At 40.1% G+C, this 115343-nt stretch carries 104 protein-coding genes and 3 pseudogenes (1 of these 107 running past the window's edge); 54 read left to right on the forward strand and 53 right to left on the reverse strand.

Annotated features, from left to right (window positions below; all coding sequences use genetic code 11):
- Positions 1 to 127 precede the first annotated feature (127 nt).
- A pseudogene (locus FTT72_RS08080) lies at positions 128 to 1192 on the forward strand (OmpW family protein); the annotation flags it as partial.
- 55 nt (positions 1193 to 1247) lie between these two features.
- Here FTT72_RS08080 and FTT72_RS08085 read toward each other — a convergent pair.
- The gene (locus FTT72_RS08085; RefSeq protein ID WP_180178186.1) at positions 1248 to 2768 is read right to left on the reverse strand and encodes an acetyl-CoA C-acetyltransferase; all 1521 of its coding nucleotides are present in this window, start codon (positions 2766 to 2768) and stop codon (positions 1248 to 1250) included.
- A 241-nt stretch (positions 2769 to 3009) separates the two neighbouring features.
- On the opposite strand from FTT72_RS08085, the gene FTT72_RS08090 reads away from it, so the two are divergent.
- The 6 genes from FTT72_RS08090 to dnaX all read left to right on the forward strand — a co-directional run bounded on the left by FTT72_RS08090 (position 3010) and on the right by dnaX (position 10388).
- Positions 3010 to 4401 (forward strand): 3-oxoacyl-ACP reductase, encoded by a 1392-nt coding sequence (locus FTT72_RS08090; protein WP_180178187.1) that lies wholly within the window; start codon positions 3010 to 3012, stop codon positions 4399 to 4401.
- A 133-nt stretch (positions 4402 to 4534) separates the two neighbouring features.
- On the forward strand, positions 4535 to 5389 hold the full coding sequence (locus tag FTT72_RS08095) for a MaoC/PaaZ C-terminal domain-containing protein (RefSeq protein ID WP_180093552.1): 855 nt from the start codon (positions 4535 to 4537) through the stop codon (positions 5387 to 5389).
- Positions 5390 to 5464: 75 nt separating this feature from the next.
- Positions 5465 to 6751: a serine hydrolase gene (locus FTT72_RS08100; protein ID WP_180178188.1), complete on the forward strand. Its 1287-nt coding sequence runs from the start codon at positions 5465 to 5467 to the stop codon at positions 6749 to 6751.
- A gap of 84 nt (positions 6752 to 6835) precedes the next feature.
- Positions 6836 to 7285, forward strand: a complete 450-nt coding sequence (locus FTT72_RS08105) for a copper resistance protein NlpE N-terminal domain-containing protein (protein ID WP_180162607.1) — start codon at positions 6836 to 6838, stop codon at positions 7283 to 7285.
- Between the two features lie 90 nt (positions 7286 to 7375).
- Positions 7376 to 8104: a hypothetical protein gene (locus FTT72_RS08110; protein WP_180162608.1), complete on the forward strand. Its 729-nt coding sequence runs from the start codon at positions 7376 to 7378 to the stop codon at positions 8102 to 8104.
- 61 nt (positions 8105 to 8165) lie between these two features.
- Positions 8166 to 10388, forward strand: coding sequence for a DNA polymerase III subunit gamma/tau (gene dnaX, locus FTT72_RS08115; protein WP_180178189.1), 2223 nt, complete (start codon positions 8166 to 8168; stop codon positions 10386 to 10388).
- A 21-nt stretch (positions 10389 to 10409) separates the two neighbouring features.
- Here the strand turns inward: dnaX and FTT72_RS08120 are convergent.
- Together FTT72_RS08120 and FTT72_RS08125 are read right to left on the reverse strand one after the other, a co-directional pair.
- Positions 10410 to 10840: pseudogene (locus FTT72_RS08120) on the reverse strand (acyl-CoA thioesterase).
- A 36-nt stretch (positions 10841 to 10876) separates the two neighbouring features.
- The gene (locus FTT72_RS08125) at positions 10877 to 12037 is read right to left on the reverse strand and encodes an iron-containing alcohol dehydrogenase (protein WP_180178191.1); all 1161 of its coding nucleotides are present in this window, start codon (positions 12035 to 12037) and stop codon (positions 10877 to 10879) included.
- A gap of 118 nt (positions 12038 to 12155) precedes the next feature.
- Between FTT72_RS08125 and FTT72_RS08130 the strand changes: the two genes are divergently transcribed.
- From FTT72_RS08130 to FTT72_RS08145, 4 genes are read left to right on the forward strand one after another with little or no spacing between them, the layout of a single operon-like run.
- Entirely contained in the window at positions 12156 to 12671 is a 516-nt protein-coding gene (locus tag FTT72_RS08130; RefSeq protein WP_111884272.1) for a low molecular weight protein-tyrosine-phosphatase, read from the forward strand.
- Between the two features lie 9 nt (positions 12672 to 12680).
- Entirely contained in the window at positions 12681 to 13718 is a 1038-nt protein-coding gene (gene murB, locus FTT72_RS08135; protein ID WP_180088148.1) for a UDP-N-acetylmuramate dehydrogenase, read from the forward strand.
- 21 nt (positions 13719 to 13739) lie between these two features.
- Complete coding sequence (locus tag FTT72_RS08140) at positions 13740 to 14879, forward strand: YdcF family protein (protein WP_078188595.1); 1140 nt, start codon at positions 13740 to 13742, stop codon at positions 14877 to 14879.
- Positions 14879 to 15922: an alpha/beta hydrolase gene (locus tag FTT72_RS08145; protein WP_168377747.1), complete on the forward strand. Its 1044-nt coding sequence runs from the start codon at positions 14879 to 14881 to the stop codon at positions 15920 to 15922. The genes FTT72_RS08140 and FTT72_RS08145 overlap by 1 nt, the downstream gene beginning before the upstream one ends.
- A gap of 444 nt (positions 15923 to 16366) precedes the next feature.
- On the opposite strand, the gene FTT72_RS08150 is transcribed toward FTT72_RS08145, so the two are convergent.
- Positions 16367 to 18037: an FMN-binding glutamate synthase family protein gene (locus FTT72_RS08150; protein ID WP_180178192.1), complete on the reverse strand. Its 1671-nt coding sequence runs from the start codon at positions 18035 to 18037 to the stop codon at positions 16367 to 16369.
- Between the two features lie 839 nt (positions 18038 to 18876).
- Entirely contained in the window at positions 18877 to 19875 is a 999-nt protein-coding gene (locus tag FTT72_RS08155) for a YafY family protein (protein ID WP_168377745.1), read from the reverse strand.
- Positions 19876 to 20135: 260 nt separating this feature from the next.
- On the opposite strand from FTT72_RS08155, the gene FTT72_RS08160 reads away from it, so the two are divergent.
- From FTT72_RS08160 to FTT72_RS08175, 4 genes are read left to right on the forward strand one after another with little or no spacing between them, the layout of a single operon-like run.
- Positions 20136 to 21683, forward strand: a complete 1548-nt coding sequence (locus tag FTT72_RS08160; protein WP_168377744.1) for a circularly permuted type 2 ATP-grasp protein — start codon at positions 20136 to 20138, stop codon at positions 21681 to 21683.
- Between the two features lie 22 nt (positions 21684 to 21705).
- On the forward strand, positions 21706 to 22308 hold the full coding sequence (locus FTT72_RS08165; RefSeq protein WP_168377743.1) for an alpha-E domain-containing protein: 603 nt from the start codon (positions 21706 to 21708) through the stop codon (positions 22306 to 22308).
- Complete coding sequence (locus tag FTT72_RS08170; RefSeq protein WP_168377742.1) at positions 22305 to 23084, forward strand: transglutaminase family protein; 780 nt, start codon at positions 22305 to 22307, stop codon at positions 23082 to 23084. The genes FTT72_RS08165 and FTT72_RS08170 overlap by 4 nt, the downstream gene beginning before the upstream one ends.
- A gap of 17 nt (positions 23085 to 23101) precedes the next feature.
- Positions 23102 to 23836, forward strand: a complete 735-nt coding sequence (locus FTT72_RS08175) for a proteasome-type protease (RefSeq protein WP_180007906.1) — start codon at positions 23102 to 23104, stop codon at positions 23834 to 23836.
- A gap of 96 nt (positions 23837 to 23932) precedes the next feature.
- On the opposite strand, the gene alr is transcribed toward FTT72_RS08175, so the two are convergent.
- From alr to ppsA, 14 genes are all read right to left on the reverse strand, one after another.
- The gene (gene alr, locus FTT72_RS08180; RefSeq protein ID WP_180007907.1) at positions 23933 to 25006 is read right to left on the reverse strand and encodes an alanine racemase; all 1074 of its coding nucleotides are present in this window, start codon (positions 25004 to 25006) and stop codon (positions 23933 to 23935) included.
- A 48-nt stretch (positions 25007 to 25054) separates the two neighbouring features.
- Entirely contained in the window at positions 25055 to 26494 is a 1440-nt protein-coding gene (gene dnaB / locus FTT72_RS08185) for a replicative DNA helicase (protein WP_078188586.1), read from the reverse strand.
- A 237-nt stretch (positions 26495 to 26731) separates the two neighbouring features.
- Complete coding sequence (gene rplI, locus FTT72_RS08190) at positions 26732 to 27178, reverse strand: 50S ribosomal protein L9 (protein WP_078188585.1); 447 nt, start codon at positions 27176 to 27178, stop codon at positions 26732 to 26734.
- A 9-nt stretch (positions 27179 to 27187) separates the two neighbouring features.
- Positions 27188 to 27415 (reverse strand): 30S ribosomal protein S18, encoded by a 228-nt coding sequence (gene rpsR, locus FTT72_RS08195; protein WP_004278792.1) that lies wholly within the window; start codon positions 27413 to 27415, stop codon positions 27188 to 27190.
- 12 nt (positions 27416 to 27427) lie between these two features.
- Positions 27428 to 27814 carry a 30S ribosomal protein S6 gene (gene rpsF, locus FTT72_RS08200; RefSeq protein WP_004696436.1) on the reverse strand — a complete coding sequence of 129 codons (387 nt, stop codon included), beginning with the start codon at positions 27812 to 27814 and terminating at the stop codon, positions 27428 to 27430.
- Between the two features lie 157 nt (positions 27815 to 27971).
- On the reverse strand, positions 27972 to 28760 hold the full coding sequence (locus tag FTT72_RS08205; protein ID WP_180178220.1) for a DUF3142 domain-containing protein: 789 nt from the start codon (positions 28758 to 28760) through the stop codon (positions 27972 to 27974).
- A 6-nt stretch (positions 28761 to 28766) separates the two neighbouring features.
- Entirely contained in the window at positions 28767 to 30884 is a 2118-nt protein-coding gene (locus FTT72_RS08210) for a hypothetical protein (protein ID WP_180178193.1), read from the reverse strand.
- A gap of 102 nt (positions 30885 to 30986) precedes the next feature.
- Positions 30987 to 31865: a heme o synthase gene (gene cyoE / locus FTT72_RS08215; RefSeq protein ID WP_180073995.1), complete on the reverse strand. Its 879-nt coding sequence runs from the start codon at positions 31863 to 31865 to the stop codon at positions 30987 to 30989.
- A 10-nt stretch (positions 31866 to 31875) separates the two neighbouring features.
- On the reverse strand, positions 31876 to 32202 hold the full coding sequence (locus FTT72_RS08220) for a cytochrome o ubiquinol oxidase subunit IV (protein WP_078188582.1): 327 nt from the start codon (positions 32200 to 32202) through the stop codon (positions 31876 to 31878).
- Positions 32202 to 32822: a cytochrome o ubiquinol oxidase subunit III gene (gene cyoC / locus FTT72_RS08225; protein ID WP_078188581.1), complete on the reverse strand. Its 621-nt coding sequence runs from the start codon at positions 32820 to 32822 to the stop codon at positions 32202 to 32204. The genes FTT72_RS08220 and cyoC overlap by 1 nt, the downstream gene beginning before the upstream one ends.
- A gap of 4 nt (positions 32823 to 32826) precedes the next feature.
- Positions 32827 to 34815 carry a cytochrome o ubiquinol oxidase subunit I gene (cyoB, locus tag FTT72_RS08230; protein WP_078193968.1) on the reverse strand — a complete coding sequence of 663 codons (1989 nt, stop codon included), beginning with the start codon at positions 34813 to 34815 and terminating at the stop codon, positions 32827 to 32829.
- Positions 34816 to 34818: 3 nt separating this feature from the next.
- Positions 34819 to 35886 carry a ubiquinol oxidase subunit II gene (cyoA, locus tag FTT72_RS08235; RefSeq protein WP_180178194.1) on the reverse strand — a complete coding sequence of 356 codons (1068 nt, stop codon included), beginning with the start codon at positions 35884 to 35886 and terminating at the stop codon, positions 34819 to 34821.
- A gap of 301 nt (positions 35887 to 36187) precedes the next feature.
- Positions 36188 to 36970, reverse strand: coding sequence for an RDD family protein (locus FTT72_RS08240; RefSeq protein WP_180063545.1), 783 nt, complete (start codon positions 36968 to 36970; stop codon positions 36188 to 36190).
- A gap of 82 nt (positions 36971 to 37052) precedes the next feature.
- The gene (gene ppsA / locus FTT72_RS08245; protein ID WP_180178195.1) at positions 37053 to 39431 is read right to left on the reverse strand and encodes a phosphoenolpyruvate synthase; all 2379 of its coding nucleotides are present in this window, start codon (positions 39429 to 39431) and stop codon (positions 37053 to 37055) included.
- A 153-nt stretch (positions 39432 to 39584) separates the two neighbouring features.
- Here ppsA and FTT72_RS08250 point away from each other — a divergent pair, with 153 nt between their 5' ends.
- The gene (locus FTT72_RS08250; protein ID WP_168377735.1) at positions 39585 to 40421 is read left to right on the forward strand and encodes a pyruvate, water dikinase regulatory protein; all 837 of its coding nucleotides are present in this window, start codon (positions 39585 to 39587) and stop codon (positions 40419 to 40421) included.
- Between the two features lie 1000 nt (positions 40422 to 41421).
- On the opposite strand, the gene FTT72_RS08255 is transcribed toward FTT72_RS08250, so the two are convergent.
- The 5 genes from FTT72_RS08255 to FTT72_RS08275 form a co-directional block, all read right to left on the reverse strand.
- Positions 41422 to 41994: a flavoprotein gene (locus FTT72_RS08255; protein ID WP_180004943.1), complete on the reverse strand. Its 573-nt coding sequence runs from the start codon at positions 41992 to 41994 to the stop codon at positions 41422 to 41424.
- Between the two features lie 259 nt (positions 41995 to 42253).
- The gene (yiaA, locus tag FTT72_RS08260) at positions 42254 to 42730 is read right to left on the reverse strand and encodes an inner membrane protein YiaA (protein WP_180007913.1); all 477 of its coding nucleotides are present in this window, start codon (positions 42728 to 42730) and stop codon (positions 42254 to 42256) included.
- A 233-nt stretch (positions 42731 to 42963) separates the two neighbouring features.
- Complete coding sequence (locus FTT72_RS08265) at positions 42964 to 43971, reverse strand: LLM class flavin-dependent oxidoreductase (protein WP_180055894.1); 1008 nt, start codon at positions 43969 to 43971, stop codon at positions 42964 to 42966.
- Between the two features lie 179 nt (positions 43972 to 44150).
- Entirely contained in the window at positions 44151 to 44678 is a 528-nt protein-coding gene (locus tag FTT72_RS08270; RefSeq protein ID WP_168377731.1) for a hypothetical protein, read from the reverse strand.
- A gap of 286 nt (positions 44679 to 44964) precedes the next feature.
- Positions 44965 to 45393: a glycine zipper domain-containing protein gene (locus FTT72_RS08275; protein ID WP_180178196.1), complete on the reverse strand. Its 429-nt coding sequence runs from the start codon at positions 45391 to 45393 to the stop codon at positions 44965 to 44967.
- Positions 45394 to 45761: 368 nt separating this feature from the next.
- Between FTT72_RS08275 and prfA the strand changes: the two genes are divergently transcribed.
- Positions 45762 to 46850: a peptide chain release factor 1 gene (gene prfA, locus FTT72_RS08280; RefSeq protein ID WP_078188570.1), complete on the forward strand. Its 1089-nt coding sequence runs from the start codon at positions 45762 to 45764 to the stop codon at positions 46848 to 46850.
- Positions 46850 to 47668, forward strand: a complete 819-nt coding sequence (prmC, locus tag FTT72_RS08285; RefSeq protein WP_180160365.1) for a peptide chain release factor N(5)-glutamine methyltransferase — start codon at positions 46850 to 46852, stop codon at positions 47666 to 47668. The genes prfA and prmC overlap by 1 nt, the downstream gene beginning before the upstream one ends.
- A 76-nt stretch (positions 47669 to 47744) precedes the next feature.
- On the opposite strand, the gene FTT72_RS08290 is transcribed toward prmC, so the two are convergent.
- Both FTT72_RS08290 and FTT72_RS08295 read right to left on the reverse strand, forming a co-directional pair.
- A complete protein-coding gene (locus FTT72_RS08290) occupies positions 47745 to 48098 on the reverse strand; it encodes a hypothetical protein (protein WP_180178197.1) in 354 nt (117 codons plus the stop codon).
- A gap of 200 nt (positions 48099 to 48298) precedes the next feature.
- Positions 48299 to 49333, reverse strand: coding sequence for an AraC family transcriptional regulator (locus tag FTT72_RS08295; protein ID WP_180135059.1), 1035 nt, complete (start codon positions 49331 to 49333; stop codon positions 48299 to 48301).
- 141 nt (positions 49334 to 49474) lie between these two features.
- Between FTT72_RS08295 and FTT72_RS08300 the strand changes: the two genes are divergently transcribed.
- The 3 genes from FTT72_RS08300 (at position 49475) to FTT72_RS08310 (ending at position 53620) form a co-directional block, all read left to right on the forward strand.
- Positions 49475 to 50245, forward strand: coding sequence for a 3-hydroxyacyl-CoA dehydrogenase (locus FTT72_RS08300; RefSeq protein WP_180178198.1), 771 nt, complete (start codon positions 49475 to 49477; stop codon positions 50243 to 50245).
- A gap of 318 nt (positions 50246 to 50563) precedes the next feature.
- Positions 50564 to 51700, forward strand: a complete 1137-nt coding sequence (locus FTT72_RS08305) for an acyl-CoA dehydrogenase family protein (protein WP_180051140.1) — start codon at positions 50564 to 50566, stop codon at positions 51698 to 51700.
- A 297-nt stretch (positions 51701 to 51997) separates the two neighbouring features.
- Positions 51998 to 53620: an AMP-binding protein gene (locus tag FTT72_RS08310; RefSeq protein WP_180178199.1), complete on the forward strand. Its 1623-nt coding sequence runs from the start codon at positions 51998 to 52000 to the stop codon at positions 53618 to 53620.
- A gap of 183 nt (positions 53621 to 53803) precedes the next feature.
- On the opposite strand, the gene FTT72_RS08315 is transcribed toward FTT72_RS08310, so the two are convergent.
- Positions 53804 to 54319: a pyridoxamine 5'-phosphate oxidase family protein gene (locus tag FTT72_RS08315; RefSeq protein ID WP_180026408.1), complete on the reverse strand. Its 516-nt coding sequence runs from the start codon at positions 54317 to 54319 to the stop codon at positions 53804 to 53806.
- A 660-nt stretch (positions 54320 to 54979) separates the two neighbouring features.
- Between FTT72_RS08315 and FTT72_RS08320 the strand changes: the two genes are divergently transcribed.
- From FTT72_RS08320 to FTT72_RS08345, 6 genes are all read left to right on the forward strand, one after another.
- Positions 54980 to 55708 (forward strand): HesA/MoeB/ThiF family protein, encoded by a 729-nt coding sequence (locus FTT72_RS08320; RefSeq protein ID WP_180178221.1) that lies wholly within the window; start codon positions 54980 to 54982, stop codon positions 55706 to 55708.
- Between the two features lie 58 nt (positions 55709 to 55766).
- Positions 55767 to 57065, forward strand: coding sequence for an AarF/ABC1/UbiB kinase family protein (locus tag FTT72_RS08325; protein WP_180178200.1), 1299 nt, complete (start codon positions 55767 to 55769; stop codon positions 57063 to 57065).
- Between the two features lie 83 nt (positions 57066 to 57148).
- Positions 57149 to 57529 (forward strand): dihydroneopterin aldolase, encoded by a 381-nt coding sequence (gene folB / locus FTT72_RS08330; protein ID WP_168377722.1) that lies wholly within the window; start codon positions 57149 to 57151, stop codon positions 57527 to 57529.
- The gene (locus tag FTT72_RS08335) at positions 57486 to 57935 is read left to right on the forward strand and encodes a 2-amino-4-hydroxy-6-hydroxymethyldihydropteridine diphosphokinase (RefSeq protein ID WP_078193947.1); all 450 of its coding nucleotides are present in this window, start codon (positions 57486 to 57488) and stop codon (positions 57933 to 57935) included. The genes folB and FTT72_RS08335 overlap by 44 nt, the downstream gene beginning before the upstream one ends.
- Positions 57936 to 58097: 162 nt before the next feature.
- Complete coding sequence (locus FTT72_RS08340) at positions 58098 to 58676, forward strand: DedA family protein (protein ID WP_257220684.1); 579 nt, start codon at positions 58098 to 58100, stop codon at positions 58674 to 58676.
- 77 nt (positions 58677 to 58753) lie between these two features.
- Positions 58754 to 59434 carry a hypothetical protein gene (locus FTT72_RS08345; protein ID WP_180010355.1) on the forward strand — a complete coding sequence of 227 codons (681 nt, stop codon included), beginning with the start codon at positions 58754 to 58756 and terminating at the stop codon, positions 59432 to 59434.
- Positions 59435 to 59503: 69 nt separating this feature from the next.
- Here FTT72_RS08345 and coq7 read toward each other — a convergent pair whose 3' ends face one another.
- Both coq7 and FTT72_RS08355 read right to left on the reverse strand, forming a co-directional pair.
- Positions 59504 to 60139, reverse strand: coding sequence for a 2-polyprenyl-3-methyl-6-methoxy-1,4-benzoquinone monooxygenase (gene coq7, locus FTT72_RS08350; RefSeq protein WP_168377720.1), 636 nt, complete (start codon positions 60137 to 60139; stop codon positions 59504 to 59506).
- 3 nt (positions 60140 to 60142) lie between these two features.
- Positions 60143 to 61462: an MFS transporter gene (locus tag FTT72_RS08355; protein ID WP_180178201.1), complete on the reverse strand. Its 1320-nt coding sequence runs from the start codon at positions 61460 to 61462 to the stop codon at positions 60143 to 60145.
- Positions 61463 to 61639: 177 nt separating this feature from the next.
- On the opposite strand from FTT72_RS08355, the gene FTT72_RS08360 reads away from it, so the two are divergent.
- Positions 61640 to 64381 carry an autotransporter assembly complex family protein gene (locus tag FTT72_RS08360; protein ID WP_180178202.1) on the forward strand — a complete coding sequence of 914 codons (2742 nt, stop codon included), beginning with the start codon at positions 61640 to 61642 and terminating at the stop codon, positions 64379 to 64381.
- Positions 64382 to 64402: 21 nt separating this feature from the next.
- Entirely contained in the window at positions 64403 to 68923 is a 4521-nt protein-coding gene (locus FTT72_RS08365) for a translocation/assembly module TamB domain-containing protein (protein WP_180178203.1), read from the forward strand.
- Between the two features lie 71 nt (positions 68924 to 68994).
- Here FTT72_RS08365 and xseB read toward each other — a convergent pair whose 3' ends face one another.
- From xseB to FTT72_RS08385, 4 genes are all read right to left on the reverse strand, one after another.
- A complete protein-coding gene (gene xseB / locus FTT72_RS08370; protein ID WP_180004957.1) occupies positions 68995 to 69189 on the reverse strand; it encodes an exodeoxyribonuclease VII small subunit in 195 nt (64 codons plus the stop codon).
- Positions 69179 to 70459, reverse strand: a complete 1281-nt coding sequence (gene xseA, locus FTT72_RS08375) for an exodeoxyribonuclease VII large subunit (protein ID WP_180178204.1) — start codon at positions 70457 to 70459, stop codon at positions 69179 to 69181. Before xseA ends, xseB begins: the two co-directional genes overlap by 11 nt.
- A 136-nt stretch (positions 70460 to 70595) precedes the next feature.
- Positions 70596 to 71891 carry a Y-family DNA polymerase gene (locus FTT72_RS08380; protein ID WP_180011290.1) on the reverse strand — a complete coding sequence of 432 codons (1296 nt, stop codon included), beginning with the start codon at positions 71889 to 71891 and terminating at the stop codon, positions 70596 to 70598.
- Between the two features lie 15 nt (positions 71892 to 71906).
- Entirely contained in the window at positions 71907 to 72554 is a 648-nt protein-coding gene (locus FTT72_RS08385) for a LexA family transcriptional regulator (protein WP_111884977.1), read from the reverse strand.
- 299 nt (positions 72555 to 72853) lie between these two features.
- On the opposite strand from FTT72_RS08385, the gene FTT72_RS08390 reads away from it, so the two are divergent.
- From FTT72_RS08390 to FTT72_RS08435, 10 genes and pseudogenes are all read left to right on the forward strand, one after another.
- Complete coding sequence (locus FTT72_RS08390) at positions 72854 to 73288, forward strand: I78 family peptidase inhibitor (protein WP_111884976.1); 435 nt, start codon at positions 72854 to 72856, stop codon at positions 73286 to 73288.
- Positions 73289 to 73400: 112 nt separating this feature from the next.
- Positions 73401 to 73760 carry a hypothetical protein gene (locus tag FTT72_RS08395; RefSeq protein ID WP_078188547.1) on the forward strand — a complete coding sequence of 120 codons (360 nt, stop codon included), beginning with the start codon at positions 73401 to 73403 and terminating at the stop codon, positions 73758 to 73760.
- Between the two features lie 297 nt (positions 73761 to 74057).
- A complete protein-coding gene (locus tag FTT72_RS08400) occupies positions 74058 to 74327 on the forward strand; it encodes a hypothetical protein (RefSeq protein ID WP_180177000.1) in 270 nt (89 codons plus the stop codon).
- A 297-nt stretch (positions 74328 to 74624) separates the two neighbouring features.
- Complete coding sequence (locus tag FTT72_RS08405; RefSeq protein ID WP_180065295.1) at positions 74625 to 77264, forward strand: bifunctional aconitate hydratase 2/2-methylisocitrate dehydratase; 2640 nt, start codon at positions 74625 to 74627, stop codon at positions 77262 to 77264.
- Between the two features lie 99 nt (positions 77265 to 77363).
- Complete coding sequence (locus tag FTT72_RS08410; RefSeq protein ID WP_180040398.1) at positions 77364 to 78374, forward strand: hypothetical protein; 1011 nt, start codon at positions 77364 to 77366, stop codon at positions 78372 to 78374.
- 106 nt (positions 78375 to 78480) lie between these two features.
- Positions 78481 to 78696: a hypothetical protein gene (locus FTT72_RS08415; RefSeq protein WP_180059714.1), complete on the forward strand. Its 216-nt coding sequence runs from the start codon at positions 78481 to 78483 to the stop codon at positions 78694 to 78696.
- A 205-nt stretch (positions 78697 to 78901) separates the two neighbouring features.
- Positions 78902 to 80126, forward strand: a pseudogene (gene gltS / locus FTT72_RS08420) (sodium/glutamate symporter).
- 93 nt (positions 80127 to 80219) lie between these two features.
- The gene (locus FTT72_RS08425; RefSeq protein WP_180055912.1) at positions 80220 to 81077 is read left to right on the forward strand and encodes a tetratricopeptide repeat protein; all 858 of its coding nucleotides are present in this window, start codon (positions 80220 to 80222) and stop codon (positions 81075 to 81077) included.
- A 202-nt stretch (positions 81078 to 81279) separates the two neighbouring features.
- Positions 81280 to 81492 carry a DUF4177 domain-containing protein gene (locus FTT72_RS08430; RefSeq protein ID WP_078193931.1) on the forward strand — a complete coding sequence of 71 codons (213 nt, stop codon included), beginning with the start codon at positions 81280 to 81282 and terminating at the stop codon, positions 81490 to 81492.
- Positions 81489 to 81701: a hypothetical protein gene (locus FTT72_RS08435; protein WP_180011282.1), complete on the forward strand. Its 213-nt coding sequence runs from the start codon at positions 81489 to 81491 to the stop codon at positions 81699 to 81701. The genes FTT72_RS08430 and FTT72_RS08435 overlap by 4 nt, the downstream gene beginning before the upstream one ends.
- An 85-nt stretch (positions 81702 to 81786) precedes the next feature.
- On the opposite strand, the gene FTT72_RS08440 is transcribed toward FTT72_RS08435, so the two are convergent.
- Both FTT72_RS08440 and FTT72_RS08445 read right to left on the reverse strand, forming a co-directional pair.
- Positions 81787 to 82272 carry an Lrp/AsnC family transcriptional regulator gene (locus FTT72_RS08440; RefSeq protein WP_078188537.1) on the reverse strand — a complete coding sequence of 162 codons (486 nt, stop codon included), beginning with the start codon at positions 82270 to 82272 and terminating at the stop codon, positions 81787 to 81789.
- Positions 82273 to 82488: 216 nt separating this feature from the next.
- The gene (locus tag FTT72_RS08445) at positions 82489 to 83349 is read right to left on the reverse strand and encodes an alpha/beta fold hydrolase (RefSeq protein WP_180026271.1); all 861 of its coding nucleotides are present in this window, start codon (positions 83347 to 83349) and stop codon (positions 82489 to 82491) included.
- A gap of 174 nt (positions 83350 to 83523) precedes the next feature.
- On the opposite strand from FTT72_RS08445, the gene FTT72_RS08450 reads away from it, so the two are divergent.
- On the forward strand, positions 83524 to 83985 hold the full coding sequence (locus FTT72_RS08450; RefSeq protein WP_180178205.1) for a hypothetical protein: 462 nt from the start codon (positions 83524 to 83526) through the stop codon (positions 83983 to 83985).
- A gap of 273 nt (positions 83986 to 84258) precedes the next feature.
- Here FTT72_RS08450 and FTT72_RS08455 read toward each other — a convergent pair whose 3' ends face one another.
- Together FTT72_RS08455 and brnQ are read right to left on the reverse strand one after the other, a co-directional pair.
- Complete coding sequence (locus FTT72_RS08455) at positions 84259 to 84495, reverse strand: hypothetical protein (protein WP_078188534.1); 237 nt, start codon at positions 84493 to 84495, stop codon at positions 84259 to 84261.
- A gap of 558 nt (positions 84496 to 85053) precedes the next feature.
- A complete protein-coding gene (brnQ, locus tag FTT72_RS08460; RefSeq protein WP_180178206.1) occupies positions 85054 to 86346 on the reverse strand; it encodes a branched-chain amino acid transport system II carrier protein in 1293 nt (430 codons plus the stop codon).
- Between the two features lie 350 nt (positions 86347 to 86696).
- On the opposite strand from brnQ, the gene map reads away from it, so the two are divergent.
- Complete coding sequence (gene map, locus FTT72_RS08465) at positions 86697 to 87491, forward strand: type I methionyl aminopeptidase (protein ID WP_168378636.1); 795 nt, start codon at positions 86697 to 86699, stop codon at positions 87489 to 87491.
- 319 nt (positions 87492 to 87810) lie between these two features.
- On the opposite strand, the gene FTT72_RS08470 is transcribed toward map, so the two are convergent.
- Positions 87811 to 88725, reverse strand: a complete 915-nt coding sequence (locus tag FTT72_RS08470; RefSeq protein WP_180055915.1) for a LysR substrate-binding domain-containing protein — start codon at positions 88723 to 88725, stop codon at positions 87811 to 87813.
- 279 nt (positions 88726 to 89004) lie between these two features.
- Here FTT72_RS08470 and FTT72_RS08475 point away from each other — a divergent pair, with 279 nt between their 5' ends.
- On the forward strand, positions 89005 to 89916 hold the full coding sequence (locus tag FTT72_RS08475) for a LysR family transcriptional regulator (protein WP_078188530.1): 912 nt from the start codon (positions 89005 to 89007) through the stop codon (positions 89914 to 89916).
- Between the two features lie 134 nt (positions 89917 to 90050).
- On the opposite strand, the gene FTT72_RS08480 is transcribed toward FTT72_RS08475, so the two are convergent.
- Both FTT72_RS08480 and FTT72_RS08485 read right to left on the reverse strand, forming a co-directional pair.
- Positions 90051 to 90959: an alpha/beta fold hydrolase gene (locus FTT72_RS08480; RefSeq protein ID WP_180007844.1), complete on the reverse strand. Its 909-nt coding sequence runs from the start codon at positions 90957 to 90959 to the stop codon at positions 90051 to 90053.
- Between the two features lie 24 nt (positions 90960 to 90983).
- A complete protein-coding gene (locus FTT72_RS08485; RefSeq protein WP_180005106.1) occupies positions 90984 to 91523 on the reverse strand; it encodes a PadR family transcriptional regulator in 540 nt (179 codons plus the stop codon).
- 181 nt (positions 91524 to 91704) lie between these two features.
- On the opposite strand from FTT72_RS08485, the gene FTT72_RS08490 reads away from it, so the two are divergent.
- The 3 genes from FTT72_RS08490 to FTT72_RS08500 all read left to right on the forward strand — a co-directional run bounded on the left by FTT72_RS08490 (position 91705) and on the right by FTT72_RS08500 (position 95552).
- Complete coding sequence (locus FTT72_RS08490) at positions 91705 to 93729, forward strand: NADPH-dependent 2,4-dienoyl-CoA reductase (RefSeq protein ID WP_180178207.1); 2025 nt, start codon at positions 91705 to 91707, stop codon at positions 93727 to 93729.
- Between the two features lie 123 nt (positions 93730 to 93852).
- Complete coding sequence (locus tag FTT72_RS08495; RefSeq protein ID WP_078189187.1) at positions 93853 to 94257, forward strand: nuclear transport factor 2 family protein; 405 nt, start codon at positions 93853 to 93855, stop codon at positions 94255 to 94257.
- A 203-nt stretch (positions 94258 to 94460) separates the two neighbouring features.
- Positions 94461 to 95552, forward strand: coding sequence for a YheT family hydrolase (locus FTT72_RS08500; RefSeq protein ID WP_180178208.1), 1092 nt, complete (start codon positions 94461 to 94463; stop codon positions 95550 to 95552).
- A 37-nt stretch (positions 95553 to 95589) separates the two neighbouring features.
- Here FTT72_RS08500 and FTT72_RS08505 read toward each other — a convergent pair whose 3' ends face one another.
- Together FTT72_RS08505 and dkgB are read right to left on the reverse strand one after the other, a co-directional pair.
- Complete coding sequence (locus FTT72_RS08505) at positions 95590 to 96765, reverse strand: MFS transporter (protein ID WP_180178209.1); 1176 nt, start codon at positions 96763 to 96765, stop codon at positions 95590 to 95592.
- A 1-nt stretch (position 96766) separates the two neighbouring features.
- Complete coding sequence (gene dkgB, locus FTT72_RS08510; protein ID WP_180178210.1) at positions 96767 to 97573, reverse strand: 2,5-didehydrogluconate reductase DkgB; 807 nt, start codon at positions 97571 to 97573, stop codon at positions 96767 to 96769.
- A 108-nt stretch (positions 97574 to 97681) separates the two neighbouring features.
- Between dkgB and FTT72_RS08515 the strand changes: the two genes are divergently transcribed.
- Positions 97682 to 98566, forward strand: a complete 885-nt coding sequence (locus tag FTT72_RS08515; protein WP_180178211.1) for a LysR family transcriptional regulator — start codon at positions 97682 to 97684, stop codon at positions 98564 to 98566.
- A 112-nt stretch (positions 98567 to 98678) separates the two neighbouring features.
- Here FTT72_RS08515 and FTT72_RS08520 read toward each other — a convergent pair whose 3' ends face one another.
- A complete protein-coding gene (locus tag FTT72_RS08520; protein WP_180041001.1) occupies positions 98679 to 99092 on the reverse strand; it encodes an internalin in 414 nt (137 codons plus the stop codon).
- Positions 99093 to 99321: 229 nt separating this feature from the next.
- On the opposite strand from FTT72_RS08520, the gene FTT72_RS08525 reads away from it, so the two are divergent.
- From FTT72_RS08525 to FTT72_RS08555, 7 genes are all read left to right on the forward strand, one after another.
- Complete coding sequence (locus FTT72_RS08525; protein ID WP_180022127.1) at positions 99322 to 100962, forward strand: CTP synthase; 1641 nt, start codon at positions 99322 to 99324, stop codon at positions 100960 to 100962.
- A gap of 31 nt (positions 100963 to 100993) precedes the next feature.
- Positions 100994 to 101851 (forward strand): 3-deoxy-8-phosphooctulonate synthase, encoded by an 858-nt coding sequence (gene kdsA, locus FTT72_RS08530; RefSeq protein WP_078188522.1) that lies wholly within the window; start codon positions 100994 to 100996, stop codon positions 101849 to 101851.
- A gap of 64 nt (positions 101852 to 101915) precedes the next feature.
- The gene (gene eno / locus FTT72_RS08535; RefSeq protein ID WP_078188521.1) at positions 101916 to 103205 is read left to right on the forward strand and encodes a phosphopyruvate hydratase; all 1290 of its coding nucleotides are present in this window, start codon (positions 101916 to 101918) and stop codon (positions 103203 to 103205) included.
- A 16-nt stretch (positions 103206 to 103221) separates the two neighbouring features.
- Positions 103222 to 103614 carry a septum formation initiator family protein gene (locus tag FTT72_RS08540; RefSeq protein WP_078188520.1) on the forward strand — a complete coding sequence of 131 codons (393 nt, stop codon included), beginning with the start codon at positions 103222 to 103224 and terminating at the stop codon, positions 103612 to 103614.
- Positions 103577 to 104302, forward strand: a complete 726-nt coding sequence (gene ispD / locus FTT72_RS08545; protein ID WP_180178212.1) for a 2-C-methyl-D-erythritol 4-phosphate cytidylyltransferase — start codon at positions 103577 to 103579, stop codon at positions 104300 to 104302. The genes FTT72_RS08540 and ispD overlap by 38 nt, the downstream gene beginning before the upstream one ends.
- An 85-nt stretch (positions 104303 to 104387) precedes the next feature.
- On the forward strand, positions 104388 to 105524 hold the full coding sequence (gene rodA / locus FTT72_RS08550) for a rod shape-determining protein RodA (protein ID WP_180084919.1): 1137 nt from the start codon (positions 104388 to 104390) through the stop codon (positions 105522 to 105524).
- A 68-nt stretch (positions 105525 to 105592) separates the two neighbouring features.
- Positions 105593 to 106264 (forward strand): hypothetical protein, encoded by a 672-nt coding sequence (locus FTT72_RS08555; protein ID WP_257233416.1) that lies wholly within the window; start codon positions 105593 to 105595, stop codon positions 106262 to 106264.
- Positions 106265 to 106284: 20 nt separating this feature from the next.
- On the opposite strand, the gene FTT72_RS08560 is transcribed toward FTT72_RS08555, so the two are convergent.
- The 10 genes from FTT72_RS08560 to FTT72_RS08605 all read right to left on the reverse strand — a co-directional run bounded on the left by FTT72_RS08560 (position 106285) and on the right by FTT72_RS08605 (position 114343).
- Positions 106285 to 106587: a cyd operon YbgE family protein gene (locus tag FTT72_RS08560; RefSeq protein WP_078188516.1), complete on the reverse strand. Its 303-nt coding sequence runs from the start codon at positions 106585 to 106587 to the stop codon at positions 106285 to 106287.
- 3 nt (positions 106588 to 106590) lie between these two features.
- A complete protein-coding gene (gene cydX / locus FTT72_RS08565; protein ID WP_002120988.1) occupies positions 106591 to 106692 on the reverse strand; it encodes a cytochrome bd-I oxidase subunit CydX in 102 nt (33 codons plus the stop codon).
- A 24-nt stretch (positions 106693 to 106716) separates the two neighbouring features.
- A complete protein-coding gene (gene cydB / locus FTT72_RS08570) occupies positions 106717 to 107862 on the reverse strand; it encodes a cytochrome d ubiquinol oxidase subunit II (protein WP_078188515.1) in 1146 nt (381 codons plus the stop codon).
- Entirely contained in the window at positions 107859 to 109445 is a 1587-nt protein-coding gene (locus FTT72_RS08575) for a cytochrome ubiquinol oxidase subunit I (protein ID WP_078188514.1), read from the reverse strand. The genes cydB and FTT72_RS08575 overlap by 4 nt, the downstream gene beginning before the upstream one ends.
- Positions 109445 to 109636, reverse strand: a complete 192-nt coding sequence (cydP, locus tag FTT72_RS08580) for a cytochrome oxidase putative small subunit CydP (RefSeq protein WP_078188513.1) — start codon at positions 109634 to 109636, stop codon at positions 109445 to 109447. The genes FTT72_RS08575 and cydP overlap by 1 nt, the downstream gene beginning before the upstream one ends.
- A 528-nt stretch (positions 109637 to 110164) precedes the next feature.
- Complete coding sequence (locus tag FTT72_RS08585) at positions 110165 to 111244, reverse strand: porin (protein WP_180135161.1); 1080 nt, start codon at positions 111242 to 111244, stop codon at positions 110165 to 110167.
- 310 nt (positions 111245 to 111554) lie between these two features.
- The gene (locus FTT72_RS08590) at positions 111555 to 111968 is read right to left on the reverse strand and encodes an HIT family protein (RefSeq protein ID WP_078188511.1); all 414 of its coding nucleotides are present in this window, start codon (positions 111966 to 111968) and stop codon (positions 111555 to 111557) included.
- 31 nt (positions 111969 to 111999) lie between these two features.
- Positions 112000 to 112269, reverse strand: coding sequence for a YARHG domain-containing protein (locus FTT72_RS08595; RefSeq protein WP_078188510.1), 270 nt, complete (start codon positions 112267 to 112269; stop codon positions 112000 to 112002).
- Between the two features lie 88 nt (positions 112270 to 112357).
- Positions 112358 to 113230 carry an NAD(P)-dependent oxidoreductase gene (locus FTT72_RS08600; protein WP_180178213.1) on the reverse strand — a complete coding sequence of 291 codons (873 nt, stop codon included), beginning with the start codon at positions 113228 to 113230 and terminating at the stop codon, positions 112358 to 112360.
- A gap of 18 nt (positions 113231 to 113248) precedes the next feature.
- Entirely contained in the window at positions 113249 to 114343 is a 1095-nt protein-coding gene (locus FTT72_RS08605; protein WP_180178214.1) for an alpha/beta fold hydrolase, read from the reverse strand.
- A gap of 142 nt (positions 114344 to 114485) precedes the next feature.
- On the opposite strand from FTT72_RS08605, the gene FTT72_RS08610 reads away from it, so the two are divergent.
- Positions 114486 to 115343 carry the 5' portion of an O-succinylhomoserine sulfhydrylase gene (locus FTT72_RS08610; RefSeq protein WP_180040989.1) on the forward strand. It continues 330 nt past the right edge of the window, so 858 of the gene's 1188 nt are visible here — the first part of the coding sequence; it begins with the start codon at positions 114486 to 114488; the stop codon falls past the right edge of the window.

Raw genomic sequence — 115343 nt, forward strand, 5'->3', positions numbered from 1 at the left:
TGTACACAGCGCATTGGGTTATGTATCGCCTTTTGAGTTTGAAGCAATGTACTATGATAAGATTAACCCGTTAGGTCACGTGGCCTAACTTAAATAAAAATGTCTCCGACAAACCCGGTACGGTTCATTTTCTGTATCTGCGGGTTGGATGCATGTGATGCCGCAAGGTAAGGCGAATCCTTTTAATATTCGTACTGCTGTATCTCCAGTGACTACAATTCCTGTTGGTACTATTTCTCTAGGTTCATTACTCGGATCAATAGATGGGGATGCACAAGTTCCAGGTTTACCAGAGGGTATGATAGGCAAAGACATATTATTTCCAGTATTTGAGGAAATGCTAGACCAGCCTGATGATTGGTATGCACTGGGTTTTTTGGATGAGGATGGTAATCTAGTTGCTACAGAATCAGGAGATGCTGAAATTAGAGGGCTTGATCAATGGACTAATCAGGGTACAGGCTTAGAAGCAGATGATGTAGATACTTTAGGTTTAACATTTAATTATTATATTAATGATAATGTTTCATTACAGATGATAGGCGGGATTCCACCTAAAGTCGATATTAAAGGTGTGGGTATTATTAATGCACCATTATCTGGAACTGCAATATTGCCACCAACTTCTATATTACAGATAGCGGGTATATCTGAGTTTGAATTAGCACAAGCTATTGAAATTACCAATCTTGGGGCACGTAAAAAAGCTTCTACAGCGCGTGCTTGGACACCGGCGCTTGAAGTTTAGTATCAATTCGGAAAATCAGGTGTGAATAAGTTCCGTCCATATGTAGGGGCGGGCATTATGTATGCTTACTTTAACGAAATTAAATTAGATAAAGGCATTGAGGCAGATCTACAAGTGGCGGGTCATATGATCCAAAATATGTTAGATGGAAAAGGTGGCGCAGCTCTAGATCGTAAAGTGAGTACTGATGCGAATGGTGATGCCTATCGCATGAAAGTTGATGTAGATACCGATACGGCTATCGCACCAATTGTAACCGCTGGTTTTACCTATGACATTACTCCTAGCTGGTATGGTGTTGCATCAGTGTCATATGCAAAACTTAATAATCAGGCAACGATTAAAGTTTTGAATGAAACGACTGGGCAACAGATGATTCATTCATCTACAAAAGTGGATATTGATCCATTAATTACTTATTTGGGTGTGGGTTACCGCTTCTAATGTATAGGTATAAAAAAACCGCCCATATGAGCGGTTTTTTTATAGTGCAGATTAATTATTTTTCAATAATTGCTGTTACGCCTTGACCACCCGCAGCACAGATCGATACAAGTACACGGCCTGAACCTTTTTGGTTCAATAGTTTTGCAGCAGTTGCGATAATACGACCGCCAGTTGCAGCAAATGGGTGACCTGCAGCAAGAGATGAACCTTTCACGTTCAATTTAGAACGATCAATTGAACCCAATGGGGCATCTAGACCTAAACGTTCTTTACAGAACTTCGGATCTTCCCATGCTTTCAGTGTAGACAATACTTGAGATGCAAACGCTTCATGAATTTCATAGTAATCGAAATTTTGTAGCGTAATACCTGCACGTTCAAGCATACGAGGCACTGCATACGCAGGCGCCATCAATAAGCCTTCTTTTTTCTCTACAAAGTCAACCGCCGCTGTTTCTTGGAAAGTTAAATAAGCAAGAACTTCGTGACCGTTTGCTTTCGCCCATTCTTCTGATGCAAGAAGGACACATGACGCACCATCAGTCAGTGGAGTCGAGTTACCCGCAGTCATGGTACGCGCATCGCCTTTACCAAACGCTGGTTTTAACTTCGCAAGTTTTTCTACTGATGAGTCTGCACGTAAGTTGTTGTCACGCTCTAAACCAAGGAATGGCGTAATAAGGTCATCAAAGAAACCTTCTTCGTAAGCAGCTGCCATTTTTTGATGTGAAGATGCAGCAAGTTCATCTTGCGCTTCACGTGAAATACCCCATTCAAGCGTAGTAATGGCTTGATGATCACCCATAGAAAGACCTGTACGTGGCTCACCGTTTTTCGGCGCATCCATCAAGTCTTTTACATTAATTTTAGTTAATGCTTTAAGGCGATCTTTACCTGTTTTTGCGATGTTCAGTTCAAGTAGTGCTTTACGTAAACCATCACCAAAAGCGATCGGTGCATCAGAGGTTGTGTCTACACCACCAGCAACACCCACTTCGATTTGACCCAATGCGATTTTATTAGCAACCAAGAAAGCTGCTTGTAAACCTGTACCACATGCTTGTTGAATATCGTAAGCAGGTGTTTCAGGAGCAAGTTCGGTATTGAGTACACACTCACGGGTCATGTTAAAGTCACGACTATGTTTTAACACGGCACCAGCAACAACTTCACCAAGGCGTTGACCTTGAAGGTTGAAACGTTCAACAAGACCATTTAATGCAGCGGTGAACATATCGCTGTTTGATGCAGTGAAGTAAGCGCCGTTAGAACGAGCGAAAGGAATACGATTACCACCGATAATAGCAACGCGGCGAACTGTGTTTTGACTCATGGTATTATCCTGTTGAACAGACGTTTGAGTTGTTGATTTTGAAGCTGTTTTAGGGTTTGAAGCGGGTGTCTTAGTACGCGTAGATGCACGACGAGGACGGCTCGTTTTAGCGGCATCACTTGTAGACTTGGTTGCTGTGCCCGTACTTTTAGCGGTACGTGGCGTACTCTTTGATGTATTTGACACAGTTTCCGTAGTCGGACTTTGGACTGCTGGATTTTCTTGAGTTGTTTTGCTCATAAGGCTTTTCCAAGCATGTTGATGATCTTCTTGACGGCTACATTAGCATATTCACCAAAGGGGTAAATTGACTAAAATGACATTCGCTAAAGCATTCAGGTCAAGCCATCTGCGGTTTAACTCAAGTATGATTCCATGGAAACTGATGGAACTATTGAAATATAAGTATCTGACATCATCTTGAAGTTAAAGGGATATCTTCAAATCCATCAAAAATTAATCTGTATGAGAGATAATAAACATGACTGATCAATACCAAACATTTGCAAAATCTCCTATTGGTAAATTTGTCATCAAAAATTTAGGTTTACCATCACCGACTTTTTTAGAGCGTTTTGAGTCTGCAACACCTGTCGTTAAAGGTGCGGTTTTATTCGGTGCAGCGCCTGCTTCAACATTATCTGGTGCTATTGCACAAGTCTTGGCAAATATTCATGCCAATAGCTATGCAGGCAATAATGCTGAATTACAACAAGCTGCGGCAAAATCAGGTCTAAACTTAAGCGCATTTAACGAAGGCGATAAAGAGTCTAAGTTTAAAGTTGTGGTATTTGATGCTTCAGGTATTCAAAACTCAGAACAATTGCATGCCTTATATGCATTTTTTAACCCAATCGCACGTCAAATTCAGGCGTCTGGTCGTGTTGTCGTTGTTGGTACAACACCAGAGACTGCGAAAACTGTGAAACAAGCCATTGCACAACGTGCATTAGAAGGTTTTGTAAAATCAGTGGGTAAAGAGTTTAAGAAAGGGATTGCTGCACAGTTAGTCTATGTAGACGAAGGTGCTGAAGCAAACTTAGAATCTGCATTACGTTTTGTAATTTCACCACGTTCAGCTTATGTATCGGGTCAGGTGATTCGTGTATCTAAAGCAGATGTTATGGATGTTGACTGGAATAAGCCGCTTGCAGGCAAAACAGCTGTTGTAACAGGTGCAAGCCGTGGTATTGGTGAAGCAATTGCGCATGTATTGTCACGAGATGGCGCGCATGTGATTTGTTTGGACGTTCCACAGCAGCAAGCGGACCTTGACCGTGTTGCAGGTGAAATTGGTGGTTCAACACTGGCAATTGATATTACCGCAACTGATGCAGGTGAAAAAATCAAAGCGGCGGCAGCTGCTCAAGGTGGTTTGGATATCATCGTGCACAACGCAGGGATTACCCGTGACAAAACTTTGGCCAATATGAAGCCTGAGCTTTGGGATTTGGTGATTAACATTAACTTGTCTGCGATTGAGCGTGTAAATGATTACCTTCTTGAAAATGATGGCTTCAATACAAATGGTCGTATTGTTTGCGTATCTTCTATTTCAGGTATTGCAGGTAACTTAGGTCAAACCAACTATGCTGCTTCTAAAGCAGGTGTAATTGGTGTGGTTAAATTTACTGCTCCATTATTGAAAAATGGCGTAACCATTAATGCTGTTGCTCCAGGCTTTATTGAAACGCAAATGACTGCTGCGATTCCATTTGCAATCCGTGAAGCAGGTCGTCGCATGAACTCGATGAGTCAAGGCGGTTTACCTGTAGATGTTGCAGAAACGATTGCGATGTTTGCTTCAACTGCGTCGACTGGCTTGAACGGTAACGTGGTACGTGTGTGTGGTCAAAGCTTGTTAGGGGCTTAATTAATCCCTCCCGACCTCCCTTTGAAAAAGAGAGGAGAAGTCCCCCTTTATCAAAGGGGGATGAGGGGGATTTAAAATATCCTTCTTTAAAAGGAAGGGAACTTTATAAAGATAAAACTTCCAAAGGTTTAGTATGAATACTCGCCATTTTAGTCAACTTCCAAAACCTTATTTAGCCTATCCAAAAGTGATTCAAGGCTTGATTTTTAAAAAGCCTAAAGCTGAAAAAGTGCTGCCGCAAGTTGAATATGTGGTGGATTCATTTAAGGTCGATCAAAAACATTTAAAAGCCTATAACGAAGTGTGTGGCTTTAAAAACAATGGTTATATCCCAGCGATTTATTTGGCTGTGCTTTCTCAAAGTTTGCAAATGCATATGATGACCACGGAAGCTTTTCCATTTGCGATCTTAGGTTTGGTACATATTCGTAACCAAGTGAAGCAATATCGCAAAGTTGGTGTAAATGAAACACTGTCATTGTCATGCAAATTTGGTGAATTACAGCCACATGATAAAGGCGTGCAATTTGACTTTATTACCACTGCAAAAGTGGGCGATGAAGTGGTTGTAGAATCATTAACCACATATTTAGCACGTCAAAAAACTGAGAACAAAGCTGCGGCAAAATCTACCGAAACAAAGCCAGCAGAGTTGCAAGTTCAAGCTGAATGGAATGTTTCTGAAAATACCGGTCGCCGTTATGCGTTGACTTCTGGTGACTTTAACTTGATTCATATTCATGCTGTAACCGCTAAAGCGTTTGGTTTTAAACAAGCCATTGCACATGGTATGTGGAGTAAAGCCAAAGCTTTGTCGAGCTTAACTTTGCCAGATGCGTATGAAGCAGATGTCTGGTTTAAACTGCCGATGTATCTCCCATCACAAGTTGAGTTTTTAACGGCTCAAACTGGACAAGATACCGAGTTTGCAATTCGAAATAGCAAAAACAAAAAACCGCATGTCGCGGGAAGTGTGAAAGCACTGTAAAACTTAAGCCTAAATCGATATCGGTTTAGGCTTTTTTGTTTTAATCTCAAGCGATTCATATTCAAAGGAATGATGATGCAGGCGCTCAAAGAATATCTATTTGCACAAAAGAATAATTATCAAGGTACAGTCGACGAGGCGTTTCAGGATTTGGCGGTGCAATTTAGCCGTATGCAGGATGCTCGAACCCACTTAGGCGGAGCCGCCTTAGTGGTGTATTTTAAAGGTCAAAAAGTCGTGGATATTTGGACCGGTAAAAAGTCAGCCGAAGAAGCTTGGCAGTCCAATACGCCCTCAGTCTGTTATTCCACGGGTAAAGGCGTACTTGCAACGCTTGCACATATCTTAGTGAGCAAAGGCTTTCTGGATTACGATACACCTGTTGCAGCATATTGGCCTGAGTTTGCTCAAAATGGCAAGTCGGATATCACATTAAGGCATATGCTGAGTCACCAAAGTGGTTTATACGATATCCGTAATATCATTGAAACGGCATCTGAAATGGCAGATTGGCCGCATATGCTCAACGTCATCGCACAAGCCAAACCTCGTTTTGAGCCGACAACTGATGCGGCATATCAACCGTTAACCTTCGGTTGGCAAGTCGGTGGTGTACTTGAAAAGGCCACAGGTCGACCGCTTGCTGAACTGATGCAACAGTATTTGGTTGAGCCTTTAGCATTGGATCATGCTTTTTTTGGCGTACCACAGCATCAACTTAGTGAGGTTGCTCGCTTGATTCCGAAAAAGAAACAAGTAGAACGTACTGTAGATACATCTGCACAAGAAAATACCCAAGCGCAGACAACGAAAAAAAAGACCGAGACACGAAAAGCGTCAATCTTTGATCAGCTTCTGCAACTTTCGGGACAAAATTTGCAAGACTTTCAAGATGGTATGATTCCAAAAGGAATGCGCAAGTTTTCATTTTTTAGTGATGAGGGTTTACAAGCCATCATTCCTGCAGCTACTGGCGTATTTAGTGCCAATAGTCTAGCTAAAATCTATGCCATGCTAGCCAACCAAGGCCAGTGGCAAGGACAGACCTTAATCACACCACAAGTTTTTGAATCTTTAAGTAAAATTCAATATAAAAAGCGTGATCGTATTATGCCTTTACCGATGAATTGGCGTTTGGGATATCATCGAATTTTAACTTTAGGCAAATCTAGTCAAGGTTTTGGACATATAGGTTTTAATGGTTCTGGGGCCTGGTGTGATCCGCAGCGTGATTTAAGTTTTGCATATACACATAACTTTGCGACGGGTTCAATCACTGGCGATTATCGCTTATGGGGCTTAACTCAAGAAACGCTACGCTGTGCAGATAAAGCACTTAAAGGACGTAAGGGCTGGCTTTAAGATACTTCGGGATAGAACAGGAATTGGGGAAATGTGAAAAATATGCTATTTTCCCACGCAGTTTTAGACTGCTGTGATATCCCTATGAAAAAAGTTGTTTTGATTCCCTTAGTCGCAACATCGGCAATGTTGGGTTGTCAGGATTCAACTCAAACGAAAGCAAAAGAGATAGAAGCGATTACTGCCGAAAAACAGCAAGCTGCATGGGTCGGTGATTTTAAAGGTACCACGCCGTGTATGGGCTGTCTTTCTCGTTGTGAAGATTGTCCTGGCATGGCTGTGGCTCTAGAGCTACATGAAGACCAAACCTATACACTCACTCGTGAAAGTCTAAGTGGTCATAACGAAGTAGAAGTGCTAAAAGGTGTAATTCGTTTTAAAGATGAATCAAAGCAGCAGCTAGAACTCATGAATGTGCAAACGCGCAATCTTTTGTATGTAGATTTGGATCAGCAATTGCTTGAAATTCGGGAAGACCAGACGGCGAAACGCTATCAAATGCAAAGTGACTTTGTTTTATTAGCTCAAAGTTGATTTGTTAAATTTTAATCGTTAGTTGTTAATTTATTGAAATATTAAGAATGCTTGGGTATGTTGAAAAATAACAAATAAGTTCTTAAGAATATGAAATTAAAGGAATCCAGTTTAACCGATATTATTGCAGCTATTTCAGCGGTAGCACTTGTTGTTACAATGGCTTCACAAACTTATTTTTATTATAGGTTAGATGCACTTTGGCTATTATCTATATTACCGCCATCAGTATTTTTTCTTGAAGTTTTGAGAGTTTTAGCACTTGCCATAGTTCTAATTATAGGGGCTTTGGGAGCAGAGGAAATTTATAAGTTTGTCATAAAGATTTGTATTAAAAAGAGAAAAATAATCTACAAAGATAATGAAAAAGAAGTAAAAGTTATACTAGGGAAAAAAAGAGAGTCTTTTATTCGTGGCTATACAATTTTTTCTATAGTTCTGCTTTATTTTATATTTATGGCTCTTCGAAAGTTTGAATTTCTAATTACATCAGAAGTAATGTTTTGGACAGCTTTTACTTGGGGGGCACTTTTGAAAACTGTTGCGAGTAAAGAATTAGATGGTCTAACGAGAAGAGTTAGTCTTATTTTTATTCTTATCTGTGCAACGGCTTTAAATGCAGAAATCAAAATTGCTTATATTGCTGATGCTCCTATTGTTTTTATTAAAGAGGAAAATGAAGTTAGAAGAGAACTAAAACTCCTAGATATGTATCAGGATAAAGTGATAGTTTTCTATAAAGGCAATTCTAAATATGAATTTAATGTTATACAAAGCGATCAAATTGAAAAGATTGTTGGATCTAGCTCTGTAAATTAGCCCTTTGCATTCACTCTTAGACAAAAAAACAGTATGCTTACACCTGTAAAAAGGAGCATACATGTATCAAGTACTTGCACGAAAATACCGTCCACGAAATTTCATTGAACTCGTGGGGCAAAACCATGTGTCACGCGCACTTACTAGTGCCTTAGAACGTGGTCGGTTACATCATGCGTATTTATTTACAGGTACTCGAGGGGTGGGTAAAACCACCATTGCCCGTATTTTGGCAAAATGTCTGAATTGTGAAACGGGTGTAACTTCAACGCCGTGTGAAGTCTGCCCAACGTGTAAAGCAGTAAATGAAGGTCGTTTTATTGATTTAATTGAAATCGATGCGGCATCACGGACCAAAGTTGAAGATACTCGAGAACTTCTCGACAACGTTCCTTATGCTCCAACCCAAGGTCGCTTCAAGGTTTATCTAATCGATGAAGTGCATATGCTCTCTACGCATTCATTTAATGCGTTATTAAAGACTCTAGAAGAACCGCCAGAGCATGTGAAGTTCTTATTTGCTACTACAGATCCTCAAAAATTACCGATTACTGTCATTTCACGTTGCTTGCAATTTACTTTGCGTCCTTTAGCCGTGGATGAAATCACCACACATCTGACTGATATTTTACAAAAAGAACAAATTCAAGCCGAGCAAGATGCGATTTGGCAAATTGCTGAATCGGCTCAAGGCTCTCTGCGTGATGCATTGTCACTGACTGACCAAGCCATTGCCTATGGTCAGGGTTCAATTCAGCACCAAGATGTTAAAGACATGTTGGGCCTAATTGACCGTACGATTATTTATGATTTGATTTTAGCCATTCATCAAAATCAGCGTGAACGCGTGAGTGCTTTACTCATGCAATTCCGTCAACAAGCACTGGATGTTTCACTGGTATTGGATCAGTTAATTTCGACTTTGCATGAACTGGCATTATTACAATACTTGCCAGACTTAGCGTTGAAATATAGCGCTGAGATCAATCAAAAAATTATGCAATTGTCGCAGTTGATTTCAGCTCAAGATTTGCAGTTGTATTATCAAGTCGCATGCAAAGGTCGGGCAGACTTGCAGTTGGCAGTCACGCAAGAGCAAGGTTTTGAGATGTGTGTGCTGCGTCTATTAGCATTCCGACCATTACAGCCAAACGAAATGTTGGTTTCTGCTGTACAGCAAGAATCAGCAGCACAGCCACAGCTTGCTCAAAATCAGGCTGATACAGTTCAGCCGCCTCAAATACAGTCCTTGCAGCAACCCAATACCGTTGTTGAGTCTGTTGCGCAGGCTAATGTCGCTGTTGAGCAGCCTGAAGTTGTACCTACAGTAGATACATCGCCAGCGTTCGATGATTTTGATGATTCACATTATGATGACGATGATGGCTATGCTTCTGCACCTGCAGCCGACGAACCTTCATCTGATGATTTTTTAGATGATCCTGAAGAGGATGTGATTAGCCAAACTTCTACAGCATCTACAGCAAATGGCACTCTAGATACGCAAGAGGTTGCACCGGTTGAGTCTGTATCGACACAGCAAAATGACACGCTTGTTATGGATGCCGTGGCAGAAGATACATTATTTGATTTAGATCCGACGCCGAGTACTGAAACTGAAGAAGTTGATGTGAGCGCTATAAATTTTGAAGATATTGCACCTTTAGAACCAACAGCTTTAGAGTCAAAAAGTGTAGAGCCTGAAACAGCTCAGCCACATTTGATAAATGCCATTGAACCACAACATGTGGTGAATGAATCAGTTTCGGGTGCTCAAGGCGACAATGGTTTTGATCTAGCATCACCACAAGTTACGCAAAGTTCCGTTTCTTCGGATGCTGTTCAAACGGGTTCATCCTCTACCTTGATGCCACAAGATATTTTGACTTTACAGCCTCAAAACCTAGAAGGTGAGTGGACGGTCGAAAAGTGGGAGTATTGGTTCCGTAATAGTCAACTTTCACCTGCGGTACAAGAGTTGGCGCAGCATGGCATTATGCGCGGTACGATTGACGGTGAATCGACTTTCCATATTCCAAAGCGGTACGAAGCTTTAGTGACTCAATTACAGCATGTATTGGAACAAGCGATTCATACGCAATGGTCAAAATGTCGTTTCCATATCAGCTTTGAAGATGTCGAAGAAACCACACCATATGCTTTACAACATGTCCGCAAGGAAAAGGCCTTTGCACGTGCAAATGAGTTATTACATGCAGAGCCTGTTGTGAAAGACTTACTCAAAAGCTTTGATGGTGAGTTGCAAAATATCCAGCTCAAATAAGTTTTAAGCTGGATATAAAAATTAAAGTAAAAACTGAGTTAAAGCATCTCGCATATCTTCGGGTATCGAGGTGCTTTTCGTGTTTGGCGGTCGACAAACACATGTACGAAATGTCCTTGGGCTGCAGCCTCATTTTGTCCTTGTTTAAAAATAGCCAAGTCATAGCGCAGTGAAGAATTACCAATTTTTTCAATCGCAACCCCAACTTCAATGATTTCTGGATAGGACAGTTCTTGTAAAAAACTGCAGGCTGAATCGACCACTAAACCGATGATCGGGGTATTTTGCAAATCAAAACCGGCATGTTGAATCAAGAGTGCATTTGCAGCGGTATCAAAATAGCTGTAATAGGTGACATTATTAACGTGGCCATACATATCGTTGTCTGCCCAACGCGTTTGGATTGGAAATAAAAATCGATAGTTTTGGCGGCGTTTAGTTTCAGGTTTCATCGTTGGTATTTTCTTTATTTCAAAAATGAGTGAACTTTAGGCATATATTGATTGGTAAATCTGGCGAGCATCTTCAAACTGCAGTTCTCGCGGATTATTTTGTAATAGTCGTGTTTGTAATAATGCGTCTTCTGCTAAACGATCGAGCATATTTTCAGGCACATTCAGTTGGCTGAGTTTTAGCACCAAACCGCTCTGATCTAAATGATTTTGCATATGATCAATAAATAAATCACATAAACCATCGGTACAGCCCGTACTGTATGGGTCTAGCCAACTCATAAGTTCTGCATAATGCTGCTTGGCCTGAGGTGCATTAAACTTTAACACTTCAGCGAGAACCAGTGCATTGGTATGACCATGCGAGAGATGAAAGTGTCCACCGAGTGGATAGGCGAGTGCATGCACCGCTGCAACTGGTGCATTAGCAAAGGCCTGACCTGCAAGCATTGAACCGACTAGCATGTGCTGACGCGCTTCGAGGTTATGTCCGTCGTGTAAAACCAGCGCTAAATTTTTATTTAATAAACGCAAAGCTTGTTTAGCAAGCATATCCGCATACGGATTTTTTTTAATTTTTGACGTATAGGCTTCAATGGCATGCACCATGGCATCGATACCTGTCGCTGCGGTAATATGTGCGGGAAGATTTAAAGTAAAGTTCGCATCGAGGATACAGACATCGGCATACAGTACAGGGGAGACGATACCAGTTTTGGTGGTTTCACCTGTAGTGACGATAGAGATTGGTGTGACTTCAGAGCCGGTCCCTGCCGTTGTCGGGATCAAAATGAGCGGTAAGCGTGGTCGTTTTGCATTACCAACACCATATAAATCACTGATCTGCTGTGTTTGCTTAGGATGAGCCAAGATCGCAATAATTTTAGCCACATCCATTGAACTGCCACCGCCAAAACCAATAATCAAATCTACTTTTTCATTTTTGGCAAATTGAACTGCATCCAAAACTATATGTTCTGCAGGGTCAGCTTGAATACTGGAATAAATCACATAATCTTGATGGATACTTTCTAAAATATCCAAAATGGGTAAATGTAATTGTTGTTGCAACATACCGGGGTCGGTCACAAGCATAACAAGCTTGGCTTGAAAGTCGCCTAGGACCTCTCTCAGTTGGGAAATAGAGCCTAAGCCTGAAATAATATTGCTGACGGTTTGAAACTGAAATTGACTCATTGGCTTATCCCTAATTTTTTATATCCAAATAAACATTATTCTTGAGTGTTGATATAGGATTCATCCTATAAATAACTTAACATAAGACGCTTGAAATAAAAGTAGTCTTGAGGTTGTTATGTCATCCAGCACGCCATATAAGGTGTTGTGTGTTTGTTTAGGAAATATTTGCCGTTCACCTACGGCTGAAGTGGTTCTCAGACATTTTTGTGATGAAGCGCAACTCAATATTCACGTCGACTCTGCGGGTACGAGCAATTATCATCCGGGCAAAGCGCCTGATCTTCGTAGCCAACAGCATGCAAAATTACGAGGCTATAACTTATCTGCATTACGCGCACGTCAGTTAACGGTTCATGATTTTATTGAATTTGATTTGATTTTGGCCATGGACTACGAAAATTTAGACAATATTCAAAACCTCATGCAAAAGGCGCAGCAACAATTCGGTCAACTACGTGCACAAGTGTCTTTGATGAGTCAACATGATCACCAATATCCACAACAAGAAGTACCAGATCCGTACTATGGTGGTGATGCAGGGTTTGAACATGTATTAGATCAATGCGAATCTAGCAGTCAGGCTTGGGTCAATTATTTAAAAACTCAGTTACAAGCACAGCAAAAAAATTAAGGTTTAAGAATGCAAATTCAAACACAGGTTCAGCTTAAGCCATTTAATACATTAAGCCTCGATGCTGTTGCATCGCATTATGTACGCGTTCAATCGGTAGAAGATATTCAAGCAGCGCTCGACTTTGCCAAAGCTGAGCAATTAAATGTATTGGTACTTTCAGGAGGCAGTAATATGCTGTTGCCTGAGCAAATACATGCTTTAGTGATGCATATGGATATTCAAGGTATTGAATATGTACAAGACGATGCCGCAACCCAAACTTTAAAAGTGGGCGCAGGGCAAGTGTGGCATGACTTTGTGCTTTGGACGACGGCACACCAGTTTTATGGCTTACAAAATTTGGCACTGATACCTGGTTTAGTCGGTGCTTCACCTGTGCAAAATATTGGAGCTTATGGTGTTGAGGCGGGTGAATTTATTGAATCTGTGCAGGTCTATGACCGAGTAACAGAACAGCAAAGTAGTATTAGCGCTGCCGATTGCCATTTTTCATATCGTCATAGTATTTTTAAAGATGAGCCAGAGCGTTTTATTATTACGCATGTCACGTTTAAACTTTTAAAACATGCCGATTTAAAATTAAATTATGGTGATTTAAAGCAGGCAGTAGGTGAAGACTTAAGTGCAGAAAACCTACAACAACAAGTCATTCATATCCGTCAAACCAAACTTCCAGATCCAAAAGAATTTCCAAATGTCGGAAGTTTCTTTAAAAATCCTGTGATTAGCCAGCAAGCCTTTGACCAAATTGCGCTGCAATTTCCAAATTTACCCCATTACCCACAACCAAATAATGCGGTAAAACTGGCAGCGGGCTGGTTGATTGACCAAGCAGGTTGGAAAGGGAAATCTGTGGGTTCAGTGGGTATGTTCCATAAGCAAGCTTTGGTTTTGGTCAATTACCAGGACGCCACGCTGCAAGATGTGCGTACAACTTACAAAGCTGTACAACATGATGTTTTTGAAAAATTTAATATTGAACTACATCCTGAGCCTGTATTATTTGATACAAATGGCTTGATTCGATCTCACGCAGATCAATAAAAACACATAGGTTTTAGATTTATGCATAAAACACATTGGATGGTTCGCTTAGTACAAATTGCCGCAGTGCTATTTGTACTTTTGGGCTGTCTAATGATTTTTATCTATACGCCGTTTTATTCTAAATTGATCGTTAAAAGTTTAAATTATTTCGTTCCTGTAGAAGTCAATCAGCTCGCAGCGCAAAGTCAAAAACTCGGCGCCTTGAGTGATGATGATAACTATGAGCCGGGTTCTGACTTATGGATAGCGCGCCAAGCGTATTTAAAACTCATGGAGCAAGCCATACAGTCTGATGAGCCTCAAGATTTAACCCTTATACAAGCACGTTATAAGGCGTTACAGCAGCTCATTGAAGAAGAACATGAAAAAGAAAAGAATGATAGTCAAAAGGACATACCGAAAGTACCTCTGCTGAATCCTTCTGCGTCCGAGGCGGCTTCTTCTGAAGCATTGGCGGAAAATCCTGCTCAAAAAATGAAAGAGCTGCTTGAGCTCAATAGTGCGGAAAATAAAGGACTAATGACTCAATATACCGAGTTCTTAAAAACCCATGAAATTGAGCAAGCGGCTTCAGAAGCGGAACCGATCGATGATGAAACATATCTTGATCTTGCCAAAATGAAAGATAAAACCCTGAAGCAGCCAACCGCAGAGCCGTATGCGATCGTGGTGTTAGGTGGTGGTTTAACCTTAGATAAAAATGATAAAGATATCGTAGTGAATGACTACACACGACTTCGACTGGAAAAAACACTCGATGTTGAACGAGCCAATAAGTTACCGATTGTACTGAGTGGTGTTGAAGCACCGTATATGCAAGCATGGTTGAAGCAATATGATGTTGATGCGAAATTGCTTGAAGACCGCAGTATGAATACTTGCGAAAATTCGCGTTTTAGTTCGTTGCTTTTACAGAAAAAAGGTGGGGCACCGACGGTTATTTTAATCACTGACCAATATCATATGCCTCGAACACGTCGTTTATTTGCATTAAATGGTATCGAAACCATTCCTGTTGTTGCACCTATGCCAACGACATTAACCACATGGCGACCAAGTGAAAAAAATTATGACCATAGTCGTCGTGCCAATTATGAATTATTAGCTACCTTACGTGACGTTTGGTTTGGCTCAAGTGACTGTCGGGAGGTCCCATAATGTCAGATATCCCATTTCTTAATCCTTCGATCCTTAAACAATTAGATCTTCCTGTTCCAAGTCGAGAATTAACCCCACAATTATTAGAACCGCTAAATTTAAATCGGCCGTTTGAGCCTAGTGTCGAAATACAATCTTATCGACGACTCTACGGCTTAGATGCCTTGAACTGCGAACATTGGCAAGGCTATGTGGAAATGCCTTTGTTCAAACTACATGTACAAGTGTTTCAACCGAAACTAAAGGCTGAAACAGATGTCATTAAAGGCACTGTATTTTTATTACATGGTTATTTAGAGCATAGTGGAATATATCAGCCGATTATTCGTGAGCTCTTAGATCAAGGTTTTAGTGTTTTGACCTATGATTTACCGGGGCATGGTCTAAGCAATGGCTCGCCAGCCAGTATTCAAAACTTTGACCATTACCAACAAGTTTTGGAAGCGGTATATCGTTATGTGAAACATGCAGCTCAATTACCGACACCGTGGTTAGGGATTGGGCAGAGTACGGGTGGTGCGATTTGGCTGCATCATCTGTTAGATTTTGCTGAACATCGCAAAAACCCTTATGTCGAACGGGTTTTATTATTATCTCCGCTGATTCGTCCTGCAAAAACGGCATGGTGGCATAACTCGGTTGGATTAGGCATTATTCGTCGTATTAAACGTGAAGTGCCACGTCATTTTAGACGGAATAATCACAACCCTGAGTTTTTACGTTTTGTACGTTTAAAGGATCCTCTACAACCTCGAATGATGGGGATGGATTGGATTTTGGCCATGTCAAAATGGATGCAGGAAATGGAAGAACGACCTGCGTGTCGTATTCCAGTGTGGTTAGCTCAAGGCGCACAGGATCAAACGGTGGATTGGCGTTATAACATTGAGTTTATACGTCGTAAATTCCGTTTACAGACGCTTCTCATGCTTGAAGAAGGTTCACATCAGCTGATTAATGAACGTGCCGATATTCGTGCTGCATTAACAGGTTTGATCCCGGCATTCTTGCATGCTCAATCCAACAGTAAGTCTTATTACTAACTGATGTTACGCACGTAAAAGTAATTACGCATTTTTAAAATGATTTTTAATTTTATTCGACGGAGTCTTACATCTAGAGATTAAATAAAAGGATTAGCCTTCGGCTGGAGGTACTCTTACGAAACATTGTTTCTCATTAGGCAAAATGAGAAGCAAAGCTTCGCAAGGAAACCATCTTGCGGTGCAATGCACCTCACTGACAAAACTCGTTCACTAGCATCTACTTATTCAAACTATCGCAAAAACTTTTTTGATTAGATGTCGTCCTGTCTCAAACACTTGCGGATGACGTTGCCGCGTATCGTTCTTTTATTTGAATCAAATTGCGCTTCTGGTGTTACTGCGTAACATTAGTTACTAATCAGGACGTTTATAAATGAATCAGTGTTATTGATCTAGACGAAAAAAAAGAGGCGTAGTCGCCTCTTTTTTATGCGGTAAGGATTAGAACTTTTCTAGATGGGCCATATTCCACATACGGAAATAGAAGTTTTCCTCATCTTTATTTTCACAGCTGAGTAGCTCCCCATCTTTTAACCAAAAATGTAGCTGTGCATAGTTTTTAATTTCACGGTTATTAATCCGCTGCGCTAGATGGTGCGCACGGATATCGGATGGATGTTGTAAACCTGCTGAGGCAATAAGTTCAGATAAGCCATGCAAGGTATTTTTGTGGAAATTAAAAACACGTTCTGCTTTGGTCGGAACATGGATGGCTTTTTGACGGTCTTTGTCTTGTGTCGCAACGCCAACTGGACATTGGTTGGTATGACAGCTTTGAGCTTGAATACACCCAACTGCAAACATAAAGCCACGAGCTGAGTTGACCCAATCTGCGCCAATTGCCATGGTACTGGCAATATCAAAAGCACTAATAATTTTACCACTGGCACCGACTTTAATTTTTGAACGTAAGCCTGCACCAATCAGGGTGTTATTAACAAAGAGTAGGCCTTCACGCAGTGGCGTACCCATATTATCGATCAATTCAATTGGCGCTGCGCCAGTCCCACCTTCAGAACCATCCACTACGATAAAATCAGGTGTAATCCCTGTATGTAACATGGCTTTTACGATACTCATAAATTGCCATGGTTGCCCGATACACAGTTTAAAACCCACAGGTTTGCCTTCTGACAGTTCGCGCAATTGCTGAATAAATTGCATCATTTCAATAGGGGTGCTAAAGGCAGGATGGCTAGATGGAGAGATACAGTCATGTTCACGGCTGACACCACGGATTTGAGCAATCTCTTCGGAAATTTTGTCTTTAGGTAAAATGCCACCATGGCCTGGTTTTGCACCTTGAGATAATTTGATCTCAATCATTTTGACTTGAGGGTGCTTGGCTTGTTCAGCAAAACGTACAGGGTCGAATTGACCATCAATCGTACGACAACCGAAATAACCACTACCGAGTTCCCAAACAATATCGCCACCATTTTCCAAATGATACGGACTAATACTGCCTTCACCGGTGTCATGGTAGAACTTGCCCATTTTTGCGCCTAAGTTTAAGGCACGAATGGCATTGGCACTTAAGCTACCAAAGCTCATCGCAGAGATGTTTAATATCGATGCGCTATACGGTTGCTTACATTGCTCATTGCCGATGTTAATACGGAATGTTTCAGGAATGGCAGGAATGCAAGGTGACAAGGAGTGATTGATAAAGCGGTAATCATTTTGGTAAACATCAACAATTGAACCAAATGGTTTATCTGCATTTTGGTTTTTTGCACGTTGATAGACCAAGCTACGTTGCATACGAGAAAAGGGCAGTGCATCTTGATCAGATTCAATAAAATATTGGCGAATTTCAGGTCGAAATTCTTCAAATAGAAAACGAAAGTGCCCCATGATGGGGTAATTTTTTAAGATCGAATGTTTGTTTTGTATGACGTCATACAAACCCAATAAGCTTAAAAGCCCAGTAATGACCCAGATACTATTCAATAAGGTTTGTGGAATAAAATATTGAATATAACGAGGGGAATAACCTAAATGAAAACTCGAAATGAGTAGGAAGATAAAAATACAAGCAAACCAAATGGAATGTCGAGAGAAAAAAGTATTTAAAAGTTTATGTCTGATAGTTTGTGCTGGACTTGGCATGTTTTAAAAAATCTTATGAGCTCAGTTTCTATTAATTTGCCGAGTTTATGTACAATGCTCAAGCGTTAATTTGTTGATTCAGTGTAGCATTTATAAAAAGCAGCACTGAAGTTGGATGAATTTTTCATTTAAATCCAAATCAGATAAGAAAAGCAGAAATGTTCTTTAAGAAAATTTATGAAAAGTAGCGCGGTTCTTGTTATTTCACAGTGAACAAAATGGAGGTTATAGTGATTTTACTTTCTAAACACGAGGTGCTGAATATGACTATGAAATCTATTCGTTATAATAATGCCGACCTAGCCTGCCTATGTCAGTAATTGATTATAGCCATGAGAAATTAGCGCTACGGCATAAGGTATTCAGCAGGTACTTATGCTGTAGTTCCTTTGACCTAAACGACTAAAATTACAAAAATATTCTAAGAAATTATCCAGTCCCAGCGTTGGGACTTTTTTATGTGTTGATATTTTAAGGGAAAATCTAAGCATAAATAATGTACTAGATATTCATTATGCGTTAGAAGTTGTCACCTCAAATAAAAGAATGATACGCGGTAAGGTCATCCGCAAGTGTTTGAGACAGGACTACATTTATTTAAAAATGTTTTTGCGATACTTTGAATAAGTAGACGTTAGTGAACGAGTTTTGCGGATGACAATGGTTTTGGGTACTTTTGCCGAAACAAAAGTACCTCCAGCCGAAGGCTAATTCCTTTATTTAAACCCTAGATGTAAGACTCCGTCGAATAGACTTAAAAATCATTTTTAAAATGCGAAATTACTTTTATGTGCGTAACATTAGTTAGTATTTAAGGTAGCAGAAAACCTTAGATCGGTTTAATCATTGCGTTGTTGTACAACTATAGCGACTTCTTCAGGTTCAATTTTCTGAATCTTTTTCCCAAAACTACGCAGCCACCATGTTAACTGAGAGGTAAATGGTACTGTTGCACTAACTTCAACCCAGCCATCTTCGGTTTTTTGAATCACTTGATCTTTACTTAGCTGACTTTCTTCAAAATAAACTGCTTCTGATTCCGACATGGTTAATTTGAGCTGAATCATTTCAGTCGGCTTATTGAAGTCCACACGGAAGCCAAGCGCTCCAGAGTCAATATAGGCATCAATATCAAAATCGACAGGGTGTAATGCACGTGAATTTAAGACTGTAGCTGATTTAAAACGATGTAAAGCAAAGGTTTGGATGTCTGTTTTGTCATGACGTGTGCACACCAAATAAATAATTGCACCTTTTTGGACCAACGCCAGTGGATTTAAAATATAGGTCTTTTCTTCGCTTTGTTGTCCACGACCTTGATATAGACATTCCAGTTGTTTGTCTTGTAGTAAGCCTTCATAAATCGATTGCTGTGCGACTTTTTCAACCACAGGAGGAATCAATGGCTGAGTAGCTGGCACGATCCGCACGCGGTTAATCCACTGACGGACATTATTTTGCGACGACAGACTTCGACGTGCGAGGTCAAACCAAGGATTCATTTCTTCAATTAAGCTTGGCGGAAGCAAATGCTTTAGATGCTCCTCAACCATCATAAAGGTGACCGCTTGTGAGCTGGTCATATGAGGCAGGCTTTGAATCGGTGCATCAGAACGCCAACGCCAGCCTTGCGGCGTTGTTTTACTGCTCTCAATTGGGAAACGTAGAGAAATTTGATTTAAGTCACGCTGAATGGTGCGTAGGCTGATATCAATGCCTTCACGGTTCAGTATTTCTTGTAATTCACGGGTACCCATCCACTTACCTGTGGACAGTCGTGAAAGAATTTGCCACTGACGATAGAGGCTGTTCGACGTTTCTTTTTCTTGTGAAGACATAATCTAGTGCTTGAACTTGGACTTAAATGAATAAAATGATGCTGTGGGACACAATAAGAAATCTTCCTGCGTTAAGCAAGTCTTCATCTAAAAAAACTAAGATGATTTTAATAACGCAATTTGACACAACTTGAGCAGTTACATGCTGTTCCACTTTGCAAAAATGATGCATAAATAATCAAAGAGAAGCAGCATATGTATTGATGGCATATATATTGCTTTATCTGATTTACAAAACATGACAAAAACATGGAGTTGCTATGCTGAAAGAAAATCGTAATACAACTTCAAATGGAATTGAGGGTTATGAGGCAAAGTTGGTTAATACTTCTGTCTCTACATTAAAAACTTTACCACTTGCTCGAGGATATGCGCTGTTTAATCAATTCAATTCGGATTTTTTTAATGAAATGCGCGACAGCAAAACGGTAGCTAAAGAATCATGCCAACGGATAGAGCAGTGGTTATCACAGCATACGCTTGATGAATTGAAGCAACTAAATCAGGTTGCAAAACAACATTTTCTCTATGAAGGCATTACTTTTACAGTGTATGGCGAAGATGAGGGCATTGAACGCACCATACCTTATGATCTTATTCCGCGTGTGATTGCACGAAAGGAATGGAATAATTTATCTCTAGGCTGCGCACAGCGCGTGAAAGCACTCAATCTGTTTTTACATGATGTCTATCATCAACAAGATATTTTAAAAGCAGGAATTATTCCTGAACTGCAAGTCTTAACCCATGAAGCCTATTTGCCACAAATGTATATGCATGGGCTAAAAGGTAAAATTTATAGCCAAATCAGTGGCATTGATATCATCCGAGATCAATCAGGCGAATTTTACGTCCTTGAGGATAATCTTAGAACACCGTCTGGTGTGTCGTATATGCTAGAAAGCCGTAAGATCAGTCAAAAACTGATGCCTGAACTTTGCCAGCAAAGCAACATCATGGGGATTGAGCAGTATCCGCAGCTTTTACGTGAAATTCTTGCAGAAAATGCCTACGTCGATAACCCGTTTATCGTGGTTTTAACCCCAGGGCGTTTTAACAGTGCTTATTATGAACATGCTTTTTTGGCAAGGGAGATGGATGTACCCTTAGTGACATCGCGTGACCTTTATGTAGAAAACGATAAGGTTTATGTGAAAACCATTAAAGGCCGACAACAGGTTGATGTAATTTATCGTCGTGTGGATGATGCTTTTCTCGATCCATTATGTTTCAAACCTGACAGTACTTTGGGCGTAGCAGGGCTCATGTCAGCGTATATGCAACATAATGTGGTCATTGCAAATGCACCGGGAACAGGCGTAGCAGATGATAAATCGATTTATCCATATGTGGATAAAATGATTCATTTCTATTTAGGCGAACAAGCGATCCTGAAAAATGTGCCGACCTATCAATGTCGTGAGCAGAACGAATTGGATTATGTGCTCTCGAATATCGAAAAATTGGTGGTCAAAGAAGCGCAGGGTTCAGGTGGTTACGGCATGCTGATCGGTCCACAAGCTTCTTTACAAGAATTAAATAGCTTTAAAGATAAAGTGGCCGCAGCACCACATTTATATATTGCACAGCCGACTTTAAATTTATCTGTCAGCCCAACCCTAAGTGAGGCGGGTGTTTCGGAACGCCATATCGATTTACGCCCATTTGTACTGAGTTCACCATATCGAACTGAAATTGTACCGGGTGGCTTAACTCGTGTCGCGATGCAAGCAGGTTCATTGGTGGTGAATTCTTCGCAAGGCGGCGGGATTAAAGATACATGGGTAGTAGACGATTTACGCTCATAGCACTTCAGTGAAGGAGCAAAACATGATTTTATTAAACAGTAATGCAGAACATATTTTTTGGTTGGGGCGTTATTTAGCACGCACTCAATATTTATGCAGTATTTTTCCATTTCAAGATGTCGATACGGCATTGAACTATGCACATGCTTTTTGTTTGCCAGCATTTGATGCCGACTCAATGAATGAATTGGTTTTAAATGCGGAGCAGCCGGCGTCATTTTCCAGCCAATTTCAATATGCGCAAAGTAATATTCAGGACTTAAGGGGTGTACTTTCAGCAAAAAGTTATGCAGAACTCAGCCGTTTAATTCGTAATGCGAGTGATAACCCAGGTTATATCTGTGACGTGGTAACAGATTGCCAAGATGTTTTAGAGTCCGAATCTGAAGATGTATTTTTATTTTTTAGTTTAGGACAAGCCATAGAGCAGCTTGATCGCCAGTTACGCATGCAGCAGGACATTCAACACACCCTAGCGAAGATTGAACATATTGTCATGGCTTTGGTTCAGTTTGGATGGGAAAGCGTGCAAGAGGCATGGTTGGCACTTAAACAGCAGCCGAATAGCCAAAACTTCTACCATTTCAGTGATCATATCCAAAATATGTTTGAGGTGGCTGTATGAGGCTCATGATCAACCATCAGACCCATTATGTTTACACTGATGTGGTAAACAGAAGCATTCAATATATCAAAATGACCCCGTCCACCAATGCACACCAACAGGTGCAAAATTGGGATGTGAGTGTGCCGGGGCAGCGTGATATGCAATTGGATACTTTTGGTAATGTGTGGTTGACCACAACGCAGCGCGAACCTTATCTGCAAATGACCATTATGGCGCAGGGCATCGTAGAGATGAATTTGAGTTCAAATGATTCAAATGCGGATGATTTAAACCCGAAATTGTTTTTACAGCCAACGCCGAGTACGCAGTACGATATTCACATGAAAAGTTTTGCCGATTGCTATGTCCCTCGTATCAATCGTGCCAATCTGATTCGTTTGGCTGAAGCGATATTGGCGCATATTCCCTATGTATCGAATCAAACATCGGTACATACTTCAGCGATTGATGCTTTTCATCATAAGCAAGGGGTATGTCAGGATCATAGCCATGTCATGATCGCAATGTGTCGCTATTTGGGTATTCCTGCACGTTATATTTCTGGGTATTTATTTGTGCCGAATAGTAGCCACCTTGCCAGTCACGCTTGGGTAGAAGTCTATATCGAAAATAAATGGTATTGTTTTGATGTCAGTAATCAGCTATTTACACCACAATCACATATTTATGTTGCGATTGGGCGGGACTACTGGGATGTAGCTCCAGTTCGAGGCGTTCGTGATAAAGGTGGTATTGAGTCTATGAGCTCAATTGTACAAGTGCTGAGTTGTTAATCATTTGAGGGATAAAAATGACCTATTGTTGTGCATTACGGTTAAAAGATGGCATGGTATTTATCAGTGATACACGGACAAATGCAGGTGTTGACCATATTTCAGTTTTTCGTAAACTTTATACCTTTGGTATTGCGGGTGAGCGATTTATTACCATCCAAACCTCTGGGAATTTAGCTACTACACAAGCGGTCATCGGGCATTTACAAAATCAGCTAGAGGTCAAACAAGAGCCGAATTTATATAGTGTAAATACGATGTTCGAAGTGGCTGAATTGGTCGGGCATACCTTAAAAAAAGTCATCTCAGATGTCACATCAGATACTTTAGAACAAAGTAATTATTACTGTAGTTTATTGGTAGGCGGTCAAATTGGCAGTGCGGATATGCAGTTATATAACATCTATCCACAAGGCAACTTTATTTGTGCAACACCTGATACCCCATATTTTCAAATTGGCGAAAGCAAATATGGCAAGCCGATACTCGACCGAACTTTGCGTTACGATATGCCACTCGATGAAGCAATGCGTTGTAGCTTAATTTCTTTTGATTCAACGATACGCTCAAATGTATCTGTAGGTATGCCTTTAGATGCTTTGGTTTATAAAAAGGACAGTTTAGAAATACCAAATGGTAAGCGCATTTATGAAGAGGACCCATATTTCACCATGATCAGTAAAGGCTGGTCAGAAGCATTGCGTCAGGGTTTGATTGAATTGGCAAAACCAACAGCTGACTATTTTCAATAACCATTTGATCAACAAATCGATCAATTTAAAAAGTGAATAAAAAAAGCGAGATAAAAAAAAGCCCAGATTTGATCTGGGCTTTTTGATTTGGCGTAATTAAGCTAATTTACGTACAGGGCGCGCGCTCATACGGCATAATAATTCATAGCCAATGGTTCCGTTCGCTTCTGCAACGTCATCAACCAGACGATCTTTGCCCCAAAGCTCAACTTCAGTGCCTATCGGTGCATGCATACCGGTGATATCAATCGCAATCATATCCATGGCAACACGGCCAATCACACGCGTTTTCTGTCCATGGATGGATACATAGTTTTGTTTAGGGAAGGCACGTGGATAACCGTCACCATAACCAATCGACACAATCGCAAGATTCATTTCTTGTTCTGCAACGAAAGTCGATCCATAACCCACAGATTCACCAGCTTGAATGGTATTTAAAGCAATCACTTCAGCGGTAAAGGTCATCACCGGTTTAAGATCTAATGCTTCTACAGAACGGTCTGAGAAAGGTGTCGCGCCATATAGCATGATGCCTGGGCGAACAAAATCAAAATTCAGTTCTGGCCATTTGAAAATCGCAGCCGAGTTACAGCACGAACCCATGATTGGCGCACAAGCTTCTTTTACGTGTAAGAATTGTTCACGTTGTTGGTCATTTAAAGGATGATTTTCTGCGTCTGCATTGGCAAAGTGCATCGCCAGTACGCAAGTAAAACCTTCCGCCTTTAAAGCATTAATGACATCAATAATTTCAGGCACTTTAAAACCTAAACGGTTCATACCGCTGTTGAGTTTGACCCAAACTTTCAGACCTTGAGCGATATAGGCCTCTTTATGCGCACGTAACCAATCTAGTTGTTGCTGATGATGCACCACACATTCAATTTTTTTATCGATGATAATTTGCATTTCATCATCTGAGAAAATGCCTTCAATCAACGTAATGGGTTGTTCATAACCCAGTTCACGAATTTCTAAGGCTTCTTCTAGGCAGGCAACACCGAAGGCATCACTGTCTTTTAAGGCTGCTAAGCAGTCTTTAACTCCATGTCCATAAGCATTGGCTTTCACCATACTTACAATTTTAGCGGTTGGGGCAAGTTGTTTGACACGGTTTAAATTATATTGAAGTGCTTGTTGATCAATATAAACTGTAGCTTGGCGCACCCTAAATACTCCTACAGGGTCGATGAATTAATGGATGATAAAAAGTCTTTACTCTTCATCATCATACTGAGCATAAAACTCAGGGGAGAGGTTACTAAATTTGGTGTATTGACCTTCAAAGGCAAGACGCACAGTACCAATTGGACCGTTACGCTGTTTACCAATAATAATTTCTGCAGTACCCGCTTCTTTAGATTCTTTGTTATAAACCTCGTCGCGGTAAATAAACATGATCAAATCGGCATCCTGCTCGATTGCACCTGATTCACGTAAGTCGGACATCACTGGGCGTTTATTAGGACGGTTTTCCAGTGATCGGTTCAACTGTGACAGTGCAATTACTGGGCAGTGCATTTCTTTAGCCAGTGCTTTTAAGCTTCGGGAAATTTCTGAGATCTCGCCAACACGGTTATCGCCCATACCGGGTACTTTCATAAGCTGCAAGTAATCGACCATGATGCAGCCAAGTTTACCGCCGTGCATTTTGGCAATTCGGCGCGCGCGGGCACGTACTTCCGTTGGAGGTAGTGCAGACGAGTCATCGATATACAAATTCTTTTCTTGGAGATGCACAATGGTACTGGTTACTTTCGACCATTCATCTGCATCCATTTTACCTGCACGTAAATGCCCTTGGTGTACACGACCGAACGAGGATATCAAACGCATTGCAATCGAGTCCGCGGGCATCTCCATAGAGTAAACTAGAGCGGGCAGGTTGTTATTAAACAGCACACTTTCAACCAAGTTCATGGCAAAAGTAGTTTTACCCATCGATGGACGGGCCGCCACAATAATCAAATCGCCTGCTTGCATACCTGAGGTTTTATTATCAAGTTCTACAAATCCAGTGGTTAAACCCGTGATACTGCCTTCAGTTTGAGAAAGTTCATTCAACTTATCAAATACACTAGCAACGACAGAGTTAATGGCTTTAGGGCCTTGAGCTTTGGCGTTGTTGTTGTGTTGCTCGGCAATAGAGAAAATATTAGTTTCTGCTAGATCTAAAATTTCACTGACCGTACGACCTTTGGTGTCATAGGCATTTTGTAAAATCTCCGAGCTGACTTTAATCATGCTGCGTAAAGTTGAAAACTCTTTAATTTTTGCAGCATAAGTTTCAAGGTTATAGAAACTAGAAGGTGAATCTGACATCAGTTGCATCAGGTATTCTTCGCCACCAGCAGCATCGAGCAAGTTTTGTTTAATTAGCCAGTCATTGACTAAGACCGCATCATAAGGTGAGCTATCTTTTGATAGTTGATCGATTGCTCGGAAAATATATTTATGACGGGTCGCATAAAAATCAGCTTCAGTCAGTACATCACCCACTTGCTCAAATGATTCTGCAACGGTCATCAGTGCAGCAAGCACAGCTTGTTCAATCGCAAGGTTATGGGGTGGGGTACGAAACTCTTTCAACGAACTTTGTTCTGTGGTTTTTGCTGTTGGCGTAGAGTTTGGCTTGCTGGCATTCGCCTGTGACATAAAAATCCCTGATGCTGAAACCATTTAATGTGATGGAAATGGGTGCTAATTACAGTTTTTTCAACTCTTCATTAAACTGAAATGATAGGCGTTTTCTACAGAAATGCGAACAAGTATTTCCGATTAATTCGTCACACATTGAATTGAATGAAGAGTTGAAAATGTAAAAAAGTGGAGCACTATTTTTTACAGATAAAAAAAGAGCATGCGTAAGCATGCTCTTTTCTTTGCAAGAAATTACTCAGCTACGATAGTAACTAGAACTTCTGCAACAACATCATGATGCAATTGGATTGCGATGTTGAATTCACCAGTGTTGCGAAGCGCACCATTTGGTAAACGAACTTCTGCGCGGTCTACAACAAGACCAGCATTAGTTAACGCGTCAGCGATGTCACGAGTACCGATAGAACCGAATAGTTTACCTTCGTCACCAGCTTTAGCAGTGATTACGATGTTAACTTCGTTCAATTGGTCAGCACGTGCTTGAGCAGCAGCTAATACTTCAGCTTCTTGTTTCTCAAGTTCAGCACGACGAGCTTCAAATGCAGCAGTGTTAGCTTCAGTAGCAGCAACTGCTTTACCTTGAGGGATAAGGAAGTTACGGCCGTAACCAGCTTTAACTGAAACTTTATCGCCTAATTTACCAAGGTTTTTAATGCGTTGTAATAAGATAATATCCACAGCTCAACCTCACTTATGATTGTCAGTGTAAGGGATCAAAGACAAGTAGCGAGCTTGTTTGATAGCAAGCGCTAATTGACGTTGGTAACGAGCTTTAGTACCTGTAATACGGCTAGGAACAATCTTGCCGTTTTCAGTGATGTACTGTTTTAAAGTGTCGATATCTTTGTAGTCGATGTACGTAACGTTCTCAGCTGTAAAGCGGCAGAACTTGCGACGACGGTAAAAACGTGCCATGTTATGTTCTCCTTATGCTTCAGCAGAGTCTTGAGCTTGTTGTGCTTCTTCACGTTGAGCTTTACGCGCACGTTTTTCTTCAGCACTCTTAGCCAATAGTGACTCTTCAGTGATAGCGTTTTCACGACGGATGATAAGGCTACGAATGATTGCGTCGTTGTAACGGAACAATTCTTCTAGCTCATCAAGAGTAGTTTGACCACACTCAACATTCATAAGAATGTAGTGAGCTTTGTGGATCTTGTTGATTGGGTAAGCCAATTGACGACGACCCCAGTCTTCAAGACGGTGGATTTGACCTTCAGCTTCTTTGATGTGAGTTAGGTAACGTTCTACCATACCCACAACTTGATCGCTTTGGTCTGGATGTACCAATAGTACGATTTCGTAGTGACGCATTGTCAGCTCCTTACGGTTTAGGCAGCCCCAATCATTAATTGATTGAAGCAAGGAGTCACAACCAAAGTTGTGTCGCAATAATTGCGAAGCGTGAATTTTAGAGCGTTTAGGTTTGAAATACAAGGCATGGATTTAAAATGCTTGAATTATTTATGGTTTAAGGCCGATTAGCGGTACGTAATAAAAACACCACATAACCTTTAAAATAAGGATCATTAATTAAATGTTGAGGTGCGTGCCAACGGCCATGTTGTACGAGGCCTATTTTATAGGGTAGTTTCAATTTTGAGACTTTATTCAGATAACTCGTGTAATTCTCGATCGTGACACTACCACGATAAGTTTGAATAGCGATCTCATCAATATTGCGTCGCAAAACACTGAGCGTTTGCTGATCTTGAATATTTGTCCAATCCATTAAACCAGTAATGCTTAAACGATATTTTTGAGGTAGTTGCTTTCGTATATTTTCAAGGAATAAGGCATATTGATGAATGTTTTTAGTTTTTGCGTCAAAATCGATTTGTAAGCCTTGGATCTGATTGCCGTTATTTTCCCAATGTTTTAGCCGCTGCAAAATTTGCTGAATATTGCTATTTGACCATTGTAAATGATGGCTACGGATTACAATCCAAATTTTCTGCTGTGGTTTATGGAGGACTTGAATGCCTTGAGGGATAAACTCGGATCGTTTTAAAGGTTTATTCCAATTCAATTCACCTTGTAAAATATAGAGCTCCGTGGCTTGCTGTAAGTAGGGGCTACTAGAAATATTGCCCCAAATCCAAAAACTTGAATAATGTGCTGCATCAACACGTTGCTGTAATTTGGTTTGAGCCTGTTGTGTTTTTCCAGATTGGGCAGGTGTGCAAGCAGAGCACAAACCTATACTCAAGATAAGCAAAAGTCGAAATGTTCTTGACCACTTGATCACCTGCAAAATCATCATCAATTACCAATAATATTTTAGAGATTTAGCCCAGCTGGTTTCTGGATAGTCGCGTTTGATTTGATCAAACCATTGTTTTCGAACCGACTTATTTACATCTTTGTCTTGGCATTCATTATTGCCACTTGGCGCATAACATTGAATGGCACGGTACAGCGCATAAGCCGTTAATTCAGATTTTGTCCCTGTTTTAATAATGTTTTTATATACATCGCCACGGGCAAAATAAGTCCCCTTGAAACTTTGCAGTGAATGATCAGGCAGGTAGTTGAGATTTAGTATGGTATAGGCTTGTGAACTACGCGCATATTCACCTAAGCATAAATTAAGGCTCAAGTCTTTTGGGTTGACTTGCAATTGTTGGGTCAAAGTTGCCAAGTCAGGACATTTAATCGAATTGCTCACGCTTGCACCTTTCCATAAGAAATTTGCAAATGATGGCTGATTGCGAAACTTCTCCGCAGTGTTTTGTTCAGTATTAAATTGAGCCGCGTTGCTTGGTAATTCACGGTACGCTTGGTTAAATAAATCAAAGTTTTGATAAGCCAATGACTTATTTAGTAGGGTATAAAGCGCTACATTTTTTTGATCTTGTGTGGCCACGTTATTTTTGACCACAGACATTAAACTTTGTTCATTCGCTGCATCGACTAAATATTGTTGCTGTAGATAAGCTTGCTTGATTTTGGCTGAAGAACCAATAAATTGTGCAGTATTTTGCTGTTGAGCATAGTAACGATACAGCATAAGTTCAGCCAATCCACGTTGTTCGGCGGTTTTGCTGATGGAAAGTAGGTTTTCCCAATATTTTTGAGTGGCCTGATTTCGCCCACTAGCTTCCAGAATACGGCCTTTAAGTAGTAACTGACTCAACTGTAGATAACTGTTGATGCTGCTCGGTGCTCGTTGTGGCAGATATTTGAGTGCTTCTTGTGCTTTGTTTTGCACATAAAATAAGTGATTTGCCTGCAAATACTGGAACAGTTCTGGTGAATCTTTAAAATAATTTTTCTGTGCGTTTAACTCAGCCCATGAAATGACCACATCATCTGCCGTTTCTTTTTTGCGCATATGCATAAGGTCATAAATGCTAAGAAAAAATGGATCTTTCAAATTTTTGACATTGAGTCTATTACTTTGAAAAACATGTCGATCTAATTCATAAGGTAGATTTGGCAATTCTAAATTATAGACGCTGGATGTTGGATGATTGATTTGCCAGACATATTCATTGATCAGTAAATCGTGTTTACCACTCAGCCAAAAACCACGTCTTAATAAACCGCGTGCGCTTGCTGCATATTGACCCTGCGGATAGAGCTTAAAGTACTGAGTAATGTTATTAAAAAAAGTGGTTAATAAGTTTTGATTGAGCTTGTTATGGTCAAGATCACCATATTCACCAACACCACTTTGATAGGCTTCATTTAAGGTGCTACGAATCAGCATATATTGAGAAGTTTCTTTTAACCACGCTTGATCAACACTGGTGAGTACTGAATATATCTTAGTCGCTGTGGAAAAGTTAGCATTATAAAAAGAGATCGTTGCATTTAGATAGGATACATATTGACGTGCAGCGGCAGACCAATTTGGATTCACGCTCAGTAAAGCTAATGTGTTTTCACAATTATTAATTTTTTCACGCTCATGGATCAACATGTCTTTTTCACTGCTTGAAAGCTTAGTGTCCGTTTTGACTTGTTGAATAAACGCGTGCGCACCATTTTGCAGGCTATTGCAATGTTCGTTATAACTTAAATCTGGTGCTTTTAGCGGTTTGCGCGCATTTGGCAATTTATTGTGGCTATTCACTAAAAGACTGGAAACTTCAAAAGGAACTTTGCTATAGCTAGTTGTCCATAAAGTGGATTTTTCTTCTTGAATATTAAATTTGGCAATACCTAAATCGCTAAGCAACAGCAGCATATTGGTTTGATTGTCATTTGCCGGCGTGAGCGCAGGCAATTCATTGCATGCAGTATAGGCATTGGTCTGAATTTCTGTCGAAGGTTCACAATAGACATCCATACCTGCATGACTGTGTGCACTAAAGAAAATGCCAAAAGGAATACATGATGTGAAAAGAGCAGAGCGAAGAATTTTTTGTTGAGAAGACATAAGGCACAGTTATTTATAATTGTAGGTGCAATGATATCAAGTGGGGAAAGTTGATTGAAGATGCCTAGAAATAAAAAAAGATAGAGTAAAACTCTATCTTCTTTAAAAAAATACAATTGGCTTTAGAGGGGCAGTGGAGGTAAAACTAAAAATTAAACTAATCACTGTGATCAATTTGACCGAAAACATGAAATATTGTTTTGCCCAAACTTGATCATCTTCAGCTTTGAATCCTTGAATGGTTAAATAAATCCAATACAGACTTAAGGCATTCAGGACAATCATATAAATCCAATTGGCATAACCATAAAAGTATAAACCGTTCATGGTAATGCAGAACAAAATCACGTAAACCAAAGATTCAACCTTGGTTCGATGAATTGAACGTGCTACAGGTAAAATTGGAATTCCTGCATTTTTGTAGTCATCAAATCGGTAAACTGCAATTCCCCAAGAATGAGGCATTTGCCAAAATGCATAACCAATAAAAATCAGTAATGCACCTAAATCAAACTGGTTTGCAACAGCCGTATACCCGATTACAGGTGGCGCTGCGCCAGAAAGACTGCCGATAATGGTTTGATGAATTGTTGTTCGTTTTGTCCATAAGCTGTAAAAACCAACGTATACGACAAAACCAATAACAGCAAAAAGAAAAGCGTAAGCATTTACCCAGAACCATAAAATACTAAAACCAAATACACCTAAAACTAAAGCAAAAACTAAAGCAACAGGAATCGAGATTGATTTTTTAACCATCGCACGATTTTGTGTGCGTTGCATTTTTGAGTCGATGTCTTGGTCAATAACGTTATTGACAACACATCCAGAAGCGACCACAAAGAGGGTGCCTAAGAGGGTAAGAAGCAACAGAAGGAAATCTACAGAACCTTGGGCAGCTACAAAGTAGCCACCCAAAGCGGTAACAAAGTTACCAAAGAGAATTCCTGGTTTAGTCAGGAATAAATACTTTTTCAGCATGACGACCAGTTTAGATCATCATGTTGAAGTGAAGGTAGTTCATAATCCACACAGAACCTACTAAAAGGATAGCAATTGTGAGGATTGTATAAACAAATGCAATCACGTTCCAGCGTTGCTCTGAAGAAGAGTTCATATGCAGGAAGTAAACTAACTGAATAAGAACCTGAGCAACCGCAGTAATCGCGATTACGGCAACCAATAGACCGCGGCTAAAACCACCTGCCATTACCATACCGAATGGAATTACGGTAAGTAGAACAGAAAGGATAAATCCGATTGTATATTGTTTAACGTTACCGTGAGCTGCACCAGCAGAGTTATGATCGTGACTCATTAGATAACTCCCATCAAGTAAACAACGCTGAATACGCAGATCCAAACGATGTCAAGGAAGTGCCAGAACAAGCTTAGGCAAGCAAGACGACGAGTGTTTGGAAGTGTCAAACCATATTTCTTGATTTGGAACATCAACACAAGCATCCATACCAAACCAGAAGTTACGTGAATACCGTGCGTACCAACTAAAGTAAAGAACGCAGATAAGAACGCACTTGTGCTTGGGCCATGACCAGCATGAACTAAATGATTGAACTCATAAAGCTCCATGCCAATGAAGGCTGCACCAAATACCCAAGTAACTGCTAACCAAGTTAAAACTTGACCAACATTTTTCTTGTATGCTGCAAGAACAGCAAAACCAAAAGTTACAGAAGAGATAAGAAGGGCGAAAGTTTCAGTTAAAACGAAACCTAAAGATTCACCAAACAGCTCTTGTGCACTTGGCGTACCCACTGGAACGTGGCTACTTAATACAGCGAACGCGATGAAGAGTGTCCCGAAAAGAACCAAGTCACTCATCAAGTAAGTCCAGAAACCAAAGACAGTGATGTCAGTATCATCGTGATGATGATGTTCGTCATGTCCGTGGTTGTCGTGATGAAGTACTTCAGCCATTGTCTTAGTCCTTCTTCAAATGTTTTTCAAGAAGCGCGTAGCGTTCATTTTCAATACGTTCAACTTCTGCAGCTGGAACATAGTAGTCAACTTTCTTAGTGAAAGAAGAAACGATGAAGCTGATAATTGAAGCAATGAAAGTTACAACGACTAACCACCAGATATGCCAGATTAATGCGAAGCCCATAACTGTAATAAACATTGCAATTACGAAACCTGCCGCACGGTTTGTAGGCATATGGATGTCTTCGTATGTAGTTGGCTTAGCGTAAGCAACACCATTTTCTTTGTCAGTCCAGAAAGTATCAATACCATTGATCTTTGGAAGATAAGCAAAGTTATAGAATGGTGAAGGAGATGAAGTAGCCCACTCAAGAGTACGACCATCCCAGATATCGCCAGTAACGTCCATGTTGTCTTTGCGTTGAAGGAAACCAACAACGATTTGCATAACAAAACAGAAGATACCGATAGCAACCAATACAGAACCAAATAAAGCGATCGCTAAGTACGGATCCCATTCAGGGTTGTCATATGTATTCAAACGACGAGTCATACCCATGAAACCAAGGATATAAAGTGGCATGAATGCAAAGTAGAAACCGAAGAACCAGAACCAGAACGCTGCTTTACCCCAAGTTTCATTCAATTTCCAACCAAACATTTTTGGCCAGTAGAAAATGATACCCGCGAACATCGCGAACACTACACCACCAATAATTACGTTATGGAAGTGAGCGATAAGGAATAAAGAGTTGTGTACTAAGAAGTCCGCTGGTGGAACTGCCATTAATACGCCTGTTAAACCACCAATACCGAAAGTCACAAGGAAGCCAAGTGTCCAAAGCATTGGAGTTGTATAGGTGATGCGGCCCTTGTACATAGTGAATAACCAAGAGAAGATTTTCACACCAGTAGGGATCGCAATGATCATGGTCATGATACCGAAAAACGCGTTAACGTTGGCACCAGCACCCATTGTAAAGAAGTGGTGAACCCATACAACTAGTGAAAGAACACCAATTGCTACAGTTGCGTACACCATTGATTTATAGCCGAACAACGCTTTGCGTGAGAACACAGCAGTAACTTCTGAGTAAATACCAAAAGCAGGTAATACCAAGATGTAAACTTCTGGGTGGCCCCAAGTCCAAATCAAGTTTACATACAACATTGGGCTACCACCCATGTCATTTGTAAAGAAGTGGAAGCCGAAGTAACGGTCAAGTGAAAGCATTGCAATAGTCGCAGTCAAAACTGGGAAAGTTGCAACGATAAGCACTACAGTAACTAATGCAGTCCAAGTGAAAATAGGCATGTCCATAAGTTTCATGCCAGGCGCACGCATTTTGATGATGGTAACGAAGAAGTTAACACCAGTAAGAAGCGTACCTAGACCAGAAACCTGAAGTGCCCAGATATAGTAGTCTACACCTACACCTGGAGAGTATTCGATGCCAGAAAGTGGAGGGTAAGCCATCCAACCTGTTGCAGCGAATTCACCAATTGCAAGAGAAGCCATCATTAAGCCCGCAGCGCCGGCAAATAACCAGAAGCTTAGAGAGTTTAATAATGGGAATGCTACGTCACGCGCACCAATTTGAAGTGGTACAGCAACGTTCATTAAACCAACAACTAGACCCATTGCTACGAAGAAGATCATGATTACGCCGTGGGCAGTAAAGATCTGGTCATAGTGTTCTGGGTGTAAGTAACCTTCACCGCCACCTTTTGCAAGGAACAGTTGAAGACGCATCATAATCGCATCGGCAAAACCACGCACAAGCATGACAATTGACACGAGGATATACATGATACCAATTTTTTTATGGTCTACAGATGTGAACCATTCGTTCCACAAGTAGCCCCATTTTTTAAAGTAGGTGATACCAGCAACAATTGCGATACCGCCAAGGATCATCATTGCAACAGTAACCAACACGATTGGGTCGTGTGGAATTGCATCTGGTCCTAACTTACCTAATAAGCTCATGTCTTATTCCCCTGCAACAGTCGCATGTTCAACGCCTGCATGAGCTTCAGAAGCAGCAGCTTCGTGTCCAACAGTAGCTGTATGATCAGCACCGTGGTAGTTGCTCATGTATTTGTTAATCACTGATTCGAACAATTTAGGTTCAACTGAAGAATAGTAAGTCACTGGGTGTGGCTTAGTAGGGTAAGGCTTCATTGCTTCAGCTAGAGCCTTCTCTTCAGGAGTAGTTGCTTTGGCAACTAAAACTTCGATCTGGTGTTTAGAACGGTTGCCGTCACGTAAGGTTGCAAATTCAGCTTGGTCTAAAACAGTTTTTTGAACCGCTTGTGGATTCACTGAAGTACCATTACCAGCTTTAACAGCAGAAACCCATTCAGCAAACTGAGCATCAGTCACAGCATGTGCACGGAAGCGCATTTGTGAGAAGCCATAACCTGAATAGTTAGAAGAGAAACCACGGAAGCCTTCAGCAGGACTAGTTTCATCAGCTAATAAGTTCAAGTGAGTTTGCATACCTGCCATAGCATAAATCTGACCACCTAACGCCGGAATGAAAAATGAGTTCATTGTGAAGTTAGATGTTAAACGAAGGCTTACAGGAGTTTTCTCAGGGAAGCGGATCTCGTTTACAGTCGCGATGCCTTGTTCAGGGTAGATGAAGATCCATTTAAATTGTTCAGCAATAACTTGAACAGTTAAAGGAGCTTTATCTGACTCGAGTGGACGGTAAGGGTCATACTTGTGGGAACCCCACCAAGTTAACCAAGCTAAAATAGCGATAATAATTACGGGAATACCCCAAACTACAACTTCAATTGCAGTCGAGTGTGCCCAAGTAGGTGCATAGTCTGCATCTTTATTTGACGCGCGATATTTCCAACCAAACCAAAGAGCCATAAGTGCTGATGGAATAACTACCAACAACATTAGGTAGATCGCAGTAAGCATGAGGTTTGACTGACCTTCAGCAACTGGACCTTTTGAGTTTAGAAGTACCATATCACCACCACACCCAGTTAAGAGTGCAGCGATCGCAGATAAAGACAATACAGCTAAAATTGTTTGTCTCATTTTACAACCTCGGTGAAGAGTCCCATTCCCTAATTTTTAAAATTGGGATAGCGAATAAAGTGTCGCATGATTGTGATTTTTCAGATATGAAAAAAAGTTCACAATGATGTGACACCGCTACGTTGTAGGGCATTATGCCTGATATCGGCAAACTAAGCTATACATAAAGATGCTTTAAATGACTGTATTAAAACCCTATTTTGTTGGTCGGGATTGTGTTTTTTTTATCTGAATTTTATTTTAATTTCAATGTAATGCACAAAAAAGGGATGAGAAATTCATCCCTCAATAAAAGTGAAAGTTATTGGTTTATTACCTTGGTTTTTGCTAACTTGTCATGCAAAGTTTGACGCTTTTTGCCGAAAATAAAAACGGAATCAATGATTGCGCTTAAAGGCATCGATAAAAAGTTCAGAAAAATAAATAAAACACTACGTAAAGTGAAGCCACGCATGAGGTTTACAGGTTGGCTGGTTTCGGCATCTACGATTTTAATTTTGGTGATTTTTTTACCAATGCTTTGACCTGATTTAGCAATCAAATATGCTTGAATGAAAAGCATAATGAAGAGATACGCAAACATTGCAATCCAAGCTTGGTTGGGAAACATTTCAACCATTTGTGTTTGTAGTGCTTGTAAAACATTGGGGTCAGCATTTGGGGTCATCACAGCTTGCATAAACTGTTCATTCAGATTTGCAAATTGTGTCTTTTCACTTGGACTAAAAAATGCCGTTAAGATAAAAGTTGCTGGTATCCAAAGCAGTAAATCGACGATTTTCGCCAAAACACGTTTAGGAATACTAGCTAGGCTAGTTTGCTCTTGTACCGCTTGAGGCTGTGCATAGGTATTTGATGGCGTAGTTGCAGTTTGATTTGATTCGAATGCTGTTGGTGCAGTATATCCTGCAGGCATATAAACCAACTGACCTTGAGTGAGTTCACCCAAAGCTTTCCATTCGGTCATACCTTGGTGCCAAACCAAGTCCGTGAGTAACACTTGTTGGCTCGCGAGCATTTGGTTAAGTTGTTCTAAGGTGTAGGGACCAGCTTGTTGGTTATTTCGTGCCAAGTAAATCTGCATAAAACTAAAATCTCAAAAAACGTCTGTAAAAGTATAAATAAAAAAAAAGACCCACATGTGGGTCTTTTTTTAACACAGTTTATTAAGCTTGTTGAGCTTTTTCTTCAGAAAGGAAGAACCATGTGTCTAATACTGAGTCTGGGTTAAGCGAAACAGACTCAATGCCTTGTTCCATTAACCATTTAGCTAGGTCAGGGTGATCTGAAGGACCTTGACCACAAATACCTACGTATTTGCCAGCTTTACGACAAGCATGGATTGCCATTGATAGAAGTGCTTTAACGGCTGGATCACGTTCATCAAATAGGTGAGAAACGATACCAGAGTCACGGTCTAGACCGAGTGTTAACTGAGTTAAGTCGTTAGAACCGATAGAGAAACCGTCGAAATGTTCAAGGAACTGTTCAGCCAACAATGCGTTAGTTGGAAGTTCACACATCATGATCACTTTAAGACCATTTTCACCACGTTTAAGACCGTTAAGCGCTAACAATTCAATAACACGTTTCGCTTCAGCAACAGTACGTACGAAAGGAATCATGATTTGAATGTTAGTTAAGCCCATTTCGTCACGTGCTTTTTTCAGTGCGCGGCATTCAAGTTCGAAGCAATCACGGAAGTTATCAGATACATAGCGGCTTGCACCACGGAAGCCAAGCATTGGGTTTTCTTCTTCAGGTTCGTATAACTTACCACCGATTAAGTTTGCATATTCGTTTGACTTAAAGTCAGACATACGAACAATCACTGGTTTGTCAGCAAACGCTGCAGCAAGTGTAGAAATACCTTCAACTAGTTTTTCAACATAGAATTCGATAGGAGATGCATAACCCGCAGTACGTGACATTACAGCAGCACGAGTTTCACGTGGTAGGCTGTCAATATTAAGCAATGCTTTAGGATGTACGCCGATCATACGGTTGATGATGAACTCAAGACGAGCAAGACCAACACCTTCGTTAGGAATTTGAGCAAAGTCAAATGCGCGGTCAGGGTTACCTACGTTCATCATAATTTTGAACGGAAGTTTAGGCATAGATTCGATAGAATTGCGTTGGATTTCAAAGTCCAAAGCACCTTCGTAAATAAAGCCTGTGTCACCTTCAGCACAAGAAACAGTCACTTCTTGACCGTCAGTCAATACTTCAGTCGCATTACCACAACCTACAATTGCAGGAACACCAAGCTCACGTGCAATAATCGCAGCGTGACAAGTACGGCCACCACGGTTAGTGACAATTGCAGCTGCACGTTTCATTACTGGTTCCCAATCTGGGTCAGTCATGTCAGATACAAGTACATCGCCGTCTTGAACTTTGTCCATTTCTTTGATTGAAGTCACAATACGAACGCGACCAGAACCAATACGTTGACCGATTGAACGGCCTTCACAAACTACATTACCTTTTTGCTTAAGTAGGTAACGTTCCATGGTGCCGACATTTTCACGGCTTTTCACAGTTTCAGGACGTGCTTGAACGATGTAGATTTGACCGTCATCACCATCTTTTGCCCATTCGATGTCCATTGCTGAACCGTAATGGTTTTCAATGATCAATGCTTGTTTAGCAAGTTCTTGAAGCTCATGGTCGTTTAATGCGAATTGTTGACGATCTGCTTTTTCAACGTCTACAACAACCACTGACTTACCTGCAGCACCTTCTTCACCATAAATCATTTTTTGGTGTTTAGAGCCAAGGTTACGACGTAATACAGCGTGTTTGCCTGCATTTAGAAGTGGTTTAGATACATAGAATTCGTCAGGGTTAACTGCACCTTGTACAACCATTTCACCCAAGCCATAAGATGCTGTGATGAAAACTGCGTCACGGAAACCAGATTCTGTATCAAGTGTAAACATTACACCAGCAGCACCTGTTTCAGAGCGAACCATGCGTTGAACACCAGCAGATAACGCAACGACGTCATGTGCGAAGTTTTGGTGTACACGGTAAGAAATTGCGCGGTCGTTATAAAGTGAAGCAAATACTTCTTTAATCGCAACAAGGATGTTATCGATACCACGGATGTTCAAGAAAGTTTCTTGTTGGCCTGCAAATGAAGCGTCTGGTAAGTCTTCTGCAGTTGCAGATGAACGAACGGCAACCGCGATATCAGGGTTGCCGTTTGAAAGAGCTGTGAAAGCCTCACGAATTTCTGTTTCAAGTTCAGCTGTAAGCGGAGTGTCTACAATCCATTGACGGATTTTTGCACCAGTTTCAGCAAGTGCATTTACATCGTCAACATTGAGTGCAGCAAGTTCAGCGTTAATTTTAGCGTTTAGGCCACTTTGCTCGAGGAATTCACGATATGCTTGAGCTGTAGTAGCAAAACCACCAGGAACAGATACACCAGCATTTGCGAGATGGCTGATCATTTCACCTAATGATGAGTTTTTACCGCCCACGAGTTCTACGTCGTGTTTCCCTAATTTTTCTAGACCAATTACGCGCGCTTCCAAAGTTGTTACTCCACTTTTGCAGTATTAATCACTATCTTGGCATGAAATTATAACAAATTACTTAGCATTCTAAATTTACTAAGTGACAGTCATGTAAGATGGTTTACTATAATGATTATATAGCACTAAGACAAATTTTGGAGGAGAATTTTAATGTCAGAAGGTAAACAGATTCAGCGTAGTGTTTTCTTTGTTTCGGATGGGACAGCGATTACCGCAGAAACGCTTGGTCATTCACTGTTAGCCCAGTTCCCTCATGTAGATTTTGACATTCATATTATTCCTTATATTACCTCTGAAGAAGCAGCTACAAATGTGGTTGCAGAGATCAATCTTAGAGCGCAGCAAGACGGTCAAAAGCCTTTGGTGTTTGACACCCTTGTTGACCCGTATGTACGTGACATTATTAATACGGCAGATGCAGTAAATCTTGATGTTTTTGAAGGGCTTATTAGTAAATTATCTGACGAGTTAGGCACAGCTCCTACAACTTTAGTCGGTCAAACCCATGCAGTAACAGATTCTGAGTCTTATAAAGCACGTATTGATGCGGTGCATTTTGCTTTAGATAACGATGATGGGGCACGTACTCGTCATTATGACAAAGCCGACTTAATTTTAATTGGCGTGTCACGTTCGGGTAAAACACCGACTTCCATCTATCTCTCTTTGCAATTTGGTATTCGTGTAGCGAACTATCCGTTGACAGAAGAAGACTTGGATGACAACCGTTTACCTGCAGTTTTACGTGAGCATAAACATAAGTTATTTGGCTTGATGATTGATGCAGAGCGCCTTGTAGCAATTCGTTCAGAGCGTAAGGCCAATAGCCGTTATGCAAGTTTTAGTCAGTGCCAAATGGAACTACGTGCGATTGAAGGTATTTATATTTCTGAAGGAATTAAATACTTAAACGTGTCTGAAATGTCGATTGAAGAAATTTCTACACGTGTTTTACAAATGACCGGACTGAAGCGTCGCATTGGTTAAGTGTAAATTGAGCCACTTTGGTGGCTCTTCTGATGATAATAAATTACTGTATAAATTATATAAAAATAGTATTAATTTCTGGTTTGTCATACTTTTAATGAATGATAAATATTTAAGATATTGATGAAAATTTTCCTCAATATTTAGACTTAAATTTTAAGCAATTTTTGCATTCATTTGTGTACCAGTTCGATGAATTTCTTTGCCTGGAAATTTATAAAATATGGCCAAATTGACAGCACAAATCTTTTATAAAAATCCGTGTTTTGCTGTATTTTTATCTATGAATTAAGCCTGAATAATCCACTTGATATGAGTTGTATAAATACAAGATTTAGCTAATATGGTTTAATATTTAATCAATTTTTCAAAAATACTGATTTAAATGCTAAAAAAATAGGCAGAAAATAGAATAAAAAATAATCAAACAGTCGCTTTTGGGTGTTAAATATCAAGAAATGTCATCATTTATTTAATTGATGTGGGTGAAAAGTACTCTAATTGAGACAATTCAGGCTTTAAAAACTGATATGAAGTGATATTAAAATTGGATTTTAAGCAGTTATTTTCCTATTGAATATAGATTAGAACATAAGTAAATGTTGGCTAAACATGAGCATCGGTATAAATTTGCAAACATATATTTTGGTACTAAAAGAGTTGTGTAAGACAAAATTAAGCGACTGAAAAATTATTGGTTTGAAATAAAGTTTTCATGAAGAATTGATCATAACTATTCAAAAATCGCACCTCTATAAACTCGCTGTAGCTGCTGGTGCAGGTCGGATGCATGATTTAAGTCTGAGCGTTTAAAAAGCATGTAGCACGATTAAAGCTATTTTCATTTATAGATTTTTAAGAATCCTTAGCCTTACCGAATAGAAGTATTCAATAACGTAGGGGATCTAGCAAAAGCCACCAGAGATGGCTATTGGTGTTGTGAGTTTTGATCAATCGGATAAATTCTAGTAATTGTCATGTGAAAATAATTGCAATGTAATTACTTTTCTTTAGGCTGGTTAGATTCGCTGCGCACAATGACATCACACTCAAACGTATGCTCATCTAAAGCCGTGATTGAATTACTCTGAATTTTTGCAATAGGCCAAGTGTTTAAGATGCAGTTGGGCTGCTGTAATGCTGCATAATAATGATCCGATTTTAGGAAGGTTTTGTTCTGAATTGCGGTATTTGGACTGAGTAAATGTCTTAACCAATGGTTCGGCACTTGATCTTCTAAAAAGCGAATCGCCAAAATACTCTTAATACGATTGCTAAATAAACGTCGATTTTTTGCAATCAGTGGATGTTGAATTAATTTATTCAATAGACGTTCAGTACGCGGTAAAACAAATTGCGGTTTGATTTGATAGACCATGATGTTATCTGCAACCTGACATAGATGATGTAGTTCAGAGACCACATGCTGATCTATCCCAATAATTGCGATTTTTTGATTCTTAAAATCATAATCTTTGATCTGTTCTGAACTGATGATCGTTCCACGAAAGTGTTCAAAATCCTCTAGATGATTATTAAAAATATGGTGGGTTGCATCCTGCTTGTTGGCCATATTTATTCCTTGTCTTTTGTTTTTTTAGTTGAGTCTTAGATAGGAATATATTCTGTGATGGGCCAGTCGGGGTAAAGCGTTTTTTCAGTCTGATGAGTCATACAATTTGTCTAGAATTGATTTGCTTGGCCCTTGTCATTTATACATTTCTAGGAGTGAACTGATTTTTTTATGCGTTGAAGTTCATCTTTCGCTCAAGCAGGTCGAAATAATGAGCGACCTGCATGAACAGCTTTTGAGATCTATAATTTTGTGAGTTTTAAAGTGGTTCATCATCTGATGAGTTATAGTCAAGCTGACTCGTGGTTGAATGTTTAAGTTCGGGTTGGTCGGTATGGGTACGTAAATAGTCCATATCACGAATATTTTTTTGTACAGCAACTGCACCAAACAGACTCATTAGGAAAGCCATCATGTAAAAACCTTTTTCACTTAATGCCAGTTCAGCATTCCATAGACCAATGGCAAGAAGTACGAGGCAAATAATGACGGATGCCCAGCACAGTCCAAAGTAGATTGCAGTGACATGCATTCCTTCTAAACGGTCACGAATGATTTTTTGTAGTGAAACCGATGAAAATAATCCATAAAGCAATAAAATGAGATAAAAGCCTTTTTCATTCAACATCATATTTGCATTGAATAAACCTATGCAAAACACCACAGCGCCTAAGATCAGTGCACACCAACTTGCTGCGATAAATGCGGGTGTGGGTTTATTAATATATTGGCTCATCTGCTTATTTTTCTCTTTGTTTTGCTTATGTTTAATATTTATACAGGAATGAAAATGAGTAAAGCAATTATTTCGTTGAGGCAATGATGGTTTTTAAGTACAGGTTTGGTCGTTGTTAGCCGAAACCATATTATCTGTTGACTGCTATCCGTCTAAAGAGCCACAAAAAATGTAGTCACAATTCTACCTTTAGACGGATTAAACGCTTGGATTAGATTATTAAGCTTAGAGTCTTAAGCGAGATCATTTTTGATTTGCATTAAACGTTCGAAGTTTTCAATGCGCTTATCGGTATCGTAAATGTCACAGGTGAAAATAAATTCATCAACGTCATATTTGGTGAGTAGGTTTTCTAAACCTGCTCGAACGGTTGCATTTGAACCGACTTGTCCCATAGCGTAGAAATTATCTACGGACATCTTTTCTGCAGCAGACCATAGGCCTTGCATACTGTCGACCGGAGCTTTAAGTTTTAAACTTTGACCACGCATTAAACCTAAAACTCGCTGATAAGCACTTGTTGCCAGATATTCTGCTTCTTCATCTGTTTCAGCAACAACCGTTGGTACGCCCATAGAGACATAAGGTTGATCTAAATATTCGGATGCTTGGAAATTTTCACGATAGAGCTGAATTGCTTGTCCAAGCATGCGTGGCGCGAAATGTGAAGCAAATGAATAGGGTAGACCTAAACGTGCAGCGAGTTGTGCACTGAACAGGCTTGAACCTAAAAGCCATACAGGAACATGTGTATTTTGTCCCGGTGTAGCAATGATGCGCTGCTGTGGCTCAGGTGCTTTGAAGTATTGCAATATCTCAAGGACATCTTGTGGAAATTGGTCTTCGGTTTCCTGACGGCCACGGCGAAGTGCGCGCATGGTGGTTTGGTCGGTACCCGGCGCTCGACCTAAGCCGAGTTCAATGCGGCCGGGATATAACGTTTCAAGTGTGCCAAATTGTTCAGCGACAACCAACGGCGCATGGTTGGGCAACATAATCCCGCCTGAACCGAGCTTGATGGATTGTGTATTTGCTAAGAGATAACCGAGTAAAACCGCAGTTGCAGAACTTGCGATGCCATCCATATTGTGGTGTTCGGCTAACCAGAGACGCTCATAGCCAAGTTGTTCTGCTTTCTGTGTTAACTGGAGTGCATGTTTGAGTGAAAATTCGATGGTTTTATCATCTCGAACAGGTGCGAGTTCAAGTATTGAAAATTTTGTATCGGCTAGAGTACGCATGTTTTCTCTCAGAGATCTTTATATCGAAATAATACGATATAAAACGCCTAATGTATATCGAATAAATTCGATATATTGGTTGGGCTGTGTAAAAAGTCAACTTTTGGTATATCTAAACTTTTTTTTATAAACAAAAAAAGCACCCGAAGGTGCTGATTTTTTTCATTGAAATATCTCGATTAACGTTTACCGTTTTTGTACCAACCTAAGTGACGACCATTGTCTCCACGGTAGCCTCGGTCGTTGTAGCTGTAATTATTGGTACGATAGCCACGGTTGTTATAACGACGGTCATAGCGATCATCATAACGACCATTGTAGCGGTCATCATAGCGACGGTCTTCAGACACTTTTTTACCTAGTGCAGAACCACCGGCTGAACCAAGTGCAGCACCGATATAACCACCGTTTGTGCCGCCCATGTTTTTACCTACGGTATAACCACCTGCGCCACCAAGTGCGCCACCAATGATGGCACCATTACGGTCACGTTTGTTCGCCGATGCTGCTGCACCTGCACCGCCACCAATTGCTGAACCAATCATTGCGCCAGTTTGACCGCCAACTTGGTTACCGATTGCTGCACCAACAACACCACCTAAAGCAGATGTTAATGCAGTATTGGTACTATTACCTGCATGTGTTGCAGTCATAGTAAGCGCTGAAGCGGCAATTGCTGCACTGAATAAAATTTTATTAATTTTCATTTTTAAACTCCTTACGAAGCATGATGTTTATCTGTTGATATCAATATATGAAAACACATAGCGAATATTTGGAGCGTGATGTGAAATAAAATACGTGTTCCGTTGCTGCAATGTAAATTTTGCACTTTATTTCTACATGATTGATCACATGGATAGAGTGGATCAACTCTACATATTTGAGGTGCAATAAATAAAATTGTATTTATCATTTGAAAAAAGGCGATACATAAAAAAAGCACCCGAAGGTGCTCTTTTCACGATCCAATACGGACTCACTAATTTTGAATTAGTGACGACGACGGTAACGTTTTTTGTATTTACGTTCTTGGTGTTTGTCGTAAGCTTTATCTTTAGAGATTTTATTACCTAGAGCAGCACCACCAGCAGCACCTAGTGCAGAGCCGATGTAACCACCGTTTCTACCGCCCATGCTTTTACCAACGGTATAACCTGTACCACCACCTAAAGCACCGCCGATAGCAGATTCTGTACGGTTACGTTTATTACTTGCTACCGCAGCACCACCAGCACCACCAAGAGCAGCACCAATTGTAGCGCCGGTATTACCGCCCATGTTTTTACCAATTGCAGTACCTGCAACACTACCTAATGCACTAGCTGCAGCAACGCGTGTTGTACTATCTGCATTTGCAGACACAGTGAACATAGAAGCAGTTGCTAGAGTGGCTGTCATTAAAAGAGTATTCAGTTTCATAGTTCACTCCATGTCCTTCATAAACGCGAGGACTTTTTCATAATCATTTCGATGGCAGTAAATGTAACAAAACTATTCGCTATAAATATGGAGAGCTTTCACTTTATTTAGTGATTTGAGTGTCTAGTTTGTATAAGTTTTATTAATATTGTGAAAAAAATGGTCGAATGCTGAAAATCTGTACGACTTTGTGGAGAAAGGTAGGAGTGATGAATTTCACACTTTAATATTTCGGGTCATCGATAGGCCAAAAAACAATAAATATGTCATTTCAGACCCATTATCGGTACACTAGCGCCATTATTTTGAATTTTGGCATATCCGTGAAAGTTTAGCGGTAGAGCCTGTGTATTGAGATTTTTTGAAAAATGAAAGAATCGTTACGTTTACGATTAGATCAGCTCTCTGACCGTCACGAAGAATTAAATGCATTACTCGCAGATGTAGAAGTCATTTCAGACAATAAACGTTTCCGTCAGTTGTCTCGTGAGCATAGTGATTTATCTGAAATCACTGAAGTTTGGAAAAAATACCGTCAAGCAGAAGAAGATATTGAAACTGCTGAAGTGATGATGACGGATCCAGATTTCAAAGAAATGGCCGTTGAAGAAATTAAAGAAAATAAAGCTTTGATCGGTCAGCTTGAAGCAGACTTAAACATTCTGATGATTCCAAAAGATCCGAATGATGCGAACTCTGCCTATTTAGAAATCCGTGCTGGAACGGGTGGTGACGAAGCTGCAATTTTCTCGGGTGACTTGTATCGCATGTACAGTAAATATGCTGAATCACAAGGTTGGCGTATTGAAGTGCTGTCTGAAAATGACGGCGAACACGGCGGTTATAAAGAAGTGATTTGCCTCATCAATGGTGAAGGCGTATATGGCCGCTTAAAATTTGAAAGTGGCGCGCATCGTGTACAGCGTGTTCCTGCAACTGAGTCACAAGGTCGTGTTCATACTTCGGCATGTACTGTTGCGATTTTACCGGAAATTGATGTAGACACAAGTGTTGAAATTAATCCTTCAGAATTACGTATCGATACCTATCGTGCATCTGGTGCGGGTGGTCAGCACATTAACAAAACTGACTCTGCTGTACGTATTACCCATATTCCAACGGGTACAGTTGTAGAATGTCAGGACGAACGTTCACAGCATAAAAACAAAGCCAAAGCGATGGCGCTATTGGTTTCTCGTTTAGAAAATGCTAAACGCGCAGCGGCAGATGCAGCGACGTCTGAAATGCGTCGTGACTTGGTAGGTTCTGGTGACCGTTCTGAGCGTATTCGTACCTATAACTATCCACAAGGTCGTATGACTGATCATCGTATTAACCTAACACTGTATAAGTTAGATGCAGTGATGGAAGGTGATTTGACTGAATTGCTAGATAGTTTGCATCGTGAATATCAAGCCGATCAGTTGGCATTATTAGCACAGCAGAATGGTGGCTGATGAATATTGCACAGGCTTTGGCCTATCGTGGTGAACCTGAAAGTTATGAACGTCAGGAAAATGCGTGGTTGTTAGAGCACATCACCAAGATTGATTCTTTTGATTTAATCCTGAAAAAGGATCAAGAATTAACAGCTGAGCAAGAACAACTCTATGTTGAAAGTCTTGCTCGTATTGCTGCGGGTGAGCCTTTGGCTTATGTCACAGGTTCTCAGCCATTTTGGACGCTAGACTTAAAAGTGACTAAAGATACTTTGGTTCCACGTCCTGATACGGAAGTACTCGTTGAAACTGTACTGCGTTTAGAACTTCCTGAAGATGCTCGTGTGGTGGATTTAGGAACAGGAACTGGCGCTGTAGCTTTGTCATTAGCCAGTGAACGTCCAGATTGGTCAATTGTGGCTTCAGATATTTACGAACCTACCTTGGAAGTTGCTGAGTTTAATGCCAAAAAGCATGATCTTGAACATGTGCAGTTTGTCTTAGGTTCTTGGTTGAAACCCTTTGGTCGTGCTTTCTTTGATGTAATTGTGTCAAATCCGCCGTATATCGATGCTGATGATGTACACATGAAAGATTTGGCGACAGAGCCTGAACGTGCTTTTGTTGCGGACAATCATGGACTTGCAGATCTTGAACAAATCATTCTTCAAGCTAAAAAACATTTGACTGTGAATGGTTGGGTGGTGCTTGAACATGGCTATGACCAAGGTGAAGCAGTCAGACATTTGTTCTTACGAGTTGGATATCGAAATGTTCGGACTGTAAAAGATTATGGTGGCAATGACCGTGTCAGCTTAGGTCAGTGGCAACATTGATTTGGTATTAGAGATAGTCAAAAATAAAGCGCATTGAATGCGCTTTATTTTTTTGTTTTTGATATTCGATCAATACTTACATTGGGTAGTCTTGTAAGCTATCGAAAACTTCAACTTGTTCTAAAGCTGCTGTTTCTACTGCAAGACAGTAAGCAATAATTTTTGCAGTTGCATTGACTAAATTTTCATCTTTTAGATTTGCACCTGCTTGAATTGCTTCAATGTCATTTGCTTGGATATCCAGTGCATGAGCAACTTCAACTGCATTTTCAGTGCTAAAAAATTGTGAGATCAAATTTTGCAAATCAATATCTGCGACAGTTTTAAGCTGTTCATGAAACAGTTCATCAATTGCGTCAATCTGAGTGAAAAGAGAATCTGAAAAGTTTTGAACAAGTTGTTGTTCAAGAACATCAATCATCTTAAGCATAGGAAAGCCTTTCAAGGAGATGCAGGAGAATTGGAAAATAAATAAGCAAAGTGCTTTAAATTGAGTGAAAAATAACCTAATTAGGCTAAAGTAGCAATCCTTCAAGGATGAATGGTCAGTCTATTTATTGAATATTTTTAAGTTATTGATTTTCTATTAATTAGATGAATATTCAATTTATAAATAGCGAATATCAAATTTTAGGCCTTGAATTCAGGCGCATTATTTTGTCGATACGCACCGGGACTGACGCCTGTCCATTTTTTAAATGCCCGATGAAAAGCACTCGGATCATGAAAATTTAGTTCTTCACTGATATCTTGCAAACTTTTATCGGTATGGGTTAAAAAATCGATGGCAGTATCACGTCGGATATCATTTTTGAGTTGTTGATAACTCACACCTTCACTTTTAAGACGGCGATGCATTGTGGCTTCCGACATATTCATTTTGACTGCCAACTCATAAAACTCTAACCATTCGGCAGGAGAAACGTCTAACAGTTGTTTACGAATTTGGCTGCTGAGTGCATACGGGTTTTTAAAGCGTACCAAGAGGTTTTCAGGTGTTTGTTGTAGGAATTGATACCACGAACGTGTATCTTGTTTGATTGGCAGGGTTAGGTAACTGGCATCTAGCTGAATATAGTTTTGACTGGCTTGGTAATGAATATTTTCACAGAAGCGAACTTTATAGTCGTGATCATCAAGCGGTGCATCACATTTAAATTGGATTTGGTTTAATAAAATCCGTTGTCCACTTAGCCAGCACAGTAGCGTGTGGATGAGCATCAAATATGTTGCATAGCTGAACATGCGTTTAGGCGCTTGTTGGTCATAGATCACGATATAAGCAAAGTGATCTTCAATGGTTAAATCACTATGCAAGTCATCTAAAACCAGATTTAAAAATTGTAGGATTTGCTTAAGTGCATCCCCCAAGGTGCTGTTATGCATGACCATTTTCGAAAGTAGTTTAAAACTACCACGTCGCATGGCATGCCGATCCATGCCAAAAAATTCATCATCCATCACATCTGCAAGATGAGTCCATAAAGCCGCATATTGTGAAACGGAAACTCTGGTTTTACTCGATAGCAGTAACTCTGAGGGTATACCAGACTTTTGTAAAATAGCAGAAATATCAAAGTGCTTTTTTTGCGCATCGTGTAATGCTTCATGCACCAAGTCGATAGAAATCGTCCCTTTACTGTATTCGAGTCCATGCTTCGGCATATGTGCGGATAGGTCCTTGTTCAGAATTGTCCAAATACATCAGAAAAGATGCAACATTTGGAAATTGTACTGAATAAATTCTCTGTTTACTCTGCATCTTAAGTCGAATTTAAAACAAGACATCGTAAATAGGGAAATGCTATGGACATAAAAGGAAAAGTTTTCGTCGTGACAGGTGGTGCATCGGGTCTAGGCGCTGCGACAGCAACACATCTGATTGGCTTGGGCGCCAAAGTGATTATTGTGGATATGAATCTTGAGCATGGCGAAGCGATGCAACGTCAACTGGGTGATCATGCCAAATTTGTTCAATTGGATGTCACTGATGAACAAGCGGTCGGCGCTTTCTTTGCACAAGTTGAAGCGGAATTTGGTCAACTTAATGGCTTAGTGAACTGCGCAGGTATCGCACCCTCTGCAAAAGTTTTAGGTCGTGACGGATTACATGATTTGGCGATGTTCCAAAAAGTATTAAATATAAATGTTTCAGGTACATTCAATATGCTGCGCTATGCGGCACAACTGATTGCTAAATATGAATTAAAAGCAGGTGAAGAAGAGCGTGGCGTGATAGTGAATACTGCGTCGGTTGCGGCTTTCGATGGTCAAATTGGTCAGTCGGCTTATGCAGCATCAAAAGGGGCAGTGGTTGCAATGACATTACCTCTTGCACGTGAGCTTGCACGTGAATCAATCCGTGTGATGACCATTGCTCCGGGCATTATGGAAACGCCGATGCTCAAAGGCTTAGCACAAAATGTACAAGATGCTTTGGGGCAAATGGTGCCTTTCCCTCCACGTTTAGCAAAACCACAAGAGTTTGCAAAATTAGTGACGCATATTTTTGAAAATGCTTATCTCAATGGTGAAGTGATACGTCTTGATGGCGCGATCCGTATGCAGCCTAAATAGTTATTTATTAAAACTGCTTATTCAGGCTTCTACGACGGAGTCTGATCGAGAATAACTTCGTTGACAGTAGCTCATCTCGTTACTTTTGTTTCGGCAAAAGTAACCAAAACCATAGTCATTTGTAAAACTCGTCATCAAGTATTTATTGATTTATAGGTCGCAGAAACATTAGAGATTAATGGCGTCCTGCCTCAGACAGTTGCAAATGGCGTCGTCGTGTATCCAACTTTGCTTTATACAGCCAAAGAATTTTTAATTCCGCAGTTATCCAAAAATTAAAGCTATACGCGCTATAAAAGATTTAGAAAAGGAAGTCCCATGATTTTAAATGATGAACAAAAAATGGTTCAGGACATGATGCGAAGCTATTCGCAAGAAAAATTGAAACCAACGGCAGCAGAGCGTGACAAAACGGCAGCATTTCCTGCACAAGAGCTAAAGGAACTTGGTGAGCTAGGTGCTTTAGGCATGACGGTTTCGGATGAATGGGGTGGTGCAGGTTTAGACTATGTGTCTTTGGTTGTTGCCTTAGAAGAAATTGCTGCTGGCGATGGTGCGATTTCCACAATTGTTAGCGTACAAAACTCACTGCCATGTGGCATCACGCAGCGTTATGGTACAGAAGCACAAAAAGAAAAATACTTAAAAAAATTAGCCACAGGCGAATGGTTGGGATGTTTTTGCTTAACAGAACCACAAGTGGGTTCAGATGCGAGTGCGTTGGAATGTAAAGCGGAGCGTGATGGTGACGAGTGGGTGTTAAATGGCACCAAGCAATTTATTACCACAGGAAAACATGCCCAAGTAGCCTTGGTTTTTGCGGTAACGGATAAGTCTGCAGGTAAAAAAGGGATTTCGTGCTTTTTAGTACCAACGGATGCGCCGGGTTATATCGTAACGCGTTTAGAAGACAAAATGGGTCAGCATTGTTCCGATACAGCAACTATTGTTTTAGATGACTGTCGTATTCCTGCGGATAGTCTTTTAGGCCAAGAGGGTGAAGGCTATAAAATTGCCTTATCGAACTTAGAGTCAGGTCGAATTGGTATTGCAGCGCAGTCTGTGGGTATGGCCCGTGCGGCATTAGATGCAGCCGTTGAATATGCTAATGAACGAAAGGCATTTGGGGTGGAGATTGTTCAGCATCAAGCCGTGGCATTTCGCCTCGCGGATATGGCCACCCAAATTGAGGCAGCACGTCAATTAATCTTCCATGCAGCGACGTTAAAAGATGCAGGTTTTCCATGCTTAAAAGAAGCCTCGATGGCGAAACTTTTTGCATCGACGATGGCTGAACGGGTGTGTTCAGATGCCATTCAAATCCATGGAGGCTACGGTTATGTATCTGATTTCCCAGTAGAACGAATTTATCGTGATGTGCGTGTCAGTCAAATCTATGAAGGTGCATCGGACATTCAACGTCTGGTGATAGCACGTGAAGTAACCAAAGGATAGGTGATTAAAAAATAGACTTTGGTCGATGTTCAAACCCTGCAATGGCGTTGATGGTTATGGAAATTGCAGGGGACATCCAAACATGGTTATCTAGGTATACACAGTCTAAGAATAGATTGTTTAACAAAGTATAAGTTTCAAAACTAAAAAACCGACATTGCAATCGGTGTATGGAATAGCAGTAAAGGCGGATGTGGCAAAGGAATCGTCACTAGTACGCAGCGGTACAACAACAAGATGAATAAACCTCAAAGTCTTGCACTTTGAATCATAGAGAACAGGATAGGAATTGTCGTCATGAAGACACTAGAACAAGCATATCGTGATTTTAATTTTGAAAAGATGGTTACAGAACAATTGGTCGGTACGCCAAGTTCAATCAATGCTTATGATGAATGTTGTGGGCGCTATGTTGGGCAAAATCGAACTGCGCTGATCTGGGAAGGTAAAAATGGTGAATCTGAGCAATGGACTTTTGAGCAATTAGATTTAGCTTCTGCACAATTGGCAAATTATTATCAGCGCATTGGATTGAAAGCAGGTGATTGCATTGCAGGTCTTTTACCTCGCACAGCAGAGTTGTTGATCACCGTATTGGCAACATGGCGTATAGGGGCAATTTATCAACCGTTGTTTACTGCATTTGAGTCCAAAGCGATTGAACATCGAGTGCAAACTGTGGGAACAAAGCTGATTGTAACCAACACTGAGCAACGATCAAAACTCAATCATATTGATTTACCACATATTTTAACCGTACATGCCGATCAAGCAATTCAGACAGATCCTGACTTTTGGTCAGAGCTGCAACTGCATGACACCACATTTAACTCAGTACCGCGTTCATTTGATGATGAATTTTTAATGATGTTTACCTCAGGAACGACCGGTTTAGCCAAGTCTGTACCTGTGCCGCACAAAGCGTTGTTGGCATTTAAAGGGTATATGACACATGCGGTTGATTTGCGTGATGAAGATTCATTTTGGAATTTGGCAGATCCGGGCTGGGCTTATGGTTTGTACTATGGAATTGCAGGGCCTTTAAGTTTAGGGCACAGCATTATTATGGATGAACGGGCTTTTAGTGTTGATCATGCACTTCAAGTCATCAAAAAATATAAAGTCAGCAATTTGACCGGTTCACCAACGGCTTTTCGTATGTTCTTTGGGTTTAAAGAAAAATTTGATGAATCCATAAAATCACATTTACGGGTTGTGAGTAGCGCAGGAGAGCCACTAACTCCCGAAGTGATTCAATGGTTTAATCACGATTTAAACGTCAATATTTATGACCAATATGGACAAACGGAACTCGGTATGGTGATTGCAAATCATCATGCTTTAGAACACTACAAAAAAGTGGGTTCAGCCGGTTTTGCGATACCGGGACATCGTTTCGCGGTGCTCAATAAAGACCATCAAGAAATTGAACGTGGTGGCATTGGAACATTGGCATTAGACTGGTCACAATCACCACTCATGTGGTTCACGGGCTATGGTGGCAATAACCGTAAAGCCTTTGTTGGGAACTATTATTTAACCGGTGATACAGTTCGTTTAAATGAAGAAGGTGGCATTGATTTTGTTGGTCGTGCTGACGATGTCATTACAACGTCAGGCTATCGTGTAGGGCCTTTCGATGTGGAAAGTACGTTATTGGAATGTGAAGAGGTTTTAGAGTCGGCAGTTGTCGGTAAGCCTGATCCTGAGCGTACAGAATTGGTCAAAGCTTTTGTGGTGTTAAAGCCACAATATGAAGCTAGTTCTGAACTCATGGATAAGCTACAAGCCTATGTAAGATCACGTTTATCCAAGCATGCTTATCCAAAAGAAATTGAATTTGTGGATGGGTTGCCTAAAACATCGAGTGGAAAAATCCAACGTAATTTGTTGAAGCAACAAGAAGTGGCCAAAGCGTAATTAATTCAAAAGGTCAGTTGAGTCAATTTATATACGCAAGAAAGGCTGCTTGATGCAGCCTTTTTTAAATTGATGTTTGAGCTGGTGAAACCATTCATTCGAGATCATATATGCACTTGACTAACTGTGGGACAATCCAAATTAACCTAAAATTAAAGCATTAATTCAAATCAATAAAATCATTTATTTTAAGTTCAGGGTATTATGTTCAGTATCAAGTTCTTGAGTTTTACCCGTTAAATTGCCCTTCAAAACTTTGAATAAATGGGTGACTTTATTGTCTTTGACATTCCAGAATTCTGCACTAATAGCATTAGCTATCAAAACGCGAACAGTAGGATCAGTCTTGCCATCGAACCAGTTTTCAGCCCAAGGATTCCATAATTTATCGATTAGGGCCGCATCTGTACTGATTTCTCCATGAGCACTAATTGATACATAAATATCGTCTGAAGATTTAGCGAATGCTAATCCAAGATGATTACGACCTGCATTGACTGCCTCTACAAGGTCATTATTTTCTTTCATAAGAAAATAGATATTTTCATGCTCATTCATCTTATCAGAATTAAGCATGGTCATGGGTTGAGAATGAATTTCTTGCTTGTCAGTGACATGGCTAATCATGGTGAAACGCACGTCTTTAATGAGTTCCCATAATTTTTGTCGCTGATCTTGTTCAACGTATTCTTGTGACATTTTATTCTCCACTTTTAAGTAATCACTTTGGGGTAAAGGGGTAAATATGAATGAGCAAAAAGTATTTGAATAATGTGTGTTAGCTCATAAGTTTATCTAACATATTGTGTCAGCAATTTAATTCTCACTGAATTCATACATATACCTACGGATTAAATCTCTTTGCATACATAAACGCTTAAAATGTCTTGGATTAAGTTTTATTTTCTGAGGCTAAGGTAGAAAAGAATCATTAAAATGAACCTAATATAAGCAGCTCTAGTGCAACTAAATATGTTTAAAAATATAACTATATTTTTTATTTATTATTTTTAAAACATGTATACGCTATACCTCTATGATGTTTCTACGTACTAAGGTGTCTGAGATACTGTATTTTAAATAGTGTAATTGAAGATACGCTAACTGAGAAAAATGCCATGTCTACAGAGCATTTATTTTAACTTTAAGCTGTATATTGTCTTGCTCAAATAGCAGGGTGTTTTTACACTGTTTCGGGTTTGTACTCGAACAACATTTGATGGATATCGGTGTTTTAATCTTTTGCGTGCGATATAAACTCGCCCATTTTTTATGCTTGACGAATTTTAATAAGGAAATACTTTGTCTACGTTTAAATCGAATGAATCAACATCTGAATTTGAATTAAGTGATGATGAAATGCATTTATACAGCCGTCAAATATTGCTTGATGGATGGGACATCGATGCACAAGAGAAGCTAAAACTTGCCAATGTACTCATCGTGGGGTGTGGTGGGATTGGGTGTACCACAGCCGAATTATTGGCACGTGCAGGCGTCGGACAAATCACTTTGATCGATGCAGATCGAATTGAAATCAGTAATTTGCAACGACAAATTGCTTATACCAAACACGATGTAGGTTTTTATAAAGCTGAAATTTTGGCTAAACGTTTACAAACGATTAACCCGTATATCCGTGTGCAAAGCTATACCTCAAAATTAGATGAAAGCAATGCAAAGGCATTGATTTCACAGCAAGATTTGGTTCTCGATGGTTGTGATAACTTCAGCACACGTTATTTGGTCAATGCGAGCTGTGTAGAAAATAATGTGGCGCTGATTAGTGCTTCAGCAATTGGCTTTCAAGGGCAATTATTTATGGTTGAAGCCGATGCTGCCTGTTATGAATGTCTATTTTCAAAAGAACACCATGCCAGTGAAAGTTTACGCTGTGCAGACTCGGGTGTACTTGCAACGACACCAAATGTTATGGCAAGTTTACAAGCACATCATGCCTTGCTCTATTTGGGTTTAGGGGAGACAGCACTGAAACAAAAGCTTTTGTTGTGGGACGGTCGGTCAATGAAGCAAAAAATTCTCGCTTTTGAAAAAGATCCCGATTGTCCAATCTGTCAGGCAAGATAAAGCAGCAAGTCCTTATTTTTTTGCTACACTCACGTTAATTATTTTTTTCTAAGACATTATGAAAAACAATATCTGGTTAGATGGAATTCGCTCGGTTGCCCGAATGGGTGAGACCGCAGTCGTTGCGGCAAAAGCCGGCTTTAAATATGCAACTGAAAAACCAAGTAACGCAAAACTCATGCGTGAAACTTTTGAATCACTGGGTTCAACCTATATTAAATTAGGTCAATTTATTGCCAGTACACCTTCTTTATTTCCACGTGAATATGTCGAAGAGTTTCAAGGTTGTTTAGATCAGACACCGTCATTGCCGTTTAGTTATGTGCAGCAGGTATTGGCTTCAGAATTTGCTGGTCGTAATTTAGATGAAATATTTGCTTCAATTGATGAAAAGCCTTTGGCTTCTGCATCGATTGCACAGGTGCATGCCGCTAAATTGGTCACTGGTGAAAATGTTGTTATTAAGGTGCAAAAGCCGGGTGTCGAGACGATTCTCTATACAGATTTAAATGTCTTACATTGGGCTACTAAACTGGTTGAAAAAGCTGTACCCAAAGTTAAATTTGCCTCACTTGCAGATATTGTTGAAGAAATTAAAGTTCGCATGGTACGTGAGGTGGACTTTATTGAAGAAGCTCAAAATCTTGACGACTTTGTGAATTATCTGAACGTAACTCAAAACAAAGCCGCAACAGCACCAAAGGTTTATCACCAATATTCAACACGTCGCGTCTTAACCATGGAGCGTTTATACGGCGTACCATTGACTGATTTTGATGTGGTCAAGAAAGTCGCTAAAGATCCATCGCAAGTTTTGGTGACAGCGATGAATACATGGTTTGGCAGCTTGATGTTATGTAACAGTTTCCATGCAGACTTACATGCAGGCAACCTGATGCTGTTAGAAGATGGTCGAGTAGGCTTCATCGATTTTGGTATCGTAGGCCAGTTGAAACCTGAAGTGTGGACAGCATGTATTGCGTTTATGGATGCCCTACAAAAAACTGACTACAACTTGATGGCTGAAAACATGCTGAAAATGGGCATGACGGCTGTCAAAATTGACACACAAGTCTTAGCTGCCGACTTAGAGCGCTTATTTAGCGGTGTGCTTTTGGCCGATCCGCAAGAGTTATTAACCTCAAATCCTGCCGATTTGAATGACATCATGATGGATATGGTACAAGTCGGAGAGCGTCATGGTATTCGCTTCCCACGTGACTTCGCTTTATTATTCAAACAAATGTTGTACTTCGATCGCTTTATGCGCATCCTTGCGCCATATACTGATATTTATGCAGACCAGCGTATTCAAATGGTGCAGACTATGGAACCTAATTTATTGTTGAAGCAATAATTTAGCCGCAAGATATAAATAAAATCCTCCTTCTTTAACAGGAGGATTTTATCGATGTTTAAGATTTTAATTTGAGTGTAAGAATGGACGCAATTATCATTGAAGGTTTGAAAGTTGAGACTGTCATCGGCTGTTTCAATTGGGAGCGTCAGATTATTCAGCCTTTGATGCTCGACCTCAATATTCAAACTAGTTTAGCGCAGGCGGCTCAGTCAGATGAGCTTGAAGATACCTTGAATTATGCTGAAATTTGCGAAATATCAGCCAAAGTCATTCAAACTGCTCAACCTAAATTGATCGAACATGCAGCAAAACTGGTGATTGATGCACTTTTCGCTACCTATGACAGCATTGAATCTATTATGATTAGCATCCGGAAGCCTGCCATTATCGCGCAAGCCAATTCTGTAGGAATTCGTCTTGAACGCCACCGAAACGATTTTCGCCCTAGCTCTGGCGAGTAATTTCAATCCCAAACCTCATTTTCAACAGGCTTTACGTCAAATTCAGGCTTTGGGTCATGTTGAATTTTCCAAAATTTATGTGATTCCTTGTCGTGATGGCATTGGGGCGGATTATTGGAATGCAGCTTGTTTGGTGAAAAGCAGTTTATCTGTAGATGAAATCAGCACCTTACTGAAAAAAATGGAAGCAGACTCAGGTCGTGTTCGTCCGTCTCATAATATCGCTTTGGATCTGGATCTGATCGCGTGGGGTGAAAGCTTAGCGCACATGCAATTTAATCCGAAAAAACTGCCTTTAGCACTCGATGTTAAAATACCAATGTTCGACATTTGGAAAAATGAAATGTTTGAACATCCAGCACATCAATTTCCTATGGTGAGTTGCCAAAAAGTTTTAGTGGATTGAGCGAATGAAACGAAATGTTTTCAATGCACATGAGTGATATTTCAAACTGACCTTAAATACGCTAGATAAACAATAACAAAAATATTCAAATCCTGTCATGGTATGCGCTAGCGTATAGGCTGTCGCAGGATTACATTATCTTTTTAGCTTCAAAATAATGATATGAACTGGACTGATCTGATTCAGCACTATGGCTATATTGCGATTTTTATTGGCACATTGTTTGAAGGAGAAACAGTGCTGATGATTGGCGCCTATGCCGTCCATCAACACATACTTCATTTTCCAATGTTGATTGCAGTGGCGATGTTGGGCAGTTTTATTGGCGATCAGTTTTATTATCAAATGGGCGCTCGCTATGGGCAAAAACTTATCCAGTCGAATGCAGAATTTGCACAAAAATTCGATCGTGCGAGCCAGTTTATTGAACGTTATCCTATTTTGACCATTTTATTTATGCGCTTTGCTTGGGGTTTTAGAACTATTTTACCTATTGCAGTCGGTGTGCGTGCTTATCCTGTTTGGAAATATGTGCTGATTAATCTAGTTGCCTGTTTTATTTGGGCGATGTTAGTCGCAACGATTGGCTTCCAAATCAGTCATTATTTACATCTATTTTGGGCGAAAATGCTGCCTTATCATCAAGATATTTACATCGTTATTGCCGTTATTTTATGTATCGTATTCTTCCGTGTGCTCTATACGGTGTTGAAGTGGTGGCGTAAGCATCATCAACATTGATAAAGTGCAAGTGTTTGATCTGATAAAGTCGTCAAAACATAATTAAAAGATTTAAAGGGATATTTAGTGAGAGCAATATGGGCTTAGGTTATGGTGCGGGTGCGGGAGGTTTCCTTATTATTTGCTTTGCGATTTTGGTGCTATTTATTGTCATTGCGATTTGGTTGAGTTGGAATAATTGGTATAAAAAGCAAAAAAATCGACCATATAAAGTAAATGCGGCACTTAAAATTGGCTTATCTGGCGTATTGTTTTTCCCTTTATTTGTTGCAGTAACGCTTGGATTGTTCGTGATTTCAGATCTTATTTCTGACTATGCAGAGTTGCAGCATCAAAAGAAAATTCATATACAGTTGCAGGAACCTTTAAACTTTGGAGAGGTTGTACTGCCTGAAGGCACGTGGATTAACCGATCATTTGAAACCGATTATACTCTGGAACAGATGACTGATATTCGTCAAGGTTTGACATCGGCTCGTTTTCCACAGCCGATTCAAATAGCTGGATTTGATGTTATTGCATTTGAGCTGCATCGCCATTTATTGCTTGAGTTGGCACATGATCAAACCGTTATGATGAATAACCAAAAGGAAATTTGTCCGGCAGGATGGCTGCTTGAGTTAGGTGGAGCAGGTTATCCGTCCACTGCACAACGTTATAGTTTGAATTTTGATTGGTTTACACCAAGTCGATGGCAGCCTATAAACTGTTTTGATGGTGAAGGAATTATTGTATTAAAGTCAAAAGATTTCTCATAAAAAAGCCTGCATCATTGCAGGCTTTTTTTTCACTATTTATAAAACTTAGCGACAATCATTAGAAAATCATTAAATGTAATAACTGGTTTTGGTCATCAGCTTTGAAATACCAGTCATGGCAATACGAACTGGAACAGGAAGGTCTACACCACCTGCATTGAGTGCTGTATCACGGTGATGCAGCTCATCTTCATTCATTTGCACTAAGATTTTACGTGAACGTTCGTCTTGTTCAGGAAGTTGGCGGATGTGATCTTCTAAATGCAGGCTCACTTGACGCTCAGTTTCAGCGACAAAACCTAGGCTGTATTGATCACCGGCAATACCTGCCAATGCACCCATCCCAAAAGAAAGGCCGTACCAAACAGGGTTGAGCAGACTGGTATGGCTGTCTAATTCTTTTAAGCGGTCTTCACACCAAGCCAAATGGTCTTGTTCCTCAATCGCAGCTTGTTCCATTTCACGGCGTACGTTCGGCAGTTTCGCGGTGAGGGCTTGGCCATGATAAAGCGCTTGAGCACACACTTCACCACTATGGTTGACCCGCATTAGACCTGCCACATGGCGTGCTTCGCTGACTGCAAGTTGCGTTTTTTCAGCAACAGACGGGTTTTCGCGATGTGCAGCCGTTGCTCCGGGAACTAAACTACGTAAGGCCTGATCAAATGAGTGAATAAGTTTGTCGACACCTGTAAATTGACGCATGGATTAATCCTCCAGAGAGACTTGCGTAGTTTGAAGCAAAGGTTTGATGTGTAATAGCAGCCAAATACAAAAGATAGCACTGAGCACTGCGGTTATACAAAAAAGTATTTTAATATCAATCTTTAAAACACTCAGAATGATAATTGAAAATATAGCAGAAGATACCATAAATACCGCATTTAAAATGTTGTTTGCGGCAACGACTCGTGCACGATGTGAGCGTGGAGAGTATGCTTGCATCATTGCATAGAGCGGAACGATGTAAAAACCGCCACTAATACCCAATAAAGTCACGGCAATCATGACATGGTAATAGCCCCAACCTTGATGAAAAACTTCTGAAAGGGTAATGAGTGGGCCAGTTTGAGTCGGGACGAGGGTCAAACTAAAGGCTAAATACAGTGCAAATACCGTTAAACCTACAGCACCGATGGGAACCATCTTAATATTGACTTGAGTGCCGCCTAATTTACGACAAAGCAATGAACCTACGCCCACACCCACAGAGAAAAAGGTCAATAGCAAGCTAACGACATTTTCAGAGGCATGTAGATTTTGCTGAGTCATTTGTGGAATTTGGGTAAGGTAGGTTGCACCATAAAACCAATACCACGAGTTCCCCAATAAAATAGTAAAAATCAGCGGCAAACTTTTGGCATATTTCATCGTTTGGTAACTAGTTCGGAAAAAGTTCCAATCGATTTTTAAATCTGGTGTAGTAACATTTTGCTTAAGAATAAAACGACTGGTGATATAACCTAAAATGGCGATGGTCATTACGGTTAGGCTGATCCACAATAAATTGCCTTGTGATGAAGCAATCACAGCACCACCCAAAATCATCCCAAATAAAATCGCCATGGATGTTGCAGATTGGAACAGCGCATTGCCTGACATTAGCTCATTGGGTTTTAAAATTTCAGGCAAAATCGCATATTTGATTGGACCAAAAAATGTCGAATGGGTTCCCATCAAAAATAGAGCCAACAATAACAACCATAAATGACCGGTCAGAAAGCCAATGCTGCCGATGACCATGATGATAATTTCTAAAATTTTGATACCACGGACAAGTTGTGAACGTTCAAACTTATCTGCGATCTGTCCCGCTGTCGCTGAAAAAATAAAGTAGGGTAAAATAAACAATAATGCAGCTAGATTGTTTAGCGTGCTGATGGGTAATGCCTGTTGTTGGATTAATCCATAGGTGATGACCAACAATAAAGCCTGTTTATACACATTGTCATTGAGCGCCCCAAAAAATTGGGTCAAAAACATAGGCAGGAAGCGGCGTGTACCTAGCAGATGTTCGTTGTTATTCATAAGTGTCTTGCTACATTAAGTTTTATTAAGAAATGTGAGTGATTGGTAAAATCTCTAAAAAATCATGTAATATGTTTTTTGAGTTTGGAGATGGCGAAAAACCAATAGATATAAGATCTTTAGCTCTATATCTGGTTGACTAAGTCCATTACATAATGAAATTTGTTAGAGTTTGCTATGCCTGCAAAAATCAAGTTTAAAAAAACATTGCTTCATCACAGTATAGCTCACTGCATACGACAGCATCATAGCAATAAAAGTCTATATATGAGCATCTTTTTGACCTTGTGTGCTCAGCATAGTTTCGCCCAAACTCCCGCAGAAACGGTTGCAACATCTGCAGATACAAAAGCAGAGATTGTTACTGAAATCAAGGATGAGGCTGTAAAGCAAGGGCTATCGACGCCTGAAGCAATTGAAAAAATTGAAAATATAAATGAGCCGGAAGAATCTGTTGATAGCATGAAAATGCTGCAAGAACAGCAGCAAGCAGGAACACAACTACAAGAATTTAAACCCATTGAGTTTGAAGATTTAGAAAACTTACCCGTGACACCTGTTGATCAAAACATGGCGAATGAAATCTTCCAAGTTGCTGAAGAAGCCAAACGTCAAGCACAGGAGTACCGTGCAACACAGCAAACAGAAATTGCTGTTGCGGATATTACCCAAAAAGAGTTAACGGAAATTAACCAAGCGCCAGTCAATATTGATCAGCTCATGGGTGAAATTCGTTCGGATAATGAAATTACCGCGACACGAAATGAAAATGCCAATACTCTGCAAGAGCTGCATAACCCAACAGTTGAGGATGATGGAGAGCCAGGTATTTTCAAGCGCTTATTATATAAAGTACGTCCGCCACGTCAGATGAATACGGCAAAAGTGCCACGAATTAGTGCGGATGTTGAAATTACCTCAGCACATAACACCAGTCAAACGTCGAGTAAGGCCTACGGTGCGGCACTGGAAGATCTCAAAGCCAATATTAAAGGTAAGCTTTCAGGTTTTACTCAAGAATCCTTTAGTGATTTTCCATCGGCTTTGCCTCAATTACGTAGCTTGTCCAATCAAGCCGCGCAAGCCGTGGGTTTCTATCAATCAGAATTCAAATTTGAAAAAGTCTCTGACAGCAAAGTTCGTGTATTGGTTACACCAAATACGCCTGTGCAAATTGAAAAACAGAATGTTGAATTTTCTGGGGCTGGGGCGAACCAAGCTCAGTTTCAGGTGATTGGTGTATTACCAGATCAGGAAGACGGTGACATTCTTAATCATGGTAAATACGAAACCACGAAACGCCGAATCAATGAGGCAGCGACCAATAACGGTTACTTCGACTCGTATTGGCGTTTACATGATGTAAAAGTGGCGCAACCGCAAAATACTGCCGATATTAATTTGCGCTTTGAGACGGGCGAGCGTTATAAGCTTGGCGCAGTTGAATTTAGAATGAGCGATTCGAATGCAGAGTTTCCATTGGATCGCGATATTTTAGAAAGTTTGGTGACGTGGAAAGACGGTGCTGACTATACTTTCTGGCGTGTGAATGGTTTGGCTAATAACTTGACCAACTCTCGCTATTTTAACTACACCTTGGTTGATTCAATTCGACCAGACCCGATTGAAAAGCCACTTGAATTGCCCCCGGATATTCAAACCTTGGTCGATCAAAATCAGTTGTCAGAAAGTTCACAAGTAGTGAAAGACAAAACGGAAGTGATGTCGAATAAAGAAGTGACGCAAAAAGTGGTTAATGAAGACCAATTTGCGGGGGTGAATGATGTAGAGCAATCCTCTAAATTACGCAGTTTGCAAGATACGCAAGATGCTAAACAAGCAGAACAAGAACGTTTAAAAGCGCAAGCACGTGAAGATAAAAAAGTCCCTGTGATTGTGACACTAAATGCAGATAAGTTGAATAGTGCAGAAATTGGTGCTGGTTTTGGTACCGACACCGGTACACGTGTTCGTGGCCAGTATCGTCGTGCCATTGTAAACAAACGTGGTCATTCTTTTGACGCCAACATGGAAGTATCCAAAATCCGTCAATCGATTGATGGTCGCTATAACATTCCATATAACCATCCATTAAATGACTATGTCAGCTTGGTCGGTGGTTATGAGCGTGAAGAACGTGATGATGTCGGTCAAGGCGTTAATCTTTCGATTGAATCTGCTGTAGCTGGGGTTGACCGGATTATTAAAAACCCACGTGGTAATTGGCAGCATACTTTTGGTTTACGTTACCGTTTAGACCGTGTTACTGATGACGGACTTAATCCTAGTGATGACATTCCAGATGCATTCTTGGTGAATACCAACAATGAACAACAGTCCTTGATGTTTGGCTATGAAATTTCTCGAACCGACTCTGATAAACGTGTGAATCCGAGTAAAGGGATTAAGCAAACCTATAAAGTTGAAGTCGGAAGTGAAAGCTTACTTTCGGATGTTGATATGGCTATCTTGAATGCGGGCTGGCGCTTTATTTATTCATTGGGTGAAAATGATAATCACCAGTTCGTGGGGCGCAGTGATGTAGGTTATATTCTGACAGAGAACTTTGATAAAGTTCCTTATAACTTACGCTACTTTACCGGTGGTGACCAAACCATTCGTGGCTTTGACTATAAGAGTTTAGCTGCCGAAAAAAATGGCTATAAAATTGGTGGTCAAGTCTTGGCAACGGGTTCATTAGAATATAACTACCAATTTAAAGAAGGCTGGCGTGCTGCGGTCTTTAGTGACTTTGGTAATGCGTACGATAAAGACTTCAATACACCGACTGCATATAGCGCAGGTGTGGGGATACGTTGGGCTTCTCCAATTGGCCCAATTCGTTTAGATGTCGCTACCGGACTTTCTGACGACAGCAAACCAATTCGTTTACATTTCTTTATTGGTTCACAATTATAATTTTTAGGTGATGTGTTTTTTATGACTGAACAAGAACAGCAAGAACCAGAAAACGAAACGCCGGTAGAGCAACTGCCGAAGAAGCGTCGTATTCTTCGAAGTGTCATTTTGACCTTCGTGTTCGTGCTTATCTTTTTGGTGGCTGCATTAGCAGTCATGTTTTCTACAGACAAAGGCAGTAAGTTTTTACTTGACCGTGTTCTGGAACGTCAGCAAATCATTCACTATGAATATGAAGGTGGTAACCTGTGGCGGGGCATTATTCTACGAAATGTCCTCGTTACGCTAAAACCTGTCGATGTAAAAATTGACCGTGCCGATATTACACTCGGTTGGCGTGCCATTATTAATAAAGAAATTCACTTAAATAAGGCAGATGTTAAAAATCTGCAAATTATTACCAAGACCCCACCTAGCGATAAACCTTTTGCATTTAGTGAAATCCGTTTGCCTTTCGTCCTTCGTGTCGATCATGCAGATTTAGATCATATGCTGATTAAAACCCATAGTTCAGGTGTAGATTTTTATGACATTGAATTAAATGAAGCGCTTTGGTCTGGGACGGAATTAAAATTTGAAGATACCCGTATGGATATGGGCTATTTATCCGTGCGCCAAGCGTCTGGGAATATGAAATTTGAAGGCAAGTATCCGCTAAATGCTGTGGGGATTGTCAATTTACCTTCACTACGTGAAAGTTTGAATATTCATGATATTCAAGTGGTGGCTAAAGGATCGTTGGATACAATTCAAGCCGGTGTGGCAACACATACCCCAGATCTTTTAACTGGTTGGGCTGTGGTCCATCCGATGCGTCCACATGTCCCGATGTTTGGTGCGCTCAAATTTAAAAACTATCATTTACCGTTACTGACTGAGCAAAAGCTCTTTGCTAAAAATGGTCTGGCAAAATTCAATGGGGATATTCAGCGTCTTAATTTAGATTTAGACACGGACCTGAGCGGGGCCAATATTCCTGAAGGTAAATATACTGCGCTCATGAGTACGGACTTGGTCAATCAACTTGATATTACTAACCTAAATGGTCAAGTGATGGGCGGCGCTGTCAATTTGGGCGGCGTGGTGAGTTGGAAAGATCAGGTCACTTGGGATGTAAGCGGTCGTTTAGATAAAATTAATCCAAAACATAAGTTGATTCCGCAGGTGGTTCAAGATTTTCTACCTGTGAGTTTAAATAGTAAGATTGCTTCTAAAGGGACCCTTGAAAAAGGTATGCACCTGACGGCGTTGGTGGATTTTGACCAATATGAAACTTGGAATTTAAAACTCGATCAAGCGCCTGCTAAAAATAATAAAGCTCAGCCGATGCTGATGGATGTGTCTTGGAAAAATATAGACCGTGCAGTGCCATATGTTGGATGGTTGAGTAGTGATTCGGGCAATGTGCAATTGGCGCTTACAGAAGGTCAGCAGAATATTAATGTGGCGACCACAGTGTCACGACATGAAAAAGGTGCTCTGCCTGCTGGACAATATCAAGCCAAACTGAATCTGAAAAATAACAATCTCAATGTCCCTGCCTTTAGTTATGTGGCCGACAAAGGTCAGCTCAAAGGTAACGCAGTTGTAGAATTGCCTGATCAAAAACGTATGCTGAAATGGCAAGCCAATGTACAAGCACAGCAGTTCAATCCGCAAACCATCGTAGCTGCTGCGCCTGTCGATCAAATTACAGGGTCATTAAAAGCCAATGGTTATGCAAAACCAAATCAACAGATTATTCAGCTGAATAATATTGATTTGTTAGGCCGACTAGCACAGCAAAATGAAACGGTTCATTTAACAGGTAAATCTACTGCTGCGCTGACTTTCCATGATGAGAAACAAGGTGGAGGCTTTAAAGCTTTTGCTGTGAATTATGATGGTGGCCTCAATGCAAGCCAAGTTGCCGCAAGTAAAGGCAGTTTGATTTTCAAAGTATCTGGCACACCTGAATTAATTAAAATAGCCGAGCTGCGTCATGATGGCGTGGCAGGTAAAATTTCTGCCAATGGACAAGTTTTACTACAAAAAGCCATTGGTTGGGATATTAATGCATCACTGGTGCATTTTAAGCCGCATTATTTTGCCTCAAATGTACGGGGTGAATTATCTGGAAATTTAAAAACCAATGGTGTGTGGTCAGATGCGCTAAAACGTATTCAAATTGAACGTCTGAATTTGGCAGGTATGATCAATAACAAACCTGTCCGTGGTCAAGGTAACTTGGCGATGGTGATTAATTCAAATCAATCCGGCTTTATGCCAAAACAGTTTGAAGCGAATAATTTGCTGTTGGCTTATGCCAATAACCAAATTCAAGCCACTGGTAATGCACAAAATTTACAATTGAAAATTAATGCACCAGCGTTATATGAAATTTATGCAGGCCTACGTGGACGTGCTCATGGCTACTTAAATGTTCAAGCACAGCCACGACTGCAAGCATCTGCCAATATCGCAATAGATGACTTCGCTTTTAATAATTTATTCAGTGTGAAAAAAATACGGGTGCAAGGCGAGTTGCCAACTTCTGCGACTTCACCAAGTTTATTAACGGCAACGATGGATAATTTACGCAGTAACAACCGTGAGATTGTGAAAGGTCAAATTTCACTGGCCGGTACACGTAATGCGCATTTATTAAAAGTCAGTGCTGAAAATAAATTATCAAAATTTTATGTGCAGTTAGCTGGTGGTTTTAACGCACAAAATAATTGGCTTGGTCAGATTCAAAAAGGCGACTTTGACTCCTTGCGTACACGTCTTGTGCAGCGTCAAAATGCATCGATTATTTACAACACTGCACAGTCTGACTTATTTGTCGGCGCACATTGTTGGATGAGTCAGCAAAGCGAATTATGTTTTGATCAGCCGATTCGTGTGAATAAAAACCGCGGCAATGTATCCTTTGTGACAAAGAACCTAGACTTAAATGATTTTGCAGCATTTATGCCTGAAGGCCTGGCGATTACGGGTAAAGTGAATGGTTATGCAAAAGCGTCTTGGGCGAAAGGTGCAAAACCTAAAATTGATGCACGTTTAGTGACTCGTGACGGTTTACTCGGTTTAGCGGCTGAAGATCCACAGTATTTAGCATCCACTTTAAAATATGATGAAGTAGGTTTGATTGCGAAAAGTGTCGCTGAAGGGCTACAAATTCGACTCGATACCAAAGCTCCTGATATTGGTACAGGTTATGCCAATATTATTATTGATCCGTATAAAGCCAATAAACCGATCCGCGGTGAAGTGGCCTTTAACCAAGTTCAATTGAAAATCTTAAAACCATTTATACAAGATGTCCGTTCAATGGGCGGTACGGTGTCTTATGCGGCAAAAATTAGCGGAACATTGTCACAGCCTTTAATGGATGGTGAGATTCGAGTGAAAAATGGCTCGATTAGCATGATTTCATTACCTGTGAACTTGACCAATATTCAGTTGTATTCTGCTGTACGTCAAAACCACGCGACGATTGATGGTGCATTTAATAGTGGTCGTGGTGTGGGCAAATTAACCGGAAATATTGACTGGAAAAATGATCCACGTATCCAGTTGAATTTAACGGGTAATGAAATGTTGGTCCGTCAAGCACCATTGATCACCGCTGTTGTAACGCCTGATTTATCATTAGATGTGCTGCCTTTCAGTAAGAAATTAACATTAAAAGGTAAAATTGATGTGCCGCGTGCATTGATTTCGATGCCAGAATCGTCTGCAACAGTGGTTGGGGTATCTTCAGATGTACGTGTGGTACATGAAGGTGATAACCAACTTGAGATCTTAAAATCGGCACGTCCTTGGGATATTCGCGCTGACGTACAGGTGAATATTGGTAATCAAGTGATTTTCCAAGGTTTTGATAGTCGAATTCCGTTGATTGGTCGTTTGAATTTGACACAACGTGGTTTAGAAACAGCAATGCGTGCCAATGGTGCAATCGGTGTTTCTCAGCGTGTGAAAATCGAAGCTTATGGTCAAAGTCTGGACTTGAACCGTGCGATTGCCCGTTTTAATGGACCATTGGCGAACCCAACTTTAGATATTGATGCCAATAAAGCCGTTCAAGGCAGTACCGTTGGTGTTCGTGTGACGGGTACAGCATCAAGTCCAGCAATTCAGGTGTATAACGATGCAGGTCTGTCTGAACAAGAAGCCTTAAATGCCTTAATTACAGGTCGTATCAATGAAGGAAGTTCAGGTTTAAGTCAGGCGGAAGGTTTCCGTTCAGATGTGAACAATACGATTGCTGCAGCCGGTATTAGTATGGGCTTGGGTGGTACACGTGCATTGACCAATCAAATTGGTCGTACATTTGGTCTGAGTGGTTTGGCATTAGATGCTCAAGGAACAGGAGATGATACTCAGGTTTCTGTGACGGGTTATATCACACCTGACTTATTCATTCGTTATGGTGTCGGGGTATTTACGCCAGTGAATAAACTGACCTTACGTTATCAAATGAATCAACGTTTGTACTTGGAAGCGAGTCAGTCTTTAGAACGAGCAATCGACTTGTTCTATAATTGGCGCTTCTAAGAGAAGTCAAAATTTGAGTATAAAAAACGCAGCTTAGGCTGCGTATTTTATACAAATGATGAGCTGAGAAATCAATCTTTAAACGTATCATTCAGTGCCTGTTGTACCGCTTCAACACGAGACTTACAGGCTTTATAGGCTTGCATCGACTCTTCAACGATTTTCATAAGATTATCAATGTCGGGTTCTTGCTGAGATTCGAGTAATTCAGCATTACGTTTTAAAACTTCATAGCCTTCTTTAAAACTTAGTGTATCAGTCGTCATGATTTTTTACCTGTATATGTTGAATGTCAGCCGTGATGACACCGTCTTGCATTTCAATTTCAATCGGTGAATGCGTTGAAGGCTGAAGATTTTTCGTTGCACGAATGGCGTGACCTTGCTGTCGGACGATGGCATAACCTTTGGAAAGCACATGAGCAGGGTTTTGCAGTAAAGTCTCACGCATGAGTATTTCAATATTCTGCGTAGCTGTTTTAAGTTGTAACTGAGCAAAATAAGCAGTGTTATCTTGGTATTGTTGTAATAGCTGAGTTGAGTCATTGATTTGACTCTGTGCCAAGGTCTTTATGACTTGTAGTAACTGATCATTTTGACTTTGATATAGAGCAATTTGATGTTGTGAGCGTAGTTGAATGCTTTGTAATGCCTCTAAAACTTCCTGAGTTCGCTCAACAATATGATTACGAATCCCCCCAATCACTTTACTCGGGGTGTCGAAAGAACGATGTGCAATTTCATCTAAGATCGTACGGTCTTTTTCATGGCCGATACCGACCCAAATTGGCACGCTACGCTTAGATAGAAGTACAGCCAAATCATAATCATTCAGATAAGCAAGATCGTTAACAGCACCGCCACCACGAATAATCACGATCAAATCTGGCGCAGTTTGAAAGTCATTGGCCCACTGTCTTAAACCCAGTGCTAAAGCATTTCGAATACTTTGTGCTGCGGTATTTCCTTGAAAGGTGGCAGCATGATAGACAAATTCACACACGCCAGCATGTTGTAGTGCATCTGCATCTTTTTTAAAGTCACCTAAGCCAGCCGCATTTTCAGGCGCAATAACCAAGACATGCTGAATATCAAATGGCGCAGGCAAGTTTCGATTTTTATGAATCAGACCTTCGCTGGTGAGTTTTTCTAAAATTTGTTGATAGCGTCGAGCCAGATCACCCAAAGTAAAACTCGAATCAATTTCTTCGATATTGACTGAAAAGCCGTACTGCGGGTCAAATTTGGCACGCACTTTAACCAAGACATTTAAGTCACGACTGAGCTCAATGCCGCTTTCACGTTCAAATTTTCCGACAACTTTATTTGCAGTAAATTTCCAAATTGTGGCCTTACAACTGGCAATGACTCTATCACTTTCTTGTTCTTTTTCAGCCAATTCTAAATAGTAATGTCCACCTTTGATGTTTAAATTTCGAATCTCGGCTTTGACCCACACGGCATCATCAAAAGCCAATTGAATGACTTCTTTGACCGCAGATAGATATTCGCTCAGCGTTAATTGAACATCAGACATAATTTAAAATAGGAGAATATAAAAATGAATATTCATTTAAATACTAAATAAATATTCAGCAATTGCAAATGATCATTTCGGTTAAAACAGCAGACATTATCAACGCCACTACAGCGTAGCGTTTCAATCAAACGTTTCATTTCACACGGAGCAGTTCGTTCCAATTACTCAGGTAAGCGGGGGAACACAGATTTTTTTTCATCCGCCATGTTGCAGCATCGTCCTGTGCTAAGCCGATCGAGACAAAATGATGTCCAAATTTTTTTTGAATACCGTCGATGGTGTCGGACAGTTTCAAACGGCTTTGTCTTAACGCCATATCGCAAAACAAATCTGGCGTAAAATTTTGTTTTGGAATGATTTCTAATAACACTACACCGGCTTTTTTATATTTAAATCCGGCTCTAAAGATTTTTTCGGCGGCACGCGTTGCTGCTTGGGTGATACTAATTAAGTCATCGGTATACTCATTCAGTGTAATGGCCAGATAAGGTGCGTATTTTTCAGCAGAATTAAAGCGACTCGTTTGAATAAAAACTCCCACCATACGACATAGAGAATGATCTGCTCTTAAACGTGTGACGGCTCGCGCGATATATACACGAATAGAGGCCTTAATATCTTCCAGTTCGTAGACAGGCTGACCATAGGAACGACTACTGATAATTTGCTGTTTGCTCGGCGCTTCTTCTTCAATAGACAGACAAGATAGACCTTGCAGTTCCAAGACGGTTTTTTCCATCACCACACTAAATTTTTTTCGAATATCTTTAGGCTGTGCATTGATTAGATCTAAAACATAATGAATGCCAAGCTGATTCAGGGCTTTTGTATGATTCCGACCGACGCCCCAAACTTCATTGACTGGTGTCTGCGCAAGGAGTTGTTCTGAGGAACAAGGGTCCATTTCAACTAAATTGCACACACCGTTCAAATAAGCATTTTTTTTGGCAAAATGGTTGGCCATTTTGGCTTCCGTTTTAGAGCGACCAATCCCGACACAGCAGGTTAAACCTAGCCATTTTAGGATCGTATCTCGTATTTCTTTGGCATATAGGTTCAAATCAAACAGTTCTTGATAGGCAGTGAAATCTAAAAAACATTCATCGATCGAGTAAACTTCACGGTCTTCGGGGCCGACATACATGCCTAAAATATTCATAAATCGATTAGACATTTCAGTGTAGAGAGCATAGTTACTCGACAACACCTGAACATGATGCTGTTGGATTAAATCCTGAATTTGATAGACCGGTACAGCCATTTTAATCCCGAGGTCTTTGGCTTCCTGACTTCGAGATACAACACAGCCATCGTTATTGGACAGTACGACGACAGGGACATTATTGAGCTTTGGGTTAAAGACACGCTCACAACTGACGTAGCAGTTGTTAAGGTCAACTAACGCAAATATTTTATTTGCAGCTTTCATGGTGAATTCTTGTGTTTAGGTGTGTGATGAGCGCTTATAAAATTGCTTTAAATTAAAGGTCACAACACCCTGAACAACGATAGATTCGCTATCTGAAGGGATAATATGCGCATAGGCTGGATTTTCTGCTTTTAGCCAAATTTTGGGTAAGACTTTATTGGGATCACCAAAAATGTCGGCAATTTCTTCTTTTGACATTTTTGCGGTGATCATCAATCGCTTTAAGGTGATTTCACGATTATCAATCAGTGCAACCACGATATCGCCATGTTTGGCTTCTAAGCTACGATCGACTAAAAAAGTATCATTAATTTCAAAGCCGGCGTTGAGTAAAGACTCGCTATCGACATGCGCAATAAATGTAGCGAGCGGGTTAATTACCAAATAATCATTTAGGTCTAAGGCTTTTTCAAAAACATCTTTATTGGCGAAAGCTGGGCCAGCAGGAATACGTTCCAAGGCAACGGGAAGTTCAATACGGGTATTTTTCTGAACAGGCTGAACATTGAGCGAAGAATCCAAAAATGGATCCATAGATAGTTCTTGAGATTGCCTTTCAAGCAGGGCATTGATGGTGGGACTGGGTTTGCCATCTGCGCCCATGAGCTGTTGCAAAGACGACCAAGCTTCGTCCGAAAAATAAATCGGCAGTTTTTTTGACATATTTTGCTCCTACGCAACGTGGCGTGTTTGAAGAAAAGTACTTTTTTTAGCATACGCGTTGAGCAGGTCATTTTTCAAATTTATAAAACCTTTAAAATCAAAGCTGCGACAAGTTTAGTCGTTTTAAATATTGCAAAAATCATCATCAGTTCAAAGAAAATGACGTTCTGTATTTTGAACATAGGGCACATTGCTGCCTAATTACAGAAAGTGGAATGACAACTAAAAATTTCAATAAACAACTCGTTTATTTGGCACAAACTTGGTAAGTTAAATTTTTATATTCAGAAATAGACTTGATGAAAAATATATGGATTTTAGCTGCACTGACAGCATTTATGGCGGGTTGTAGCACAACACAGCAAACTGAAACGACACCAGAAAAAATTGGTATGGCAAATCCAGCCAGCCAGTATTGTGTAGAACAAAAAGGTAAACTTGAAATTCGTGATGAAGCAAATGCTCAGGTCGGGTATTGCCATCTGCCAAACGGACAAGTGGTTGAAGAGTGGGCATTATTCCGTAGTAGCCAAACTGAATGTGTAGCTGATAAGGCTAAGACGCTGATTGGCCAAGCAAAATTGACTGAAGATCAGATCAAGGCGATTAGCCAAGCTCAAATTGTCCGTTTAGTAAAACCTGGGCAGCCAGTAACAATGGATTATCGTGTAGAGCGCGTCACCGTCACTGTAAATCCAATCAATCAAAAGATTATTCAAGCAACTTGTGGTTAATTCAAACGCATAAAAAAGGCCCGAAAGGGCTTTTTTTGTTTGTTCGGCTACGACTAATTTAAATGACAAATCCATTACGATCTTTTATATTGCCCCTCGTAAGGAGAAGTTCATGAAAAAGTTATTTGCTTTATCCGTTATGGTGGCTTTGGTCGGCTGTGCTGAAAAAAAACCATTAACCCCTGAAGAGCAGTGGCAGGGTTACTGCCGCAGTGTAGGTAATGCTGCACGTACGATTATGTTAGATCGTCAAAATGCAATTGAAAAAGACAAAGCAGTTGAGCATGCCAGCAAGATTGAGGATGAAACCACCAAAGGCTTTATCCTGAACATCATTGATGAAGTTTATGCCTTGCCGCAAGCTGAGATTAATGCTGATGTTGAAAAAGCACGTGAAAAAATTCGTGCTGAGTTTACTGAAAAATGTATCGCAACACCGCATACCGAAATGCCAGATTACAAACCGTTCTAAGGAACGGTTTTTTTATGCGAGAAAAAGCGTAAAGCGAAATCTAAAGGCTGTATTCATCAGCGAGTAGTTACAGCGGGGCAACTATCCGTCGTTTAGCCATATGATTGAGTTCATACTTATTTCGCGTATGCATATTTCTCTTAGGGTCATCTTGAGCATGAGATGCTTAAAGATTTAAAAATAGCCTAAGCAAGGCAAAATACTAATTGTGACAACTTGCTAAATCATAAATATAGAAAAGCAAGTCTTTTTAATGAATAATGAAATGGAGAATAAAAAACAGTAGAGGAGCAGAATATGGACGTTATAGGTTATATGCATCACTCAGATCTACTCCTAGAAGATGGACAAGGCGTAGCAATTATCGGTGGTGGGAACTACGTGCTCAGCATCGGAGATAAAGTCACTTTACGCCAAAAAGTAGATGAATTTTCTCAGCGTTATTTGGTTGATATCAGCTTTGCAAGTAATCAACATCAAACCACATGTCAGGACGAATGGTGTCTCAGATTTACAGGCGATCGAGCAGAACTTCAGCAATATATCGCTGCAACCACTGTCCACTAAGGTGGAATATCCAACACAGATAAAAACAGGCAACATTTAGTTGCCTTTTTTTTGATGGTTAATTTTAGTCAAAAGTTAATATGCGCAAGAAAAGCGTGTTCTAAGTATTGATTTTGCTTAATGTATAAACGATATGAGGATCATTTATTTATAAAATAACGGGCATCACGAAGAAACACTTGTAGTGCATTAACTTTTAACTGGAATTTTAGTAAAATTTAGCAGTCCATATTATTTGCGTAGCTTTATTTAAAGCAGGAATGCGTAAATAATTTTTTAAAAAAGAGGAATAACACCGTGCTAGAAGCTTACCGCCAACACGTTGAAGAACGTGCCGCACTCGGAGTCCCACCGAAGCCACTTGACGATGCTCAAACAGCTGCATTAGTTGAATTATTAAAAAACCCACCAGCTGGCGAAGAAGCATTTTTAGTTGATTTACTAGAAAACCGTGTTCCAGCGGGTGTTGACCAAGCTGCATACGTTAAAGCTGCTTTCTTAGCTGCTTTGGCAAAAGGTGAAGCGACTTCTCCACTAGTAACTAAAGAACGTGCGGTTTACCTACTAGGTACTATGCTTGGTGGTTATAACGTTGCTCCTTTAGTTGCACTTCTTGATGATGCAGAGCTTGCTGAATTAGCTGCTGACGCACTTAAGAAAACTCTTCTTGTATTTGATGCCTTCCACGACGTTGCTGATAAAGCAAAAGCGGGCAATGCGAATGCACAAGCAGTTATGCAATCTTGGGCAGATGCTGAATGGTTCACTAGCCGTAAAGACGTTCCTGAAGAAATCAAACTTACAGTTTTCAAAGTAACTGGCGAAACTAACACAGACGACTTGTCACCTGCACAAGACGCGTGGAGCCGTCCAGACATTCCGTTACATGCTAACGCAATGCTTAAAAACGTACGTGACGGTATCAACCCAGAAGTTCCTGGTGAAGTTGGTCCACTTAACCAAATTAAAGACCTTATCGCGAAAGGCAACCAAGTTGCTTACGTAGGTGACGTTGTTGGTACTGGTTCAAGCCGTAAGTCAGCAACTAACTCTGTACTTTGGTTCTTCGGTGACGAAATTGCTCACATCCCGAACAAAAAAGACGGTGGTTACTGCTTAGGTTCTAAAATCGCTCCGATTTTCTTCAACACAATGGAAGATGCTGGTGCATTGCCAGTAGAAATCGATGTTCAAAACATGAACATGGGCGACGAAATCACGCTTAAAATCGACCACGCTGCTGCTAAAGTTACTGCGTTCAAAGACGGCGCTCAAATCGCTGAATCTGAACTTAAAACTCCAGTTCTTCTAGACGAAGTACGTGCTGGTGGCCGTATCAACCTTATCGTTGGACGTGGTTTAACAACTAAAGCTCGTGAAGCTCTTGGTCTTGCACCTTCAACTTTATTCCGTACTCCAGTTCAACCTGCAGCTACTGGTAAAGGCTTCACTCAAGCTCAAAAAATGGTTGGTCGCGCTTGTGGTCTTCCTGAAGGTCAAGGTGTACTTCCAGGTACTTACTGCGAACCTAAGATGACGACTGTTGGTTCTCAAGATACAACAGGTCCAATGACTCGTGACGAACTTAAAGATCTTGCTTGCCTAGGCTTCTCTGCTGACCTAGTTATGCAATCTTTCTGTCACACAGCTGCGTATCCAAAACCAGTTGACGTTCAAATGCAACACTCGCTTCCTGATTTCATCATGAACCGTGGTGGTGTATCACTACGTCCAGGTGACGGTATTATTCACTCTTGGTTAAACCGTATGCTTCTTCCAGATACAGTTGGTACTGGTGGTGACTCACATACTCGTTTCCCAATCGGTATTTCTTTCCCTGCGGGTTCTGGTCTTGTAGCGTTTGCTGCTGCAACTGGCGTTATGCCACTAGACATGCCTGAGTCTGTACTTGTTAAGTTCAAAGGTAAAATGCAACCTGGTATCACTCTACGTGACCTAGTACATGCGATTCCTTACGTTGCGATCCAACAAGGCGACTTAACTGTAGAGAAAAAAGGTAAGAAAAACATCTTCTCTGGCCGTATCCTTGAGATCGACCTTACAGAAATGGAAACTGACCTTACTGTTGAGCAAGCGTTCGAACTTTCTGACGCATCTGCTGAACGTTCTGCTGCTGGTTGTTCTATCACGCTTTCTGAAGAGAAAGTTGCTGAATACCTTAAATCAAACATTACTATGTTGAAATGGATGATTTCTGAAGGTTATGGCGATGCTCGTACTATGGCGCGCCGTGTAGAAAACATGGAGAAATGGTTAGCGAACCCAAGCCTAATCAAAGCAGATCCAGATGCTGAATACACTAAAGTGTATGAAATTGACCTTTCTACAATTACTGAACCAGTTCTTTGCTGCCCGAACGACCCAGATGACGCTAAATTGCTTTCTGACGTTGCTGGTACAAAAATTGACGAAGTATTCGTTGGTTCATGTATGACTAACATTGGTCACTTCCGTGCGGCTGGTAAACTTCTAGACAAAGTTCCTGGTGGTTCTTTATCTACTCGTCTATGGTTGGCTCCTCCAACTCGTATGGACGAACGTCAATTGATGGAAGAAGGTTTCTACAACATCTATGGTAAAGCTGGCGCTCGTACAGAAATGCCAGGTTGTTCATTATGTATGGGTAACCAAGCACGTGTAGCTCCGAACACTACTTGTGTATCGACTTCTACTCGTAACTTCCCGAACCGTTTAGGTCAAGGCGCAAACGTTTACTTAGCTTCTGCTGAGCTTGCTTCTGTTGCTGCTGTACTTGGTAAATTACCAACTCCAGCTGAGTACCAAGAATACGCAGCTCAAATTGATAGCATGTCTGCAGACATCTACCAATACTTAAGCTTCGACAAAATGGGCGACTATACTGACGCTGCTAAAGACGTTGATACTAAGAAAATTGCTGCTGCTCAATTGTCTTAATTGATTAAGTAGTTAATAAGAAAATCCCACGTCATGTGGGATTTTCTTTATATAAAATTGCAATAGAAATAGCAAAATAATATTTTAGAAATTAGACATATGAAACTAAAAAACATTACACTTATACTATTAACACTTTGTTCATCAAATATTTTTGCTGAGGTATCTTTTACAAAGCTAGCAAATATTAAGTTAGTTGATGAAAATGCATATCGAACAAACTCAGAAGTACAATCTGACATTGAAGATTTGATCCAAGCAAAAAAATTCAAAGAAATCTCAACTAACGCCAATCAACTCTTAAATAGCGAAGAATATAATTTTGATGGTAAATTTAAACACACAAGTTATTTAGATTCTTTTCTTAGAATCGTAAATAAGCATCGTGTAACATCTTCAAATTATTACAAAGAGAATATTGCTCAAGGACAGAAATGGATCAAAGCTGAACCAGAATCACCATTAGGTTATATTTATTATGCAATGTGGGTTAGGCAACAGGCTTGGAGTGTTAGAGGGGGAAGTTATAGTTCACAGGTATCGCAAAATAATATGCAATATTTTGCTGATAAATCAATGCAGAATTTAAATTTTCTAATGGAAAATTATGATGTTGCATCAAAAGATCCTTTTTATTACTACATTCTTTTAATGACGCTACGTGATTTAGGTTTTGAAGAAAATTATCTAAGAGCTTATCAAGATGGAATTGTAAAATATCCAAAACAGAGAGTTATTTATAATACATTTATGGAAAGTTTTGAGAAAAAGTGGTTTGGAGAAAATTATGATGCTATTCAAATGATTATTAATGATATACAGGAAATGAATCCTGCAGAAAAAGATTTTCATTATTATCATATTCTATATACAGTACATAACAATAAGTATGATTTGAAAAAACTAAATGTAAATTGGGCTAGGGTTGAGCAAGGTGCCGTAGATTCTTTAAGTAAACTTACTTCTTTGAGTAAAATAAATGATGTGCAAAAATTGTATTGCTCTTATCCTGGGAATAGAGTGAGGTTGGAACGGTTATTAAAATCCTTTAAACAAGGACAATTAGAAAAAAGCTATATAGAAAATAGTTTGAATAACTGTCAAAAATAGAAATAATCGCCTCTTAATTGGAGGCTTTTATTTATAAATGTTATTTACAGTTCTAAGAATACAACGTTTAATCACAACTAATATTATTTTACAGTAGCATAGATCAGTGCCCAAACAATCCCGATTCCTCTGTATTGGTGGCTTCCTCAACGGAACCCAAGTCAAAGACCAAGGCGAAAGCTTTGTCTGTGTCGAAAATGGCAAACAGATGACTTACCACAAAAAAGAAATGTTTAACCAAGATGCTTGGGATCAAGATTACTATGTCTGTGAAACCACCAGTGATAAAGAGGCGCATAACTGGGTATTCGACATAAAATAATATCTCAAAAATCTTTATATTCAGTCATAAATAACCAATGCTCAGCACATTACATACGCTGAGCATTTTTATTTATTTCACTTATTAGGCTTCAAAAATGTGTAGTAGAAGAAGGGGCGTAAATAGCTTATTTACATTTTTCTAGCTGAAAAACTCCAATAATTATGTAAAAGGATAAATAAAATTGAGCACTTAAGATTAAATTATGAATTATGAGCTAGATGCTTTTTTGACAATTGTCGTGGCGGTATTGGTTTTATTTATCGGTTATTTCTTCGTACACAAAATTTCCATCCTGAAAAAATACAACATTCCTGAACCTGTAGCAGGCGGTTTGGTCGCTGCGGTTATTACATTTATATTATTTAAAAAACTTTAATATCACTGTAAATTTTGATGCCAAAATCCAGCAAATATTCATGCTGATGTTCTTTACATCTGTGGGTTTGAGCGCAAGTCTTGGAAAACTCAAAGAGGGTGGCAAGGCGTTAGTGCTGTTTTTAGGCTGTGTCATTATATTTGTCATACTGCAAAACATCGTTGGCATCAGTTTAGCCAAAATTTTAGGATTAGATCTGCTCATCGGCTTAATTACAGGTTCCGTAACACTTACAGGTGGTCACGGTACAGCAGGCGCATGGGGTACAGTCTTTGAACAAGATCATGGTATACAAGGTGCAGTCGTACTCGGTATGGCAAGTGCAACCTTCGGCTTGGTCATTGGCGGCATGATGGGCGGGCCAGTGGCGAAATTCCTCATCCGCCGTTTTCAGTTGGCAGAAGAACTTGTACCGACAACAGGACGTAATGAAGCACCGCCTGCATCTGAAACGGCGCCTTTCGAATATCCTGAAAAAACTCGTTTAATTACCGCAGATGATGCCGTCAAAACGATGGGGATGTTTGCCGTCTGTATCAGTTTTGCTTACTTCATGACGGACTTCGCTCGCGGACAGTGGTTTGAGTTGCCAACATTCGTTTGGGCATTGGCTTGCGGTGTATTTTTAAGAAACACCCTTGAACTTGGCTTTAAAATTGAAATGTTTGATCGCTGTATCGATGTCTTTGGTAATGCATCATTGGCGCTGTTTTTATCGATGGCGCTGATGTCATTGCAGCTCTGGTTATTGGCAGATCTTGCAGGCCCGCTGGTGATTATTTTACTGGTACAAACCCTCGTTTTAGCACTGTATCTGTACTTTGTAACTTTTAGGATCATGGGAAAAAGCTATGACGCAGCAGTACTTTGTGCAGGGCAATGTGGTGTAAATTTGGGTGCAACACCGACAGCGATTGCTAATATTCAAGCAGTAACCAATACTTATGGGCCATCACATAAAGCCTTTTTAATCATACCTTTGACTGGGGCATTCTTTGTAGATATTGTCAATGCTGTGGTCATTCAGGCAACGATAGGCTTCTTTGGTTAATACTATATATAGCTTTAAAAAATGCTAAAGCATCTAGATAGAGTGTTTTAGCATTTCATTTTTCACCATCTTATTGATCAAGAATAATAAACAATGAAAGTTTTAAAATATCATTTGCCTTACATCAAATTGTTCATGCTATTTGTATTAACAGCATTTCCATTTTCTATAACCTTTTCAGCCGAAATTGATGTCCGAAAGACCATCGTTCAAGCAAAAAATAACGATAAACAGGCGCTTTATGATTTGGCTGTACTGAAACATATGGGGCTAGAAGGTGTGGAGATTAATCTGCCTGAAGCCATAGCGCTGTATAAGCGTGCTTCTGCCTTAGGGCACCGCTCTGCAAATCAAAATTTGGGATTGATGTATTACAAAGGTGTAGGAGTAAAAGTAGATTATGTAGAAGCCGCAAAATGGTTTGAGATCGGTGCTGAAAGAAACTTAGATGATTCAAAGCGTATGCTTTTGATTATGAATAAATATGAACTCATTCCAAGGAATGAGAAAAAATTGGAAAGTCTTTTAATTGAATTTGCAAATAAAGGCAAGCAAGAAGATATCGAACAATTGGCCGACTATTATTACTATACGAAGCAAAATATGCAGCTTGCTGAAAAGCCAACGATGTTGTTGGCTGAACAAGGCTTGGCTCAATATCAGTCCCGTTTGGGTATGATTTATTATCAAGGTATTGACGCAAAGCCTGATTATAAAAAGGCTTATCCGTGGTTTTTAAAGGCTGCGGAAGCAAATGATTTGAACGGAAAAATTAGCGTAGCAAGTTTTTATTTAGGTGGGCTAGGCGTACAGCGAGATTTTGAAAAAGCTGTTGCATGGTTTAATTCGGCTTATGAGCAGGACCCTGTGAAAACATGTGAAATTCACAGTCTCGTTCTGTCAGAATTGAACAATGAAACACAACAATGTGAGTTGAGTAGAAAACAATAAAAAGCCCCATGGTTAGGGGCTAGTCGTATCACTCGCGTGATACTCATATAAGGCTCATCTCATACTGCGTGTATTAAAACATAAAATTGAAAAAATTGCTGAGTAAATTGGCAGGAAAACCGGGTTGTTTCAGGAAAAAGCGATCGTTATACTTTGCCGTGAACATTTGTTCAATTCACTATAACCATAAAGAACTATATTGATGAAAGAATATAAAGTTGTTATCTATCAAGAAGGTATGCTGGGATCTTTGCTGCTTGGCTCTTCAAAAGTTGATCCTGTTAAATTCACTAATTTTTTAAATCAAAATGCACAGCAAGGTTGGGCGGTGATTACGATGGAAAAGGATATCCGTCGTATGCTGCTTTTTTGGAAGCGCGAAGCTTATGTAGTTGTTTTGGAGAGAGAAAAATGAAATACGGTGTCTTTAGTGCACTTATTATTTCAGTTTTATGGGGTTTATTAGCCATCGCTCAATTATGGTTTGAGTTGCTCAGTATCGAAGTATTTACCAAACTAACCGTCACAGTAGTGATCTTAGAAGCCATCATTATTATTGCAACATTGGTCATACGTGAGTATTTGACAGATAAAAAATTGAAAAAAGATGGCTATATAGATTAGAACACATAAATAGGGCAATTGAGTGCTGAACTCAATTGCCCTTAAATTTTAAAGTCATTTTATAGATTAGATCTATATTGACTCATTACTCAATCATCATAAGGTCAGCACTGCTGGCAGATTTTAATTGTCGTAGCGCAAAAATAGAGCGTGTATGGCGTATACCTTTCATAGAATATAAGTTTTTACGCAAAAAACGCTCATAGTGTTCAGCATTTTTAACCGCAACTTTCACTAAATAATCGTAATCGCCAGTGACTAAATGTGCCTCTACCACTTCTGGCATATTGGCTAAAGTTTCACTAAATTGATCTAAAATTTCATCATCGTGACGTTCTAATGTGATTTCAATAAAGAATAATTCATTGATCCCAATCGATTTTGGATTGATGTTGGCTGTATAACCATCGATAATTTTTAAATTTTCTAGACGTTTTAAGCGTGTCCAACATGGCGAAGAGGAGAGACCAACACGTTCAGACAGCTGGGCTATGGTGAGTCGTCCATCTTCTCTTAATGCGGATAATATTAAACGATCAATTCTGTCGAGGTTGTGTCGTGCTTCACTCATGCCAAAATAGAATATAATTGAGAAAAAATAGTTATATCATTTTTTGCAATGGTCGGCTGAAGAAAATAAGCACACTTGGACTTTCAGTGCAGATTTTAAAGATAGAAAAATAAATTATGTAAGGTGTTAGGCAGGGTGATTGAAGCTAAAAATAGAAAATCTTGTGCAGATTATAAAAAGACCACTCAGCCGGATTACTGACTGAGTGGCAAAAACTTAAGCGTGTAACTGTTGTTCAATGATCGGCCATAGGTTTTGATGTGACGATTTAAACATCAACATATGTCCGATGGCTTTATGACCTGTTTCTTTCGGTTTTAACTCAATCATTTGAGTCGAAGCATTCGGGTATAAGCGCAGCAAGTCTTTGACATTGGCTTCCGTGGCGATTTCGTCATCAGAGCTCCATACGGCAGTGATCGGGCAGCTCACTTGTTGATGAAAATCATGCTGAACAGTTTTGCCTAAGGCATTGATGACATAACCGGGTTTGCTACAAAATTCAGCCCATTCACGAGCAACATCTTTTGGCAAATTTTCACCCATGCCAATTGCATTGGTCGGGCCATAGCCAATGGTATAGCGTGCAATCGGGAAGATCACATTAAACATCACTGGAGCTAAAAGTTTGGTACGACCTTTAAGTTTTTTTACATGACCTGTAGAGCCAGAAACAGCAACCACTTTAGCAACTTTGTCAAAATTTGGCACGATACCTAATAATTGTCCGCCTGCGCTATGACCGAGTAATATGACTTTAGGCGCTTGCGTTTTACTGATCAAGGCGTCGATTGCCGCAGGGATATCAAGCTGCCCCCATTGCACAATACTTGCTGTCGATTCTTTTAGAGGGCTGTGTAGCGACTCACCAATACCACGAAAATCAAAAACTAAAACGTCATAGCCTTGTTGGCTCAACCATGTTGCATAACTATTATAAAATTGATTGGTAATGCCTGTGGCTGGACAAATCAACACAGGTAAAACCTGTTTGAGCTCTGTCTGGTGCGGATAATAGCGCGCACTCAGTGGATAGCCGTCTTGGCAATGAATCGTGAGTTTTTCAGATGATGACATGATTCAAACTTTATGGATGTATTCCGATGTCACTAATTTAAACAAGTTCCAAAAAGAAACTTGAAAAGAGTATGACTCTAAAGTCATGTCATAATAGGTTAGAAGTAAGTATTATTGCAGTAGAAATACAGATAAAAATAATGCGTATAATTGAACAATGGATTTGAATTAAAAATGGATATATTTCAACTTTCAAGTGCAGTAAAAATTGCGATAGTTTTTAGTGGGATTTATTTATGGGTAGGTATGCTCACGGGGGTGTGGAAATATGCACAAATAAGACATTCTGAACTAGCACGTGCGCATTATTATGTCGATATAGCACATCGGAGTAGTTTGTTATACGCCCCAGCGACACTCATTTTGGCGGTATTGGCCTATTTTTCAGCACTTCCACATACACTCAATTTACTCTTTGTAATCATCAATTTGTTCTTTTTTAGCTTTTCGATTTTAAGCTATGTACTGCATGGCTTTTTAGCTGATACCACCAATCAATTTAAAGTCCCGCACGTCTTAGGCAAATGGCATTTACCTAAATGGATGATGAGTATGGCAATGCTTGGATTGGTGATAGGCGAGTTAATTGCAACACTCGGATTGCTCTTCGGAGTCATCGTTAAATTTTGGTTTTAAACAAAGCAATATCAATTAGAAATGGTTTGCATGAAATTGGAAGCTAATCAAGAACTAAAAGCTTTTAAAGTGCAGACGATGGCTATGTAGAAGAATTTATAAAACAAAATTTGAAGTTAAATAGAATCGAAAATTCATGAGAAAAGGCTGATGATTTTCTGGTTATTTTAGGGATTATTTGTATTGTTTTTTAAAATGGATTGAATAATCGAGAAGGTAGGGGTGGCATCTTTTCTTTTTTCAAGATGGATGATACCTCATCCATCTTCTAACTTAAAATTCTGTTGATTTTTGCTTTCGATATTTGTGGTCAATGACTGCCCATAAATAAAAGGCTACCGAGACAATAAGAGCATAAGCAAAGTATTCAGGTCTTAAATTTCCTTGTATTAAGCCTTGAATAAGTAGTGTCAGCATGAGAGCAATAGTGGTGCTTGTATAGGTCACCATGTTCTTATTTGCCTTCAGAGCGTTAATGAAGAATTGCTTTTTGAAATGTACTGATAACATCTCCACCCCTCCTTGTTGTTGTTTCGCCAAAACCCATGATTTTGGTCAGGTTTGAACTACTGTTGTACTTCGAAACTAGAAGTATTTCAATAGCAAATGTCATTATTTTGTCATAAAACTATGTTAGATCATCGTATAAGAATAATCATTTTATTCATATACTAAATATTATGAATCTAAAGGTGTTGACTGGTGAGTAAAAGGGTCAATGCATAATATCTATGTATGAATAAGCAATATATATACCAACACGGGTATATCGGCTTTATGACACGAAACCGCCTAGCTTACAGTCATAATCGGGCTTAATCATGGATTTTGTGTACGGTGTATTTTGCAGAAAGTATTTGTATTTTAACTATTATTATATTTTGTAGCCAAAGGGCTGGCTTTGTTTCTCATTGTGAAAATAAAAATTTATTTAAAAGTTCAATGACTTAGGGTTATTGCGCTGTAGTAGGACAAATAAAAGTCAGTTTGGGTAAAACTCGACAATTATTGGTCGCAGGTAAAATCGTCATTCGGGTAAAACTCCGATTTTAGACAAGTCAAAAAAGGTTATTTTTTAACTTTATCAATTACAGCAGCAATAATCAGCACAATCACAGAAGGGATCAGCCATGCTAAATTTTGTTGAGCAAGCGGTAGATTGGCAATAAAGCTTGGAAGTGCATCTTCGAAACCAGCCACTTTTAAACCATCAAAAATACCGAAAATAAACGCACATGCGGTAACAGGCGCAATAACTCCTGATGGTGAAATAAACCATTTAGAGCAGAAGCTCAGTAGGATAACGGCAATCGCAGGTGGATAAATCGCACTTAGAACAGGCACTGAAACTGCAATGAGTTTGGTTAAACCTAAGTTTGAAATCAGCAGTGAGAAACCAACTAAAATGAACACAAAAACTTTGTATGGAATTTTAGTCAATTCTGAGAAATATTCAGCACATGCGCAGGTCAAGCCAATCGCGGTCACCATACATGCAACAAAGATCATTGCAGATAGGAAATAAGCGCCCATATCACCAAAAGCATGTTGTACATATGCATGCAGGATCACTGCACCATTTGTTGCATTTGGAGCAATATCATGGCTGCCCATACCGAGTTTGAACAAGCTGATATAAACCAGTGTAAGTCCAATACCAGAAATAATACTGGCAATGACAGCATACTTAGTGACGAGCTTACTATCCGTTACACCGCGTGAAGTAATGGCTTTTACGATCACGATACCAAAAACTAAAGCGCCTAAAGTATCCATGGTTAAATAACCATTGACCACACCTTCTGAAACTGGTGCAGCCACGTAATTACCAATAGCAGGTGGAATCACACCGGCAGGGATAAAGAACGCAGAGATACCCAGTACAATGAGACCTAAGATCTTGAGTGGTGAAAGGAAATAACCCACAGTATCCAAAATTTTGTTTGGATAAAGTGAAACAATGGTCACTAATGCAAAATAAATCACGCTATAAATTAGCAGACTGTTTGCGCCGTTACCAAAATAAGAAGAGAAACCAATTTCATAAGAAACGGTAGCTGTACGAGGTGTTGCAAATAAAGGTCCAACAGCTAAGTAACACGCGACAGTAAGGATAATGCTGGCTGCTTTACCCAAAGGTGAACTTAAAACTTGAATAGAACCTTCAACACGCGACAAAGCAATAATCGTGATGACAGGTAGACCAACTGCGGTGATTAAGAAACCAAATGCAGCTAACCAAACATGTTCACCCGCTTGCTGTGCGACAATTGGTGGGAAAATAATGTTGCCTGCACCAATAAACAGTGCGAAGGTCATAAAACCTAAGGCAACAATATCCCGTGTACGAAGACTTGTCATAAAGGGGGAGATGAACTGTGAAAAAAGGCAATTTTAGTGCAATTAAGCTCGTTTTTGGAGCAAAATTTATAAATCGTATAGATAGTTTTTATAATACGAATCATGAATATATTGACAGATAAAATAATGTTTTATTTATATTTATGATAAATAAAAGAAATTTATTGTATATAAAATTTTTATAGGAATAAGTTTAGCTATTAAGATTTATCAGATATAAATCAATTGTTCTAATTTTCAGCACTAAATAGGATGCTATAAGCCGAATAAATGCAGAAATATTTGCTGAATAAAACAAAAAAAATCTAAAAGGTCTATAATTCGGTGTATTCAAATTTGAGGATATTCAGATGAAAGCTTCCAAAATCACGATTAAAACCGAGCAAGATATTGAAAAATTACGCATTTCAGGTCGTTTAGCTGCTCAGGTTTTAGAGATGATCGGGGAGTATGTCAAGCCGGGCGTGACCACTGAATATCTAGACGATATCTGTAATGATTTTATCGTCAACACACTTAAAGTGATTCCTGCCAACGTTGGCTACTATGGCTATACCAAAACCACCTGTATTTCACCGAATGAAGTGGTTTGTCATGGTATTCCTTCGAAAGAAACCGTATTGAAAGATGGTGACATTATCAATATTGATGTCGCGATCATTAAAGATGGTTATTTTGGTGATACCAGTCGCATGTACTATGTGGGTGAGGTTTCGCCTGCGGCTAAAAAGTTAGTGGAAACTACCTACGAAGCCATGGTTGCAGGGATTCATGCAGTTAAACCGGGAGCAACTTTGGGGGATGTAGGCTATGCCATTCAACAAGTTGCTCATCGTGAAGGCTACAGCATTGTACGTGAATACTGTGGTCACGGGATTGGTAAAGTTTATCATGAGCAACCAAGCGTTTTACACTATGGTCAACCGGGTCAAGGTGTCATTCTGAAAAAAGGCATGGTCTTTACCATTGAGCCGATGATCAACAGCGGTAAAGCGCGAACTAAAGAATTAAAAGACGGCTGGACAGTGATTACTGCAGACCGCTCTTTATCGGCACAGTGGGAGCATATGGTGGTTGTAACCGATAGTGGTTTTGAGTTGCTATCTCCATGGCCAGAAGGTACAGGTACATATCCTGCAATCTAAGCTAAATCGCGAATTTAATCCTGAATCTGCTGTATCTAAATGATTGAAGTTAAATTAAATTATACATGTGTATAATTTTTGACTTTAGTCTAATAATTTGTGGTGTGTATGAACGTTATAGGTTTTAAGACTAAGAGGTTTTGTCTATAGCTTAATTTATAAGGCTTTGCTTATAACTCTGAAAATCAGTTAGAGCTATTAACGATTTAATAAAGATGTATTTTATTTATATAATATGATTACAGATTCTGCTGTAGTTTCTGATTTTCTTAGTTTTTAAGTTTTCGCTTACCCATCACATGGGTAAGCTTTTTTTTGCCTAAAATTTAGCGTGTTCATGTTGGCTGAGTTTTTCAACTAAGTAATCAATGAATACTCGTACAGCAGGTAATAAGCCACGACGAGATGGATAAACAGCATGGAATATACCATGTGCAGCTTTCCATTCAGGTAACACATGAACCAAAGCACCTGATTTCACATGATCGGACACAATACTGTCGGGTAATAACACCACGCCACAATCTTGGCAGGCTAGTGCAGCTAACATCGATAGGTCAGAACCCATTACCGTTGGGTTAACTTTGATTTTTTTCTGATGCTGCTGTGCATCGGTCACAATAATATGTTGATCGAGATGCTCATCCGCCATACTTAATATTTGATGTTGTGATAAGTCTTCGGGCTGTTTGAGTTCACCAAATTTATTCAGATAGGCCTGACTGGCAAATAAGTGCTGCTCAATCGTTTCAAATTTACGAATAACTAAGTTCGGGTCATCGTCTAGATTTGAACGGACACGTAGCGCGAGATCGAAGCCTTCATTTATGATATCTACGCGGCGATTGGTCACCATCATTTGCACTTTAATTTCTGGGTACTGCTTTAAAAATTCAGGCAAAATTTTGGTCATTTCATTTTGCGCGATGGAAACAGGTAAGCTGACTTTAATTAAGCCGCGCGGCTGTGTGCTGAGATGATCAACCAAATCATGTGCGGCTTGAGCGGCATTCATCATAACTTGTGCATGGCGGTAGATATTCATACCAATATCTGTAACAGCAAAATGTCGTGAACTACGTTGAATCAGGCGGACACCTAAACGTTCTTCTAAGTTATAGACCCGACGACTCAGTTTTGATTTTGGAATATCTGTTGCACGTTCTGCTGCACTAAAACCACCATGTTCGACCACTTGGGCAAAACAATAAAAATCATCTAGATCACTCAGCACTGTTCTTATTCCATATTTGCAACGATTTAGCTAATTAACTTGAATTGTTTCATGAAGTCAATCACGTTTTGTAGTTTTTCATGTGAGAAAGTTGAGTAAAATTGCCAAGACTAAAGTCGGGTTAACCTTGTAATCGTTTCACATTAGCATGACCAAACAATAAATGTGGTGTATACATCTTTTAAATAACCGAATTTGAAGGATGTGATTTGAGTGTCGTCCTGATATATTCAAATAAAAGACCATTATGAAAGAAATTCGACATTAAAGGACAATGTCATGGAATTAAGACATTTACGTTACTTTGTCGCCGTTGTAGAAGAACAGAGTTTTACGAAGGCTGCTGAAAAGCTATTTATTGCTCAACCTCCTTTAAGTCGTCAAATTCAAAATTTAGAAGAAGAGTTGGGTGCACAGCTTTTTGAGCGTGGCAGCCGTCCTTTGAGAACCACCACCATTGGCCGTTTCTTTTATCAGCAAGCCGTGAAATTACTTTCAAATGCAGAAGAAATTAAGCTCATTACGCAGCGGGCCAGTGCTACTGAACGTACCATTAATATTGGGTATGGCGGTTCCTTACTCTGTGGTTTATTACCTCGAATCGTTTATTTGTTCCGCCAGCAATATCCACACTTAAATGTAAATTTAATTGAACTGAGTGCAGTTGATCAGATTCAGGCATTAAAAGAAGGTCGGGTTGATGCATGTTTTAGTCGAGTTCGTGTGTCGGATCAGGCGGTTAAACGTGTGCTATTGCGTGAAGAGCCTCTGATTGTTGCGGTGCATTCAAGCCATCCTTTATCTTCACAGCAGCAGATTGCATTAAATAATCTCAAAGATGAGCAGATTTTTATTTATCCTGCAACGGATGGTCAAAGTTATGCAACGCTGATCAAGTCTTTATTTTTAGAATATGGGATGGAGCCGAAACGCTTCAATACTCAAGCAGATTTGCAGCAATCACTGGGTATGGTCGCTGCGGGCGAAGGCATTTGTATTGTTCCTGAATCTGTCCAAATTATGCAGTTTAGGCATGTGAATTATGTGAAATTATCGGACAGTGCCGCCATTAGCCAAATTTATTTGATTGTGCGGAATGATGATGAAGGGGAATTGGCACGTCCTTTATTTGATTGTGTTTACCAAGTATATGATTTGGAAGCAATTGAATACGATCGTCGAGTTTTCTAACATTTGTTTTAAAATTAATTTAGATGTTAATTTCGAAATTCAATTTAGAAGCAAACAGTTAAGTAACACTTTCCTTCATACAAAAATAGGCTCAATCTTGAAAGTTTTGAGCCTATTTTTTTTATTTAGTGTTATTAGACCGCTTGTTTTAAAAACTTGGTGACTTCACGGCTAAATTTGACCGGTTCACTGAGCAATGGCGTGTGCCCCGATTTCTTAAAAATGATTTGCTCTGCATTGGTTAGGCTGTCAGCAATAATTTTTTGACCTTGGGCAGGATAGAGGATCGATTTTGCACCTGTGAAAAAAGTTGTTGGTGCGGTGAGTGCTGCAATGGCTTCACGATAATCTTCAGTATGGTTCAAATAGTTTTGAATATACCAATATAAATAGGTCACACTTTGTGAGGGTAACATCAGCTTCTGTAAAGTTGGTTGTTGGTATGCAAAACGGAAAGCGGATAAAGCATAAGGATTGCTATTTTGTAAGTCTATGAATCTTAACCAAGCGTCGACCAGACCTTGACGGTCATGTTTATTCATCTGCTGTGCAAATGGCACGGAGAGGTTGGTTGCAAGTACCTTCGAGATGTCTTCTAAAATACTTAAAAACTCATTGTGGCGTTTGCCATATAAACCATATTGCCAATCTGCATCTACTCGTATTTTAGGGGTTTGATCGATGTGTAAATAGCGTTTAATTTTTTCAGCAAACTGACCGTATTTTAAACCGTGCATGGTGGTCGTTGCCCCCATGGAGTAGGCAATCACCGTGATTTTATCGTAACCAAGCTGGGAAACTAAGCTGTCAATATCTCGCCAATGGCTTGAAATGGTGTCCGTATTTGGAATTTGACAATGTTTAGAGCCGCCAAATCCACGCCAGTCTGGAATGATAAATTTAAAATGCTTTCGGTGTTGATATAGAAAAGGGTGCCATTGCCAACTTTGCATGCCCAGTCCAGATAAAACCAGGATGGGTTCTCCTTGACCATATTCACGAACATACAGTTGTTGTTGATCTGGCATTGTATAGTGTGGCATGCGGCTTCCTATTTATTTTTTGTTTTAGCGATTAAATTTATGCAACTGTGGAATGATGGTTTCAAGCCATTTGATCCAACCGATTTCCAAATCAATCCCAAGCTGTAAAATCATTTTATGAATGTACAAAGTACGGTCTTCATCATGCGCATGTGCAAAGTCTTTTGCAAAAATAGACTGGTACACTTTTAGTTTTTCTTTGTGAATTTCTAGGTGACGTTCTAATTCGGGTAATACGCCGTTTGTGCCCAGTTGAGCTTCAGCACGTAAACGAACCATTAACTCTTCACGTAACTGAGCCGGAGGGCTTTGCTCAACCATCCAATTGGCTAATTCAACACGTCCAAGCTGTTCAACTTGGTAGGTTTTTTTACGGGTTGTACTGTGGTCATCTTCAATGGTGCTGATCCAGCCTTTTTGCTGCATACCACTGAGTTCACGGTAGATTTGCTGATGTGTCGCATTCCAAAAAAAGCCCATAGAGCGGTCAAAACGGCGTGCAAGGTCAATTCCTGTACTCGGTTTTTCAAGTAAGCTCGTGAGTAAAACATGGGCTAAAGACATATATGGCTCAGTCAAAATAGTTTTGTACTTTTTATTATGCAACATGTTGCATAAAAATCAAATCTCGCATATAAATTAGTGCAACAAGTTGCAAAAATCTTGTATGCGTAGATGGAAATAGAAAGCTCGTATACAAGCGAAGATAAAAATAGCCAGCTTTTCAGCACGCTAAGGAGAAAAAATGTCAAATTATCCAAATTTATTGGCACCACTAGATTTAGGTTTTACAACGCTAAAGAACCGTGTATTGATGGGTTCTATGCATATCGGCCTTGAAGAAGCACCGGGTGGCTATGAACGCATGGCAGCTTTTTACGCTGAGCGTGCGAAAGGTGGTGTAGGTCTGATTGTAACTGGTGGTATTTCTCCCAATGATGATGGTGTGACATTTGCTGGTGGTTCAAAATTAGACTCTTTAGAAGAAGCAGAAAAACATAAAGTGATTACGCAGGCGGTACATGATTCTGGCGGTAAAATTGCGATGCAGATTTTGCATACAGGTCGCTACTCGTATCAAGCCAATAATGTTGCACCTTCATCTATTCAAGCACCAATTAACCCAGTAAAACCGCAAGCTTTAAGCACAGCAGACGTCGAACGCACGATCAATGATTTTGCCAAATGTGCTCAGTTAGCACAGACAGCGGGTTATGACGGTGTAGAAGTCATGGGGTCAGAAGGTTATTTAATTAATGAGTTTATTGCTGCACGTACCAACCACCGTGATGATGAATGGGGTGGCAGTTATGAAAACCGGATTCGTTTTCCAATTGAGATCGTGCGTCGTACGCGTGAATTAGTCGGTGAAAATTTTATTATTATTTACCGTCTTTCTATGTTGGATTTGGTTGAAGGCGGTTCGACTTTCGAAGAAGTTGTGCAACTTGCAAAAGCCATTGAAAAAGCTGGTGCAACCATTATCAATACCGGTATTGGTTGGCATGAAGCGCGTATTCCGACCATTGCAACCAAAGTACCACGTGCTGCATTTACATGGGTGACCAAGAAATTAAAAGGTATTGTGAATGTTCCTTTAATCACCTCAAACCGTATCAATACCCCTGAAATGGCTGAGCACGTACTTGCTTCGGGTGATGCAGATATGGTGTCCATGGCACGTCCAATGCTGGCTGACCCACGTTTTGTGGAAAAAGCAGAACAAGGTCGTAGTGATGAAATTAATACCTGTATTGGTTGTAACCAAGCCTGCCTAGATCATATTTTTTCGATGAAAATTGCAACATGTTTGGTTAACCCTCAAGCCTGCTATGAAACTGAACTGATATTTAAAGAATCTGCACAGGTGAAAAATATCGCTGTGATTGGTGCGGGACCTGCGGGTTTAAGCTTTGCAACTTATGCAGCAGAACGTGGTCACAATGTAACGGTTTTTGAAGCTTCAAGCCAAATTGGTGGGCAGTTTAATATTGCGAAAACGATTCCTGGTAAAGAAGAGTTTTATGAAACGCTGCGCTATTTCAAACGCAAAATAGAACTATTGCCTCAGATTAAATTGGTACTGAACCATACGGCAACCTATGAAGAATTAGCTCAGTCTGAGTTTGATGACATCGTGGTGGCGACGGGTGTAACACCGCGTCAGTTAGATATAGATGGTATTGATCATCCAAAAGTATTGAGTTATTTACAAGTTTTACGTGAGCGTCAACCAGTTGGCAAACGTGTAGCGATCATTGGTGCAGGCGGTATTGGTTTCGATACGGCTGAATATTTAACGCATGAAGGTGAAAGCGGTAGCCTCAATCCTGAGAAATTTTATGATGAATGGGGAATTGATACCACTTATGCGCAAGTCGGTGGCTTGAAACATCCAGACGTCGAAGAATCGCCGCGTCAAGTGTATTTATTGCAGCGTAAGGCTAAATCGGTCGGTGCTGGCTTAGGTAAAACCACGGGTTGGATTCACCGTACAGGTTTGAAACACCGCGATGTGAAAATGATTGCGGGTGCAAGCTACGATAAAATTGATGATCAAGGTTTGCATATTACCGTTGATGGTCAACCACGTATTTTAGATGTTGATCATGTGGTGATTTGTGCAGGTCAGGAATCCTATACCGCGATGTATGAACAGCTACAAGCAGATGGAAAAAATGTGCATCTGATTGGTGGCGCGAAAGAAGCGGGTGAGTTAGATGCTAAACGTGCCATTCGTCAAGGTGCAGATTTGGCTGCGGTGATTTAATCAGCCTCATACTTAACCACGACAACTACATTCAATTTAATATGCAGTTGTCGTGCTTCCTCTCCATTTTGAGAGGAGTTTGAGGAAAGGGAAATGATTCATCAACAAAAAAAGGACATAAACATGACTATTGAAATAACAAAAAAATCTGTTGCACGTTGGCACGAAATGCTCGACACACGGGATATGAATATTTTAAATGAACTCTTGGCAGAGGATGTGGTGTTTCGTTCACCTGTCGCGTTTAACCCATATCCAGGTAAGCCTGTAGTAACTTTTATTTTGACCAATGTGATTCAAATTTTTGAAAATTTTACCTATCACCGTGAGTTTTACTCAGAAGATGGTTTAAATGTGGTGCTTGAGTTTTCTGCCAATGTTGGCGAGAAAAAATTAAAAGGGATCGACATGATTCAGTTTAATGAACAAGGACAGATGATTGATTTTGAAGTCATGCTCCGTCCGAAAAGTGGCTTGGAAGCATTGGCGGCGAAAATGGGTGAGCGCATTATGCAATATCAGCCTTGAATCTGCTGATTTTTAAATGCTCATCACAGAATGATAAAAAGCATGATGGATATTGTCATGCTTTTTGCTTATGAGGTTTAAGTAAACAAATATTGCTAGTGAGATATGGTTTTGTAGATACGTTTGTTTAATGGGCCTTGTTGGTCAAAGTGAAAAGATTGAAATGATTTGCTGTAGTGCGAAGCGAGGTGAAGGTAAGGTCAATGAATAATGTGATGCATAAAGGGCGTCTGGCTCTTTTAAATTTTGTAGATCATGCCATCGGTGCGGAAATACCACAGCTTTATTATCATCCTGAAGGGCAAATGCAACATGTGCTGCCGAAGTTAAAGCAACTACATGAAAAATATCGTCCTACGCCTTGGCTGTCGAATACCCATGCACATTTACTGTATTTTGATGTCATTAAAAAGCGTCAAGTGAAGCTTAAATATGATGCCATAGAGCAGCTAACCATGGCTGATGGTGGAATCACAGCCATTGCATGGTTGGGTTTGGATTTACCTGCGGATGTGCCAACTGTGGTGCTCATGCATACGATTACGGGAACGCCTGAAAGTATGCGAGAAGTGGTTCGGGATCTTCATCTATATACAGGTTGGCGCATTGCGCTATGTTTAAGACGCGGTCATGCCAATTTACCTATGCCTGTTGCCAAAATAAATTTATTTGGTTCAACCGATGACCTGCGTGAACAGATTGCCTTTATTCAGCAGAAATTTCCCGAATCGAATTTATTTGGCGTCGGTTCATCTGCAGGAACGGGGTTATTGGTCCGCTATTTAGGCGAACAAGGTGAGGAAACACCACTTAAAGCGGCTTTTGCTTTATGTCCGGGCTATGACACCGAGCTTGGCTTTAAAAATGTCCATCCTTTTTACAGTAAAATGATGACCAAGAAGCTCTTTCAGAAATTTGTAGAACCCTATTCTGCAACATGGTCAACGACTCCATCTATAATTGAAGTCCTAAAAAGTAAAGATCTGGCGCAGTTTGAACGTACATATTTTCAAATGGCGGGTTTTACTGATTATGAAAGTTATGCCAAATCCACCAACCCAATTTATGTATTTGAAAATCTTAAAATTCCTTTGATGATTTTAAATGCCGAAGATGATCCTGTTTGCCACATTCAAAACTTTGAGCCCTATAAAGAATTAATTCGTTCTTTGCCGAATGTGGTGGTGGTGACCACCAAAAAAGGCAGTCACTGTGGTTATTATGAAGGTCTAGTGGAAACCCATTCATGGGCAACCAAATTGATGGCAGATTTTTTAAAGTTATATGCGAATTAAAAAATAGCCTATTTTTAATAGGCTATTTTTTGTGAAATTACTCAGCTTGTGCGCAACATGCAGATGTTTGAGGTTTAAGCTTCATTTGAATCAATACTAAAATCAACGCTATAGCGCTCAGTGTAGCGCCTGCATAAGACACCGCGGCATAGCTGAGGTTAAGATTTAGCACTGCGGCACCTGCAACAGCACCCAAAGCATTTCCAAGATTAAATGCACCAATATTCACTGAAGAAGCGAGGCCTGGTGCATCGTGAGCGACTGTCATAACACGCATTTGTAAAGGTGGTACAACGGCAAAGGCTGCTGCTCCCCAGATGATTAATGCAATCGCCGCGCCAATGGTGGATGTTGCTAAAATTGGAAATAACAGCATCATCAGCATGAGTAAGACTAAAAAGCCAATCAAGGTTTTATCTAAGGATTGATCTGCAAACTTACCACCGAAATGGTTACCAATTGAAAATCCGATCCCGATTAAGACCAACATGAAAGTGATAAGTTCAGGGCTTGCATGGGTAAAGACTTTTAAGCTCGGTGCGATATAGGTATAGAGCGCGAACATAGCTCCAGCACTCATTACTGTGGTGAGCAGTGCTAAAACAACAGGCATGCGTGTTAATACTTTTAACTCTGCTCGTACATCAGGTTTTTCGGTCTGTTGCTGATGGGGCAGTGCTTTCCATAATGCCAACATGGTGATGATGCCAAGTAAGGTGATGGCCGCAAAAGACATACGCCAACCGATATTTTGACCCACCCACGTTGCGAGGGGCACACCGCCAATATTGGCAATGGTCAAGCCCATAAACATCATAGCAACAGCACTGGCTTGTTTATCTTTCGGAACAACACTCGCTGCAACCATAGAACCTAAGCCAAAAAATGCACCATGATTTAAGCTGGTGACTAAGCGTGCCGTCATTAAACCGAGATAATTGGGTGCAATCGTTGCCAAAATATTACCGATGGTAAAGATTGCCATTAGTAAAATAAGGGCAGTGCGTTTTGGAAAACGTGCTAACCATAAGGTCATTAATGGGGCACCAATCATGACGCCAACGGCATAGGCACTAATCAGTAAGCCCGCTTGAGGAATGGAAACCGATAAATCTGCTGCGATTTCAGGCAAAAAACCCATCGGTGAAAATTCTGTTGTGCCAATTGCAAAAGCACCTACGGCTAATGCAATTAATGGAAAATTGAATTTCATATTAAATATCCCACACTGGAGCAAGTTCAGGTGGGTTCACTTCACGCGCATTTCTGTCTAGTGTGGTAATGGCCTGCATCTGTTCTGGTGTTAAATGAATCTCTTGAGCTTTTAAATTACTGATTAAATGTTCACGTTTGGTTGATGATGGAATCACGGCATAACCTTTTTGCAGTGCCCATGCGAGTGCAATTTGGGCCGAAGTGACTTGGTGTTCGGCCGCAATATTTAACAGGGTTGGGTCTTGCAAAACTTTGCCATAAGCCAAGGTCATATAGGATGTGGCATCTATATTGTTCGTTTGCAGATAATTGACCAATTTTTGATTTTGCAAATATGGACTAAGTTCAATTTGATTGGTTGCAATATTTTCTAGCCCGATGTGATCAATGGCTTGTTGAGTGAGCTCAATATTAAAATTAGATACACCAATATGTTCAGTCAAACCTTGTTTTTTTGCTTCAAGTAAATGTCCCATTAATTCAGGAATATCGACTCCTAGAGCAGGTGCTGGCCAATGAATAAGTGTGAGGTTAACTGCATCAGTCCTCAATTTAATTAAACTGTCTTTTAGACTGGGTATTAGTTTGTCGGCAGCATAATTTTCAGTCCAAATTTTCGTGGTTAAGAAAATATCAGCTAGATTGACCTGACTTTCATGGAGTGCTTGGCCTACTTCTGCTTCATTAGCGTAAATTTGTGCGGTGTCTACAGCACGATATCCTACCTCTAAGGCTGTTTTAACTGAATGAATGACAGTTTCACCTGCCAAACGGAAGGTACCGACACCAAATTGGGGAACAATCATCAGGAATTCTCTTTTTTGAATTGATGCTATTGTGCTGCTAATTTTAATGAAGAAAAATGCATGAATTTGGAATATATTATTGATTAAAAATCACGAATCGAATAAGCAATGAAATCGACAATTGAGGAGCTGCAGGCTTTTACTGTTATTGTAGATAGCGGCTCTATTATTAAAGCAGCAGAAAGACTAGATCAAACAGCATCTGGTGTAAGCCGCGCATTACAGCGTCTGGAATCTAAATTAAATGTAACCCTGTTGGAACGAACAACCCGCAAAATTAAGCTGACGCAGGAGGGGCAATTATTTTTAGCTAAAACACGGCGGATATTGAATGATTTGAGCGAAGCGGAAGATTCCCTGCTGAAATTAGATGCAGATATATCGGGTTTGGTGCGAGTCGATTCTGCGATTTCGTTTATTCTGCATATGATCGTTCCCTTGATTCCAGAATTTAATGCGCGTTATCCGCATATACAAATTGAATTGGTGAATCATGATCAAGTGATTGACTTATTAGAGCATAAAGCGGATGTCGCAATTCGCTTTGGAAAATTAAACGATTCAAGTTTGCATGCAAAACTCATCTATAAGAGTCGATTGTGTTTGGTGGCGAGTCCTGAATATCTTCAGCAGCATGGACGACCGCAAAATGCTGATGAGCTAACAGCACATGCTTTACTTGGATTTAGTCAAATTACCCATATGAATACTTGGCCGTTCCAAGTCGCAGGGAAGCCCCTGACGATCCGACCCAACATCAAGGCATCAAATGGTGAAACACTACGGGAGCTTGCGATTCATGGGATGGGCATCGCTTGTCTATCGATTTTTATGTTAGAAAAAGACATTGCAGAAGGGCGATTGGTACAACTTTTAGACGATCAAATTGAGCCACATGAACAGCTTATTCATGCTGTCTATTATCAACAAGAGCATTTACCGAAACATGTTCGTTTATTTATTGAATATTTAGCTGAAAAATTACAAGAATAGTTGTGAGAAAAAACAGTGCATCGTCGGGTACAGATTTTTATTTACATAGAAACAATAAAAAACCCGACTTTTGCCGGGTTTTTTTGATCATTTGTTTGATAAAACTTCGATCTTAGTTCTCTAAGGCTGGTGTTGCAGCAGCAATGGCAGCAGCTACGGCGTCATCTTCAGACTGTGCAGAACCTGAGTTTTGTTTAGGTTGAGCAGCTTGCGCAGGTTTTTCTGCTGCTTTAGGTGCTTCTGCTTTTGGAGCTGGAGCTTCTGCAGGAGGAGTAGGTTCACGACGAATTTCAGTTGTTGTATTCGGTGTTTCTTCACGAATCACTTCAACTTGCTGTTGAGTCGTTTCTTCAACAACTGGTTGTTCTTCAACTGGTTCTAATTGTGTAGGTACAGATGCTGTTGGTTCAGATGCTGCAACTTCAACCTGTTCCTGTTCTTCTTCTTTTGGTGCTTCTTTTTTTACACATGCTGTAAGAAGTAGACCTGTTGCGATTGCACCGCAGATTAAAAGTTTCTTATTCATAATTACACAAAACAAAAAAGTGTGGATTGGATAACTGCATTATAACAGCAAATAAGAATATAGAAATGATAAGAACTTACTCTAAATTTTTATGATAATTGCTGTTACAATAGCCAATTGTTAATTGTTCTATGAATTGATGCGGAATGACTTTGCTTTCTTGGTACAGAGTAAAGTAAAATCGCACAACATTGTAGGCCAATTTAGGCTCCATTGTACGAGAAACTTAATGACCCATTTTATTTTCGTTACTGGTGGTGTTGTATCATCACTAGGTAAAGGTATTTCAGCTGCATCAGTGGCTGCGCTTTTAGAAGCCCGTGGTTTAAAAGTAACCATGGTAAAAATGGATCCATACATTAATGTCGATCCAGGGACTATGAGTCCATTCCAACACGGTGAAGTTTTTGTCACAGAGGATGGTGCTGAAACTGACTTAGACTTGGGTTATTACGAACGTTTCTTGCGTCGTGCGAAAATGACCAAACTGAACAACTTTACTTCAGGACGAGTGTACCAAGATGTCTTGAATAAAGAACGTCGTGGTGACTACCTCGGTGGTACAGTTCAAGTTATTCCACATATTACTGACAATATTAAAGAACGTGTTCTTCGCGCAGGTGAAGGCTATGACGTTGCGATCGTTGAGATCGGCGGTACAGTAGGTGACATTGAATCTCTCCCATTCATGGAATCTGTACGTCAACTTATGGTCGAACTCGGTCATAAGCGCACAATGTTAATGCACTTAACTTTACTCCCATACATTAAGTCAGCTGCTGAATTAAAAACCAAACCAACTCAACACTCTGTAAAAGAGCTTTTATCGATTGGTATTCAACCAGACATCCTGATCTGCCGTACAGAGCATGATGTTGATGCTGATACTACACGTAAAATCGCGTTATTTACGAACGTTGAAGCACGTGCAGTTGTGGTATGTAAAGATGCGCGTTCAATTTACCAAATTCCACGTACTTTCTATGAACAAAACGTTGACGATTTAATTTGTGAACGTTTTGGTTATAACGATCTTCCAGAAGCTGATCTTACAGACTGGGATAACGTTGTAGATGCATTATTGAACCCTGAATACACAGTTCGTGTAGCGATGGTTGGTAAATACGTTGAACTTCCAGATGCATACAAATCTGTAAACGAAGCACTTTTACATGCGGGTATTCAAAACCGTGTGAAAGTTCAAATCGATTACGTCAATGCAGAAGAACTTGAAAGCCAAGATGTAAACGACGTATTAAAAGACGCGGATGCAATCTTAGTTCCAGGTGGTTTTGGTGAACGTGGTACAGAAGGCAAAATGAAAGCGATTCGTTTTGCACGTGAAAACGGTGTACCGTTCCTCGGCATCTGTTTAGGTATGCAGTTGGCTGTGATCGAATATGCGCGCAACGTTGCGGGTATTAGCGATGCAACTTCAACTGAATTTAACCGTTCTACAAAATCACCATTGATTGGTCTAATCACTGAATGGTTAGATGAGCGCGGCGAAGTTCAACAACGTAATGCAGATTCTGACTTAGGCGGCACAATGCGTCTGGGTGCTCAAAAATCTGAATTGGTTGCGGGAACAAAAACTGCACAAGTGTACGGTTCTGAAGAGATCGTTGAACGTCATCGTCACCGTTATGAAATGAACAACCGTTATATCCCAGTGCTTGAAGAAAAAGGCATGAAGATTTCAGGTTATTCTCCGGTACAACGTCTCGTTGAAACTGTTGAAATTCCTGCACATCCTTGGTTTGTTGCGGTACAATTCCACCCAGAATTTACCAGCTCACCACGTGATGGTCACCCATTATTTGCTGGCTTTATTGATGCTGCTAAAAAACAGTATCAAAAAACCAAGTAATGGCATTGTAGGACTAAACTAGGAAGTTTAAATGTCACAATTAAAACCACAAGAAATTGTACGTTTAGGCGATATACAAATGGCAAATCATTTGCCATTTGTACTATTCGGCGGCATGAACGTACTTGAGTCAAAAGACCTTGCTTTTGAAATTGCTGAAACCTATGTGGATATCTGCAAACGCTTGGATATTCCATATGTGTTTAAAGCAAGTTTTGATAAAGCCAATCGTTCAAGCTTGAACTCTTTTCGTGGCCCAGGCCTGGAAAAAGGAATCGAGTGGTTAGCTGACATTAAAAAACACTTTAATGTGCCGATTATTACTGACGTACATGAACCATACCAAGCTGCGCCTGTTGCTGAAGTTGCGGATATTATCCAGCTTCCTGCATTTTTAAGCCGTCAGACTGACCTTGTTGAAGCGATGGCGAAAACTGATGCCATCATTAACATCAAAAAAGCACAGTTCCTCGCACCACACGAAATGCGTCATATTCTGCATAAGTGTTTGGAAGCAGGAAATGACAAACTGATTCTTTGTGAACGTGGTTCAGCATTTGGTTACAATAATTTAGTTGTAGACATGTTGGGCTTTGACATCATGAAAGAAATGAATGTCCCTGTGTTCTTTGATGTTACGCATGCGCTTCAAACGCCGGGTGGTCGTGCGGATTCTGCAGGTGGTCGTCGTGCGCAAATCACGACACTGGCACGTGCAGGTATGGCGACTGGTTTAGCTGGTTTGTTCTTAGAAGCTCATCCAGATCCAGAAAATGCCAAATGTGACGGTCCATGTGCGCTACGCATGTCACAGTTGGAGCCTTTCTTGGCACAGTTAAAAGAACTCGATACCTTGGTTAAAGGTTTCGCAAAGTTAGATACACACTAATTCGATACACATTGATGCGTCACTTTTGACGCATCATTTTTATTAATCAACTGAGGAATTGTTCATGAGCCAAATCGTTGACATTCGTGCACGTGAAATTTTGGACTCTCGTGGTAACCCTACCATCGAAGCAGACGTAATCTTAGCCTCTGGCGTTGTAGGCCGTGCATGTGCACCATCTGGTGCTTCAACTGGTTCTCGTGAAGCTTTAGAACTTCGTGACGGCGACAAAGCTCGTTACTTAGGTAAAGGCGTTAAAACTGCGGTTAACAACGTTAACACAGTAATTCGTGATGCATTGTTGGGTAAATCAGTATTCGAACAAAAAGACATTGATAACACAATGATCGCGCTTGACGGTACTGAAAACAAAGAAAAATTAGGTGCGAACGCAACTTTAGCGGTATCGCTAGCTGCTGCACGCGCTGCTGCTGATGAAAAGAAAATTCCACTTTTCCAATACATCGCAGACCTTCGTAATAACAGCATTTTGACTATGCCTGTTCCAATGATGAACATCCTAAATGGTGGTTCACATGCAGACAACAATGTAGACATTCAAGAATTTATGATTGAGCCAGTTGGCTTCACTTCATTCTCTGAAGCTTTACGCGCTGGTGCTGAAATTTTCCATTCTTTAAAATCAGTTTTAAAGAAACAAGGTCTAAATACTGCAGTTGGTGATGAAGGTGGTTTTGCACCGAACCTTCGTTCTAACGAAGAAGCAATTACAGTAATTCTTGAAGCAATTGAAAAAACTGGCTACAAAGCTGGTTCTGACATTATGCTTGCGCTTGACTGTGCATCTTCAGAATTCTACAAAGATGGTCAATACATCCTTGCAGGTGAAGGCAATAAAGCATTCACAAGCAACCAATTTGCTGACTACCTTGCTGGTTTTGCAAAACAATACCCAATCATCTCAATTGAAGATGGTTTAGACGAGTCTGATTGGGAAGGTTGGTCTTACCTCACTTCAATCCTTGGCGACAAAATCCAATTGGTTGGTGATGACCTATTCGTTACGAATCCTAAAATTCTTCAACGTGGTATCAATGAAAAAGTGGGTAACTCGATTCTGATCAAGTACAACCAAATCGGTACGTTGACTGAAACTCTAGATGCAATCTACCTTGCAAAAGCAAATGGTTACACTACAGTAATTTCACACCGTTCTGGTGAAACTGAAGATTCAACTATTGCAGATCTTGCAGTGGGTACAGCAGCGGGTCAAATCAAAACTGGTTCACTTTGCCGTTCTGACCGTGTAGCGAAATATAACCAATTACTTCGTATTGAAGAATTGACTAATGCTGCATATCGCGGTAAAGCTGAGTTCAAAGGTTTGAACTAAGCATATCATGCTATCTATGTTAAATGTATTTGACTCCAAAGCGAGTAAAGCATTGTTGGGCCTTGCGATCTTTTTGATCGCAGGGTTTCAATATTTATACTGGTTCGGTGAAGGTGGTTATCATCAACATCAACAACTGAGTCAGAAAATACAACAACAAGTCGAACTCAATGACGAATTAAAAGAACGAAATCGCGTGCTTGCCGCTGAAGTATACGATTTAAAAAATGGCGTTGAAGCTATTGAAGAGCATGCTCGTCTAGATTTAGGTTTAATTAAACCGCATGAGACTTTCGTACAGATGAGTACGATTAGTACTCAGTACAAACCAATTTATATTGATCCAAACGCAAAAGTAGACCTACGTACCAATGAGTCAGAACCAGCCGAACTTCCACCAGAACCTTAAATTGTGGGCCATTATTCCTGCTGCTGGTTCAGGAGGTCGATTTTCTAAAACTGAACTAAAACAATATCAAAACATTGCGGGTCTAACTGTGCTTGAACACACAGTTGCACGTCTCAACCAATTGCCGTTGATGGGTTATGTATTGGCTATAGGCGAGCAAGATAATATTGCTCAGACTTTGGCACTAGCAAATCAAGATAAGGCACATTTTTGTTTAGGCGGTGCAGAGCGTGTGCATTCTGTACTCAATGCATTGCAATATCTATCTAGGATTGCCAATGATGATGATTGGGTATTTGTTCATGATGCAGCACGACCATGTGTCTCGCAGTTGAGTCTAGAAGATTTAGTTCAATCGGCAGTCGATTCGGAGCAAAGTGCGATTCTCGCAATTCCCGTACGCGATACCTTAAAACGAGTTGAAACAGCACCACTTATATCAACAACGGTAGATCGTTCAACTTTATGGCAAGCGCAGACACCACAAATTGCCAAATTGGGTGTACTTAAAAATGCCATTGAACAAGCGCTTGCCGCTGGTGCGACCATCACAGATGAAGCAAGTGCCTTAGAATTTGTCGGTGAGCAAGTTAATGTCGTGCAAGGTCGTTCGGACAATATTAAAATTACCTATCCTGATGACTTGGAATTGGCACGTTTAATTTTAGCGTCTCAAGTGAATAGATGATTATTTCAAGGAATATTTAAGGGACAGTGATTTTTACTGTCGCTTTAATCTATAATTCCCGCATCCTTTTTAGATCTGTTTCGCAATGATCCCTTCTCAACAGTATCGTTTTTTACGTCAGTCATTACGCGATGGCCGCAGTATAAAACACGATTCTTCTCGATGGGCTAAACTTCATTTAGACCCGTGGTTACTTTGCTTCTTGGTACTCAATGCAATATTGGGGCTGATGGTTGTCTATAGTGCGACCGCGGAAGATTCGGGAATGGTACTACGTCAAGCCACAAGTTTTGGTGTGGGCTTTATTGTGATGCTGATCTGCGCGCAAATTCCACCCAAAGTTTACCAATCTATGAGTCCGTACTTATATGCCATCGGTATATTTTTACTGTTGTTGGTTCTGGTCATTGGTGAAAAAAGGATGGGGGCGAAACGCTGGATTAGCTTGCCGGGTATCGGCAGTATGCAGCCGAGTGAGTTTATGAAATTTGCCATGCCACTCATGATGGCGTGGTATTTTGCGCGAAAACCATTTCCACCGAAATTTTTACAAATTGTCGGGGCATTAATTTTATTATTGATTCCATTTGCATTGGTCGCTTTACAGCCTGACTTGAATATCGGTTTGATTATTCCGGGTATTTTTGTTTTATTTTTAAGTGGTATGTCTTGGCGTTTAATTGCAGGTGCTTTAACAGCCTTGGCAATTGCAGCACCTGTACTCTGGATGTTCTTTTTGCAGGAATATCAAAAAAAACGTGTACTGACGTTATTTGACCCTGAATCTGACGCGCTTGGTGCAGGTTGGAACATTATTCAATCTAAAATTGCCATTGGATCAGGTGGTTTAATGGGTAAGGGTTATACTGAAGGGACGCAGTCGCACTTGGGCTATCTGCCAGAGCATCATACTGACTTTATCATGTCGACCTATGCAGAAGAATTTGGCTTTATTGGTGTATTTCTTTTATTTAGTTTGTTTACAGCAATTATTATTCGCTGTCTGATTATTGGACTAAATTGCTTCCATAATTTTGGACGACTCTATGCAGGAGCGATAGGATTAACTTTCTTCTTTTTTGTATTTTTAAACTCGGGTATGGTTAGCGGTATTTTGCCTGTAACAGGCGATCCATTGCCTTTGATGAGTTATGGGGGTACAGCAGTCATATCCATGCTTGCAGGGATGGGGATTGTGATGTCGATTCATACGCATCGTTAAATTTTAAAGCTGGAATTAATCCGGCTTTTTTTATATTTTAAATTTTGGCATTTAAAAAATGGAAGCTGATGTTGATAGATATTTTTCGTGATTCTGAATCGATGTTGGATGAGCTATATAATGAGTTAAATCATTCAGCATTTATTGGTGGCGTGCAGCGACTTGATTTGGTCTATGAATGTTGTGAATTATCCATGGAGCATGGTGAAGCCATTTTACAACTTTTAGAATCATGCCAAGATATATCTGCACTCGCATTATTTCGAATTCAATTTGAAGCTGTGGTGAGGGCATATTGGTTACTAATGGTCGCCTCTAATATAGAAATTCAGAAATTTGAAATTCAACGAGAAGAAGAGTTACTTCAGAATGTGAAAATTCCTACCGCAGCTGAAATGATTACAAAGTTAGAAAATGTTGTAGAAATTAAGCATATTGTTGAAATGTTTAAAGAGTTTAAGTTCTATTCGTTAAAGCATTTGCATTCGATTGTGCATACTGGTCGAAACTCATTAATTCAGCGAAAAGCTGGGTTGGCGGATGCTCAGCGCATAATAATAGTGAAGCAAGTCAATGGATTTATCATAATGGCAGCTCAAATTTTGCTAAAGCATGCCGCTAAAGAAAAATATATTCATCATATCCATGAAAAATTTAGAAACTGTTTTCAAATGCAAGACGATATTACAGCAGAAAAAAAAGCCGAAATTGATCGCAAATATAATAAAGCCCTCAAGTGAGGGCTTTATTTAGATATCAATTAATGTAGGAACCATGTGTAGTAGCCCCATAACATGAGTGGCCAAGCGAGGAAAGGGCTAAAAAGCCATTTCCAGAACCAATGGTGTGGCGTAAAACCCACACCATGCACAAAACCACCTGAAATACCTATCATGATGAACATCAGCGCTCGATGGCTATATCCACCATTGTCATCCAGCATGGCAGCAGGATGTACAAGTAACACGGCTGCCAAAGGAAAAGCTAACAGGCAGGAAATGACCATTGCAAATTTATTTGGCTTCTTTTCTACAAGTGATTTTTCTACAGCAGCATCAGTCATTTGTTATTCCTCATCTAGATCTTGATGATGTTCGATGTAAAGCGCACTAAGTACACCTGCAAAACATGCCATCAAAATACCGAGAATCCAAGCAAAATACCACATCGTCTTTTCTCCTTAGACACAGCCTTAGTATAGGCTGTGTGAATTCTCTTCAATATGTTTGTTTGTGACCACACCCCACATCTTGTAGTAACACCAAGTTGTGTAGCACAGGATAATTGGGACAAAAATACATGCGGCAACTGTCATCACAGTCAGGGTATTTTTACTTGATACCGCATCCCACATAGTCAAACTTACAGTTGGGTTGATGCTCGATGGCATAAGGAAAGGGAACAATGCAAAACCAGCAGTTAAGATTGCACCAATGACTGCCAAGCTTGAACCAAGGAAGCTGAAACCTGCTTTGCCTTTACCTGCGGCAAGGATGATGATCAGTGCACCTAAAATAGCCATGATTGGCGCAATCATAGTAATCGGATAAGTACTGTAATTGTTCATCCAACCTGGGTTGGCATTGGTGATCACTTCTTTAGCCAATGGGTTTGCAACGCCATTTGTGTCAAACGGTTGCGCTAATGTGTAGCCTTGGATATTACCGAAGTATAACCATGCGCCAGCCAGTAAGAAGCAAACCAAAAATACGATACCCATAAGCTGAGTCGCTTTTGCTGAGCGTGCACGTAGGTCGCCGTCTGTACGAAGCATGAGCCATGCACCACCGTGTGCGCAAAGCATAGATAAACTCACGATACCGCAAACTAAAGCGAATGGGTTAAGCAGCGCAAAGAAGCTACCTGTATAAGTTGAGCGAACAGTTTCGTCCATAGTGAATGGAACACCAAGGAACATATTACCAAAGGCAACACCAAATACGAGGGCAGGAACGGCACCACCAATTGCTAAACCCCAGTCCCAAGAATTACGCCACTTGGTATTTTCGAGTTTAGAACGGTAGTCAAAACCGACTGGACGTAAGAAGAGAGCGAAGAGTACCAGTAACAGTGCCCAGTACATGCCTGAGAATGCAGTCGCATATACCATTGGCCATGCTGCAAACAGCGCACCACCGGCAGTAATAAACCACACTTGGTTACCGTCCCAGTGTGGGGCAATCGTATTGATTGCCGCACGACGTTCTTCGTCTTTTTTACCTACGAATGGCATGATCGCCATTGAGCCCATATCGAAGCCATCGGTGAGGGCGAAGCCGATCAGTAGGACACCGACTAATACCCACCAAATGATTTTGAGTAATTCATATTCGATCATGCTTGAGCCTCCTCATTTGCCTTTTTTGCAGCTTCAAGTTTCTCGAAGTGGTATTTACCAGTATGTAGAGAACTTGGGCCAAGGCGTGAGAATTTAATCATTAAGTACATTTCAATGATCAGCAGTACAGTGTAGAACGCTGCCAATGCAAGGATAGAACCCCATACATCACCTGTACTTAAGCTAGAAGCTGAAAGATGTGTAGGTAGAACTTCACCGATAGTCCAAGGTTGACGACCAACTTCGGCAACATACCAACCTGTTTGTGCTGCAATCCAAGGTAATGGCAGGGCAAATAAAGCAAACTTTAATAACCAAGGTTTGTTTTCTGCATTACGTTTACCGACAGCAAAGGTAGCAAGTACGAACAGAAGGAGCATTAAGAAACCAGAAGCAACCATTGCACGGAATGCCCAGAACAAGCTTGGGACATGTGGAATAGTGTCTTTTGCAGCTGCTTTGATTTGTTCGTCAGAAGCATCGACAACTTTGTCTGTGTATTTTTTCAGAAGCAGACCATAACCCAAGTCTTTTTGAGACTCAGCAAATGCTGCTTTAAGTTCAGGAGAAGTATCGCCTGCACGAAGTTGTTCTAACTGCGAGTAAGCCACCATACCGTTACGAATACGCGCTTCGTGTTGTACGATCAGGTCTTTAATACCTGTCACTTCTTTGTCAGTTGAACGTGTTGCGATAATCCCCATGACATAAGGAATTTTGATCGCGTAGTCAGTAGACATGGTTTCTTTATTTGGAATACCGAACAAAGTAAATGGCGCTGGAGCTGGGTGAGTGTCCCATTCAGCTTCAATCGCAGCTAGTTTAGTTTTTTGTACGTCACCAATTTCATAACCAGATTCATCACCCAGTAAGATCACCGAAAGTGTAGACGCTAAACCAAAGATAGCAGCGATGGCGAATGAGCGACGCGCAAATGGCAAGTCACGCTTTTTCAATAAGTAGTAACTTGAAATTGCCAGTACGAAAATAGCACCAGTCACATAACCTGCAGATACGGTATGCACGAATTTAACCTGAGCCACGGGGTTGAAAATCAGCGCACCGAAGTCCACCATTTCCATACGCATGGTTTCATAGTTAAAAGCAGAACCAACAGGGTTTTGCATCCAACCATTGGCCACTAAAATCCATAGTGCAGACATGTTCGAGCCTAGAGCAACTAACCAAGTGACAGCCAAATGCTGAACTTTGGATAGGCGATCCCAGCCGAAGAAGAATAAACCAATAAATGTTGATTCAAGGAAGAATGCCATCAGACCTTCAATGGCTAATGGTGCACCGAAAATATCACCGACATAGTGCGAGTAATACGCCCAGTTAGTACCGAACTGAAACTCCATGGTCAAACCAGTAGTAACACCTAATGCGAAGTTAATACCGAAGAGTTTTCCCCAGAATTTAGTCATGTCTTTATAAATTTCTTTGCCAGAAATCACATAGGTGGTTTCCATAATGGCAAGAATAAAAGCCAGACCTAAAGTCAGCGGAACAAAAATAAAGTGATACATCGCGGTCATTGCAAATTGGAACCGCGAAAGATCGACCACGCTTTCAGAAATCATCAACGTGTCTCCTTGATTTGGGAAGGACTGCCAGCAATATGCTCGGCAACTTGATTGTCAAAGTTTTTAGGGATAGTAGGGGCGTCGAACCAGATGTTCTTAATGATCATTAAAATAATCACTTTAATTATTAGTATTGCGGTTATTTCTCTGACCACACGACGATTTAAATCTTTGAATTTTAAGCTCATGGAGATAAGCCTATTCTTTAAACTTGTACTATATTATTAACAAATATATACAAAAAGCAAATAGGTTGAACAGTTAAAATAAAAATATATTATTAAGCATAGTAAATACAAAGACTTATTGTGTTTGATAGTTAAAAAATAAACTAATTTTTTATTTTAAATACTTGACTAAAACACTTGTGTTTAAATATTTTAAATCCGACTAAAACGCTTATATTTATATTTATATTTTAAATTCTGACTAATTTACTATATTTACTAAAAGTTATATTGTTAATAATGAGAATCTTTATTGAATGAATAAGATTTTTATTTGTTATGTTTAAGTTTTGCTAAAAAAAATGGGCTATTGATGTAGTGCTGTTAAACGATCTCTATATGGTTGATGTTAAAGAGGCTGGACTAAGTTTTTTAAATACTTTTTAAATATTTGATACATGATGAACTTAGCTTATTTTAGTCCTGAAACATTTCTTTTGAGTAAAAAAAGACATACCGGAGTATGTCTTTTGGGGGAGATATTGCAGCTTAGAAATCGTAACGTAGACCAAGAGAAAGTGCAGTTGCATTTTCATCACCGATCCCTGAAATACCGTTACCGAAGCTACGACCTTCTTTCCAAGGGTTGAGTTTAGAGTTTTTGTCGTTAAGCACAGTTGCTAAGTTGCCGTATACGCGTAATGTGCTATCCAACTTATGTTCTACACCCACACCGATCAAGCTTGCATTGGCATCATCAGCATCTACGTCACGGTAGAAGTATTCACCGCGTACTGAGGTTTTAGGCGTTACTTTATATTCGCCAGCTACACCGAAAACTTGAGTATCTGGGTTGGATGTATCGTTGTCGTGTTTGGCAATTTGGTATAAGGCACCCAAGTTAAATTCTTCAGTTAATTTATATGCACCGGCAATACGGAATGCATCTCGACTTGCGCCACCTGCTGCGTTTGCTGCATTTTCATCATACTTTTCGTAAGCTGCTGCAAAATCAATTGGACCTTCTTTATAGGTTAGAGCAAGGTCATAGGCTTTGTTGTCATCTTTGCCTTCACCATCTGTTTCACGGTCAATTTGTGTACCTGAATGCATCGACATTGCAGCTAATACATTGAAACCACCGCCAAATTTTGGCGATTTATATTCAATGGTGTTTTCATTACGTTCATCAAATTTTAAGTTGCCTACACGTGTTACGTTACGAACGTCACCAACCATGTCACCGAAGAAGTTCACAGGGCTACGTGCGACTTTAAATGGGCTGTCAAAACGACCTACACGTGCTTGACCATAAGTTGAACTTTTTAAACCCACGAATGTGTCACGTGTTGAAAAATCTACGCCTTTGCTGTCTTGGCTACCGCTTGCAAAGTTTACTTCTTGCTCAATTTGAGCGAATACGTTGAGGTCATCATTAATTTTTTGATCTACTTTGAAGCCTAAGCGTGAAGCGTTAGAAGAAAGACCAACTTCGTTGTAATCTTTACCATCATCTAGATAGTCAAGAGAGACATGTGCACGGCCATAAATTTTTACATCTGCAGCAGACGCCATCATTGGTGTAAGAATTGTTGCCCCGATTGCTAATGCACATAGAGTTTTTTTCATTTGAAGCTCCAGAAGACTTTTCCAGTCATATCAATATGTTTTATCAGTAGCTTGGCTAGAAGTAATTTCGCTATCTAATGGCGCTAAGTATTCATTACAAATAAGACAGTTCTATTAAGGAAATATTTCAAAACGGTGAAAGGTGATTTCTGGTTTAAATTGCTTTTATACTTATAAAAATGAATATTTATTAAATGCTTAGGGTTGTATTGAACAGTAAATTTTGCAGCTAAAAGTTCTTGGGATAATATTCGAGACATAAAAAATGGAGCCGAAGCTCCATTGATCATCACTTTAAACTCAATTGAACTTAAAGTGCTGCTTTGATTTTTTCGCCAATGGCTTTGATTTTTTCCATATCGCCCATTTGTGCGGCATGTTTACCTAATTCATGCACTGAAGTCGGTATTAGGTGGAAATGTACATGCGGAACAGTTTGACCCGCAGCAGCGCCAGACAACTGCATCAATACGATACCTTTCACGTCTAAGGCTTTTTCCATTGCTTTCGCAACTTTTTGAGCAACCTGAATGGTATAAGCAGCCGCTTCTGGATCTAAATCAAGCAGCGTAATAGCAGGGGTTTTAGGAATTACGAGCGTATGACCTTCGGCCTGTGGCATGACATCCATAAAAGCGAGTACTTGATCATCTTCATAGACTTTAAACGCAGGAAGTTCTCCGCGTAAAATCCGAGCAAAAATATTTTGATCATCATAAGTCATTGCTAAATTCCTTGAGCGAATTGAATCGTAATTATTTACAGTTCAATTCTTTCTGACGATCTTTGATCGCGTCAAGTCGTTGTTGCTCTTTTTCTGAAAATTTAGGCTTAGTTGTGTAGCAATTGTCATTGCCAAACTTCGCTTTAGCGTCAGGATCTTTAAAGCAGAAACCTTTCGATGCATAAATCACGTCATGGTCATTTTTCAACTTTTGGCATTCTTGCTCAGATGCTAAAACAGCAGTAGAAGCCCCGATTAAAGTTACAGCACCTAGCAAAGTTGCGAGGGTAAATTTGTTCATGCGAGTTTCCTCTGTCATTTGTAACAATGTGTGTTATGACACTAGAGTACAATATGATGGTTATTTATCGTTATTCAATGGCGAGTTATTACTCAATTGTAATTTTACTCCATTTTTCATACATAATCATAGCGCTTGAAAAATCACTGTTTTCTTCAGCTTGATCACTTGCTGCTTGGATTAAGTTTTGCGTCAAAGAGAGCACAGGTGCTGAAAGTTTTGCTTGTCGCACAAGATCAACAGCAATTCCCGTATCTTTTGCAAGTAATGGAAGTGCAAAGGTTAATGGGAAGCTACGATTCAGTACGCGCTGAGGTAAAACAGTTTCAGTCACATTACTTTTACCGCTCGACGCATTAATACAATCAAGTGCCTCATGTAAGTCCACGCCATGCGCTTTTAAGGTGGTGAATCCTTCAGCAACTGCACAAAGATTTACAGCCATTAACATGTTGTTTACAGCTTTAACGGCAAAACCCGCACCCGGTTCACCCACATGTTTAATCAGTTTGCCAAATGTTTGGATCGCAGGTAATGCACGTTCAAAGGCTGCTTTGTCACCACCAATCATGACGGTTAATGTTCCCGTTTCAGCGCCAATGGTTTGTCCACTCACAGGGGCGTCTAAGAATGAAACGTTTTGTTGCTTTAAGGCTGAAGCGAGTTTTTTTGCAGATTCTGGCACACCGCTGGTACAGTCGACCCAAATCGAGCCTGATTTCAGCGTCACACTCGCAATTAAATTTTCAACATCTTGGCTGATGGGTAGGCATGAAAAAATAATGTCCGCTTGCACTGCTTGCTCTAATGCAACCGCTTGCGTACCAAATTCAGCAGCATGTTGCTCTGCCTTGGTAAAGTTTCGATTCCAGACATAAACCGTGTCGAACTGTTTTGGTAGGTGCGCTGCCATACGGTAACCCATTGCGCCCAATCCGATAAATGCAACTGACTGAATCATCTTTACCCTCTAAATTTTTTATTTCAATAAACTGGATCTTTGTGTAAGCCACTGGGTCAAAGTTGGCCAAAATTGATTGGCACTTTTTTGACTCGACATCAGGCCGAGGTGACCACCAGGAATGAGAGTAAACGTGACATCTTGACTACTTGTCAATTCGCCTAAAGGACTTGCTGCATCTGCCGTAACGATTTGATCGGTAGAACCCGCGCCAATCAACAAAGAGCAGTGGATATTTTTTAATTGAATAACTTTATCTTTCAATTGAATAATGCCGTTTTTAAGTGGATTTTGTAGCCAAACATTGAACACCATGTCTTGGTTAATGCCACCCGGATAGTCAATCATGTGATTGAGAAAATCGCCCATGGTTGCATGTTCATACAGATCATGCAGATTATCTAAGTTAGATAAAAATTGTTTTTGGCTTTTGAACCAACCCAGTGGATCGACGATTTTAAATCCAATTGCATTGAGCACACCCGGTGTATGGATAAAATGTTTAGGGATTTTCCCTGTGTAGACCGTATCTTGTAGATTTTTACTACGTGAAAGCAAGCGATTGGTTTTTTGAAATAGCTTTCCGATACGACCTGAGGCATAGCTATCAATCGGCGCGCCCATCACCATTAGATTTTTAACATGTTCAGGTTGATGTAATGCGGTATACAGCGTGACAAAGACTCCAGCCATACTCCAACCATGTAGTGAGATGTATCGACTATCTGCATGCTGACAAATTTGATCAATACAATGTGGAATCACATCATCAATAAACGATAGAAAATTTAAGAAACGATCTTGAAAGTTTAATTTTCCCCATTCCAACAAATAGACATCAAAGCCACTGTGTTGAAAATGTTTCACCAATGAGCGATATGGATACAAATCATAAATCGCCATATTGATGGCCAGTGGAGCAACAAACACTAAGGGTTCTTTGTATTTACGATCAGGCGAAGCGTAATACCGAACTTTTGCATGTTTATATTCAGTAATTACTTCATAGGGTGTCGATTGAGAAAGGACCAGCGATTTTGCATTAAACACACGTGTAGACAGGTGTTTAATTTTCTTTTGCTGCGCCAGAAATTTCTGTTTGAAAGGGTGCATAACTGTCAATTGCCTAAGTCCTTGTAGGATTGGTCGAAGTCTAAGCGATAATTTCGTATTTTACCTTGACCTTAAATAGCTTAGACGCTCAAAATATTGGCAATTCTTCACAAAGGCAGTTCTTCGCGACTGAGTAATACAGATGAGCCAACAAGACGACATCGAATACCAATTAGAGACTTTAGCGATTCGTACAGGTCATACTCGTACTTTTGAGGGTGAACATAGTGAGCCAATTTTCCTGACTTCATCATTTGTTTGTGAAAGTGCAGCAGATGCCGCAGCAAAATTTTCAGGTCAAATTGAAGGCAATACCTATTCACGTTATACCAACCCAACTGTACAAGCTTTCGAAAAACGTTTAGCTGTTTTGGATGGTGCTGAAGCCGCGGTTGCGACAAGTTCAGGTATGGCGGGCGTACACGCGATCACTTTGGCGTATTTGAAAGCTGGCGATCATGTGGTGTGTTCACGTGCTGTCTTTGGTTCGATCATTTCTCTGTTTGAAAAATATGTCATCAAATTTGGCGTTGACGTTACTTTTGTTGATTTGGAAGATTTAGATGCTTGGAAACAAGCGATTCGTCCAACTACACGCCTATTGTTTATTGAAACACCGTCAAACCCATTAGCTCAAGTAGGTGATTTACAAGCCATTGCTGATATTGCACATGCGCATGGGGCATTATTTGCAGTCGATAATACCTTCTGTACACCAGTGTTACAGCAACCGATTAAATTTGGTGCGGACCTCGTGATCTATTCATCAACAAAATATATTGATGGTCAAGGTCGTGCGCTCGGTGGTGCAGTTGTTGGTAGTGCAAAATTGATGGAAGAGATTACAGGTGTTATTCGTACACTGGGTAACTCGATGAGTCCATTCAATGCATGGATCTTCCTGAAAGGCCTAGAAACTTTAAGCTTACGTATGAAAGCCCACTGTGCAAGTGCTCAAACTTTAGCTGAATGGTTAGATGCACACCCGAAAGTTGAAAAA

This window comes from Acinetobacter sp. YH01005 (genome assembly GCF_013420465.1).
Taxonomy (GTDB): domain Bacteria; phylum Pseudomonadota; class Gammaproteobacteria; order Pseudomonadales; family Moraxellaceae; genus Acinetobacter; species Acinetobacter amyesii.

Coding starts and splice junctions, on each gene's coding strand:
- FTT72_RS08085 (WP_180178186.1), bottom strand. CDS start 2,768: ATGAGCAAAACAACTCAAGAAAATCCAGCAGTCCAAAGTCCGACTACG.
- FTT72_RS08090 (WP_180178187.1), top strand. CDS start 3,010: ATGACTGATCAATACCAAACATTTGCAAAATCTCCTATTGGTAAATTT.
- FTT72_RS08095 (WP_180093552.1), top strand. CDS start 4,535: ATGAATACTCGCCATTTTAGTCAACTTCCAAAACCTTATTTAGCCTAT.
- FTT72_RS08100 (WP_180178188.1), top strand. CDS start 5,465: ATGCAGGCGCTCAAAGAATATCTATTTGCACAAAAGAATAATTATCAA.
- FTT72_RS08105 (WP_180162607.1), top strand. CDS start 6,836: ATGAAAAAAGTTGTTTTGATTCCCTTAGTCGCAACATCGGCAATGTTG.
- FTT72_RS08110 (WP_180162608.1), top strand. CDS start 7,376: ATGAAATTAAAGGAATCCAGTTTAACCGATATTATTGCAGCTATTTCA.
- dnaX (WP_180178189.1), top strand. CDS start 8,166: ATGTATCAAGTACTTGCACGAAAATACCGTCCACGAAATTTCATTGAA.
- FTT72_RS08125 (WP_180178191.1), bottom strand. CDS start 12,037: ATGAGTCAATTTCAGTTTCAAACCGTCAGCAATATTATTTCAGGCTTA.
- FTT72_RS08130 (WP_111884272.1), top strand. CDS start 12,156: ATGTCATCCAGCACGCCATATAAGGTGTTGTGTGTTTGTTTAGGAAAT.
- murB (WP_180088148.1), top strand. CDS start 12,681: ATGCAAATTCAAACACAGGTTCAGCTTAAGCCATTTAATACATTAAGC.
- FTT72_RS08140 (WP_078188595.1), top strand. CDS start 13,740: ATGCATAAAACACATTGGATGGTTCGCTTAGTACAAATTGCCGCAGTG.
- FTT72_RS08145 (WP_168377747.1), top strand. CDS start 14,879: ATGTCAGATATCCCATTTCTTAATCCTTCGATCCTTAAACAATTAGAT.
- FTT72_RS08150 (WP_180178192.1), bottom strand. CDS start 18,037: ATGCCAAGTCCAGCACAAACTATCAGACATAAACTTTTAAATACTTTT.
- FTT72_RS08155 (WP_168377745.1), bottom strand. CDS start 19,875: ATGTCTTCACAAGAAAAAGAAACGTCGAACAGCCTCTATCGTCAGTGG.
- FTT72_RS08160 (WP_168377744.1), top strand. CDS start 20,136: ATGCTGAAAGAAAATCGTAATACAACTTCAAATGGAATTGAGGGTTAT.
- FTT72_RS08165 (WP_168377743.1), top strand. CDS start 21,706: ATGATTTTATTAAACAGTAATGCAGAACATATTTTTTGGTTGGGGCGT.
- FTT72_RS08170 (WP_168377742.1), top strand. CDS start 22,305: ATGAGGCTCATGATCAACCATCAGACCCATTATGTTTACACTGATGTG.
- FTT72_RS08175 (WP_180007906.1), top strand. CDS start 23,102: ATGACCTATTGTTGTGCATTACGGTTAAAAGATGGCATGGTATTTATC.
- dnaB (WP_078188586.1), bottom strand. CDS start 26,494: ATGTCACAGGCGAATGCCAGCAAGCCAAACTCTACGCCAACAGCAAAA.
- rpsR (WP_004278792.1), bottom strand. CDS start 27,415: ATGGCACGTTTTTACCGTCGTCGCAAGTTCTGCCGCTTTACAGCTGAG.
- rpsF (WP_004696436.1), bottom strand. CDS start 27,814: ATGCGTCACTACGAAATCGTACTATTGGTACATCCAGACCAAAGCGAT.
- FTT72_RS08205 (WP_180178220.1), bottom strand. CDS start 28,760: ATGATTTTGCAGGTGATCAAGTGGTCAAGAACATTTCGACTTTTGCTT.
- FTT72_RS08210 (WP_180178193.1), bottom strand. CDS start 30,884: ATGTCTTCTCAACAAAAAATTCTTCGCTCTGCTCTTTTCACATCATGT.
- cyoE (WP_180073995.1), bottom strand. CDS start 31,865: ATGCTGAAAAAGTATTTATTCCTGACTAAACCAGGAATTCTCTTTGGT.
- FTT72_RS08220 (WP_078188582.1), bottom strand. CDS start 32,202: ATGAGTCACGATCATAACTCTGCTGGTGCAGCTCACGGTAACGTTAAA.
- cyoC (WP_078188581.1), bottom strand. CDS start 32,822: ATGGCTGAAGTACTTCATCACGACAACCACGGACATGACGAACATCAT.
- cyoB (WP_078193968.1), bottom strand. CDS start 34,815: ATGAGCTTATTAGGTAAGTTAGGACCAGATGCAATTCCACACGACCCA.
- cyoA (WP_180178194.1), bottom strand. CDS start 35,886: ATGAGACAAACAATTTTAGCTGTATTGTCTTTATCTGCGATCGCTGCA.
- FTT72_RS08240 (WP_180063545.1), bottom strand. CDS start 36,970: ATGCAGATTTACTTGGCACGAAATAACCAACAAGCTGGTCCCTACACC.
- FTT72_RS08250 (WP_168377735.1), top strand. CDS start 39,585: ATGTCAGAAGGTAAACAGATTCAGCGTAGTGTTTTCTTTGTTTCGGAT.
- FTT72_RS08255 (WP_180004943.1), bottom strand. CDS start 41,994: ATGGCCAACAAGCAGGATGCAACCCACCATATTTTTAATAATCATCTA.
- yiaA (WP_180007913.1), bottom strand. CDS start 42,730: ATGAGCCAATATATTAATAAACCCACACCCGCATTTATCGCAGCAAGT.
- FTT72_RS08265 (WP_180055894.1), bottom strand. CDS start 43,971: ATGCGTACTCTAGCCGATACAAAATTTTCAATACTTGAACTCGCACCT.
- FTT72_RS08270 (WP_168377731.1), bottom strand. CDS start 44,678: ATGAAAATTAATAAAATTTTATTCAGTGCAGCAATTGCCGCTTCAGCG.
- FTT72_RS08275 (WP_180178196.1), bottom strand. CDS start 45,393: ATGAAACTGAATACTCTTTTAATGACAGCCACTCTAGCAACTGCTTCT.
- prfA (WP_078188570.1), top strand. CDS start 45,762: ATGAAAGAATCGTTACGTTTACGATTAGATCAGCTCTCTGACCGTCAC.
- prmC (WP_180160365.1), top strand. CDS start 46,850: ATGAATATTGCACAGGCTTTGGCCTATCGTGGTGAACCTGAAAGTTAT.
- FTT72_RS08290 (WP_180178197.1), bottom strand. CDS start 48,098: ATGCTTAAGATGATTGATGTTCTTGAACAACAACTTGTTCAAAACTTT.
- FTT72_RS08295 (WP_180135059.1), bottom strand. CDS start 49,333: ATGCCGAAGCATGGACTCGAATACAGTAAAGGGACGATTTCTATCGAC.
- FTT72_RS08300 (WP_180178198.1), top strand. CDS start 49,475: ATGGACATAAAAGGAAAAGTTTTCGTCGTGACAGGTGGTGCATCGGGT.
- FTT72_RS08305 (WP_180051140.1), top strand. CDS start 50,564: ATGATTTTAAATGATGAACAAAAAATGGTTCAGGACATGATGCGAAGC.
- FTT72_RS08310 (WP_180178199.1), top strand. CDS start 51,998: ATGAAGACACTAGAACAAGCATATCGTGATTTTAATTTTGAAAAGATG.
- FTT72_RS08315 (WP_180026408.1), bottom strand. CDS start 54,319: ATGTCACAAGAATACGTTGAACAAGATCAGCGACAAAAATTATGGGAA.
- FTT72_RS08320 (WP_180178221.1), top strand. CDS start 54,980: ATGCATTTATACAGCCGTCAAATATTGCTTGATGGATGGGACATCGAT.
- FTT72_RS08325 (WP_180178200.1), top strand. CDS start 55,767: ATGAAAAACAATATCTGGTTAGATGGAATTCGCTCGGTTGCCCGAATG.
- folB (WP_168377722.1), top strand. CDS start 57,149: ATGGACGCAATTATCATTGAAGGTTTGAAAGTTGAGACTGTCATCGGC.
- FTT72_RS08340 (WP_257220684.1), top strand. CDS start 58,098: ATGAACTGGACTGATCTGATTCAGCACTATGGCTATATTGCGATTTTT.
- FTT72_RS08345 (WP_180010355.1), top strand. CDS start 58,754: ATGGGCTTAGGTTATGGTGCGGGTGCGGGAGGTTTCCTTATTATTTGC.
- coq7 (WP_168377720.1), bottom strand. CDS start 60,139: ATGCGTCAATTTACAGGTGTCGACAAACTTATTCACTCATTTGATCAG.
- FTT72_RS08355 (WP_180178201.1), bottom strand. CDS start 61,462: ATGAATAACAACGAACATCTGCTAGGTACACGCCGCTTCCTGCCTATG.
- FTT72_RS08360 (WP_180178202.1), top strand. CDS start 61,640: ATGCCTGCAAAAATCAAGTTTAAAAAAACATTGCTTCATCACAGTATA.
- FTT72_RS08365 (WP_180178203.1), top strand. CDS start 64,403: ATGACTGAACAAGAACAGCAAGAACCAGAAAACGAAACGCCGGTAGAG.
- xseB (WP_180004957.1), bottom strand. CDS start 69,189: ATGACGACTGATACACTAAGTTTTAAAGAAGGCTATGAAGTTTTAAAA.
- xseA (WP_180178204.1), bottom strand. CDS start 70,459: ATGTCTGATGTTCAATTAACGCTGAGCGAATATCTATCTGCGGTCAAA.
- FTT72_RS08380 (WP_180011290.1), bottom strand. CDS start 71,891: ATGAAAGCTGCAAATAAAATATTTGCGTTAGTTGACCTTAACAACTGC.
- FTT72_RS08385 (WP_111884977.1), bottom strand. CDS start 72,554: ATGTCAAAAAAACTGCCGATTTATTTTTCGGACGAAGCTTGGTCGTCT.
- FTT72_RS08390 (WP_111884976.1), top strand. CDS start 72,854: ATGAAAAATATATGGATTTTAGCTGCACTGACAGCATTTATGGCGGGT.
- FTT72_RS08395 (WP_078188547.1), top strand. CDS start 73,401: ATGAAAAAGTTATTTGCTTTATCCGTTATGGTGGCTTTGGTCGGCTGT.
- FTT72_RS08400 (WP_180177000.1), top strand. CDS start 74,058: ATGGACGTTATAGGTTATATGCATCACTCAGATCTACTCCTAGAAGAT.
- FTT72_RS08410 (WP_180040398.1), top strand. CDS start 77,364: ATGAAACTAAAAAACATTACACTTATACTATTAACACTTTGTTCATCA.
- FTT72_RS08425 (WP_180055912.1), top strand. CDS start 80,220: ATGAAAGTTTTAAAATATCATTTGCCTTACATCAAATTGTTCATGCTA.
- FTT72_RS08430 (WP_078193931.1), top strand. CDS start 81,280: ATGAAAGAATATAAAGTTGTTATCTATCAAGAAGGTATGCTGGGATCT.
- FTT72_RS08435 (WP_180011282.1), top strand. CDS start 81,489: ATGAAATACGGTGTCTTTAGTGCACTTATTATTTCAGTTTTATGGGGT.
- FTT72_RS08440 (WP_078188537.1), bottom strand. CDS start 82,272: ATGAGTGAAGCACGACACAACCTCGACAGAATTGATCGTTTAATATTA.
- FTT72_RS08445 (WP_180026271.1), bottom strand. CDS start 83,349: ATGTCATCATCTGAAAAACTCACGATTCATTGCCAAGACGGCTATCCA.
- FTT72_RS08450 (WP_180178205.1), top strand. CDS start 83,524: ATGGATATATTTCAACTTTCAAGTGCAGTAAAAATTGCGATAGTTTTT.
- FTT72_RS08455 (WP_078188534.1), bottom strand. CDS start 84,495: ATGTTATCAGTACATTTCAAAAAGCAATTCTTCATTAACGCTCTGAAG.
- brnQ (WP_180178206.1), bottom strand. CDS start 86,346: ATGACAAGTCTTCGTACACGGGATATTGTTGCCTTAGGTTTTATGACC.
- map (WP_168378636.1), top strand. CDS start 86,697: ATGAAAGCTTCCAAAATCACGATTAAAACCGAGCAAGATATTGAAAAA.
- FTT72_RS08475 (WP_078188530.1), top strand. CDS start 89,005: ATGGAATTAAGACATTTACGTTACTTTGTCGCCGTTGTAGAAGAACAG.
- FTT72_RS08480 (WP_180007844.1), bottom strand. CDS start 90,959: ATGCCACACTATACAATGCCAGATCAACAACAACTGTATGTTCGTGAA.
- FTT72_RS08485 (WP_180005106.1), bottom strand. CDS start 91,523: ATGTCTTTAGCCCATGTTTTACTCACGAGCTTACTTGAAAAACCGAGT.
- FTT72_RS08490 (WP_180178207.1), top strand. CDS start 91,705: ATGTCAAATTATCCAAATTTATTGGCACCACTAGATTTAGGTTTTACA.
- FTT72_RS08495 (WP_078189187.1), top strand. CDS start 93,853: ATGACTATTGAAATAACAAAAAAATCTGTTGCACGTTGGCACGAAATG.
- FTT72_RS08500 (WP_180178208.1), top strand. CDS start 94,461: ATGAATAATGTGATGCATAAAGGGCGTCTGGCTCTTTTAAATTTTGTA.
- FTT72_RS08505 (WP_180178209.1), bottom strand. CDS start 96,765: ATGAAATTCAATTTTCCATTAATTGCATTAGCCGTAGGTGCTTTTGCA.
- dkgB (WP_180178210.1), bottom strand. CDS start 97,573: ATGATTGTTCCCCAATTTGGTGTCGGTACCTTCCGTTTGGCAGGTGAA.
- FTT72_RS08515 (WP_180178211.1), top strand. CDS start 97,682: ATGAAATCGACAATTGAGGAGCTGCAGGCTTTTACTGTTATTGTAGAT.
- FTT72_RS08520 (WP_180041001.1), bottom strand. CDS start 99,092: ATGAATAAGAAACTTTTAATCTGCGGTGCAATCGCAACAGGTCTACTT.
- FTT72_RS08525 (WP_180022127.1), top strand. CDS start 99,322: ATGACCCATTTTATTTTCGTTACTGGTGGTGTTGTATCATCACTAGGT.
- kdsA (WP_078188522.1), top strand. CDS start 100,994: ATGTCACAATTAAAACCACAAGAAATTGTACGTTTAGGCGATATACAA.
- eno (WP_078188521.1), top strand. CDS start 101,916: ATGAGCCAAATCGTTGACATTCGTGCACGTGAAATTTTGGACTCTCGT.
- FTT72_RS08540 (WP_078188520.1), top strand. CDS start 103,222: ATGTTAAATGTATTTGACTCCAAAGCGAGTAAAGCATTGTTGGGCCTT.
- ispD (WP_180178212.1), top strand. CDS start 103,577: ATGAGTCAGAACCAGCCGAACTTCCACCAGAACCTTAAATTGTGGGCC.
- rodA (WP_180084919.1), top strand. CDS start 104,388: ATGATCCCTTCTCAACAGTATCGTTTTTTACGTCAGTCATTACGCGAT.
- FTT72_RS08555 (WP_257233416.1), top strand. CDS start 105,593: ATGTTGATAGATATTTTTCGTGATTCTGAATCGATGTTGGATGAGCTA.
- FTT72_RS08560 (WP_078188516.1), bottom strand. CDS start 106,587: ATGACTGATGCTGCTGTAGAAAAATCACTTGTAGAAAAGAAGCCAAAT.
- cydX (WP_002120988.1), bottom strand. CDS start 106,692: ATGTGGTATTTTGCTTGGATTCTCGGTATTTTGATGGCATGTTTTGCA.
- cydB (WP_078188515.1), bottom strand. CDS start 107,862: ATGATCGAATATGAATTACTCAAAATCATTTGGTGGGTATTAGTCGGT.
- FTT72_RS08575 (WP_078188514.1), bottom strand. CDS start 109,445: ATGATTTCTGAAAGCGTGGTCGATCTTTCGCGGTTCCAATTTGCAATG.
- cydP (WP_078188513.1), bottom strand. CDS start 109,636: ATGAGCTTAAAATTCAAAGATTTAAATCGTCGTGTGGTCAGAGAAATA.
- FTT72_RS08585 (WP_180135161.1), bottom strand. CDS start 111,244: ATGAAAAAAACTCTATGTGCATTAGCAATCGGGGCAACAATTCTTACA.
- FTT72_RS08590 (WP_078188511.1), bottom strand. CDS start 111,968: ATGACTTATGATGATCAAAATATTTTTGCTCGGATTTTACGCGGAGAA.
- FTT72_RS08595 (WP_078188510.1), bottom strand. CDS start 112,269: ATGAACAAATTTACCCTCGCAACTTTGCTAGGTGCTGTAACTTTAATC.
- FTT72_RS08600 (WP_180178213.1), bottom strand. CDS start 113,230: ATGATTCAGTCAGTTGCATTTATCGGATTGGGCGCAATGGGTTACCGT.
- FTT72_RS08605 (WP_180178214.1), bottom strand. CDS start 114,343: ATGCACCCTTTCAAACAGAAATTTCTGGCGCAGCAAAAGAAAATTAAA.